Raw genomic sequence first — 115,343 nt, 5'->3', positions numbered from 1 at the left:
ACTAATAGCACAAGAGATAGAGGCAGCGCAGCTGAGCAACGCCGCCGAACTGGAGCAATTCCGCATCGCTTACATAGGCCGCAAGGGCCGCATTGCCGACCTGTTCAACAACCTGAAAGAGGTGCCGGCAGAGCAGCGCCGCGAGGTGGGCCAGCAGCTGAACACCCTGAAGAACCGCGCGCAGGAGCGTTTCGACCAGGCCCAGGAGCAGCTGGCCAACGCCACAGACACATCCGGCGACACGGGCTTCGATTTCACGCTGCCTACCGTTCCGAACACGCTGGGCACGCGCCACCCACTCTCGCTGGTGCGCCAGGAGATCGTGCGCATTTTTGAGCGTATCGGCTTCAACGTGTCGGAAGGCCCGGAGATGGAGGACGACTGGCACAACTTCTCGGCGCTGAACTTCCCGGAGAACCACCCGGCCCGCGAGATGCAGGACACCTTTTTCTTGAGCGAGGACAAGGAGCAACTGCTGCGCACCCATACCTCCACGGTGCAGGTGCGCCTGATGGAGAACAACCAGCCGCCGCTCCGCAGCATTATGCCGGGCCGCGTATACCGCAACGAGGCCATCTCGGCACGGGCGCACATGGTGTTCCACCAGGTAGAGGGCCTGTACGTGAACAAGGGCGTGAGCTTCAAGGACCTGAAGGAAACCCTGTATTACTTTGCCAAGGAGATGTTCGGGCAGGACACGCAGATCCGTTTCCGCCCGTCGTTCTTCCCGTTCACAGAGCCAAGCGCCGAGATCGACATCACCTGCTTTATCTGTAAAGGCGAGGGCTGCAACATCTGCAAAGGGTCAGGATGGGTTGAGATTGGCGGCTCCGGTATGGTGGACCCTGCGGTACTGCAAAGTTCCGACATCGACCCGGAGGTATACTCTGGCTTTGCCTTCGGGATGGGCATCGAGCGCATCACGATGCTCAAGTACCAGATAAAGGACCTGCGCTTGTTCACCGAGAACGATGTGCGCTTCCTGCGCCAGTTTGAAGGAGTTATTTAGGAATTTTGAATGACTGCATAAGTGAATGAGTGAATGTGTTGCCATACTTTAAATCAAACAGAAGTACTGCAGGGCATTCACTCATCGTTTTTATAGAAACGCGCTAAGCCATGAAATTAGAAGATATCAAAACCATCGGTATAGTAGGAGCCGGCACCATGGGCCAGGGCATTGCCCAGATCTGTGCGCAGGCAGGCTACAAGACCATCCTGTTCGATATTAACGCGCAGGTACTGGACAAGGCGCAGCAGACCACCATCACTAACCTCGACAAAGGCATTGCCCGCGGCAAACTGACGGAGGCAGAGAAAACGGCTACGCTTGCCAACATTTCCTATACCGGCGACACGCTGCAGCTGAGCTGCCACGTTATCATTGAAGCCGTGGTGGAGCGCCTGGAGGTGAAGCAGAGCATCTTTCAGGAGCTGGCCAGCATCAATACCCCCGATACGATCCTGGCCTCCAATACTTCCTCCATACCCATCACCCAGATTGCGGCAGCCGTGGCACACCCGGAGCGCGTAGTGGGCATGCATTTCTTTAACCCGGCGCATATCATGAAGCTGGTCGAGGTGATCTCGGGGGCCGCTACCTCGCCTGAAACTGCTGAAATTATAAAACAGCTGGCCGAGAAGCTGGGCAAAACGGCGGTGATGGCGAAGGATTCTCCCGGGTTTATCGTGAACCGGGTGGCGCGCCACTTTTACGTGGAAGGCCTGAAGCTGCTGGAAGAGGGCGTGGCTGATGTGGAAACGATTGACAAGCTGATGCAGGCCAGCGGCTTTAAGATGGGCCCTTTTGAACTCATGGACCTGATTGGTGTTGATACTAATTATTCAGTTACCTCCTCGATGTTCGAGGCTTTCCATTATGACGCCAAATTCAGACCAAACCGCATACAGCAGCAGAAAGTGGATGCCGGGCACCACGGCCGCAAAACAGGCAAGGGCTTTTATACCTATGAATAGACTGCTGCTGGCCGTGCTGCCCCTGCTGGTCGTGCTGCTGACAGCCTGCGGCAGCAACACCGTCGGGCCGCACATCCCTGATGTGGTGGTAGACCAGCAAGTGAACGTAAACAGCCAGCTGTACCCGGGGCTGCGCCAGGACGGTGGCCACGCTTACCTTTCGGGGGGGTATAAGGGCATTCTGGTCGTTCGCCAAAACGCAGGCCAGTATGACGCCTTTGAGCGCGCCTGCCCCTACGACCCCACGGCTTCCTGCTCTAAAGTAACCGTAGACCCGTCGAACCTCTTTCTCGTAGACGACTGCTGTGGCTCTCAGTTTAATTTGCAGGGTGAGGTTTCGGGCGGCCCGGCTGTATATGGCCTCCGGAAGTACCGCACCACTTTATCGGGTTCGGTGCTGCATATCACCAACTAAATTTTTGAAATTGATTTTCAGTAAATTACGGCAGATGCCAAAAGTTTTTTTAGCCCGGACTTGCACCATAATCTAAACTGCCGTAATATTGCACCATCAATCAGCGGGAAAGTCGCTGAAAACAACATAAGATTCCTCCTTAGCTCAGTTGGTTAGAGCACATGACTGTTAATCATGGGGTCCCTGGTTCGAGCCCAGGAGGGGGAGCTACAGAGAAAGCCACTGACGGATAACGTAAGTGGCTTTTTTGTTTTTGTGCGATTTTACGCACGCACAAGCGCGTTCAGAAATCATCCCCTTGTTACATAAGGGCTGTTACATTCCAGTAAAACCATTCAAAAATTCCTGTCATGCTGCTAAGAAACCTGGCAGTAGCTGCGCAGTGCTTTCCAGAGCTTTGATTCCCCTATCCTGCTAAGGCCAGGTAGAAGGCAAGGCCTCATCCGTCAGAAAGCCCGTTGCAAATTATGGCAGGCCAACTTATTTATCCTTCCTGCGTTGCAACCAATATTCTTCTGCCTGGATATTCTAGCAGCGTTTTATTTAAGGATCAGAAGCACGAATTAACGAGCTAGCGGCATGCCTAACCCCGAGACTGAAATCAGACACTTCCGGTATACCACCTGGTACCTCTTTCTTGGGCTGACTGCTTTGTTTATAGCACTCTACGCCCTTGCCAGGGAGCTGTACCGGCATGTGCTGCAGGAGGACCAGCTCGTTGAGTGGATCACCTTTTTAGGGTTGATCGTTACCAGCACCGTAGCGCTTTTAGCGGCCGTGGCCATCTACAGGAAGTTTGCGTACCTGCATTGGTTCTTTGTGCTGTTCTCGCTGTTCAGTTTACTGGCCGGGCTGGAGGAAATCAGTTGGGGGCAGCGCATCTTTGGCTGGGAAACAACAGGTTTTTTCGCCAGGTACAGCGATCAGCACGAGACGAACCTCCACAATACCTTTCAGGGCATCTTCAAGATCAAGACGAAGCATATTGCCCTGGTGGTCGTGTCGGTGTATGGCATTTTGCTGCCCCGGCTGGTAGCGAAGCAAAACAAGGTGCTGGTGCTGTTCAGGCAATTGGTCCTCCCTCCCAGGTTTCTGGGCATTGGTTTTATACTGGCTTCCCTGCTGATGCTGGATGAGCCAACGGGCCGGGAAGAAGAGTTGGGTGAGCTGTATTACAGCATCTGTTTTGTGCTTATGATGGGCTATTACTACCGTGTAGCCCGGCATACCGACGCCTTTAAACAATAGCTCCCGCAACCTTAAAGAAGGTTCTCGCCCATCTGCTTTCTGATGCCCCACCATACCCGGCCCTGGCGAAAGACGGCAGAAAACCTGCGCCATGGCATCCCTTTCCCCCTTCCGAATCTTTCGGTAGATAGCTGGCCGTTTATACCTCCCAGCCCGGATTATTAACACTAATGCAGCAGGTGCTTTTTGGCTTTCTGCCCATAGTACCACCGCTGGCATTCGTCCGGCTTAGGGCAAAAAACCCTTTTGATGCTGCCGCCCTGGTTTGCAATATGCTTTGGAGCATACAAGGTTTTCTGCACAGTCAGCTTACCGCTATCAGCCAAAACATGGGCACAAACGAAACACGGACCATTGTAACTACCCTGGGAGCAGCGAACATGGTTACGGCCCGTGGAGGGCGTATAGCCGTCAGCCCGAAGGTGCCTGGAAAAAGTTTCGGCGGAAGCTAAACGACTCAGTATGCAGGTGCAACAATTAATGCTGCTTCAGGAAAAGGCCCTCTGATGATGAAGCAGTGTTTTATCTTCAGCCCTGATACCCTGGTATTCAGGGCTGTTTCATTTTAACATTGCCTTCGCTAGCGTCTCGCTCGTGTAAATTATAATTGGGCCTCTGGCCCAGTCGAGTTGCAAACCCGACACCATTTTTAGACACCCCGAAAGCCTTCGGGGCGCCAGTAAAGCAGAGAATGAAACGACCCTACCCTGGCATGGGGTATAAAAATAAGCCGCATAAAAGTTAATTACGCGCCTTATTTTTATACTATGTTACCTGATCAACCCAGACCAGCTATGGCTATGAAATCTTGATTACTGCTTAGGTACAAGCGCACAATACTCGCATGATTCTCCATAAGCTGGGCTACGGAACACCAATAGTATTACCGGATGGTCGTCGCTGGCGCGCTTTGTGAATATACCTGTAATGGTATCCTCTTCGCCCGGGTCACTGCTGTAGGGGCCGCTAGTCCAGGTAATTGTGCCGCTTTTAAGGTTGTAATTGTAGTTGCCAGGCCGGGGTGTGGAGCCCCGGTAGTTATAAGTTGCCCCGTCCAGTATATCAAACTGACTGGTCCAGCGGGTGGTGGAGCGCTGGAATGTGCCCATTTCGCTCAAACTTTTAAGTTGCATTCCCGGCATTTCCTGGCAGGCATAATGGCCCGGCACTATTTTGCCACCCAGCTTATAGTTCGGGCTTTGGAAAAGGGGCGCATCATCAGCGCTCTGCTTCTTTTCATTTGTTGGCTCAGGTGCCGTGTTTGCACTGGTTTCCTGAGTAGCGTTCGCAACCGGTGCTTCAGCTGAACTGGCATCTGCAGCAGTCCTGGTAGCCGGCGTATTCTCACCTGCTAGGGACTGCGCCTGGTCAGGTTGCGGTGTTTCCTGTTCCAGCGTTTCTGTTTCTGCCGAAACCTCTCCTGCTGATGCGGTATCAATCGCTTGCATGCTACAAGCACTGGCTATCAATAACAAGGGTAAAGCCCATACAAGGCAGGTTCTGTGAAGCATATAGATCAGGTTTATAGGATTGATTTATATAACAGCGATATCTATTTTTCTAAAATGTACCTTGATAGCCATGTCAGCCATTATGGCAACTGGTATTACTTATTAAATATTTAAATGGTTATATTCTTTGTTTAAAAATCACCCGTTTAATATAGTAATTCTGCTCCGTTTTCCTTAATAAGCTGGGATAGCAACCGCTTTACCTGCTTATTTTCTCATATGCTTTTCGAATTACCTAGGCTGTCATCTTTATTCTTTCGGATGTGGCATTGGAGCGAGGGGACAAGGGGGTATGACTCTGCAAATTTCCAATACCCCTCTTTGTCATTTCGAACGAAGTGAGAAATCTGAGTTGAGAGAGCCCATAAATTTCAGATCTCTCCCGTTGGTCGAGATGACAGGGAACGGCAGCGCACCCTTTGTCATTTCGAGCCTTGGCGAGAAATCTGAGTGAACCCTATACCCATAGCGTCCAGATCTCTCCCGTTGGTCGAGATGACAGGGAACGAGATGACAGGGAACGGGATGACAGGGGGAAAGGGAGACTTTTAGTCCTCTGCTATCTCCTCATTCAAAAAAGCCCACGTCGGGTTCTGCTGGGCGATGAGCGCTTCTTTCTTCTTTCTGCTCCACTTTTTGAGCTCCTTTTCCCGCGCGATGGCATGCTCTACCTGTGTGAATCGCTCATAGTATACTAGAAGGTGGCAGTAATACCTTCCGGCGAAGGTATGAGGTAAGCCAGCATTCAGGGCATGCTCCTCCAGTCGCCGCTGCAAGGTGTTGGACATGCCGATGTATAAGACCGTTTTACCTGGGTTGGTGGTGATGTACACAAAGTAGTTGTGGCTATGCATGGAGGTTGCCCCGGTTAAGCTTGTTGCATTCTTTTTATGCGTGTTACTACTTCTTTTTTACCCTGAATAAGGCCTGCATCTTCTGTCTTCTCGACCGGCAGAGAAAGAGTTGGTGATCGAAAAAACTATACTCCAGATTTCTCACTTCGTTCGAAATGACAAAGGGTATGCTACCTCACCTTCAGCTGTCATCTCGACCAGCGGGAGAGATCTGGGGTTATAGGATAGGCTATACTCCAGATTTCTCGCCAAGGCTCGAAAGGACAAAGTGGGGGGAGGGCTTGGGGTGGTTTTGCGTGGCATGGCGAATTACCGCGCATACTGCTCCTGCTCGGTTTTCCTTAACAGGCCCAGGCCGTGGAGCGTTTGCAGCAGGCTGTCTATTTGCTGGAGACGCTGGGGTTGCTGGGCTTTGCCTGTTGGCTTAAACTGCTGCAGCAGTTCCTGCGCGGTGGCGGGGCGCTCGTGCAGCTGCAGGGCGCGTTGCACGGCCTGTGCCTGCTCCGACAGGTTTTTAGGCCAGGCCAGTTGCTCTTTGGCGGTTGCGGTGGCGGCTTTGCCTTTCTTTTTGCTTTCCATACCCAACTCGCCTTGCTGGGTGCCTAGCGGGTTCTGGTAGGCGGGGCGGAGCCAGCGGATGTGGCCGCGTGCTTCTTCAGCAGAACGCTCTTTGTTCAGGGCTACGAGGCGCTCGAGTATCTCTTCTTCGGGGAGGTTGGCGGGCCAGCCATAGGCGGCGGCTACGGCGGCATCCAGCTCCTGGTGCAGCTGCAAAAGTATACTTACCAGCCCCTGCTCGTGGGTTTTCTGCTCTTTGGGAGTAAGCGCCTCGCCCGACCGCAGTTTCTCCAGCACGTTATACATGTCGGTGATGGTGAGCGTGGGGTGCTGCGCCTGCCGCTGCTTGCGGTGCGCGTCCAGCTGCTCGGCTATACCTCGGATCTGCTCCTGCTGTACTTCGGTAGCGGTAGGGAAGGGGAAGGTTTCGAAGCAAGTTGTTTTTACATATACAGGTCTATCTTCTAAGGTACTGCCTGCTGCTAAAACCCATTTTTGATGTATAGTGCTAGATAAGACTCCAAAATGAAAAGCATCATTGAGTGCTATTGCTATAAGTTTATTATCAGGAAGTATGGACTCGTCTAAAAGTGTGAAAAATCTATGTTTTGAAGTTTCTACTGTAGCAATAAATCGGCCTGTACCTTTGATTGCTTCTCTTATTTCTGGTCGGGTTCTTCCAAACGTCCACCAATTCTCACTAATACTTTTATCTCTGTTTTGATCACGTTCAGGCTTTACATGATTATAGATGTGTTGATAGATTTTTGGGTATTTTGAACGTGATTGCTCGACTGATAGTCCATAAAAATCTATCACATAAACATCACGATTCTTTGCCGTTAAATCTCTGCCATTCATGTATGGTCTTATTACTCTGACTGATTCAGAATTCTCAGTATAATCAAAATTACTTATCTGATTCTTTTCTAATATAAAGCCAGCTCCAAACAACATAACTCCTCTACTACTCAAATTAGAATTTGATTTAAGCATTTTGGAGTTTATCACCTCAGCTCCTATCCGAAAGTCAGCATGGATTTTTCCAGCTTTTTCATGAAAGGTGACTTCAACTTCCATACTAGACGTTCTAGTTTCAGATGCAACAGTTAGAAGCCTACCTATAGAATCTCCCTTTTCTGCCACACTCATAGCAATTTCTACAGCTGCACCATCCGCACTATCAACCCACGGATGGTCAGGTATAGCAAGTGTGATGGAGAGCGGCGGATTTGCCTGCATCTGCGCCTCAATCACACGGCGGTTAAAGGTCTGTTTTATACTATTGGTGGTGATGAAGCCAAAGCGTTCAGCCTTACCAGCTCGAACAATTTCAGCGGCTTTATGCCACCAATACATCACGAAGTCTGCACTCTCCGGCACAGCACCTTTGTATACTTTGCGGAGCGCTTCGGTATAGCCATCTCCCAAAGCCTCGCGCATACGGGCAGGGCCTATAAATGGCGGGTTGCCTACAATAAAATCGGCTTCGGGCCAGGTGGCGGGTTTGGGGTCGAGGTAATCGTAGGTGATGGTGCGGGCGGTTTCGTCGGGCACTTCCTGTCCGGTAACCGGGTGCGTTTTGGTACTGTGGCCATCCCAGCGGGTAACGGGCTGGCCATTGCTGTCGAGACGTTCTTTGCGTTCGGAGTAGCTCAGCACCGCGTCCTGCTGCTTTATGTTGCCGTACTCGCGCAAAATAGGATTGCTCAGGCGGGTGGCCGAGCCATGCGCCCGGAAGTGCCATTGCAAATACCCGATCCAGAGCACCACGTCGGCGATGGCCGCTGCCCGTGGGTTAACCTCCAGGCCCAGCAACTGCGCCGGGGTTACGGTATAGCCGCCTGTCATATCGAAGCCCAACTGGCGCGGGAAATGGTCGAGGTACTCAGTTACTTCGCCCTCCAGCCTTTTGAGGTGCTCCAGGGTTACGTACAAAAAGTTTCCGCTGCCGCAGGCCGGGTCCAGTACGCGCACCGAGCACAAACGGCGGTGGAAGTTCTCTATCTCCTTGCGGGCTCCGGCTTCGTCGCCGTTGTCTTCCAGTATAGCCGAGGCGGTTCGGGCTGCTTCCCACTCTTCGCGCAGCGGCTCAATAACGGTAGGCATTACCAGGCGCTCCACGTAGGCGCGGGGCGTGTAGTGGGCACCCAGCTTGTGGCGCTCGCGCGGCTGCAAAGCCCGCTCCAGCAGCGTACCGAAAATGGCAGGCTCCACGTCGGCCCAGTCGGCCTCGGCGGCCAGTATAAGCAGGTCTAGTTGCGCCTCGGTGATGGGCAGCGCCTCGGGGTCTTTAAACAAATAGCCGTTAAACTGCGGGATAACCGTGCGCAGGGCCGGGTCGAAACCGCCCCTGTCCATACTTTGCCAGAGCGCCTTCAGGGCATCGGGGAAGTAGGTTATACTTTGGCGGTAGTCCTGCAGCAGTTTGGTAAACGAGTTGTCGGGCAGCAGCTGCACGTCTTCGGCAAACATGGTAAACAAGCAGCGCATCAGGAATCCCGACACTTGCTCCGGTGTATAGCCGGTCTGCTCCAAAGAGGCCGCCAGTTTCGCCAGCCGCTCGGCCAGCGCACGCGTTACACGGGCAGCGCGACGGCTCGGGTCCAGCTCCAACGGTTCCGTGAAGAGCAGGTGTAGGCGCTCGCGCACTTCTTCGCGGTGCAGCTCGTCGAGGGTAATTCTGTAGTTCTGCGGGTCCGGGAAAGGCACGTAGGTTTTGCCCTGCCTCGCAAAGTCGGCATACAAATCAATGCAATAGCCCACATCCACCACGGCCAGAAACGGAGGCCAGCCTTCGGTGGTCGGCAAGGAGCGGGCATAGCGCAGGGCCTGTTCCTTGGCCTTCTTCATTTCGCGGTCCCAGGTGCGGGTGTCGCGGGTGGCAGTGCCGGTTTTGGTTTTTGCCCGTTCCGCGCCCAGCATTTCGGCCTCGCTTATACTTGCCTTGTCAGCACCCTGCTTGGCCTCCAGCACAAAGCAGTCTTTCTTGTAGAGGTCGATAAAGTTGGTGCTGGTCTTGCCCTCGCCATCGTCAAACACCACGGGCCGCTCAAAAGTATAGCTTGCCTCGTGCACCTTGTCGGTGGCAGGTTGCGGTTTCTCCACGCCCAGCAGCTCGCACAGCTCGGTTAAAAACAGCTGGTAGTTAGCGCGTTCCGAAGCGCCGGAGGCTTTCCAGCGCGTGATGAAGTGGGCAACGGCAGGGGTATGGGTATGGAGCATGTGTTTGTTTTCAGTAGATAGCAGGATTTAAAGGTGCATTATAGGGAAAATAAGGCGAATAATATATCCCCTGCTCTATATCTCCAGAAAAATTTCTACTTGATCGCCATTCTTCTTAGCAGTACCTACTTATAGGTATTTTTTTGAATAAAAACAATTTAATTTTGCATTCACTCACAAGTCTATTATATTTATATCACTCCATACATATCGGCCGATTCTTGTATTATAGTTACCTCTTTGTCCAATCATACAGAGAGGGTTGCCCTACTATTTTATTGAATAGTTGCTGCCCTTAGCTATTCAGACCTTATTAATCCTATCGCCTTATTTATAGTTAAACCATTAATAAATATTAAAATGAAAATAAACAAACAATGCTTTTTTTATAAAAGTATAGCAGTCGCCACTTTTATAATATTCGGTATCTCAACAATATGCTGGAGCCAGTCTACTCCTCTCCCATCAAATCATCCTGTCAAAGTTGCGGCTCCACACTTGCCTCCAATATTAAGGCATGATGGAACAGGAAAACCAATTTATGGTGATAAATATGCTTATGATCGGGATAGAAATATCACACAATTGAAAAACTGGATAAAATTATACCCAGAAGAAATATCTGACTACAAGCGGGCAATAAATGACTACTTAAGCCACTCAGATGAAGAAGCCTTGTCTGGCAATGAAAAGGAATTATACCATGACCTGAAATCGCAATGGCTCATATTTAGTCAATTATAACTTTTAAAGTAAAACTATGAAAAATACTTATAAATCTTTACAAGTGCTTTGGCTGTTAGTTTTGGGATTAATAGCAACACGCAATAGTTCTTTAGCACAATGTATCACGCCATCAATAACTTCTATAAATAACTCTGGACCTGTTTGTGAAGGAGGTACGCTAACATTAAGCGCTGCCGGAACTGTGGGTGGGGTATCGTCTGCTTATGTACGAATGGCAGGAATTGGTGGTAATAGTGGTAATAGAGAGTTTGATGAACTGTTCTCATCAGGTGACAGAGCCGGTAAAATAGAGCGTATTTCCGAAACCATGTTCAATAGCATTGCTGCAGGCGGAGCCTCCGCCCTGCGTGATAAATATGACGTTCTTCTATTCACGTGGGCATCCTCTTCATATTTGAACGCCCCATGGACACTTATAGAGAATTACCTTGCATTAGGTGGCAGTGTTTTCTGGGAGGACCAGGTAAACATTACAGATTTGGCCCCAGGAGTTATTGGTAATCAGTATGACGGAAGCTATGGCTGCAGTTACGAACTGGTTTCTCCGGCGCCATTCCCTGAACTGATAGCAAACGGGGTAAATAGTTGTTTTATAAACCATCACCTTCAGGTTACCAACTGGCCATCTTGGATGCAGGTATACATAAAAGGTGCAGCCGGGGAAAACATGGCAATTGCTGGTATTCACCCAACTGGCGGCGGCCGATTTATTGTACAGGGCCCAGACCAAGACTTTCATGCAGATAGGGACGGTACCGGGGCACCTGAAAACCAATACCAGATCTTACTTAACCAACTTGATTTTCTTATTGCAGAACAAACAGGCATATCCTGGACAGGTCCTAATGGGTTTGTGTCAAATGCAGCGAATCCGGTTATATCGAATGTAACAGCGGCAAACGCGGGAGTATATACTGCCAGACTTACTAACATCACAGGTGGTGGCTGCTCTGCTACAGCAACAACTACTGTTAGTGTTATCAGTGCGCCTACAGCTACAATCACTCCCTCTGGCCCAACCAGTCTGTGCCCAAGTAACACCGTTACTTTAACAGCGAATGAGGGTACAGCTTATTTGTGGAGCACTGGCGAAACAACTCGGTCTATCACGGTAGGTACAGCGGCCAACTATTTTGTGAGGGTAACAAACACGAATACATGCTCCGCTACTTCAGCACCTATAATGGTTAGTGTAAATAATTCTTACTGCAACTCGGCACCAGTTGCTATTGCCAAATCAATTACTATCTCAGCAGATGATAATTGCGCAGGAAATGCCACAGCAGGAGATTTTAATGATGGCTCAACAGATGAGGATGGAGATGAGCTTGATTTTTCTGTTGTGCCGGTGGGGCCTTATCCTTTAGGTGAAACAACTGTTACGTTAACTGTAACCGATTCTAAAGGAGCTAGTAACAGCACTAATGCGACTGTAACTGTTGTTGATGCTTCAGCCCCTGTACTCTCTGCTGCACCAACTAACATTACCGTTTATACCGGAACAGATGCTTCAGGCTGTACAGCTACTGCTACCTGGGCCGCTCTAACCGCCACCGATAACTGCGGAACAGTTACAGTTGATTCTAACTACGAACCTGGGGCAACATTCCCAGTAGGAACGACAACCGTAACCTATACGGCAACAGACGACGCGGGCAACGAGGCGGAACAGCGCTCTTTCACGGTTACGGTAATAGACAACACGCCACCTACCATCAGTGCACCAGCAGCCATATCTCAGCATACAGATCCCGGTAGTTGTGGGGCAACAATTAGCGATCTGGGAAGTGCAACTTACGGAGACAACTGTGCCGGTGCTACTGTTGAAAACGATGCACCCGCTGTTTTCCCAATAGGCACCACCACCGTTACCTGGACCGTAACAGATGCCGCCGGGTACACCGCCACTGCCACGCAACAGGTAACCGTGACAGACAACGAGTTCCCTGAGCTGTCGCTGCCTGACGATATTGTAGTAAGCAACCAGGCCGGAAGCTGTGGTGCAATTGTTACCTACCTGCCTACAGCCACGGACAACTGCGCCGGGGTAACCGTGGAAACGGATATCCCTTCAGGGGCTACCTTTGCGGTGGGCACCACCACGGTGAACGTAACAGCAACAGACGCAGCCGGCAACGTATCCGCAGGCTCGTTCACGGTGACGGTGAACAATGATGCGCCGGTTCTAAGCAACATTTTACCAACTGACGCCGCTCCGATGCAGATCAACTCAGCCATGTCGTTTACAGCCTCTTGTACCGACAACAACCTGCAAAGCGCTTCCTGGAATTGGGGTGATGGCAGCAACTCTGTTGGCACGATCAATGGAACAGGACTTAGTGGCAGCCATACCTACAGTGCCACCGGCGTTTACACTGTTGGGCTAACCGTAACAGACGCTTGCGGCAGTACCGCGACTACTAATTTCCAGTACACGGTGGTGTATGATCCGGAGGGTGGTTTTGTAACAGGCGGCGGCTGGATAGACTCTCCGGCAGGTGCCTACAGGTCTGATGCCTCCAAAGCTGGCAAAGCGAACTTCGGCTTCGTGTCTAAGTACAAGAAAGGAGCCACCGTGCCAACCGGCGACACGAACTTTGAGTTTAAGGCAGCCGACCTGCACTTTAAGAGCAGCAGTTATGAATGGCTGGTTATCTCAGGTGCCACGGCCCGTTATAAAGGTGAGGGCACGATCAACGGCTTCGGGAACTACGGGTTTATCCTTGCGGCCACCGATGGCCAGGTGAACGGTGGTGGAAACGTCGACAAGTTCCGAATCAGAATCTGGGACAAGAACAACAATGATGCAGTAGTGTATGACAACAACCTGGGAGATGACGCAGACGATGCATTGGCAGAAACTATAATTGGCGGCGGCTCCATTGTGGTGCACAGCCCGATGAAAGGCTCGGCCAGCAACAAACTGGCAGCAGCCAGCAGCACGGCGCTTTCCGGCACCAGCTTCTACAGCTACCCAACGGCCTTTGCCGAGAAAACGACCATTGCCTTCCGGTTAAAGCAGGAGGAGCCCTTTATGCTGGAGGTGTATGACATGAAAGGTGCCTTGGTGAGGAAGCTAGCCTCAGGAACCGCAGAAGCAGAAAAGCTGTATGAGTTTGAGCTTCGCGGGAATGGCATGCCGCAGGGTGTATACCTGGTGCGCCTCTCTACCGCCTTGCAGGTGCGCAGCCTGAAAGCCGTGCTGAAACGCTAAATACAAGAAATATAACATACTAAAAGGCTGCCCGCTTGGGCAGCCTTTTTCATTTTTAATAAGGCAATATTCTGCTTTATACTCCCTCCTTTATACTCCGGGGAATCTAACCGCACATAGTGGAAGATTGTGATCTGTTGCCGGGAAACACGAGGATGCTACAAAGCCGCTTTTCCATAAGGTTGGCCTGCCCTTCTATGCCTCGCAAGCAAAGGCAGCGACGTACAGGTACTGATTATATAATATTGAAGCCAGGCAAACGGCCACCACCTTCCTATATCCACCGTTAAAAAAGCCCTACCCGCTCGCTGATAATCAGCAATTTATTGGCTGATTAATTTTAATTGCTTATCTTAAACGTATCAATCACGCTTATTACTGAACCATACCCGCTGGAGCCAATGTATCTGGTTTTGCTAAAACCATTTATGCATAGCCCCAAGCCCATAAAACGACTTGCTTCTACATACAGCACAGACTAATCATATTCCCGAGATACACTGCACATGAAAAAAACTGTTGTCAATCCCTTTATCAAAAACCCGAAGCAACTGTGTGGCGCCTTGCTCCTGGCGGTCCTTTCCTGGTCTGGCTGCAGCCAGCAGGAGGAAGCTGTAGACAGGCGCATCAAGCAGATAGAACCCGCGCAGGCGGCACAACTGGCCACCTCCATCGAGGGCTTAGTTACCCCCGAACTCAGCGAGGGGCTTTCGCTCCGCCTCTGGGGTTCAGACTCGCTCGTGGCCGACCCCATCTCGATTGACATCGACAACCAGGGACGCCTCTACTATACCCGCACCAACCGGCAGAAGAACTCGGAATTTGACATCCGGGGGCACCAGGACTGGGAGATTGGCTCGATACAGCTGCGAAACATAGCGGAAAAGCGGGCATTCCTGCACAAGGTGCTCGCCCCGGAGAACAGCGCCAAAAACGAGTGGCTGGCCGACATGAACAAAGACGGCTCGCACGACTGGCGCGACATGACCGTTGAAAAAGAACATGTATACCGCCTGGAGGATACCGACGGCGATGGCGTGGCGGATTTGTCGCAGTTGGTAGTAGAGGATTTTAACGACGAGGTGACAGATGTGGCGGGAGCCATACTGGTAGAGGGGGATGACCTGTTTGTAGGCGTGGCCCCGGACCTGTGGCGCATCAAAGACAAAAACGGCGACGGCGTGGCCGACGAGAAAACATCTATTTCGCATGGCTATGGCATACACGTGGGCTTCGGCGGGCACGGTATGTCGGGCTTGGAGATGGGCCCGGACGGCAAGATCTACTGGGGCATCGGTGATATAGGCTTCAGTGGCAAAGGCCCGGACGGCAAAGAGTGGAAGCACCCGAACAGCGGCGTGATTGCCCGGTCTAACCCTGATGGCAGCGACTTTGAGATTTTCGCCCACGGCCTGCGCAACACACATGAGTTTGTGTTCGACGAGTATGGCAACATCATCAGCGAAGACAACGACGGTGACCACCCCGGTGAGAATGAGCGACTGGTATACATCGTGAATGGCTCCGACACCGGCTGGCGCACCAACTGGCAGTTCGGCAAGTACCGCGACCCGGAAAACAACACCTACAAGGTATGGATGGACGAGAAGATGTATAAACCCCGGCACGAGGGGCAGGCAGCCTACATCACCCCGGCCATTGCCAACTACGTCAGCGGCCCGACCGGTATGCTTTATAACCCCGGCACAGCCCTGAGCCCGAAGTATAAGAACACCTTCTTTATCGCTGAGTTTGTGGGCAACCCCGCCAAGTCGGGCATCCATGCCTTTAAGCTGAAGCCAAAGGGCGCTACGTTTGAGCTGGGCGAGAGCGAGAAGATCATGAGTGGCGTACTGGCAACCGGCATCGACTTCGGACCGGACGGAGCCATGTACGTGGCCGACTGGATTGACGGCTGGGGCACCAAGGACCATGGCCGCATCTGGAAACTGGATGACAAAGACGGAGCGAACTGGGCAGAGCGGAAACAAACGCAACAGCTGCTGGCCGAAGATTTCAGCAAGCGCAAGGAGGCCGCCCTAGGCGAGCTCCTGAAAAACCCCGACATGCGCGTGCGCCAGAAAGCCCAGTTTGAGCTGGCAAAAAGAGGCAAAACCGGCGCTGAGGAATTCAGGAAAGCCATCAACCAAAAAGGCCATCAGTTGGCCCGTGTGCACGGCATCTGGGGTATCAGCCAATTGGCCCGCCAGGACAAGCAGTATGCCAAGGCCCTGCTGCCCCTGCTAAAAGACCAGGACCCGGAGATCCGGGCGCAGGCAGCCAAATGGATCGGCGACATCCGGTTTAAGGAAGCAGGCGCTTCCCTGGTGCCGGTGCTGAAAGACGAAAACAGCCGTGCCCGCTTTTTTGCCGCCGAAGCCCTGGGGCGTATCGCTTATAAGCCAGCGGTGCAGCCCATCATTCAGCTGCTGCAGGCCAACAACGATGCCGATGCCTACATCCGGCATGCAGGTAGCTTAGCGCTGGCCCGTATCGGGCAGTCCGCACCCGTTGTTGCATTAGCCAACCACCCATCGGCGGCAGTGCGCCTTGCCGCCGTGGTAACCCTGCGCCGGATGGAGCACCCGGGTATCGCCAAATTTTTGAAGGACAAGGAAGAGTTTATTGTTACGGAGGCCGCGCGCGCCATTCACGACGACCTCTCTATCAAAGATGCCCTGCCTGCCCTGGGCAATGTGCTCCAGGATTCCCGTTTCCAGCAAGAGCCCCTGTTGCGCCGCGCCATCAGCGCTAACCTGCGCGTGGGCTCACCGGAGGCCATGCAAAACCTGATCAACTACGCTACCCTGGAAAGCGCCCCGACTGCCATGCGCGCCGAAGCCATGGATGCCCTGAGCACCTGGCCCAAGCCGTCGGTGCTGGACCGTGTGGATGGCCGCTACAGAGGCCCTGTTACAAGAGACCCTGTATTGGCAGGCAACAAGGCCGCCGATGCGCTGCTACAGGTGTCGGACCACCGGGATGCCACGCTGCGGCTGAGTGCGGTGAAAGCCCTAGGTAAGCTCCAGGTGAAAAAGGCCTCCCCTCAGTTGTTCGCCCGCCTGAAAAACGACAAGCAACCGGAAGTGCGGGTGGCAGCCCTGAAGGCGCTAGCCCAGCAGCAGGATGCCCAGATAGGCCAGGCCATTGAGCAGGCTATCTCAGACAAAGACAAGGTGGTGCGCATAGCTGCGCTCGACATGCTGCGGCAGACCGACATCCCCGAGGACCTGATGGTTTCGCTGCTCACGGACGTGATCAACAAACGAACGCCGGAAGAAAAGCAAGCCGCTCTCCTGACCCTGGGTAGCCTGCCTGTAGCGCAAACGCAGCCCGTATTCGAGACGCTGCTTACCAAAATGGAGAAGGGCCAGTTACCAGCAGAGATACACCTCGAACTGGCAGACGCCATCGACAGCACCCACTCGGCTACGCTGTCCTCGCGCTACCAAAAGGTAAATGCCAGCCTTACCTCAGCAGCAGGAGGAGCCGCCTCTTTTGAAGGCAGCCTGCATGGGGGAGATGCCGACAGGGGCAGAAGGATTTTCTTCACCCACCAAACGGCCCAGTGTATCCGCTGCCACTCCTACGACGACATGGGCGGTAATGCCGGCCCGCGTCTGAACGGTGTGTCTAAAAGGCTCACGCGCCCGCAACTTCTCACCGCCCTTGTAGAACCTAGCGCCCGCCTGGCGCCTGGCTACGGCATCGTGACGGTAGAGCTGAAGAACGGCAAAACCATAAGCGGTATCTTGCAGGGAGAGCAAAAGAACGGCATCTTGCTGAAGGTAGGTAGCCAGCCAGACACCCTGGTGCAGCACAACGACATCGCCAAGCGCATCAATGCCGCCTCCAGCATGCCGAATATGCAGCACCTGCTCAGCAAAAAAGAAATACGCGACGTGGTGAGTTTCCTGGCCACGCTGAAGGAAGAGAACTGATAGCTAGCGGTTGAAATACCCTGCGAGGCAGCTATTTGGGTGTATACCTGCTAGCTGCTTCGCAGGGCCTCTTGGGTGATAGTCTGTCCGATGATACCCAGCAGAAATCAAGCGTTTAAAACCCACTCCCTGCGGCTTGCCATAAGAATGCCACAGCATACTTATTAATGGTGAAACATCTTGTTTATATTATAATAATTTCCAATATTTATACAAACTTCACTATTCGCTTTTTTTAATTATCGCTTTGTGGTACAACGGCTTAGGTTCACGCAAGCCTTTCAGTTGCGATTGGATAACTTAAGTTTTTGCCCGGATAAAATGCTAACGTACATGCACCTTTTGAATATTTCCCGGAATGTCCTGCCCCGCCTGATTGGCATATCCCTGCTAGTACTTGTCGCTCATGCCGGCTTCTGCCAGCAGGCTGACGAGAAAAATTACACCCAGGCTATACCCGGCACAAAACTGGCCTTTGACATGGTAGCCGTACCCGGCGGTTCTTTCCAAATGGGCAGCCCCGATACAGAACAGCAGCGAGCAGCAGACGAAGGCCCACAACACACGGTAACGGTTTCCCCCTTCTGGATAGGCAAACATGAGGTTACCTGGGATATTTTCGAGCCTTTTGTATACAAGGATTATGAGATCACGCAAAGCAATGGCAACGTGAGTGCTGCCGTGGATGCCGTTACCCGCCCTACCAAGCCATACCTCGACATGACCTTTGGCATGGGCAAGGAGAACCACCCGGCCGTAGGGATGACCCAATACGCCGCCATCCAGTTCTGTAAATGGCTGTATGCCCGCACCGGCGTTTTTTATCGCTTGCCCACAGAGGCGGAGTGGGAGTATGCCAGTCGGGCGGGCACTGCCACAGCTTACAGTTTCGGGGACTCCCCCTCATCACTCGGGGAGCATGCCTGGTTTAAAGCGAACAGCAACTCAAAAACGCACCCCGTTGGCAGCAAAAACCCAAACGCCTGGGGCCTGTATGATATGCACGGCAACGTGGCGGAATGGACTATGGACCAGTATATTCCGGATTATTACCAGCAACTGAAAGGCAAAACAGCTGAGAACCCGCTTGCCACCCCTACTAAATTATATCCTCATGTGGTTCGAGGGGGCTCTTTCAAAGACGAGCCAGGAGCCTTGCGTGCCGCTAACCGCGAAGGGTCGGACCCTAAATGGAAACGGATTGACCCGCAGATCCCCAAGAGCAACTGGTGGTTTCCGGAAGCTCCTTTCGTTGGCCTCCGGTTGGTGCGCCCGGTTACACCGCCCTCGCAAGCAGCCATCGACGCTTACTACAATCAACAACCTACCCCCGACTATTGATATGTACCATTTATAAACCCATCCCCCATGAAAGAAAATGACGCAAACAAACGGCGCGAGTTCCTAAAAACTTCGGCTATTCTGGCCGGAGGCGCGATGCTCAGCCAAATGCCGCTCGCCGGAGCCTATGCTGCTGGTAAAGGCACCATCAACATTGCCCTGATTGGCTGTGGTGGCAGAGGCACCGGCGCCGCATTTCAGGCGCTTGAGACGCAGCACGATGTACGGCTCGTGGCTATGGCCGACGCTTTCCAGGACCGCCTGGACGCTAGCTATAAAAACCTGCTGACCAAGTTTGGCAAGGAGAAAGTAGATGTGCCGGACAAACGAAAATTCGTGGGGTTTGATGGGTATAAACAAGCTATTGCCAAGGCTGATGTCGTGTTAATGGCAACTCCTCCTGGTTTCAGACCGATACATTTCGAAGAGGCAGTTCGGCAGAACAAGCATGTGTTCATGGAAAAGCCCGTAGCCACAGATTCTCCGGGCATCCGGAGAGTGCTCGCCGCTGCCGAAGAGGCGAAAAAGAAGAAGCTGAATGTGGTGGTGGGCCTGCAGCGCCGCTACCAGAACAACTACCGCGAGACGATCAAGCGCATAGAGGACGGCGCCATTGGCGATGTAGTGTCCGGGCAGGTCTACTGGAACAGCGGTGGCGTTTGGGTGCGCCCTAGAGAGGCTGGCCAAACCGAAATGGAATACCAGATGCGCAACTGGTACTACTTTAATTGGCTGTGCGGCGACCACATCACAGAGCAGCATGTACACAACATTGATGTGGCTAACTGGGTTAAGAACAGCTACCCGGTAACAGCGCAGGGTACCGGAAGCCGCTTCCAGCGAACCGGCAAAGAGTATGGCGAGATCTATGACAACCACACTGTTGAGTTTGTGTATGCCGACGGATCTGTGATCCAGAGCCAGTGCCGCCACTTCGAGGGTACGCAAAACCGGGTGGATGAAAGCTTCCAGGGCACCAAAGGGAAGGTATACCTCTCCGCTAACAACGATGGAAAGATATGGGACCACAAAGGCAATGTGCTCTACAACCACGATGGCGCAAACGACCCGAACCCATACCAGGCAGAACACAACGAACTGTTTGAGGCCATAGCTGCCGGGAAGTATAAGTTTGCAGATGCGGAGCGTGCGGCGAAAAGCACCATGACCTCCCTTTTAGGCCGGTATGCCACGTATTCGGGCCAGACAGTGAAGTGGGAAGACGCCTTGAACTCTGATATCAGCCTGATGCCTGATGCTTATACCTGGGATACCTTGCCGAAGATTCTTCCGGAGTCGAATGGCTTTTACCCGGTTGCCATGCCGGGCAAAACAAAAGTAATTTAGCCCCCTGGGGCTTGCATGGGTTGCTTCCGGAGAATAATTCAAAGTCTCCGGAAGCAACCTTTTTTGTTTGTACCTGCACTCGCAGCAGGAAACCACCCTTTCATTCTCAAAGCGCTGATTTATGCGGTTCGCCCTCTTTTGCTTGCTTCTGGCTTTTACCCCCTTTCTGTACAGGCAACAGGCAGCAACCCCCTTTCATATTCGTGGTTTTGCCCAGGGCACTACGTATCAGGTCAGCTACTATGCCGCGGATAGCCTTGTATCCAAGGCGGAGATCGATTTTGTGCTCGCTCAGCTAGACAGCTCCCTTTCGCTCTACAAGCCCTATTCCCTCATCAGCCAGTTTAACAGATCCGAAAAAGGCCTACGTGTGGACAAGCACCTAAAGCAGGTCGTGCGGAGGGCCAAACAGGTTTCCGCGCAAACAAACGGAGCCTTCGATATCACGGTACAGCCGCTTGTGCAGGCATGGGGGTTTAGCGCTTCTCCAACTACCGCACTTCCTGACTCTGCCACGGTGCAGGCACTGTTATCCTGTGTTGGAGATGAAAAGATAGCCCTGCGTGGCGCTTTCCTGACAAAAGCATCTCCCTGTGTCCGGATTGATGTGAACGGCATTGCTCAAGGCTACACAGTCGATGTGCTGGCTCACCTTTTAGAACAGCGTGGTATCCGCAACTACTTAGTAGAGGTGGGAGGCGAAGTGCGGGTAAAAGGCAGAAAACAGCCCGACGGCAAACTGATGACCATTGGCATAGAGGGCCCGGCCACCACCACCCTTTCCGAGGATACCTATCCGATTCAGCGTTTGATGAGCCTGCCGGAAGGTGCTGTCACCACTTCCGGCAACTACCGCAAGTTTTTCCAGCACGGAGGGCGTAAAGTGTCCCACTTAATTAATCCCAAGACGGGCTATCCGCTGGAGAATGAACTGATCAGTGTAACGGTTTGGGCAGCAGATGCCATGACTGCCGATGCCTACGACAACGCCTTGATGGGTATGGGTCTGACAGAAGCGTTGCAGTTCGTGCAAAAGCGGAAAGCACTCGAGGCCTATTTCATCTACCACCGCCCTGACGGATCCGTGGCAGACACTGCCACATCTGGCTTCTTTAAGTTTACCCCTTTCCCTTCGACTCATGCCAATTGAGCGGAGTGCAGGCAACTAACTCCAGAAGCTGCCTGCACCTTCGCCCATGCTACTTCAGCGGCAGGTCTAAATCTGCATAAAACTATCTACCTCACGGTAAGCCTTGATCAGCGCCTGCTCGCCTGCTTTTTCTTTGCCGGCTACCCCGTGCTCCATCCCCACGATACCCTGGTAGCCTTTTTCATGAATATGCTTAAATATATTCTTGTAGTTTATCTCTCCTGTAGTGGGCTCTTTTCTGCCCGGGTTGTCCCCAACCTGGATATAGGCGATTTCATCCCAGGTCAGGTCCATGTTCCGGATCAGATGCCCCTCATTTTTTTGCATATGATAAGCGTCATACAGGATTTTGCAGGAGGGGCTGTTTACCGCTTTGCAAATTAAATAGGTCTGATCGGAGGTGCGCAGGAACAGGTTCGGCGAGTCGCTGAGCGGCTCCAACACCATCGTGATGCCGTGCGGCTCCAGTATTTCGGCGCCTCTGCGGAGTGCCTCAATCACGTTGGCTGTTTGTATGCCCTCAGGCAGGTTGCGCTCAAAATCGCCAGGCACCACTGTCACCCACTTTGCGTTTACACGCTTGGCTACATCCACCGCACGCCTACATCCGTCTAAAAAAATATCGACATGCGCCTGCTTGCCTGCCGCCAACGTGTTTTGCGAATTGCCTCCTTTATCAACCACAAAAACGCCCATTGTCATTCCCAGGCGCTGCAGTTCTTTCCCTATTTTTTCCTGCTCGCTTACGGGCCTCCCCATCATGCCGTTGTCCTCCAGCGCCGTAAAGCCCTGCTCCCGCATAAAATTGAGCTGCTTGATAAGGTCATCCCCTGCCAATGATTTGAACATGCCAAAGTGCGGGGCATACTTCAGGTTAAAGGATTTTGCGGCTTTTGGCTCAGGGGCATACGGTGCCCCTACGGCCGAGGCACCAGTGGTCAGGGCTAGCGTTCCCAGCAAACTACTCTTGATAAATTCGCTTCTTCTCATATGCAAAAGTGGTTAAGGCTGCCAAGGCAGCGGTTAAAGTTCCTTGCTATTGTGCGGCCCTTCTTGCAAGCACGCAACCCACCTTTTGGTGGCACCTGCAAAACGGTGTTCAATTAAATGGCGGCCGCCTTTCTCATGGGCGTAATTTATACGCCTTCAGGCCCTGCTGATTCATCCCGAACAGCCAGGTGTTGTTCACCTGTATAATGCTCCGTACATCTCCCTGCAGCTTCAACCCAGACTTTGACTGCGGCACATACTCAAAGCCTCCTTTGCCATTCCCTTGCAGCAGCATGCCGTAATTCGCGTCGTACTTCCCGAAGCGTAGCCTTGCCTGGTTCATGTTCCCTCCCAGCAGCAGGTCCTGGTGGCCGTCGCCGTTATAGTCTAAAGCGGCGAGTGCATACACGGGCGCATACTGTACCTCCAACGGCAAGGGCTTTTGCTGCAGTTTCCCGTGCGCGTTGCTTTCAAAATAGGTGGTTTGCAGGTGGTTTGCCTTCAGGTGCTTTGCGCCGTCTAGTTCGTCCTCCGTGAAGATGTCTTGCAGTGTCGCGTCAGCATAGCTCTTGTAATCGGTGAAGCGCGTACGCATGCTGCTCATCTGATCCAGCAGTTCGTCGCGCGTTACGTAAGGGTAGCTTTTGCCCTGCATGTAAAATGTAAGGATAGGATCAACAGAGCCATTTGCATCAAAATCTTTATAATGAAGCTCTACAGGCTCTTGCTCGGACGCTCTCATCTGGGCATTCAACCCCAGATTCCCAACGATCAGATCCGGCTTCCCATCCTGATTAAAATCGTCTATCAGCAGCTTGTTCCACCAACCCCTGTATTTTTGTCTGAAGTAAGTGCTGGTTACATCCTGCAGTTTGTCTCCGGCAGCGGCAAAAACCATAATGGGCATCCATTCCCCTACTACAACCAACTCTGGCTGCTCATCACCGTCCAAGTCGTGCCAGACGGCGTCAGTCACCATACCGATGCGCTGCAGTTGCGGGGCTATCGCTTTCGTCTTGTCCTCAAACGCCCCTTTGCCGTTGTTTAACAGTATGTAGCTTTGTGGCGTTTCCGGGTATGCGCCGGGCACCACACGGCCACCCACAAACAAATCCATAAACCCGTCCCCGTTCAGGTCGGCTGCCCGAACACAGCTGGTACTTACATGCATGGCAGGCAATGCCTTTGCACTCTTGGTATAGTTGCCTTTCCCGTCGTTCAGGTATACCCTGTCCTGCAGCAAGGCGTCCTTTGGCGTGTAATGGTGATACCCGCCACTCACGACATATAAATCCGGGGCCTTGTCGTTGTTGATGTCCACAAACAGGGCCTCTACGTCATCGCTCATTTTGTCAGCTTCAAAGGCTGGCACGTTTTGGGGTATGAAATTACCTTTGCGGCCTTGCAGGTAAAGCTGGCCTGCCTGCCCTGCGGCTCCCCCCACAAACACATCTTCCAGGCCATCCCCGTTTACGTCGGCCTTTGACAGGCAAGGTCCTGCAAAAGACAAGGGGTTTACTAACAGTGGCTGCCGTTTAAAGTCATTTATACCGTTGTTCAGGTGTGTGTAGGCCAGCGGTGGCTTCGCCTCAACGAATAGCTGCGCAGCGGGCCTGGCAGGCATATACATTTTGTTCGCGTCCTTTTCTGAAACCAGCAACTGCTGGTTGGCCTGCACGTTGCGCAATATTTGCTGCTTGCCGCTCTGCCACACAATGCGCAGCGAGTCTACCGCAGCATCCGAACCAAGCCCAAAGTGCAGGATGGGCGACACACTGGACTGGTACCCCCTGGATAGCATGAGCTGCTGGTATTGTTGCTTGCCCTGGGTATAGAGCGTTGCAGTAGCCCCTATGCCAGCCGTGTTTTTGCCCGCGCCAGCTAACCTCAGTTGCAGGTAATGGTGGCTCAGGTGCTTATTGGCCTGGTTCTGGTAAATAAAAGCCGGTTGATTGATATTGTTGATAATCAAGTCAAGGTCACCGTCATTGTCCAAGTCGGCATAGGCGGCGCCATTGCTGTTCGAAGGGGAATCTATACCCCAGGCAGCCCCCTTTTTCTCGAACGAGAGCCCCCCGTTATTTTTGTAGATATAGTTGGTTACATTAGAGGAGGGCATTTTGTTCACTAGCTCCAGTACATGCGCCCGGCCCATATTACTGCCCTGTTGCTGCACAAAGCTGCTCATGTACTTCATGAAATCCATGTTGGTATAATCCCGCTGATAGCCGTTTGTGATGAACAGGTCTTTCCAGCCATCATTGTCGTAGTCGGCCACGAGCGGGGCCCAGCTCCAGTCAGTGTTGGACAAGCCTGCTAACTGGCCCGCTTCGCTGAACGTGCCGTTGCCGTTGTTCAGTTGCAGCATGTTCCGCATATACTGGTAATGAAAACCCGATTTTAGGCTAAGATCAAACTTCTCATAGTTGTCCGGGGCGAAAAGCAGTTTTTGCCTCCGGTTGTCCTCCGGCAGCATGTCGAGTGTAAAAATGTCCGGCAAGCCATCGTTGTTAATGTCCGCCAAATCGTTGCCCATCGAGAAGTGCGAGGTATGGCCCAGGCTTGTTTTAAGTTGGTCAGTGAATGTGCCGTCACGGTTATTGAGATACAGGAAATCAGGAATGTCATAGTCGTTGGAAACATAAATATCGGGCCAGCCATCGCCATCTATATCAGCTACCCCAGCCCCCAAGCCATACGAGAGAGAGGATGACTGAATACCTGCGGCCGCTGTGATGTCCTGAAAGTGGCCTTCGTCGTTTCTAAAAAGCCTTGCCCCCCGTTGCGGGTCTTCTGTGCGGAGAATCTCAGCCGTTGTCACCTCGTCCAGCAATGGCAATGACTCCGGGCTGTGGTTTAGCAGAAACATATCCAAATCCCCGTCACGGTCCAGGTCAAAGAAAACAGCCTGTGTGCTATTCGAGGCACTCGCCAGGCCGTACCGGGCAGCCTGCTCCGAGAACGTAGGGATGCCGTCCGCAGAGGCACCTTCATTGATAAAAAGCTGGTTCTGGCGGTTTTCCGGCCGCACCTTGCCCGAGTAGCAAACATACAGGTCCAGCAGGCCATCCCCGTTCACATCGGCCATTGTCACCCCGGTTGTCCAGGGGCTCTTGCGGCCTGCTACACCGGCACGCTCCGTCACGTCCTCAAACTGCAGGTTGCCTTTGTTTAAATACAGCCGGTTTTCTACCATGTTCCCGGTAAAGTAAATATCCTGTAGCCCATCGCCATTCACATCACCTACTGCCACTCCCCCCCCGTTGTAGAAGTACTCATACATGAGCACATTGGTGTTGAGGCCCTCCGTCAGGTTATTGGCGAATTTGACGCCCGTTTGGTCTGGCGACAATAAAGTAAAAAGCGGTGGCGATGCTATGGCAGGAGCTTCAGCATGCTTTTCCTCATGGTCCGACTTCTCCTGGCATCCTACAAATACAAAAAGGGCGGTGCAAAGCAGTATGGGTAACGTGTGGGTGTACTTGAGCATGAATGAACTGGTAATAATCTAGTGAAAGCAGAAAAAGTAGTTGCCGGAGAAACAAGAGAGCCGTAACGTGATGCCCGCCTGCTCCTTTAGCCTCTGATTTTACATAATTTTTATCGAAAAATATAGCATTGCGCCTCTTTAAGCTCTACTAAACCTGTCAAACGCTTGTTCAGGACCAATACCTTTAACTAAAATGTAGCTTTCAGAATCCGTCAGCACCCGCTTTTGCTATCAAAAACAAAATATGTTTTATATAAAAAATCTATGCTGGCACTTTAAGGCCAGCATAGATAGTAGGTAAAGCAGAGATGATATTAGTACCCTGGGTTTTGCACCAGTTTGTCGTTACGGTTCATTTCGTCCCGGTGAATCGGCAGGTAAAACATTTTATCGTTCCAGGCCCGGTTCTCAACACCTTTCCCAAGCTCAATCGGGTTGTATGTATAGGTGTAGTTGTCTGTGCTATGCTGATAAAGCGTCACGTTTTTGCCTGGCTTCAACACGCCTTTGATGTCGATGATGCGGGGCTGCTGGCTCATTACGCGTGAAGCGATCATCCAACGGCGAACGTCGTGGTAGCGCTGTTCCTCATAAGCCATTTCCACCCGGCGCTCGTTGCGGTACCGTTCCATCAGGGCATCACCTGTTTCGGTGACGGCAGGCATACCCGCCCGGAAACGCACTTTGTTCAGCCACTGCTGTGCCACTGCATCTTCACCAAGCTCAATGCTGGCTTCCACATAATTCAGCACAGCTTCAGTGTACCGGAAAAACGCCCATGGCACTTGCTGCCACATGTTCATATCCGTTAAATTCGGGCTTGGATCTACGAAGCGGCGCATGTAGTAACCGGTGCGGGTACCGTTCCAGTCCTCGATAGAGCTTTGACGGGTGTCAAGCCCAAAGTGGATTGTCTTCTGCCCGTTTGCGCCAATCACCTCGTATTGCCCGGTCTGAATCTGGTTTGCAGGGTCTGTCGTCGTGAACCTTGGCTTCCAGTCAGAGCCGTCGTAAAGCACTGTCGCCTTCAGGCGCGGGTCGCGGTTGGCGTAAGGGGCTGCCCGGTGAGCCGGGTTATCCCAGCTGAACTCACTGCCGTCCATCATCTCATAATCATCCACCAGATCCTGCAGCGGCGTATTACCCGCCCAGTTACGATAGCCGTTCGGACCGTTGAACAAGCCAATGCGGCCGCCGTTCTCATTTTTCGACTGTATAAAGTTTCGGCCAAAGATCATGTCCTGCTCCCCGCCATTGCGAAACAGGGACACATTGACGTAGTTCTGCGTGCCTTGCTCTGCGGACACGGGTGCAGACAGGTTCAACTCATACCCAAGGCCGGGGATGTCCAGTACGGCTTTGGCAGCTGCCTGCGCTTTTTGCCAGCGCTCTGTTTGGTTCCCGCTGACATACCCGATCAGTTCAGGCTTAGTAAAAGCGGCAATCGCGTCCGATTTTGCGCGAGCTGTAGGGATGTCGTGCAGGTCGGAAGCGGCATACAGCAATATGCGGGACTTGAGTGCCAAGGCTGCCACTTTAGATGCGCGCCCCTTAGCCATCGATTTGCCTTCTAACAGACCGGCCGCCTCATCGCAGTCTTTCACGATAAAGTTCACACTCTCCTCAAACGTGTTGCGGGGAATGGTATAATCATCCTCCCCCAAGGCGTATGACCTTTCCACAAGCGGCACACCACCATAGTAGCGCACTAACTGGTGATAGAGGTATGCACGCATGAACAATGCTTCGCCTAACAACCGCTCCTGCATGGCGGGGTTGTTGAACTTCGGGTCGCGCAGGTTCTCGATTGCCAGGTTAGACGCCCGGATGTGGCTGTACATGTTAGGCCAATTCAGGGTGTAGTTGATCCATCCCGGATCAGCCGGATTAGAGCGGGCCTCTGTGATGGTGTTGATACCCCGCCCTGGGTGCGTAAAGAGGGCCTCATCCGTCAAGGATGCCATCATCTGCTCATCAAACCCGCCATTGCCCAAGGCGGTGTAGAGGTTGGTTACAAAAGCCTCCGCAAGGGAGGCATCCGTCCAAACTACGTTGGAGGGTATCTGCGTCAGGGGTTGAGTATCCAGGAAATCATCGTTACAGCCGGTTGAAAGCACCAAAGCTGTTATGACTCCCCAAGACAAAGATTTTAATCTATTAAATTTCTTCATTTTGATTGCGCTTAAAATGTTGCTGTTACACCGGTGTTGATAATTCTGGACTGAGGGTAGTACTGCCCGTTCGAGTTCACGTTCTCAGGGTCATACACCTTTAGCTTGTCCCAGGTGGCCAGGTTCAGAGCATTTACATACACCCGCAGTGCGCTTAGCCCTACTTTGCTGCCTAGGGTGGCTGGCAGGGTATAGCCCAGTTCAATGTTTTTCAGTCGGATGTAATCTGTGCTTCTCATCCAGTAAGTGTTTCCTCCGGAATAATACTGGTTGCCACGATCGGCAATGCGCGGGTGCTCACTGCTCGGGTTATTCACCGTCCAGCGGTTCACATAGATGTCCTCTAAGAAGTTACCGATACTTCCCATTTCGCCGGTGCCCATCGTCATTACTGCGCCAGCTGACCCTTGGAACAGTACGCTGAAGTCGAAGTTCCTGAAGCTGGCATTAGCGTTTAGGCCTCCCTGGAAAGTAGGGATATCATTGCGGGGATCCCTTGTTCTGTCGTCTGGTGTGATCTTGCCATCCGGCACGCCGTTTGGTCCGGAGATATCCTTGTACTTCATGTCGCCTGGCCGCAGCGTACCAACGATGGCGCTATAGTCAAGGGCATTGGCGTCGATGTCAGCCTGGTCGACAAATATACCGTCATACTCGTATCGCAGGGCAGTGCCCATAGGCTTGCCGGTAGACCGTTGGTGGTCGGGGGCACCCGGTGCTTCATCCCAGAACAATACTTCGTTTCTGGCATATCCACCGTTGGCGCTGATCCTGAACGCCACATCGCCTACCTGGCCATTATAACCAATCAAAGCATCCCACCCCCGGTTGGCTACTTCTCCTATGTTCTCACGTGGCAAACTGATACCGGTGGTCTGGGGCACAGAGGCATTCCGGAACCACAGGATGTTCGTGCGTTTGTTATAGAAGACATCAAACTCAAAGTTGATCTTGCCTTGCAGCAACTGTCCGTCCATACCTAGGTTGGCATTACTTGCTACTTCCCAGGTGATGTTAGGGTTAGGCACCCGGTTTTCACGCAGCGTAGACACTTCCTGCCCGCCGATAATGTAAGTCCCGAACACGTTTGTGGAGAGGTAGTTGTAAGCGTTGCCCTCTGCCCCGAGGTTATCGTTACCCATCTGCCCCCACGAGCCACGCAGCTTCAGGTAGTTCACCACAGGGACGCTGTTCTTGAAGAATTCCTCCTCTGAGATCTGCCAGGCAGCCAGTACGCCTGGGAAGAATCCATAGCGAGTTTCCCTCGGGAAGATATCTGATGCATCGTAGCGCCACAGGAACTCCGCCATATACTTTTCCTTGTAGTTGTAGGCAAAGCGTCCGAAATGGCTTAGGCGTGCCCGCTCAGAGGCGTCACCTCCGTTGTTGCGCTCCAGGTTTCCACCTACGCTAATCTGGTCGATGGCAGGCGAGATAAAGTACCGGCGGTAAGCAGTAAAGCGGTCCCAATCGATGGTTTCCCGGTTTGTGCCAGCCATTACCGTTACGGCATGGTCGCCGAAGGTGCGGTCGTATGACAGGATACCACCCAGCAGGATATTAAGCTGCTCTTCGCTGGCCAGGTTCAGGTTAGGGTCTGCTGGCCCCCGGCGGCCAGAAGTGAGCCGTGGCGTTACGCCATCATCTTCGTAGCTTGTTTTGTCCCAAGAGTACAGGTACCATGGAATTTGCCATCTCTTCTGGCGGCGGGTCATTTTGTCAATTGCTGCCGTACCTGTAAACTTAAGTCCTTCGATCCAAGGGTTTGTGATCTCCACAGAGCCATTTGTTTGGAGGTAGTTGCGGTTGTCCCGGTCGTAACCTGTTTCGTTTGTGGTAATCACCACTGGGTTCTCACCGTTTTCAATGTCAGGTCCCGGTCTTCCATCAGGCCAGCGGGCTGGCGCTGTCGGGATACCACGCATCTGCATCCTGAAAATAGCCCCGGCCCCCACGGTTGGGAAAAAGCGGTTCTCCTGGCGCCCAAGCATTCCAACACTTGCTTTGATGTACTCGCTGATGGTTGCATCCAGGTTCACACGCAGGTCATACTGCTTATAACCTGTTGCAGAGTTTTTGTAGAATGCATCCTGATTCACATAGCCCAGTGATGTCAGAAAGCGGATGTTGTCATTGCCTCCCGTTAGCTGCAGGTTATGCTGCGACTGCGGAGACCATTCCTTCAACGTAGCTTTATACCAGTCTGTGTTCGGATGCGTCCATGGGTTAGAGCCATCTCTGAATTTCTTGAAATCCTCCGGCCCATAGTGTGAGTTAACCACAGATCCGTCGGGCAGGGTATAGCTACCGGTGTTGGCAAAAGCCTGTGTTGCCTCGCCCCACAAATGAACGGGCACGCGGTTGTAGATCTCCAGGTCATTGCGCATTTCAGCGAACTGTGTGGCATTGGCCAAGTCTGGTATAACGGTAGGCTGCGCAAAACCCTGATTAAAGGAATAAGAAAGTTTTGGTTTGCCGCTGGTGCCACGCTTGGTGGTAACCAGAATAACGCCATTGGCGGCACGTGAGCCGTATATGGCTGCCGAAGCATCTTTCAGCACGGAAATACTCTGAATGTCTGCAGGGTTGAGGCGCTCTATACCTCCTGCACGGGCTGGCACACCGTCAATCACGATTAAAGCCCCGTTCTCACCCAATGTGTTCGAGCCCCTTATCCGGATTACAGAGCCATCATACCCCGGCTCACCGCTTCTGTTCACGGCTACTACACCGGGCATACGGCCGGCAATAGAGTTGGTGATGTTAACCGCGGGCGATTTCTCCAGTTCGGATCCCTTTACGGCAGCAACCGAGCCTGTTACGGTCTCTTTCTTTTGTGTACCATACCCCACCACAACCACTTCTTCCAGTGCCTTTGCGTCTGTAGTCAGTTGCACGTTTACTGTGGTGCGGTTGTTAATGGGAACATCCTGCGGCGAAAAACCAATGTACGTAAAGACGAGCGTGCCATTGCCATTTGGCACGTTGAGCGTGTAAGTGCCATCCATACCGGTAGGGGCAGCGGTATTGGTGCCCTTCAGCAGAACCGTTACGCCTGGCAGCCCAATGCCTTTCTCGTCAGTTACTTTTCCCTTTACGGTTAGGCCTTGGGCGTGCGTTATCAAGGAAAATAGCAAAAGAGGCAATACCAGCCAGTATTTCAACTCTTTTTGTAAATTGTGTTGCATAGGTCATCTTGCTTTAAGGTTATAGAATGATAAAATATACTCTCGTTGTAGTTCGATAAAACCCACCAGACCGCACTCTAATTAATGTTGTAAGCACACTTAAAAGAGCACGCAGAAATTGGTGCTGTAGGTAGCAAAACTTAGGTTTTGTGCCTTCAGAATAAGCTTATTCAGAAAACTTGATGTTGATTGTTCATTTTACCAACCTTAGCAAGTGCGCATGCTGCACGCTGGCATAAAATGCTCGGCTAAGTGTTAAAAGCAGGCTCACTGATTGCCCCCTATGTAAGATAAAACCGAACCGGTTTCATTTACCTTTAATCAGTGGCCACGATTGAGGCTAATGCTCTGTGGATATGGCAACAGTATTTCGTGGTTAACTGTAGTCTTCAATTTTGATATCTAAATATAAGTGCTCTTTTATAGAAATAAAAACACTTTGCATATAAAAAGTAATTAATTACTCATTTTAAATTTACCCTTGCAGCTTTAATTATTTCAAATTATTATACCCTAAAACATATGTTCGTTTTAGGGTATAATCCTAGGCTAAAAAGTAGTTCTTACTTGCCATGTGCCTCCCTTGTAAAACATGGCTAATCAAACTATGACATTACTTAGAGATAAACTATTAAGCATTAGCTTCTTACTTCGAAAATCACTTACACATCACAAATAACCACGCTGTCGCGGAGCGAGGTCAAAGGCTCCTTTGATTTTGGGATGAACTCCTGCCCCACATACCCCTTGAAGCCAGTGTCTACAATAGCTTGCATGATGGCCGGGTAGTATAACTCCTGCGTATTATCAATCTCGTTGCGGCCCGGTACCCCGCCGGTGTGGTAATGCGAGATATAGGGATGATATTCCTGAATGGTTCGGATCACGTCGCCTTCCATAATCTGCATGTGGTAAATGTCGTACAGCAGCTTGAAACGATCGGAACCAATCATTTTGGCCAACTCAACGCCCCATTTGGTGTGGTCGCACATATAATCCTTATGGTTAACCTTGCTGTTGAGCAGCTCCATCGAGAGGGTAACCTTGTGCTTTTCGGCCGTCTTCATCAGCCGCTTCAGCCCTTTGGCGCAATTTTCCATACCCTGCTCATCGCTCATTCCGTTGCGGTTACCAGAAAAGCAGATGAGGTTATCCAATCCGGCGCTGGCCACTTTCGGAATCATGGCCTCGTAGCGTGCCACCAGCTCATCGTGGTATTTCGGGTCGTTAAAGCCTTCGGTCAGGCTTTTCTCTGCGCCCCAGGCCATGGCACAAGTTAGGCCGTACTTCTTAAGTGTTGGCCATTCGTCCGGCCCCAGCAACTCGATTGAGCTTAAGCCAATCCCCTTGGCAGCTTTGCATAGCTCTTCCAGGGGAATATCTTTGTAGCACCACTTGCACACTGAGTGCTTGATCTTGCCTTTCAGCCTGATCTCTTTAGCGCCTGCTGCCTTCAAGGGCTCCGGCAACAACATGGCCGAGGCAAAAAGCGCTGCTCCGCCGGCCATGTGTTTCAGCGCATTGCGCCGGTTAGATGGGATCTTCATATCTTCTTAGTAGTGAGATTCTGCTCTATACTTTTATCAATACTTTATCTGGCAGAAACGGTGTTGCCTACGGGCTTTTTGAGTGTGTATAAGTACTCAACCAGGTCAACCAGTTCCTGCTCCGACATCCCCTGCTGCAAGTTCGCGGGCATAATCGAGTGCTCCATTTGTGTCTTCGCGACAACATTGGCGCGCTCATAGCGGTTCTTCATACCGCCAGGGCTTACCAGCTCCACTTCACTTTCCGTTTCGCTGGAGATAATGCCCGCCACCTCACTGCCATCCTTCAACTTCAGCACATAGCCCTCATACCCAAAGCTGATTCCGGCGTCCGGGTGCAGGATGGATACGTAAAGGGCATCTTTCGTCAGCTTGCTACCAATCTGGGTAAGTGCCGGGCCAAAGTTAGCGCCGTCGTTGCCCACCTGGTGGCACACGCTGCAACTCTGCTGAAACATCTGCCTGCCTTTCAGCACGTCGCCAGACCGCATGGCCAACTCGCTAATGGGCGGCAGGGCCTTGCCTTCCGTGGCGTTCACAGCTTTCAGATACTTCAGTGCCTCATCCCGAATGGCGGTGCGCATAGCCCCGGCCAGGGCAGCGGATGCAGCCGGCTCCAGCGCCTTGGGAAGCTTACCGCCTTTCACAACCTGCATCAGCCGCTCTTCTCCGCTCCAGCCAGTACCAAGTGCCTTCACGGCTGCTTTGCGTACTGCCATCCCCTCGGATTTATTGAGCATCACCTCCTCTAGCAGCCCCATCGATTCATTGTTACCTATCCGGCTGAGCGCTTGCAGCATGCGCAGGGCTTGCTGCTCATTTTTTCCGGTAATCGTTTGTTTGATCAGGGCTGTTCCACCATTGTTCAGCAACAGCTTTGCCGCCTCTACCCCGAGGCTACTGTCCGGGCGAGCGAGGGCCAACCGAAGCAGGGCTGGGTTCTGGTTCTTTAGTTTATAGCGCTGCACCAGGTCCACAAACTCCTGCGTCCCCTCCAGCGCTGCCAATGTCCGGTTGAGGACAGCCTTTGCTTTTGGCGACTTAGCCAGGCTCTCCGGGCCGATGTGATTCAAAGTTAATTTGGCGATTTCCGCCTGGTTAGGCCCGGTAGCATCCAGTAAACCCAACAGTGTCTTTTCCTTTGCCGGATCCTGGACAAAATCAAATGCCCGGAAGTATTTTGCCCTGTCGGCTGCCGGGGTCTCCTCCGCTGTGATGTGCCGCGCCAGGTAAGGCAATGCCAGCCCGGTACGTGCGCGCCATACAATCTGCCGGCTGGCCGGGCTGTTCAGTTCTTTGCCTGCTTCAGCCTGGTAGGCTGTAAAGAACTTGTCCCACTGCCCGTCTGCACCTATGCCTAATGCTTCCAGATACCAGCGGTCGTTGCCGTCGTACTGCTGCGCCAGCGCTGCCCAAAGCGCCGGAGCCTCTGCAGCCGTGTTATGGCGCAACGCTATGGCAGCTTCGCGGCGCACCTGCGGGTCAGGGTCTTTTACCAGTTGCCGGATGTATGGGATGGTATTAGCTGCCTCCTGCCGTGCAATGCGAAGGCCGGTTATCCGTATGTCCGGGTTCTTGTCTTTCAAGGCTAGCCGAATATACTTGTCTTGCCGCCCTTTTATCTTGGCCAACAGCCAGAGTGCCCGGGCCCGCATGCGGTCGGTGTCCGACTCCCAAAGTGTCAGGAGCGCAGGTTCCGCCTTTGCACCCCAATTGTGCAACTGCTCCCAAGCCAAGTATCGCGTGGCCAGATTAGGGCTTTGCAGCGCTACGACAGCACTTTGCGGTGACGTAAGGTCAAGCTTGGGGGTATGATAGGGCGTTTGTGGGGGCGCTATCCTGAAAATGCGTCCTCTGTTGATGTCGGCCATCTGGTGGCCACCTACCCCAGGGTCATACCAGTCGGATACATAGATAGAGCCGTCTGGAGCCACGCTCAGGTCAGAAGGCCGAAACCACTGATCGCGCACGCCTTCCACCAACGGCACGATTTCGGCCTTATACCCTGCCCCATCCGGGGTTACGGGGTAGGCTCGCACAGTATTGGGGCCAGCGTCCGTGTGGATCATCTGGTTGCGGTATACCTCAGGCAGCAGATTCCCCTCGTACACCACCATACCTGTAGGTGAGCCGGCACCTGTTTGCAGCAGGTTCGGAATCGAGCCGGGGTCGTTCTGGTGCCAGTGCTGCAGGGGAACTTCCTTCTCCATGTTGGTGCGCCGTGAGCGCCACCCGGCCCCTGTCATCTCATCTGTATAGCCATAGTTGCCATACTCCATCACGTAGTTGATACGCACGCCTTGGTTGCCATCATCATCGTTATCAGACTGCCAGAGGGTCCCATAAGAATCCACGGCAGCCTCGTAGTTGTTGCGGAAGTTATGCGCCAGCACCTCGAAATCGCTTCCGTCGGGGTTTACCCTAAAGACCATACCCTGCCGGTAAGGCTGTCCACTGTTGTTCACTTGCTTGCCATCTTTATCCACCACGGGCTTGCCGTTGCGGTCCAGAATCTGCCGTCCTTCATTGCCGAAGTTAAAGTACAGTTTTCCGTCCGGACCAAAGGAGAAAGAGTGGATCGCGTGGTCATGCTGCACACCGCCTAAGCCGGAATAGAGCACCTCCTTTTTGTCTGCCACATCATCGCCATCCGTGTCGGTCAGCAGAAACACATTTGGGCTGCTACTCACAATTACCTTATTGCCCAGCACCGCCACCCCAAGCGCCGCGTCAATGTCCCGCCCCTGGTAAAACACCTTGGCAGTGTCAGCGTGCCCGTCGTCATTCAGGTCTTCCAGGATCAGGATGCGGTCCCCGGCCTCCCGCTGCGGGTTGTTCGGATTCAGCTCGTTGCGGTAATTATAAGCTTCGCATACCCACACGCGCCCCTTGGCATCTACATCGATGTTGGTGGGGTTGCCCATCATGGGTTCGGAGGCAAACAGCTTGACTTCTAAGCCCTCAGCAGCCTCCAGGCCCAGCACAGCGTTTTCAGGCAGCCTTTTCTGCTCCTCTGTTAGCTGGCTATACAGTTCCTCGCGCTCCGCCCTCGATTGCAGGGGAAGGGCGGCTCCGTCCGGCTTCAGGTTGTGGCATGCGGGCAGTGCCAGCGCGCCGGCTAAAAAAGCTATTGCTAAAATGGTTTTGTTCATTGCTCTGTATTTTAACTCTTATGCCATGGCATAATTGCCGTGGCGAATACCGACTATGCTACAGAAAAACACTTCTTGAGTCGCTGCGATAGTACCTTAAGTCCTAGCTTCTGAAGTCAATCGTACAGATATGGTCCTTTAGGCTAGTTCCTACACGATTGGCCAGTGCATTATTTTATAGCGTACATCTAACACTTATTCGCGTGTGCGTGCGTCTTGAAGGATAGAGCAGAGCCCTTTACTTCTGGTTGTGGTATTGTTAGATGTATTTTGTTGACGATGCTGTGCAGACCCGCCGCAAGCAAATGCTGATGCCCACTAACGTATGCGCAAAATTGCTACGTACTGGAAACTGATGTGCTGAAATGCCCCCTCTGTATGCGAAAACCGATTCGGCTTTGAATACCTGTTTATCAGCTCTATCAGTATGCCTCCTGCAAGGCTGGAATTGAAATAAGCTTTACGCCAAGACTGCTCAGTGTCAAGAGCATCTGTGCTTTATGTATGCTAAATATAAACGCTCTTCTATTAAAAAGAAACTATTTCAGCATAAATAGTAATTAATCACTCTGAATATCAAAATTATATAGCTACTTATTTGACAATAAGTATTGCGTGTTACCAGTGCACCGTGGCACAGGAGATTTGAACCACCTTCCGGACCAAATGCACAAAGCCTGACTCTGCGAAAGGGCACACCATAAAAAGAAAGCCCCCGCTGCAGGAGCGCATGTTTATGCGCTTCCTGCAGCGGGGGCCTCTATAAAATATATGCTGGGTGCTATTTCTGCACTTGTTCCTGCTCGATGGTCTTCAGACCAAGCACCTCGCTGGTATGCTCACGCACTTCATCCAGCAGAAGAGCGTTGTCTGCCAATGAGTCGCCGTAAGACGGAATCATCTGCTTCATCTTTTCCTGCCATTCCGGGGTCTGGATTTGCTGTGGGAAACAGCGCTCGATTAACCCCACCATGATAGACACAGCCGTGGAGGCCCCTGGCGAAGCACCTAGCAAAGCCGCAATGGAGCCATCGGCTGCACTTACTACCTCCGTTCCGAATTCCAGCACACCGCCATGCTTCGGGTCTTTTTTGATCACCTGCACCCGCTGGCCCGCAACCTCAAGCTCCCAATCTTCACGCCTGGCATCCGGGAAGTACTCCCGCAGCGAAGCCATTTTGTCTTCAGGCGACTGGCGCACCTGGTCGATGAGGTACTTGGTGAGCGGCAGGTTCTTAATGCCGGCCGCCATCATCGGCCGCAGGTTGTTTATCTTGATGGAACGCGGCAGGTCCAGGTATGACCCGCTCTTGAGAAACTTGGTTGAAAACCCGGCATAAGGGCCGAAAAGCAACTCGCGTTTTCCGTTGATCATACGTGTATCCAGGTGCGGCACCGACATAGGCGGGGAGCCAACAGCGGCCTTGCCATACACTTTCGCCTGGTGTTTCCTGATCACGTCGGGGTTGGTGCACTTGAGCCACTGCCCGCTTACCGGGAAGCCGCCATACCCTTTCCCTTCCGGTATACCTGATTTTTCGAGGAGGTGCAGCGAGCCGCCGCCTGCCCCAATAAAGACGAATTTAGCCAGCACCTTCTGCTTGTTGCCCGTTGCCAGGTTCTTCACTTTAAGCTGCCATCTGCCATCGTCGTGGCGCTTTAACTTGCGCACGTCGTGGTTAAAATACAGCGTAACCCCTTCCATCTCCTTCAGGTGGTCGAACATGCAGCGCGTCAGCTCCCCGAAGTTCACGTCGGTTCCAATGTCCATGCGGGTAGCGGCCACTCTCTGCTTGCCGCGCCCCTCCATAACCAAAGGCATCCACTCTTCAAGCTCTTTCGGGTCTTCAGAGTACTGCATCCCCTGAAACAGGTGGCAGGCCGTCAGGGCGTGGAACCGCTTGCGCAGGAAGCTCACATTGTCATCGCCCCACACAAAGCTCATGTGCGGGATGCTGCGTATAAAGTTTCCGGGGATTTTAATGAGATCGCGCTCGATCAGGTAGGCCCAGAACTGCTTTGACACTTCAAAAGACTCCGCTATTTTAACTGCTTTATTCGTTTCGACCGTGCCATTGGGCAACTCGGGGGTATAATTTAACTCACAGAAGGCCGAGTGGCCTGTACCTGCGTTATTCCAGGCATCTGAACTCTCTGCCGCCGCCACATCCAACCGCTCATAAATCGCTATTTTAAGATCAGGCTGTAACTCTTTCAGCAGCACGCCCAGTGTGGCACTCATGATGCCCGCACCAATCAGAACCACTTCCGGGTCTGAAGAATTATTGCTACTATTCATATACTTATGTAATTTTCAAAAGAACAATAAATTCGTAATACTGTTCAAAACTCAAGAAAGCCTACGAAATTTATATCCAAACGACCCATAATTTTACTAACAATGTAAATATACAACTCAATTCTTGCGGTAACAGCAGTGGCACAGCATTTTAATTTTGCCAGCCCGGCTTTCCCATCCTTGGTATACCTACTCGCCCCACCATACGCTGCGGCTTATGCCGCTGTTATTCTTTCTGCAGGCAAATGCTTGTCAACTTGTATCCCTCGTCCTCGCACGGAAGTCTCATTTTCCCTTGCCTTCAACCTTTTTGAGCCGGTGGCAGTAAACAAGTAACATGGCGATATTATCATATTATAACCTGTTAATACTTCGCCAAATAAAACAGGTCTCAAATAAAACCATATTATCCCTACAACTATGAAAAATATAAAAGCCTACTTTATACCGCTCATCGTGCTACTGTCCTTGACATTGAGCAGCTGTGAGCTTGTCGGCGATATCTTTGAAGCTGGCATGTGGACAGCCCTGATCATCATTGTTATTATCGTGTTGCTCGTTACATGGCTCTTCCGCAAATTTAGAGGCCGAGGTTAATCACAAAAATGATTTCAACTATGCATAAAAAAGGGAACCATCACTGGTTCCCTTTTTTATGCATGCTTGCTTTAGCGGGATCGCTTCGGCATAGTGCCCAGCACATAGTCCCAAAGCGGCGACGAAACCCCGTAAGCCACGTTTGGGTCTTTATAATGATGGATGCTGTGGTGCACCCACAGTGTTTTCAGGAAGTTTTTAGGGGGCGCATAGGCGTGCACGGCATAATGCACAAACAAGTACATCGCGTAGCCAAATAGCAACCCGGCCAGGATACCGAATACAAAAGCGCCGAACACCAGCTTGAAGACAAAGAACAAAAGCGACGAGATTAAAACACTGACAATGGGAGGCATTGCAAGCCTTTCCTTATCCTTGGGGTACTCGTGGTGGTTGCCGTGGAAGGTATACTGGATCTTGGCTTTGGTTGGCGTATCGGTATCCATGTGGAACACAAAGCGGTGGGCCATGTACTCCATCAACGAAAACAGCAGCCAACCGATGATGAACAAGCCCAGGGCTTCCAGCACACCTATAAAGCTGTGCGTGATGCCATAGTAAATCAGGCCGATGGCGATGGCAACAAATATGGAAATAGGCAGTGCAATGTGTGTTCTGGTCAGTCTTTCCAGTAAAGGGTTACTGAAGATTTGCGCACGCCCTTTATGATTGGGTTTCATAGAGATGTTTTGCTAAACTTTTAAGCTGCAAAAATAAGATATATTTGGATGCAGGTGCACATAATGCACCTTATAATATCCTTTATAACGAGCCTCCCTCGTTATGGTTGAATAATTGTGCCAACGCCGCCACCCCTATGGCCGGGCCCGTCAGGATGGCGTGCGCACGCCCGTAGAACTGCCGCCGTTGGTCTAATGTTTTGGCGAGGTATGATTTTATTTCATCTGGTGTTTTGCCAGCCAGCAAGGGCCTGACCTGCAAATCGGTAACCATCAGCCTGTTGGCGATTTCGTTTGTAGGCACATCCAAGAAAGCTGTTTTGCCATGGCTGTTCATAAAATCCATGTTGTCGAAAAAACAAGGGGCCCCTCCGCCCGTTGACACCACTGCCTGATCGAATTCCTGTACCACGGCCTCAAGCGCTGCCCGCTCCAGCTCCCGGAAATGCGCCTGCCCCTCCTGCTCAAACAGTTGGGCAATCGTGCGGCCTTCACGCTTCTCTAAGTAATCATCCAGGTCCACAAAAGGGTATTGCAGCTGCTCAGCCAGTTGCTTACCCAGCGTTGTTTTGCCGCTTCCCATCATACCGACTAAGAAAATGATCATGCCCTTGCGTTAAGAATTAGAAATTAAAGATCCGGAACACTCCATAGAGCGCCAGCCATTGGTAATCGGGGTTTGTAACCCGCAACTCTCTACTCCAGCTTTACCCGCGGGTCCAGCAGGGCGTAAAGCACATCCACAAATATATTGATGAGGACAAACAAGAAAGCCACAAACAGGGTAGCGCCCATCACCAACGGGAAATCCAGGTTTTGTACAGCTTGCAAGGTTACGGCGCCCAAGCCTTTCCAGTTAAAGATATACTCTATAAAGAAAGCACCTGCCATCAGGGAGGCCAACCAACCCGATACCGCTGTCATAACCGGGTTAAGTGCGTTTTTAAGGGCGTGGCCAGTGATGACCCTGTAGCTGCTGAGGCCTTTGGCGCGCGCCGTCCGGATATAGTCCTGGGAAAGCACATCCAGCATAGAGCTCCGCGTGAGCTGCACCACAATGGCCAAGGGCCGGATGCCCAGGGCTATGGCTGGCAGCAGCAGGTTGCGCAGCATCAGTTGCCGCCCCTCAAAAGGGTCTATCTCGTACAGTTGTCCCGTCAGGCTCAGGCCTGTCCAGTCGCTCCAATAAAAGCCGAAGGTAATGGCAAACAGGATGGCCGCCACAAAAGAAGGCACCGATATCCCCAGCACCGACGTCGTAATGAGGGCATGGTCCCAGAAGCTGTGGGGCCGCAGCGAAGCCAGCACACCAAACAAAATACCGAATACCGTCGCGATGAGCATGGCAGCGGCGGCCAGCCAAAGCGTTCCCGTAAAATGATCGAGCAGGATATCGGTAACGCTTTTGTTACTCTGGAAAGAACGGCGCAGGTATGGTGTCTTCCAAACCAACACATCGTCCCCAAAATCAACCAGGGGGGTATAATCGTATTTTTCCCGGTTCGCCTCCGTGTCCTCATGCACCGAGAGCGGCGACACGTCGTTCATGTAATAAAGCAGCTGTAGCGGAAGGGGCTTGTCCAGGCCCAGGTCTTTGGTGATGGCTTCGCGGGTGGCCAGGTCAGAGCGTTGCCCCGCCAGCAACGCTACGGGGTCGCCGGGGAGCACGTTAAACAGGAAAAATACCGCCACCAGCACGCCCAGCATAATCAGCAGTCCGTGGCCCAGGCGACGCAGCATAAATCCCAGGAATTTCATTTGTTGGTTGTATTTTGTTTACCGTGTCGCGTGCCTCGCTTTTCGATGGTAACCATACTGCCTTTCGAGCGCTTTGTTCCTATCGAAGCGGCAGGATTAATCTCACCCGAAAAACGGGCAATGGAAAACGGCTAAGGATTACTGATGAGCAACTCCTCCACCTCTTCCGGCTCCGGGGTGTCGTTGTGGTGCCATTTGCCACGTACAATGCCGTCCTGCAGCAGCAGCACGCCCGGGTTAGAGCGCATGATGGTTTTCAGCACCGTACCATCGCCATAATAGTACGGGACAGCCAGGTTCACGTCGTGGCGAAACACCTCAAACTCCTGCCCGCTACTGCTTGTGATCACCATGGGGGTGACACCTTGCTTTTCAGCCGCTTTTACCAGTGTTTTGATCTTGCCGATGTTTCCGGTTTCGGCCTTGTCCACGCGCTGCACCAGAATCAGCAGCTTCTTCCCTGTCAGTACCTCCTGGGTAAAATCGGCTGTATCGTTCCATACATTAAAGTCGGTGATTTTAGGGCCATCCTCGGGGTTAACCGCCACCATCTCTTTGAATTTGTAGGTCGTGTCGGTTGGGTACTCCTCAAACTCTTCCTGCCGCCCGTCTTTCGTCATGATGTACTTATACCGCAGCGGTGCCGATGGTTTCATGAGTTCCGGGATGTTGTTGCCGACTTTGTAGGCGCGGAAATCGATGTAAGGCAGGTGCTCGTAGGCATACCACCCCACCATGATCGAGATAGCCGCGGTGATGATGGTAATGACCGCGCCCGAGGCAGGACGCATGAAGGGCTTTAGGTACTCTTGCGTGAACAGCAACACCACGATCATCACCAACAGCACGACATCCTTGGTAAACGATTCCCATGGCGTCAGTTTGATGGCATCGCCAAAGCAGCCGCAATCCGTCACTTTGTTGAAATAAGCTGAGTAGAAGGTCAGGAACGTGAAGAACACGATCATCAGCAACAGCAGCGTCAGGATGGTCTTCAGTTTCCAGCGCACCAGCAGGGCTACCCCCAGCACGATCTCCGCCGCACTCAGGAAGATGGAAAGAAACAGCGCATAAGGTTCAAACGACTTAAAAACAGGCGAAATGTCTGTGGCGAATACTTCAAAGTACTCCTCCAGCTTGATGGCTGTGCCTACCGGGTCGTTGATCTTGATCAACCCTGAAAATATGAAAAGCACTCCTACAAAGAGCCAGAAGAATTTGCTTATATATTTCATTCCTTATGTTTAACCTCCCCCTGCCCCCTCCTAAAAACAGGAGGAGAATGTAATGTATGGGAGTATCATTAATTTTAAACTTAAACTACCTAAGAAGGCTTCATCACCGCTGATCACCGAAAAGCAATGAGCGAGCTTTCCCCTTCCTGCTTTTAGGAAGGAGCAGGGGAAGGTTACCCCGCGAACCCCGATTTAATCAAAGCAAACACGGCATAGTTGATCATGTCGCGGTAATTGGCTTCCACACCCTCTGAGATCAGCGTCTGCCCGGCATTGTCCTCAATCTGCTTGGTGCGGAAAAGCTTCATCAGGATAATATCGGTGATGGAACTCACGCGCATGTCACGCCAGGCCTCACCGTAGTCGTGGTTTTTGGCCTGTAGCAGCTTCACGTTTTCCTCGATGTGATGGGTATACTGCCGCTCCACCTCCTCAGCAGGAAGGTTCATCGGCGCGTCGGCAGGCAGGTGCAGCTGCATCAGGGCAATCACGCAATAGTTGATAATCCCCACAAACTCCCCGCTGATATCGTCCTCCACCAGCTGCTTGCCTTTCTCCTGGATGGAGCGGATGCGCTGGGCCTTGATGAAGATCTGATCGGTGATGGAAGGGAGCCGCAGTACGCGCCAGGCCGTGCCGTAGTCCTTCGTTTTCTTCACGAAGGTGTCTTTGCAGCGCTGCACTACCTGATCATATTCCTGAAGTGTTTGATTAATCAACTTTTTAGCTTTAATTTTAAAATCAACAGACTTAAATGCACCATTGGAAGCGAAAGATACGCTTTTTAGCACAAAAACCACACTGAACTGCCGCGGAAAGCTCCTCTCTCTGGACGCCCCGCTAGTGATGGGCATTTTAAATATAACCCCCGATTCTTTCTATGCCGGCAGCCGCCTGCAAACAAATGAAGCGGTGCTGCAACAGGCACAGCGTATGCTTGCCCACGGCGCTGACATACTGGATGTTGGCGGCTATTCCTCACGGCCGGGTGCCACGGATATCCCGGAGCAGGAAGAGCTGGACCGGGTAGTGCCAGCTATTGAAACCATCATCCGGCATTTCCCGGAGGCAGTGATTTCCGTGGACACCTTCAGGGCCACAGTGGCTGAGGCTTCCATCCGGGCGGGGGCAGCCATTATCAACGACATTTCGGGCGGCACCCTGGACGCGGGGATGTTTGCCAAAGTGGCGCGGTTGCAGGTGCCCTACATACTTATGCACATGCGTGGAACGCCGCAGACCATGACGACGTTGGCAAAGTACGACGACGTGGTGATGGAGGTAGTGGACGAGCTGCAGGCGAAGGTCGCGGAGTTGAAACAGTTGGGCGTAAAAGACATCATATTGGATCCCGGCTTTGGGTTTGCTAAAACTATAAGTCATAACTTTGAGTTGCTGCGCCGCTTGGTTGAGTTGCGTATCTTTGGGCTACCGGTGCTGGCAGGCCTTTCCCGAAAATCGATGGTCTATAAAACCTTGGGGATAGCGCAAGCGGATGCCCTGACTGGCACAATAGCCTTGAACATGATGGCGTTGATGAAGGGTGCAGCCATTTTGCGCGTGCACGACGTACAAGAGACCAAGCAAACGATAGAACTTTACAAGAAAACAATACTTTGATCTTTTTATTCAGCATTGGCTTTTTAGAGATAGAACTGCTCGATATCATTGATATCCTGCTCGTGACGGTGCTGCTGTACCAACTGTACAAGCTCCTGACGGGTAGCGTGGCGCTGAAGATCTTCCTGGGCCTGCTTTCGATTTACCTGCTATACCTGGTGGTGCGTGCCGCCGGCATGGAGCTGCTCACGATTATTCTGGGCCAGTTTATGGGCGTGGGGGTACTGGCGGCCATCATCGTGTTTCAGCCCGAGATCAGGCGCTTCCTGCTGCTGATCGGCAAGACTACCGCTTTCAACAACGACCGCTTTTTCCGTGGATTCCCCTGGCGTCGCGAGCAAAGCGAGAAACTCAGCCTGACCCCCTTTATCGAAGCTGCCAAAACACTGGCTGGCAAAAACACCGGTGCTCTGATCGTATTCGCGAAAAGCTCTGAGTTGAAATACTATGCTGAGTCCGGCGACTTGATTGATGCGGTTATCTCGAAACGGTTGCTGATGTCGATCTTTAACAAGAACAGCCCGTTGCACGATGGGGCTGTGATCATTTCCGGAAATCGCATCAAAGCGGCCCGCTGTATTCTGCCAGTTTCGGAGAACCAGGACATACCGGCTTCGATGGGTTTGCGCCACCGAGCGGCTATCGGCCTGACTGAGATCACAGATAGTATCGTGCTGGTAGTGTCGGAGGAGACAGGACAGATCGCTCTGGTTCGTAACGGTGAGGCTTACCGCAATCTTTCATCGGCTGACCTGCGCATCAAGCTGAATCAATTCCTGTTCGATGCCGACCAACGGGCAGTAGCCACCACACCAGAAAAATCAGCCAGCGCGGCTTAACAGCCATACCGAATCAAAAGATTGTAGGGAGTTCTACTGTTTCCTGAACCAATAGATCCAGTAGGTGGCGGGGCCTAGTACCGGCAGTACCCACAGGGCCACCATCCAGGCCAGGCGCTGCGTTACGGTATACCGCGTCCGGAAAATCAGGTGCACCAGCGATACGATGACCAGCGCGTAATTGAGGGCAATGAAAAGGGCGACAAAGGGACTAGTCTCGATTATATCCATTGAACTGCAGGCAGCCTGCTTTTTTTAGAAAAGCGTTTCACTTATAAACCACATGAGGTACAGCACAAAAGGCGCGCAAAGCAGTCGCTGACCAGCCTTCTCTTTCCATTTCCCATACCCACCTTTCCTGTTTAACTGTTCAAGATATAAAATGGCAAAGCCACTCCCAAATCAGGAAGTGGCTTTGCCAGTATAAAATAATTTGAGGGCTTATTTCAGCACGCCCAGCTCTTTGCTAACTTCGGTAAAGGCGGTGATGCACTTGTCGAGGTGCTCCTTGTCGTGCACCGCTGACAACTGCACCCGGATACGGGCCTGGCCTTTTGGCACCACCGGGAAGTAGAATCCGATTACATAAATGCCTTTGTCCAGCATACGGGCCGCAAACTCCTGTGCTAGTGGCGCATCGTACAGCATGACCGGCACAATCGGGTGGTCACCTGGCTTGATGTCGAACCCGGCAGCCGTGATTTGCTCACGGAAGTACTTGGTGTTCCACTCCAGCTTGTCGCGCAGCTCGGTGGTAGAACTCAGCAGGTCCAGTACGGCAATAGAAGCGCCCACAATAGACGGAGCCAGTGAGTTGGAGAACAGGTATGGACGTGAGCGCTGGCGCAGCATGTCGATGATCTCCTTGTGGCCCGAGGTGAAACCTCCCATCGCACCACCCAGTGCCTTGCCCAGCGTGCCCGTGATGATGTCGATCTTGCCCATCACGTTGCGGTACTCGTGCGTGCCGCGGCCGGTCTTGCCCAGGAAGCCCGAGCTATGGCACTCATCCACCATGATCAATGCTTTATACCTGTCTGCCAGTTCCACAATCTTGTCGAGCTGCGCGATGGTGCCGTCCATCGAGAAAGAGCCATCGGTTACGATGATGCGGTGCTTGGCGTCTTTCGCCTCCTGCAGCTTTGCCTCCAGGTCGGCCATGTTGTTGTGCTCGTAGCGGAAGCGCTGCGCCTTGCACAAACGCACCCCGTCAATGATAGAGGCGTGGTTCAGGGCATCGGAGATGATGGCAGACTCCGCATCAAACAGAGGCTCGAACACCCCGCCGTTGGCATCGAAAGCCGCCGCGTACAGAATGGTGTCCTCGGTGCCGAGGAATTCCGAAATTTTGCGCTCCAGCTCCTTGTGGATGTCCTGGGTGCCGCAGATAAAGCGTACCGAGCTCATCCCGTAACCATGCGTGTCGATGGCTTCCTTTGCCGCCTCAATCACGCGCGGGTGCGCCGACAGGCCCAGGTAGTTGTTGGCGCAAAAGTTCAGCACGTGCGGCTGCTGCGTAGTGTCAATGTCAGCGCCCTGCGGCGTGGTGATAATGCGCTCCTGCTTATATAAGCCCGCCTCCTGAATCTCCGTCAGCTGCTTCTCTAAATCTGGTTTTAACGTTTCGTACATGGTTGTTAGTAGTTATTCGTTTCTCGCTTGTGTTCTAAAGTGGTCTCAACTTATACCCCGGTTGCTTCGCCTTCGTCCGGCTTTGGAGGAGGGCGGCGCATGATAGGGCGCTGGCGCGGGGGAGTTGGCTTGGGAGCTTCCTCCGGCGCAGCGGCTGGTTGCTGTTCGGCAGGCGCATCAGTCTCCTCGGCCCGCTGTGGTGGTGCAGGTCGCTTCATCACGGTTTTGGCCGTGGCGGCTTGGGCGTTTCTGCGGGGGGTGCCATTGTTTCTTCCGAAGCCGGGGTTGAAGCAGTATCCTCGGGTGCTGCCGTATCGGCCGGTGGTTTCTTCAAGGCCGTGGGCCGCTTCATCACCGGTCGGGGCCGCAAAGTTTTAGGAGCTTCCTGCGGCACCTCCGCTGCTGGTTCCGGCGTTGCTCCTACTGGCTGGCTTGGCTCCTGAACTGCTGTATCCTCTGGCTTCTGCTCTAAAGCAGCCGGCCGCTTCATCACCGGACGGGGCCGTGGTGTTTTCTGGGCTTCCGGTGCACTAGGGTCCGTAGCCGGGCTTTTAGTTGCATCTGCTTCCGGCGCCGGTTTCTGCAAGGCAGCAGGGCGTTTTATGATTGGCCGCGGGCGTGCTGCTGGTTTGGCAGCAGGTGTTGCTTCTGTCTCCGCCTGCTGGTCTGATGCCGTATCTGCTTGTTGGTCTGCTGCCGGGATGGTTGGCTGCTCTTCTTTGTTGCCTTGTTTCTGAAGCGCCGCAGGCCTTTTGATAACGGGCCTTGGCCTCGGAGCAGTTTTATCGCTGGCTTCGGCGGGCTGGGTTGTGTTGTTTTCTTCTGCCGGTGCGTCTCCCTCGGCTGCCGGCTTCGACATAACCGGTCGTTTTATAACCGGTCGTGGCCGAGCGGCAGGCTTCTCTTCGGCGGCACCTTCCGTTGGTGCGCTTTTCGCAGGCTTTTTAGGCAGGGCAGCAGGGCGCTTCACTACAGGCCGTGGTTTTGGCGTAACCTCCTTTTCTTCAGATGTTTCCTGTGGAACATCTGGGGCAGGGGTTGCTGGCGCGGCCGTTGCTGGCCGGGCTGCAACGGCCCTTCGGGCAGCCGGGCGCGGCGCCTCGACAGCAGGGGCCGGGGCGGCTTTAGGTATATCCGCTTCAGCCAGGTGGTAGCGCAGGCGCACGTTATTTAGCTGCATTTTCACGGCGATGGCAAAGCTGTTGGGGTGCATCTGGGTATACATCTCCTGCCACGCCACGTAACGTGCCGGTTCGCCAGCTGCAAAAGCCGCCTGGTTCACTCTTTTCTTGATCAGGTATTCTTCAAACGTCATGCTGTAAAGGCTTAGCCTACCTGTTGTTTGCCTGCAAAGTTACAGGCTTCGGGGGCACCCGCATTGCTTCGTCTTAAAAACGTTGCTGTTCTCAACAAATATAATAAAATCCGCTGTGCTCCTGTCACCTCATATCCACAAGCTGTGGCATTGCTAAATCTGCAACTGCGTTCTTTATATCTTAGAGGCTGCGCAACGTTTGCACCAGATGTTTACAATCTCCATATCACACAGGTTAAAAGGGCTTTTTTGAGCGCATGTTGTGCTTTTTATGCTGTGCTCATTCTTCTTCCGGCTGCTTTCAGGATTGAACTGAAATAGGTTACTTTGCACAAATTTGATGATTGAAATGGCAAACTCACCTGATACAATATTAGTGATCGGCGCCTGTGGGCAACTGGGTTCGGAGCTTACCCTGGCTCTGCGGGAGATGTATGGCGGCGCGAATGTGGTGGCGGCTGACGTGGCGGCACCGAAGCAGGCTGACCTCCGCGATTCCGGCCCTTTTGAGCAGGTAGATGTCCTGGACATTAAAATGCTTGCGCAAGTTGCAGCCAAGTACAAATTCACCCAAATATACCACTTAGCGGCTGTGCTGTCGGCTACCGGCGAGCGCAACCCCAAGTTTGCCTGGCGCCTGAACATGGAAGGCCTGTTTAACGTGCTGGACCTGGCCCTGGAGCACAAAGTAAACCGGGTATACTGGCCGAGCTCTATTGCCGTTTTTGGCCCGAGCACCCCGCGCCAGCATACTCCGCAGCAAACCATCATGGACCCGAACACGGTGTATGGCATCAGCAAGCAGGCCGGTGAGCGCTGGTGCGAATATTACTTCCAGAAGTATGGGCTGGATGTGCGCAGCCTGCGCTACCCTGGCCTGATCGGGTATAAAGCCCTGCCGGGCGGCGGCACTACCGATTATGCCGTGGACATTTATCACAAGGCACTGGCCAGCGAGACGTTTGAGTGCTTCCTGAGCGAAGGCACTTACCTGCCGATGATGTATATGCCCGATGCCCTGAAGGCAACCCTGAACCTGATGCACGCCCCGGCTGACCAGATTAAGGTGCGCGACTCCTATAACCTGGGTGCCATGAGCTTTGCCCCGGAAGAGATCACAGCTTCTATCCGCAAGCACATCCCGGATTTTGAGATTGTGTATAACCCGGACGCGCGCCAGAAGATAGCGGAATCGTGGCCACAGAGCATCGACGACAGCGTGGCCCGAAATGACTGGGGCTGGCAGCCAAGTTATACCCTGGATAGCATGACGGAAGACATGCTCCTGAACCTGAAACAAACTGTGTAGGCTAACGTGCCATAACGATTATAGAAACGGTTGATGCTGCGGCGTCAACCGTTTCTGCTTTTATACCCTGTCAGCCTCTCAACTTTCTCCGGCAAAAGCAGTTTATACCTCGGTAAGGAAAACAAGAGAAGATGATTGTAAACGCGATACCCGAAGGCTGGGAAATCATTTATCAACAGGCGCATGGCGTGCTGGCAGCGCAACTGGCGCACCACCTGAAACCGGAGTTGCGCTGCCCCCATTGGGTGGAAACCCTGGTAGCCATCGCCAACCACGACAACCGGCAGAAAACCTGGCGCGGAAAGGACGGACTTACGCCAGCCGGTGCCCCCGCCGACTTCACGCTGCAGCCCACCACGCTGGAGCAGGCACAAGACCTGATGCAGTCCGTGCGGTTCCAGAGCCGCTGGGTAGCCCTGCTCACCTCGATGCACATGAGCTTTCTGTATGAGGCCCTGCGCGAAAAGCAAAAAAACGCTGTTGCCTTTCTGGATGAACAGGTGCAGTTGCAGCAGTCTTGCCGAAAAAGCTTAGGTATAACCAAGCAGGAAGCCAACCGCGCCTATGCCATCATGCAGTGGTGCGACCGGCTCTCGCTAATCCTGTGCCGCCAGGAGGTGCCCGCCGATGGCCGCGCACTGGAGATTACCGTTGGGCCGGACGGGCAAACATACTTCATCAAGCAACAGGAGGAGGAACTTCACGTGGAACCTTGGCCTTTCGCGACTGAAAAAGTGCAAGTGCAAGTTGAGTACAGAACGCTCACGCAGTTGCACTTTAAGGACGACGCTGAACTAACAAAAGCGTTACACCAAGTAGAGGCAAAGTACAGAGAGTGGGCCTTCGGTAAATGAGTTCTCCCAATCTATACCAATGTTCTCACACTATATAAAAGCTTTATATATTTAGTGTTGTTAACCACTGCTATTAGATACATGAAAACAAGACTTGCCCTCCTTGCCCTTGCCTGCGGCATTACATTCGCTGGCAACGCACAAACCACAACAGACGAAACACTGAAGCCCGTTGCCGGAGACAAAACCTTTGTGGCTGGTTTGGGAGGAGCTTACCGGAGGTACAATTCAAGAACGATATAATTGCCGCTGAAAACTATATCTAAGAAGACTATAGCAACTTTAATTTCTCTACGTTCAGCATTGGAGGGCTACGGGTGAGTTTTGCATTCTAAGTTCTTCGTTAACCAAAACCAGGAAATGCCAGCCACAGGTAATTGATTCCAGCTGGCATCTCCTGCTTTTGGTTTGTTTTGAAACATGTGAAAGCACTTCACTAAACCTCCTGAAAATTAAAAATTTACGGCACGGCCCTTGCCGGGTATAGCTGATATAAGAAAGGCGTGCTAACTTGCGCCACTTTTTTATAATCAGCAAAATACGTGAATAAACCCATCTTCAAATTATCGGCCTGGCTTGTAGCTATTGTTTTGTCAGGCCATACCCTGCAGAGTTGCTCCAGCACCAGCAAACTGAACGCAAATGCACCAGCCAGCACTACTGTGGCGGCGCCTGCTTATACCCCACAGATTTCCTCTATTGCGGTGCCGGTGTCTATCTCTATTGCAGCCATGGAAAACCGCCTGAACCAGGAGGTATCGGGTGTGCTTTACAAAGACGATAACCCGAACGACGACAACGTGGCTGTAACAGTGTCTAAAAAAGGCCGGATGAGCATCAAGGCAGAGGGCGACAGGGTATACTTTAGCGTTCCGCTGCACATTTACGCTAAAGGCCGCTGGAAATGGGACCCCTGCAAGTTCTGCCCGGCCATCGACAAGACCGAGGATACCAGCTTCGACATGGTCATCAAAACAGAGAGCAAGATTGGCCTGACTGAAGATTACCGCATCAACACCGTAACGAGCGGCGACTTTGAATGGGGCAATACCAAACCCACCCTCGAGCTCGGTCCCCTTAAAATTGGCCTGGCCCGCTTTGTGGAGCCGGCGCTGCGCCAGCAAATGGGTACCCTCTCCAAGCAGCTCGACAAAGAACTGCAGCAGCACTTGGACATGAAAAAGTACGTGACCGATGCCTGGCTGCTGCTGCAGGAACCTGTGAAGCTGGACGATGGTATGAATGCCTGGCTGAGTGTGGTGCCGCAGGAAGTGCGCATGGCCCCGCTTCAGGCCAAGAACGGGAACCTCAACACGCGCCTGGCCATTACCTCTTACATCACCGTCAGCACCGATGGCAAGCCACAGCTGAAGCCTAACAAGAACCTGCCGAAACTGATTGTGGACAAGCGCCTGGCGGATGATATTCAGGTGGGCCTGACCACCACCATCCCCTATGCCCATGTCAGTAAGCTGCTGCAGGAGCAGGTAGCCAACCAGACTTATAAATTTGACGGCGGCAAAAGCCAGCTGACGGTGAAGAACGCGGCCATTACGCCCGGCGGCGAGCAGTTGGTGCTGATGCTGGATGTGGACGGCAAAACCAAAGCGGGCCTGTTCACCAAGAAAATAGTGGGCAAGATATACCTGCGCGGTACGCCTTACTACGACGCCACCACCGCCTCCATCAAAGTCCGCAACGTAGACTATGACCTGGAAACGAAGGACAGGCTCCTAAGCACCGCCAGCTGGCTGGCTAAAAACAAGTTCCTGGACATCATACAGCAGCAGGTAAACTTCCCGGTGCAGCAGCAACTGAACGACACGAAAAAGCTGTTGCAAACCTCCCTCGACAAGCAGGGCCGCGTCCATGAGTCGCTGCTGTTGCGCGGCACCATCCACGACATCACCCCACAAAACATCTACCTCACGCCAGAGGGTATAAAAGCAGTCGTGAACGCCAAAGGCACCCTGACGGCTACGGTGGACAAGCTATAGGTATAATCTAAAACAGAAAATGGCCGCTCGGTAGGAGTAGCCATTTTCTGTTTATAAAAGTAACTATACAGTTGTTATTTCAGCTTCTCAATCGGCGTTGGGCTGTTAAACACTTTGTCTGACACGGACGATGGAGCGGCAATGTGCATCAGTTTAAAGTCACTTTGCGGGTTGCTGCGGTCGCTGGCCAGTTTGATGCTGCCATACTGCTTGTAATCCGACCAGCGGCGCGTGAAGGCAGGCTCTGCATCTGAGGCATTTCTGTAAAAGGCCCACTGCGTGAGCAAACCCTGCTGCTGGTCTACCCATACCCGGTATTTGTTCTGAGGCGTCAGGCCCACCTGCTCAAAGGTCATCTCCAGCACATCGGCCTGTGCACCGTCCATGGTCTTCTCTTCGCCAACGTGGGTTAGCGTTACGCCAGGGTCCTGCAGCTTGAAGGGCATCACCAGCCAATAAGCATTGTTGATGTATAAAGCATAGGCGCGTTCCAGCATCTTCTGCTTCTCCTCCGGGTCCTGCACTTCCTGCCCGGCAATGTAAGCCTTGCCTTCCTTGGTCTGGGTGTCGATGATGGCGACGAGGCTGTCTTTCTCCCAACGGAAGCGGTCTTTCTTCTTGTCCCATACCTGGTACTGGTTGTTAAAGGTCCAGGCGAGGTAACGGGTTTTGTTCCAGGCCTTCTCGCCACCCATGTTTTGTACTACTTTGTCGGCAATGGCCTTGGCCTTGCTGTCAGACTGGGCAGTGGCCGCTGCCAATGGCAGAGTCAGCAGGCAGAGCACCAAAAGGTTTTTCAGGAGATTTTTCAGGATCATGGGATATAAGTGTAGACTTTAGCACAAGGTACGAACCGATTGCATACTAAGTATACCCGCTGCTCCTGAATTTAACTAAAGTGCAAGAGGCTCCGTATCCATCAGTGAACCAAATCTATGAAACAGACCGCCTATGGCTGATTATACACTAAAAGGCATCGGAGGATTGTTAAAAACCTCGGCTTCTGAGTTTTTGGATAACAATTCTCTTCGCCTCGCGGCAGCACTTGCCTTCAATGCTATCTTCTCTATCCCCCCCATCCTGATTATCCTGATCCAGGTGGCTAGTTTCTTCCTGGGAGACAAGGCGGTATCCGGAGAATTGTCTAGCACCATTGGCAAGGCGATAGGCCAGGACGCCGCAGATGCCATTGAGTCCATCATCAAGAATGCCTCCATGGCAGAATCCAGTGGCTGGGCGCTTTGGATTGGTATCGGCACCACTATTTTTGCGGCTACCACCTTTTTCTCTACCCTGCAGGAGTCGCTGAACAGCATCTGGAACCTGAAGGTAAAGCCAACCAGTGGCATTAAGCAAATGGCCAAGGTACGGGCCTCCTCGTTCGGTATTATCCTGAGCATCGCCCTGCTCATGCTTATTTCCTTCGTGATCAGTGCCGCTATTTCCGTGTTAAGCAAATTTTTGACGGATATGCTGCCCGGTATTAGCGTCTGGCTGATTAAAGCGGTAGACTTCGTGGTATCTGTCGGACTGATCACATTGCTTTTTGGGTTGATCTTTAAGTACCTGCCCGATGCGCATATCCGATGGAAGGACACATTGATCGGTGCCCTGATCACGGCGCTGCTCTTTGCTATCGGTAAGCTGGGTATTGGCTTTTATATCCAAACCTCCGACCCTGGCTCGGCTTATGGCGCGGCAGGGTCCATCATCGTGCTCCTCATCTGGATTTATTACTCCTCACTGATAGTGTTTTATGGGGCTGAGTTTACACAGCAATACTCCGAGAAGTATGGCCAGCATGTGCGCCCCAAAGCACATGCTGTATTTGTAGAGCAGCGTGAGGTAGTAAAAGAGCCCCACGATACAAAAAGCGGAAGACCCCAGCCCGAAGGGCGCTACGAGTCGGGTTAGCCATAGCTTTACAAAAGAAGTACACCTGCAAAAAGCAAAGAGCCCCTGCCAGTTTACTGGCAGGGGCTCTTTGCTTAAAATCATAGCCGCGGCTTTAGGCAGGCTGTTTCTCCTTTACGGCTAACTGCCCGCAGGCCGCATCGATGTCTTTTCCCCGACTGCGGCGCACGTTCACCTGAACCCCACGGTCGGCGAGGTAGTAGATAAAGTCCTGCCAGCGTTCTTCGTTGGTGTTCTGATAATCGGCGTTCTCGATCGGGTTGTACTCGATCAGGTTGATCTTGCAAGGGATGATTTTGGAGAATTGCAGCAGTTCCTCGGCATCCTGTAGCGTATCGTTAAAATCCGCGAAAACGATGTACTCATACGTCACTTTGCGGCCGGTTACTTCGTGGTAATATTTTAAGGCCTCTGTCAACGCCTCCAAAGAGTTCGTCTCGTTTATGGGCATAATCTCGTTGCGCTTCTTGTCATTGGCTGCGTGCAGCGACAAGGCAAGGTTAGCTTTCACACCATCGTCAGCCATCTTCTTGATCATCTTGGCAATGCCGGCGGTGCTCACCGTGATGCGGCGGGCGGCCATCATCAGGCCGTCGTGGGCTGTGATGCGCTCGATGCTCTTCATCACGTTGGCATAGTTCAGCAGTGGCTCGCCCATCCCCATGTACACGATGTTAGTGAGGGGCTCGCCATACTGCTTCATGCTCTGCTCGTTGATGCGCACCACTTGGTCGTAGATCTCGGCGGCATCCAGGTTGCGGAGGCGGTCCATGTAGCCGGTGGCGCAGAACTTACAGGTAAGCGAGCAGCCCACCTGGCTACTCACACAGGCCGTCTTGCGCTCGTTGTGCGGTATCATCACGCCTTCCACAATGTGGTTGTCGTGCAGCTTAAAGGCTGATTTGATGGTGCCGTCTGCGCTCAGCTGCTGCGTGGCAACCTGCACGGCGTTGATGGCAAAGTGCTGCTCCAGCTTTTCGCGCAAGGCCAGGCTCACGTTGTTCATTTCGGTGAAAGACCGGGCCGAGTGCTTCCAAAGCCACTCATACACCTGCTTGGCCCGGAACGGCTTTTCGCCCTGCTCCACTAACCACGCCTTCAGGTCGTCTAGCGTGAGCTTCCGGATGTCTTTCTTATTGATAATGTTGATGTCTGCGATCAAAGTCATACTGCAAGAACAGTCTGTTGCTGTATTTAATTTAAAAAGTGCTGGTTGTGGTGCTTGCGCTGCCCTTACAGGCAGTACTTCGGTTAAACCTGTGCGGCAGCCGTAACCAGCACAAAGATAAACATATTTTAAGGGCTTTGGTTCATGACGGCCTGTATTACAGCAGAAAGCGGCGTGGCACAATGCAGACCAGTAGTGCTATTCTGTAGGACCAACCCGGGCAGCCAGTGTCTTGAACACGATGTATAACACCGCGCAAACGGCCATCACGATCAGGGCCCAGAACTTTTTCTCGTTTTTGTCCTCCCAGTAGTCTCGTTCCCCTTCTGTGTGCCGGAGCTGCTTTCGGGTAGTTTCATGCCCTATCCGTTCGGCCTTCAGCGCATTCCGGGCAGCGTCCAGTGCTGCCCTGCTTTTCTGCATGGCTTGCTCCTGCTCCCGGATCGTTTTTTCAAAATGCGAGACATTAGGCTGTGCTGCGGGGGCAGGCAGGTAAACCCGCCGGACCACCACGGATGGGGCTGCTTCGGGGCATCGCATGGTATCGGCCTGGATAATGATTGACGCTGGCTCCAGCGTGGGGGCTTTTACGGTTAGCTGCGCTGGTGCCGGGAAATCCCGAGCGGCCTTTTGGGCATACCACGACTGGTGCTCCTCCAGCCAGTCAGCCACAATCACCTCGGCTTCCGGTTGCCTTTCTGCCGCTGCCAGGTAGTCCTTCACCCTTTTGGAGGTCATGCAGGAGCACAGGAGCAGCAAGAGGAACAGGGGGAGGCGTTTCATGTAGTTCTCAGGTGTTTGGAATGTCTGCGTGCGTTGATGGGCGTGCCTTCTCCTGTTCATACTCCGTTTTACAAATTGTGTTCTGATAAGTGCTAGCGCCGTAGTATAGTTTTAAGCGCCTTGCTCTACCCTTGTCCTCACTTCTGCCGGCAGCGACACCAGCTTACGCGCCGTATAATCAAAGCACAACATGCCTGTCTTGGCGCGAGCCACCTCTTTCCCCTCCTGGTTCAGCACGTGGTACGTAATGTCGAAGCCATACTTGTTCAGGTCGTTGAAGGCCATTCTGATCTGCAGCACATCCCCGTAAAACCCCTCCCCCTTGTAGCTGATGGCCACATCCGCCATGATCAGGCTGGCACCTCCGATCTTCAGCTCGGTATAACCATAATGGTGCAGCAACTGTAGCCGTGCCTCGTGCAGGATCGAGAGCAGGGCATCATTGCCCAGGTGGCCACCATAGTTCAGGTCGGTGATGCGGATGGGTATGGATGCCTCGAAATGGGTATGTGCCGGGATATCTACCTGTACTCTTGCCATAGTTGGGTGTATATGTTGTAATGCCTTTGCGATTTCATTTCCGGTAAACCCCGTGCTGTTGCACCAGCAGGGGGCTCCGTGGAATTTTTCTGGTATAGAAAATTGTTTTAGCAGTTCCGCTGCGCTAAATACTATTATATTAGCTGCTGTTGCGCACAGTATCTTACAATGCGTAACTTTGTAAAGTAACACAAAAAAGATGCACCTCGAAATAAGACAAACTAAAGACGGCTCTAACACCCTTTACGTGCCGGACCTAAACGAGCATTATCACTCGGTGCACGGGGCGCTGCAGGAGTCGCAACACGTGTTCATAAAACATGGGCTGGAGCATGTGCTGGCACAGAAAAAAGACATTAAGATTCTGGAGGTTGGCTTCGGCACGGGCCTGAACGCCATCCTGACGTTCCCGATTGCGCTGGCACAGAAAGCCTTTATCCAATACGACACGCTGGAAAAATTTCCGCTGACGGAGGAGGTGGTGAAGCAGCTGCACTTTGAGCAATTTATCCTCAACCCAGAGCTGCAGGAATATTTCCAGAGCCTGCACGCCTGCGCCTGGAACGAGCCGGTGCAAATCATCCCTTACTTTACGCTGCAGAAGATACACGAAACGCTGGAGGAGTTTGTAGCCCCGAACTCGTACTACGACGTAGTTTACTTTGATGCCTTTGCGCCTGAAAAGCAGCCGGAGTTGTGGACCGATGCCATGTTCGAGAAACTATACAAGGCTACCCGGCCTGGTGGTGTGTTGGTAACATACTGTGCCAAGGGCTCTTTCAAGCGCAGCCTGAAAGCCGCAGGTTTTGAGGTGGAGGCCCTGCCTGGCCCTCCGGGCAAACGCGAAATGACGCGCGGCCTAAAACCGGTCGTATAATCCGCAATTTATAACAGGCTTGCTCGGGTAACTGCCGTGAACCTTATCCTTGTAAGGGAGTTATACCCGCAGGACAGGAAGCGCACAAATACATCCACATGATGACATCAGAATTTTATACCCATTCGGCCACCTCGCTGCAAGGCAAGGAAGTGCCGATGGATGCTTACAAAGGGAAAGTGGTGCTGGTGGTAAACACCGCTAGTAAGTGCGGCTTTACGCCACAGTACGAAGGGCTGGAGGCATTGTACCGTAAGCACAAAGACGATGGCCTGGTGATCTTGGGTTTCCCGTGTAACCAGTTTGGCGAGCAGGAACCGGGGGGCAAAACAGAGATTGAGCAAGGCTGCCTGATCAATTATGGTGTCAGTTTCCCGATGTTCGATAAAGTGGATGTAAACGGCAAAGACGCTCATCCGCTTTTTAAGTACCTGAAAGCAAACCTAGGGGGTATACTCGGCCGCCGCATCAAATGGAACTTCACCAAATTCCTGATCGACCGCAACGGCAAACCGGTAAAGCGCTACGCTCCCATCACCAAACCTGAGAAACTGGCCCCGACGATCGAAAAGCTGTTGGCTGCCTCAGCAAAATAGCTGGCAGTAAGCCCTGCAGGCAGTGCCTGTTGTTTTGCCCGGTAGCAATACAACCTGCGCCAGCCATTCCGCTTAAATTTCAGTACGGATTAAACTAAATTGAAATAGCCTGTGTTGCCTGCGCAGCCATTGAACACACGTGTGCAGCGGTTTTTTTATTTTATAATCTGCATATATAATTATTTATAAATATATTATCTTACAGGTAGATAGAGTATTCAGGATTAATTGAGAAATACATGAAAACGCTGCTTAAAAAAGTATCCAAGGCATTTAAGCCAAAGTACGAGGTTGTTTGCACGACCTACCAGGTAATCCCGGGGCTACCGGTAAACATGAACGAATCGAAGCACAGCTTTGGCCGTGGGGAGTCTAAGGAGGCGCAGGAGTTTTATAGCAAGGTCATCTCCTCAGACATGACCAAGACGATGGCCCCGGTGGAGGTACAGCTCCGCAGAATATACCTGCGCACCACCACCGTTAACCAAGCGGAGTTTGGCCCGGTGCAGCACCTGAAAACAGCGCGCAAAGCCGCTAAGAAAAAATAGCCTGATACAACGACGGCCTCCAAGCCCTTTCATCATAAGATGGAAGGGCTTTCTGTTTTAAGCGCTTTTGATCTGCCGCTGCACTTCAGCCATACATCAACGCTAATCCTATATTTGCGTACTGCTACACTAAAAAACAAGTGCTTCACCAATAATTCCGGAGCACTTATACTATCCCAACCCATCACCCATGAAGAATGCGCTCCTTGTCTTCTTACAGGCTTTAGGCACTTTTGCCATACTGGCTACTGCTTTGCCCCTACTCTCGCTTGAGGCGTGGTATGTGCGCGTATTCGATTACCCCCGCATGCAGATACTGGGGTTGGCGCTGCTCTCCGTGCTGGCTTACCTCTGGCTAGGCACCAAAAACCGCAAAAGAGACAAATTACTGATAGGTGGCTTAGTGGTGGCCATTGTGTACCAAACCATCAATATATACCCATACACTTTTTTGGCCTCCAACCAGGTGAAGCGCGCTGAAGCTACTAGCAGCGCCGACCAGCACATCAGCATTATGGTGTCTAATGTGTTGATGACAAACCATGAGTTCGGCAAGCTAACCGTTCTGGCCCAGGAAAAGAACCCAGATATCCTGCTGTTGCTCGAGTCGGATTCGGTATGGCAGCAGGCCGTTGCGTCACTTACCCGCAAGTATCCTCACAAAGTGGAAATCCCGCTCAGCAACACCTATGGTATGCACCTATACAGCCAGTTGCCCCTACGCCAGACCAAGGTGAGCTATCTGCTGGATGATGATATCCCGTCGATCAAGACATACGTGCAGCTCCGTGACAGTACTTGGGTAGAACTGCACGCAGTGCATCCGAAGCCCCCTGTACCCACCGAAGACCCGAACTCTAAAAAGCGGGACGCCGAGATCATCATGGTGGCCAAAGACATTGCCGACACCAAATACCCCGTGATAGTAGCCGGCGACTTTAACGATGTAGCCTGGTCGCAGAGTACTGAGCTGTTTCAGGAAGTTAGTGGCTTGCTGGACCCTCGTATTGGGAGGGGCTTTTTCAACACCTTTAATGCCCATTACCCGCTCCTCCGCTGGCCCCTCGACCATATTTTCCACTCCGACCACTTTAAGCTAGTGGACATTGAGCGTTTGCCATCCATTGAGTCCGACCACTTCCCTATCTACATCAAGCTTAGCTTCTCGCCTGAGAATGTGTATGAGCAAACAGAGCCTGAAGCAGATGAAGACACCCAGCAAGAGGCAGCCGAGACCATACAGGAAGGAAAGCAAGAGGCCAAAACCGACTAGCCAAAGAAAGCGTGGATCTATAACCCTTGTTGGCAACCCCCGTCTTTAACCTATTGCGCAAGCTAGCGTTATAACACAGTTAAGCCTTCTATCGGGCAGGCCGAAGAAACTTCTGCCCGTTTATCACACATCATGACTATGGAATACAGAAAAATAGGAACATCAGACCTGGAAGTATCGGTTGTAACATTTGGCGCATGGGCCGCCGGCGGCTGGATGTGGGGCGGCACCGAGCGCAAAGACGCCGTACAAGCCATACGCGCCTCTTACGACCTGGGCGTTACCTCCATCGACACGGCTCCAATATATGGGCAGGGCACCAGCGAGGAGATTGTGGGCGAGGCCATCAAAGACCTGCCCCGCGACAGGGTGCAGATTCTGACTAAGTATGGCATGCGCTGGGACCTGGCAAAAGGCACCTTGGCTTTTAACAGCCAAGACAACAGCGGTCGGGACATTGCCATTCATAAATACGCCGGCCGCGAGAGCATCATCAAGGAGTGCGAGGACAGCCTGCGCCGCCTGAAGACGGATTACATCGACTTGTACCAGATCCATTGGCCCGACGTGACCACCCCGATCGAAGAAACTATGGAAACAGTGGCGCAGTTGATAAAAGAGGGCAAGGTGCGCCACGCAGGTGTCTGCAACTACAATGTGGCCCAAATGCAGGAGGCGGAGAAATATGTGCAACTGGTATCGAATCAGGTACCCTATAGTATGGTGAAGCGCGATATCGAGAAGGATGTGGTGCCGTACTGCCTTGAGCAGAACAAATCTATCCTGGCGTATAGCCCGCTGGAGCGCGGCCTGCTGACAGGCAAGATGAAGCCCGGCTACCAGTTTGGCGAAGGCGACCACCGTGCCAACCTTTATTTCTTCCAGGATGATAACCTGAAGCGCACGGATGAATTCCTGCAAAAGATAAAACCACTGGCTGACGAGAAGCATGCCACGCTGGCCCAACTCGTCATCCGCTGGACGGTAGAGCAGCCCGGCATCACGATTGCCCTGGTGGGTGCCCGCAACGCTGAACAGGCCACGCAAAATGCCAAAGCGCTGCACGTAAAACTGACACAGGATGAGGTAAACTTCATCACGACAGAGCTAAACAAACTGGAGCTGGTAAAGCCTGAGCAGGTATAAGCCTGGCCATGCCACTAAACGAAACCGGCAGCCCTTTAACAGGGGCTGCCGGTTTCGTTTAGTGGCATGCGTGTTAGTATCGTTCTTCCGGGCGCCATACCCCCTCCGGCATCACCACTACATCAAGCGGCACATCAAAAGGGTTAGGGTCGGCTATACGCGGGATGGGCGGCTCCAGGCTCAGCCCTACTTTCAGCACATCAGGGCGGCAGTCGGCCAGGAAGCGATCGTAAAAGCCCTTGCCGTAACCCACGCGGTGGCCCACTTCATCAAAGGCCAGCAGCGGCAGAACCACTAAATCTACTTCCCGGGCATGTATGATTTGGGCTTGTTGCGGCTCCGGTATCCCCCAGGCATTCTCTACCAGCACAGCTTCTTTTGTCAGTTCATGGTGCGTCAGCACATGCTGTGCCACATCAGTTACGGGCACGGCTACCCGCACCTCAGGGTGCTCCTCCCGCAAGCGCTCAATAAGCAGCCAGGTGTTTACCTCGTTATGCTTGAGGATCGGCAGAAACACATGCACCGTTTGGCCAGTTTGTAGCGATAGGTGGCGGAAGAAATTATCGGCGATGCGTTGGCTGCGTGCCTGCACCTCTTCCGGCGGAAGAGCCTGCCGCTGCCGCAGCATTTGCTTGCGTAGCTCCGCTTTCTCCATTACTCCTCCTCCAGAATCGTGAATTTGAACTCGAACGGATCGAAGGCCTCTACCAGCGCAGGTATAAAATTCGGGTTATTCGTCTGGTATGTCAGCAGGTTGTCGTGGCGCTCCTGCAGGCCGCCGTTCGGGAACAGCTTGTCCTTCAGGTTCTCGAGCTGCTTGAAGGTTTGCTCATGCTTGCTGTCGCGGGCTTTCGATATCTTTTTCTCCAGCATCTGCAGCGAGTTGTGGACTTTCTGCGCCTCAGCACCCACGGCCTTCACCAAAGTTGGGTCTACGCTTTTAGCCAGTTCCTCTACCGCAGCAAAGGCAGCGGCCACAGTGTCGCGCTGCGCCTCCAGGCTAATTTCCTCCTCATGCAGTTGGTCCGACAGGTACTTTTTCAGGCCCTGGTAATCCTGGAACATATCTTCCGGCTGCAGATCCAGCTTATGCATACGGCTGCTATTGCTGCGACTGATATATAGCGCAGAGTTGCGCAGCATCAGCACCGGGAAAGTCACGTGGTAGGCCTCAAACAGTTTTTTCAGCTGGAACCAATAGGCTACCTCTGCCCCACCGCCAATATAAGCCAGGTTCGGCAGGATCAACTCTTCATAAAGCGGGCGCAGGATCACATTCGGGCTAAAGCGCTCAGGATGCGCCTTGGCCTCCTGCAGCATCTCGTCGCGACCGAAACTGATGTCGGTATTCAGGACTCCATACCTATCCCCTTCCAGCACAATGCGCTCGCGTAGTCCATCCAACAGGTAAAACAGGTTGATGTCGCGGGAGTATACCTGCTGCTTGTAGTTAAGCTGCTCTAGTTGCGCATTCACCTCCTCCACTAGTTTGTTCGAGCGCTGCTCGGTCAGTTCCTGCTCCACTACGGGCGTCAGGGCTTTCTTTAGCTCGGCATGGTCGCCGTCGATGCTTACTAAGCCATACGCTCCGAACAGGGCATGTGTGATGGCACGGGTGGCATCCGCCAGGTTCTTGCTGTTGCGGTAAGCTTCTTCAAAAACGGGGTAAGCCTCAGGCAGCTCCTCCAGCACTTTCTCCATTCCCTCCATCGTAAACCTACCCACGGCGCCTTTCTGGGCTGTCTCCCAGGTATAATTTTTCCCGAACAGGTTAAAATGGTTTATCTCCGCAAAATCATGGTCTTCGGTAGCCATCCAGTATACCGGCACGAAGTTGTAGTCCGGATACTTCTCTTTGAGTTGGCGGCAGGTGTTGATGGCCGTGATGATCTTATAGACAAAATACAGCGGCCCCGTGAAGATATTGAGCTGGTGCCCCGTGGTGATGGTATACGTGTTAGGCTGCTGCAGCGAGTCAATGTTCTGCTGCACGTTCGGATGGATCTCAGCAACACTCGTGTATTGTTCCTGAAGCGCTTGATGGAGCGTTTCGCGCTGGGCAGCACCAAAACTTTTCTCCTGCAACTGGGCCTCAAAAGCCTCCAATGTCGGGAAGCGGTTGTAGAACGGCCGTAGCTGCTCGCTGCGACAGAGGTAATCGGATATCGTCTGGGAGAATGCGCCGGTGGCGGCGTAGTCCATTGTAGAAACTTTCATTGTAGATACTTCCATCTGCATGTTTGCCTTGAGTATAGCCTCTTTAACAGCTTACCCCGAAATGTGTTGCAATAATCCAGCATTTTGCCCGCTGCCGCACAAAGTAACGGCTTTATTTTGTGTTTTGCAGCCGATCCGATAGAAAGCGCCTGACCCGGTATGAGCAGCAGCTATCCGGGTTCAGGCAAGTATATGGCAGGATCGCGCCCAACCCGAAAACCTATCCGGGGCCATACGTACACTGATGTACAGAATCATATATAAAGAAAGCTATGGGATTATTAAGCGGTATGATGGGACACGCTTCGGAGGTGTCCATCGAAAAAATAACCAAGGAGTTTCAACCGATCCTGATTGAGGATGAGCAGATCGAGCGCGCCTATAAACTGATCCGGGACATGCTGGTGTTCACGAACAGGCGCCTGATTCTGGTGAACAAGCAGGGCCTGACCGGCACCAAAATCGACTATCAAAGCGTGCCTTACAAGCACATCAAGTCCTTCTCTAAAGAGAGCGCCGGCATCGGCGACCTCGACGCTGAGCTAAAGATCTGGCTCACCGGCGAAACCGAACCGACTATCAAGCAGGATTTCCGGAAAGGCGATAACATCAACGAGGCTTACCGGGTGCTGAGCAGGCACGTGTTGAAATGACCTCCCCCTAACCCCCTCCTAAAAACAGGAGGGGGGATTTTAGGTGTCGATATGAAAGAAATCGATAATCCTTTGAATCACCGATTTCGGTTGCTCAAAGACTTCGCTGTTTCTGATTCGGAGGACTTTATATCCTAGGTGTTCCAAAGTCTTGTCTCTAATTTCATCGTTCTCGATGGCTTCCGGGGTGTCATGCACGGAGCCGTCTACCTCTATCACCAACTTCTCCGAGGCACAGTAGAAGTCCACAATGTAGCTCCCGATGCTATGCTGCCTTCTAAATTTGCGACCGCTGGCTTTGTGCTTGCGAAGGAGGCGCCAAAGCTCTTCTTCTGCTGGCGTCATATTATTCCGTAAGAGCGCACGCTCCATCTTAAGGTTTGGAATGCTGTGCACCTGGTCTTTTCGCATGGGGTATATTTTGCCAGAAAACACTGCCTGAAATTCATTTTGTTCCAAAAAAAGCAAAAGCCCTACTCAAAAATAGAGCAAGGCTTTTGCTGATTGATGTATTCTACACCCCCTCCTGTTTTTAGGAGGGGGCAGGGGGAGGTCTACAGGTCTACATTACCACTTCCCCGTACAGATCAAAGTCAGAAGAGTCTGTGATCTTGACGTTGGCGAAATCGCCGAGGCGGACGAAGTTGCTGTCAGCTGGTACCAGCACTTCGTTGTCTACTTCTGGTGAGTCGTACTGGGTGCGGCCCACAAAATAGCCACTCTCCTTGCGGTCGAACAGTACTTTGTAGGTCTTGCCTACTTTCTCCTCGTTCAGCTCCACCGAGATGCCCTGCTGCAATTCCATGATGGCGTCGGCGCGCTCCTGCTTCACCTCATCCGGCACATCATCCACCAAGGTGTGCGAGTGCGTGTTTTCCTCGTGCGAATAAGTGAATATTCCCAAACGATCGAAGCGCGTCTCCTCTACCCAGTCGTACAGCTCCTGGAAATCCTTGTCGCTTTCGCCCGGATGGCCTGCGATAAGCGTTGTTCTTAAAGCGATGTCCGGCACGCGCTGGCGGATAGTATCTACCAACTCGATCGTGCGGCGCTTGCTGATACCGCGGCGCATAGTTTTGAGCATGTTGTCGGAGATGTGCTGTAGCGGCATGTCCATGTACTTGCAGATGTTCTCGCGCTCGTTCATCACGTCAAACACCTCCATCGGGAACTGCGACGGGTAGGCATATTGCATGCGTATCCAGTCAATGCCGTTCACATCCGACAGGTTGCGGAGCAGGTCAGCCAGCTTACGCTCGCCGTAGTGCTGCAGCCCGTAGTAAGTCAGGTCCTGCGCAATCAGGATCAGCTCTTTGGTGCCCATGCTGGCCAGGCGCTTGGCCTCCTTCACCAAGTCCTCTATCGGACGGTCCACGTGCTTGCCGCGCATCAAAGGTATAGCACAGAAAGAGCAGGGACGGTTGCAGCCTTCGGCAATCTTGAAATAAGCGTAGTGAGACGGAGTCGTGATCAGACGCTCGCCAATCAGCTCATGCTTATAATCGGCATCCAGCTTCTTGAGCAGTTGCGGGAGCTCCAGCGTGCCAAAATAAGCGTCTACCTGCGGAATTTCCTGCTCCAGCGAGTCTTTGTAGCGCTGCGACAGGCAGCCTGTCACGTACAGCTTGTCTATCTGTCCCGATTCTTTGGCCTCTGCGTAGCGCAGAATGGTATCGATAGACTCCTGCTTGGCATTATCGATGAAGCCGCAGGTATTCACCACAATTATATTGGAATCGTCTTTGTCAGACTCGTGCGCCACCTCGATCTCGTTGGCACGCAACTGCCCCATCAACACTTCCGAATCCACCAGATTTTTAGAGCAACCTAATGTAATTACGTTTACTTTATCTTTTTTGAGAGTTCTTACCTTCACTTATGTATTAATTATCGCGATAATACTTGTTAGTCACTGAAAACCAATGCCAACCTGTATTAGTTCGTTTTGGAAATCAAGCTGCAAAGGTACAATATGTTTAGGGAATAAAATAAGTGCTTCTGAAGCTACTAACCTTTTGTACCAGAAGATTAAGACAGACCTACTTGAAAAAGCTCCTTTTAAGAAATTCAGTAGCATAAGAAACATGAGTATTTAAGAAAAAATAGCTCGAGTCAGCCATTTGAGCAAGTGATGTATTTATACTTAATGTTGATTGGAATAATACCTGATTTAAGTGCGTCGTCTATAGCCTGACGATATGGTTATGCTGCGGGTACTGTTGATGATAAAATCCTTATTCAGAGGCGCTGGCCTTTCAAAAGAGGCGCAACTGTAGTAAACCTTCGTTAGAAAATTCCCTCATTCAGGTGCTGGTATAGTGGCAAAAGCAAGGATGGCCCCTTAACAAATCTTTTAGCCCGCCGTTTTATTGATGGTTAAACACCTAAAGAAAGCAAGCTATGTTTCATCACGTTAAAGAATTACAGTTCAATGCCCGAGTGTCTAAACCAGACCCCCGATTTGCCACCTTGCTCCTAGAGCAGTTTGGAGGCGAAAACGGTGAGCTAGCCGCTGCCATGCAGTACTTCAGTCAGGCTTTTGCTGCCAAGCAACCATACCCTGATAAGTATGATATGCTGATGGATATCGCCACCGAAGAATTCAGCCATTTAGAAATTGTGGGTGCTACAATTCAGATGCTGCTCAAAGGTGTAAACGGCGAGTTAAAGGATGCTGCTGACCAATCTGAGATTATGGGTGTGCTGGATGGTAAAGCTGCCAAAGAAAATATAATTCATCAAGCTATGTCAAACCCGCAGTTCGGCGTACTGAGCGCTGGTGGACCACGCCTGACCAACAGCCAGGGTATTCCGTGGTGCGCCTCTTATGTGCATTCTAACGGCGACTTAACTGTAGACTTACGCTCTAATATCGCTTCTGAATCCAGGGCGAAACTGGTGTATGAATATTTAATGCAGTTTACAGACGACCCGTATGTAAAGGAAACCCTCTCGTTTTTGATGACACGGGAGGTTGCCCACTTCGAGATGTTTGAAGCAGCCCTTTCTACGATACAGCCAAACTACCCGCCGGGAGTACTGCAGGCGGATCCGCGTTTCACGAACCAATACTTTAACCTGTCACAAGGCGAAAGTGCACGAGGACCATGGAATGACGGGAATATGCCGATTACGGGCAAAAGCTGGGATTATGTGGAAGACCCTATCAACCATGTAAAAGAAACGGAAGGCTTGCAAAACCGTGAGAAAGGAATTGAGAAGGAAATGGAGCTCACTGAGAAAATGAACAAGGAGCTGAGCAAAACCAAAAGTGCTGAAATAACAAGTTCCGAACCGAAAGGAGAAGCGCAGTGGAGTAACTACAACGGCAAAGACAATAGCTAATACGCTACATCCCAGCAAAACAAACTTAATAACAGCGGGCCACTACACGTAACTTTCATTATGTATGGTGGCCCGCTTTTTTATGATCATAGGCAGAAGACCAGCTATAGGGAGCTTCTTCAACTGCTGCAGCGGAATGGTGCTTACACTTGTAACTCAGAAACGCCTGAAGGTTATTGCCCTAATATGCAGCAGTATAATTTATCAGAAACTCTACATTTGTTACTTGCCCTTCCTGCACTTCCACCGGGTTGATGTTCATTTCACCGTCGAAGAGGTTTGCATACATGCCTTTATCCTCTTTAGAGAAAAGACTGTATTTGCCAGGTTTCAGACTCACTGCAAATTTGCCGTCAGCATCTGTATCTACCTGAGTAACTAGGGGAGTTTGAATGTTGGTGTGAAAAACACCGTTTACGGTATGGGCTTGTGTGCTGTTAGTTAGCTCGTAGATGTACAAGGTGCGCTGTACGCCTCTGCCCTTGCTGGGCGGCGCATCTGGTGAGGGCATCTGGTTGCCGGATTTCCAGATGACTTGTCCGGCAATACCCTGCGCAATGGGCGCTTGCTGCGCTTGTGAAGAGTTGGCCACGGCTTGTTGCTGGGGGTTGGAAGTGCCTAACTGCTCGCGGCTTTCCGGTGTATGCACAGATTGGCTAGTGCCATTGCAAGAAGAGAGCAACAGCACGAATGGCAGCAGCAAAAGCTTTTCCATGGTATGTGCGTTAATGGTTATTAGCGCGAGAAGAACGACTCTACAAATCCGTGCTTGTCGAACAGCTGCAGGTCCTCGATTTTCTCGCCAACCCCAATATACTTCACCGGAATCTTAAACTCGTCGGATATCCCGATCACCACACCACCCTTGGCAGTGCCGTCGAGCTTGGTAATGGCCAGGGCCGTTACGTCGGTGGCTTTGGTGAACTCACGGGCCTGCAACAGCGCGTTTTGGCCTGTGCTTCCGTCTAGTACCAAGAGCACTTCATGCGGGGTGTCTTCTGTCACTTTCTGCATCACCCGCTTTATCTTCGAGAGCTCGTTCATCAAGCCTACCTTGTTGTGCAGTCGGCCGGCCGTGTCGATAATCACCACGTCAGCACCTAACTCCACACCTTTTTTCACGGCGTCGTAAGCCACTGAAGCGGGGTCCGTATTCATACCGTGCGAGATCACCGGAACGCCCACGCGTTCGCCCCAAATAATCAGTTGGTCTACGGCCGCGGCCCGGAAGGTATCGGCAGCGCCTAATACTACTTTCTTACCTGCTTTGTGGAATTGGGCAGCCAGTTTGCCAATGGTTGTAGTCTTACCCACACCATTCACGCCAACCACCATAATCACATAAGGCTTTATACCTGCCGGCAGCTCAAAGTCGGCGCCGTCGCCGGAGTTGTTCTCCTCCAGCAGGGCGGCAATCTCCTCGCGCAGGATGCGGTCCAATTCCGAGGTGTTCACGTACTTGTCTTTGGCTACGCGCTTCTCAATGCGGTCGATGATCTTCACGGTCGTATCGACGCCCACATCAGCATGCACCAATATCTCCTCCAACTCATCGAGCACTTCCACGTCAACAGTGGATTTGCCGACGACAGCCTTGCTTAACTGACCGAAGAAATTGCTCTTGGTTTTCTCCAGGCCTTTGTCCAGCGACTCTTTTTTCTTCTCTTTGCTGAAAAAGTCAAAAATGCCCATACGGTTGGTTTTAGTAAGGAAGACGACTTTCGGTGAAACGGTAATATACTAAAAAAGTCCCACTAATGGGACTTCTTCATGTGATCTATCTATATAGTAGAGTAGGCTTACTATTTTTTGAAGTAATCCTGTACTTTATCTACAGGCACCATTTCTTCTTTAAAGCTGTAAGCACCTGTCTTAGGCGACTTTACTGCTTTAATTACTTTTGCCCAGTCTTTACCTGTGGCGGTTTTTAGGGTTGCAACTACCTTCTTAGCCATGGTTATTTAATTTCTTTATGTAAAGTTACTTTCTTCAGATTCGGGTTATACTTCTTCAGCTCAAGACGCTCCGCAGTATTCTTTCTGTTTTTGGTAGTGATGTACCTTGAAGTTCCAGGTATGTCAGTAGTCTTCTGCTCTGTACACTCCATAATAACCTGGATTCTATTACCTTTTGCTTTTTTAGCCATCTCTAATGTAATTTTTTATTTAGGACTGCAAATATAGCTGCTTAAAACTCTAATAACAAACAAAGTATAAATTTTATTGTGAAACAATTTTGCATGTTTTCACAACCTTTACATAGATCCGTTACCATGGCTGTTCAGGCGATGCCTTCCCCTCCATTTTTCCTCGCCATACTACCTAAAAGGCACCCGCCCTTAAGCAGCTAACTGAAAAGCAGCGTCGAAAAAACGGCAACGGAGCGAAGTGAAGCTACCGCTGACACACCTCTCTCCGTTGCCGGTGGAATCATATATAAATCAGATGGCAAACCCGGCCGAACTTTCGCTACCCGCTGCAAGCTCTAAAGCAAGCCAGCTGGAGACGTAGCCCGTCCGCAGCCACTAAAACATGATATAACCCTGCTCTACTGCTTTCTTCAACACGGAAGAAATACCGTTCTTGTTGATTGTTCTAAGTGCAGACGTAGAAACTTTAAGTGTTACCCAAGCATCCTCTTCCGGGATGTAGAAACGCTTCTTCTGAAGGTTTGGATAGAACTTACGCTTCGTCTTATTGTTAGCGTGAGATACGTTGTTACCTACGCGTGGTCTTTTACCTGTTAAATCGCAAACTCGTGCCATCTTGTATATTCTTCTAAATTATTTCAATAGGGGTGCAAATATCCTAAAAAAGATACAGAATTTCAAAGCCATAGGAAATATTTTTCCTGCAAATGTGTATAGCGTCACCTGACAGGCGTTTTGGGTGACATATTTTATACTTGCCTTAAGCCTTCTTCGCCTTTCTGCTGCTTCCGGAAGCCATAGGGGCAGTGCTTGCAACCGCTTTGGCAGCAGTACCCCCGCTTCAGGTGGTAAGTGGCGGTGAACACCATCAAGCCCTGCGCATTCAGGTAGTAATCTTCCCCTTCTTTCAACTGTTGACTCACATCTGTATCGCTTAGGCTGCAAACTTACACAAACTAGTATATAAAGGCTAACGGATGCCACAGCCAATGCCCGAGCGCCGTATAGGAGAGGGGGCAGCGGTTTCATACCAGTACCCGATTTACTACATTTACAAAATCACTGTATCTATAGTGGTTGCTAACCGCGCATGGCTTGCGGTGGCGCCATGAGAGAAAATAAAACGAAAAACTATGAGCACGCTAACAATCACCTCCAGCCAACAGGCCATTGATGTAGAGCACCAGTACGGTGCCCATAACTACCACCCGCTGCCCGTGGTGCTGAACCGCGGCGAGGGCGTTTACCTGTGGGACGTGGAGGGCAAACGCTATTATGATTTCCTGTCGGCTTACAGCGCCGTGAACCAGGGGCACTGCCACCCAAAAATCATCAATGCCTTGGTAGAGCAGGCGCAGCAGCTTACCTTAACCTCCCGTGCCTTCTACAACGACAAACTGGGGGTAGCCGAGCAATACATTTGCGAGTACTTCGGTTACGACAAGGCCTTGTACATGAACTCGGGTGCCGAGGCCGTGGAAACCGCCATCAAGCTGGTGCGCAAGTGGGGCTACATGAAAAAGGGCATCGCCCCGAACAAAGCCGAGATCCTGGTGGTGGAGCATAACTTCCATGGCCGCACCACAGGCATCATTTCCTTTTCCACCGACCCGGACTCCACCAAAGGCTTCGGGCCTTACATGCCGGGGTATAAAGTGATTCCTTATAATGATATAAACGCGCTGGAGCAGGCTCTGCAGGAAAACCCAAATATTTGCGGATTCTTGGTGGAGCCGATCCAGGGCGAAGCCGGAGTGGTGGTACCAGATGAGGGCTACCTGGCAAAAGCGCATGCCCTTTGTAAGGAGTATAACGTGTTACTGATGGCCGATGAGATACAGACGGGCATTGGCCGCACCGGAAAGCTGTTGGCCAGCTACTACGACGATGTTAAGGCCGACATTCTAATCCTGGGTAAAGCGCTTTCAGGAGGCGTGCTACCGGTATCCTGCGTGCTGGCAAACGACGATATCATGCTCTGCATTCAGCCAGGCGAGCACGGCTCTACCTTCGGCGGAAACCCTTTGGCTGCCGTAGTAGCCATTGCAGCCTTGGAGGTGATTAAAGAGGAGCAGTTAACCGAAAACGCTGATAAGCTGGGTGAGCTGTTCCGGGTACGTATGCGCGGCCTGATTTCTAAACGTCCCGAGCTGGTAATGCTGGTGCGCGGCCGTGGACTGCTGAACGCTATTGTGGTGGAGCCAACCGCCGACGGGCGCACCGCCTGGGATGTATGCGTGGCCCTGAAAGACAAGGGGCTATTGGCCAAGCCTACCCACGGCGACATCATACGCTTTGCGCCCCCGCTCGTGATGACGCAGGAGCAGCTACACGCTTGCTGCGACATTATTGAAGAGGTGATTCTAAACTTTTAAGCTGATTCAAGTGGCCAATTAAGCGAAGGCGGTGCGAAAGTGCCGCCTTTGTTGTTTCCATTGATGCGAAAAGCAGGGCTAAGTGAGTAACTGTAAATGCCGTTTCGTGCCTGGCTGTAAAAGTCAGCAGGAAACGGCATTTATAGTTTAGCTGAATACATGGTAGCTGTTTCAGCAGGTTGGCACACCTGGCTAGCATTCCGCACGTACGGCAACATACCTCAGGTGGCAATAGGTTTTAGGGACGGTCTGTTTTCAGAACTTGAAAGGACGATTAAGACACAAATTTCACATGATTATTGTTATAACACAAGGTAATCTTATGCCTGTTTGCAACATAATAATATTGATTGTTTTTGCCTTTGAACCAATGCTATAAACTCATTTCCAGTATATTATAGCTCATTTTTTTTGCGGGGAAACATCATTTTGCAACATTCAGCACCAGCCTTTCTGTTGTCCTACCACGAATTTTATGGTAGAAAATAGCTTCCGACTCAATCTAATCTGCTTCCTGAGACAATCCAACCATAGCATATTTATAAGAAGAAGGCTATATTTGAAATGATCAAACCATCTTGGAAGAATGAGAAAGAACAGGCGAAAGTTTACCCAGTGCCCAAACTGCGGATACGTTTTCGAAGATGTGAATAATTATTGCCCCAACTGCGGACAGGAAAACCACGACCTGAACGTGCCTGTAAAGCACTTGCTCTGGGAGTTCTTGGAAGGCACCCTACACTACGACACCAAGTTCTGGACAACGCTTAAATACCTGCTTTTCCGACCGGGCTTGCTGACTGAGAAATTTAACCTGGGCCAGCGCGCGTCCTATGTTCCGCCGTTCCGGCTTTATGTTTTTGTCAGCTTGGTATTTTTCACGGCGTTGGCTATACGGTCAAAAGAAAGCACTGTTAAGGTGGTGGGGGCCTCGAATGCAGAGGAGGTCGCCCAGGCGCTCCCGCCAGCCTATGCCGCCCAGCAAACAGAAATTGACTCCCTGCTTGCGGCTAACCCGCCGCAGGCAGCCGCCCCGGATTTCATGTTTAATGATGAATTAAAGGAGAAATTCATGGCCTTCGCAAAAGACGAAGAGAACTCCAAGCAGAAACTGCTGAAAAACACCTCCTTCATGATGTTCCTGTTAATGCCTTTCTTCGGCTTTATCCTATACCTCTTTTATTATAAGCAACGCCGCAACTACGTGGAGCACCTCATGTTCTCCGTTCATTTTCATACCTTTTTCTTCATTCTTGTCATTCTGGGCTTAGGCATTGAATACATCTTTAAAGGGTTTGATGTAGATGCCTGGGCATTTGGGCTTGGTGTGCTCTACCTGTACTTTGCCTTACACCAGGTGTATAAGCAATCTTACCTGCGCACATTCTTGTGGCTGATACCGATAACGGCTGTATACCTGGTATCGCTGACTATATTTGTATTGAGCACCCTTGCAATCAGCATTATGCTGAGCTGATTTTATACCCTATTCCTTGTTTTATGCCCTATACCACTTTAACCACCACCAGTTGGGACAAACTTCTGTCGAAAAAGCGCTTCGAGACCAACGACCCGAAATACAGCACTGACGAATCGGTGCGGGGCGAGTTTCAGCGCGACTACGACCGCGTAGTGTTTTCATCGGCCTTCCGGAGGTTGCAGAACAAGACACAGGTAATGCCCATGCCGGAGAGCGACTTTGTGCATACCCGCCTGACGCATAGCCTGGAAGCCTCGGTGGTAGGCCGCTCGCTGGGCCGCATTGTGGGCAAGAGCATTTTGGAGCGGCACCCGGAACTAGCAGAGGAAAAGCACATCCAGGAGGCTGACTTCGGTGATGTGGTGGCTGCCGCCTGCCTGGCCCACGACATCGGCAACCCGCCTTTTGGGCACTCCGGCGAGGACGCCATCTCCGCTTACTTCCTGAGCGAGGCGGCACAGCCATACCTTGCCGCGCTTACGGAGGCCGAGAAAACCGACTTACAGCACTTTGAGGGTAACGCGGCGGGCTTCCGGATCCTCACCTATACCTATCCGGCCCACTGCAACATGTCCGGAGGCCTCAGCCTGACTTATACCACGCTGGCCACCTTCACAAAATACCCGAAGGAGTCGAGGCCAATCATTAAGGGCACCAAGAACACCAGCGAAAAGAAATACGGCTTCTTCCAGACAGAGAAAGCCTGGTTTCAGAACATCGCACAGGAGCTGGGGCTATTGAAGAAAGGAGAGGGCGATACAGTGTTCTACCACCGCCATCCGCTCGCTTTCTTAGTAGAGGCCGCCGATGACATCTGCTACCGCATCATCGACTTTGAGGATGGCCTGAAGCTAGGGCTGGTACCGCACGAAAAAGGGATGGACTTGCTCCGCCAAATCCTGGACGACAGCCCCAACCGCAAATCAAGCCTCACCTTTTATGACTGGCGTGAGGAGATCGGCTACCTGCGTGCGCGTATCATTGGCAAGCTGATTGACGAAACGGCCTCCATCTTCCTGCAGCACGAGCAGGAAATCCTGCAAGGCACTTACGATAAGCCGCTGATCAACGAGCTGTCCTGTAAACCGGTGTTAGACCAGATCAAGGACCTTTCCATCCAGCTCATTTACCAAAACCGCCCGGTGCTGGAGATTGAGGCGGCTGGCTTTGAGGTGCTCGGCGGCCTGCTGGATGCCTGCGTGAAAGCCGTGTTCCACCCCGAGTCGAAGCACCACCGCAAACTGGCTGCGCTCATACCCCCACATTATTTACAATTGCCCGTCAGCGCCACGGCCTACGAGCGCATCATCCACATCACCGATTTCGTAGCCAGCCTCACTGACCAGGCAGCCTTGGGTCTATACCGCAAGATAAAAGGCATTGAGCTGCCTCGGATGTATTAAGTGATGCCCGTAACAACACTGAAAAAGGCTGACTTGCTGCTGCTGCTGTTTTTTCTGGCCTATTGCAGTGCGGTGGTTTTGCGGGTCAGTATCGAAAGCACGGGGTATACCTCCCCAGACTCGGAGTACTATCTGGAAGCTGCCCGTAGCCTGCAAGAAGGGCAAGGTTTCATCATCCGGGATCTGTATGGGCTGCATACAGGGCAGGTAAATGCCCCAACGCCCTTTACTGCCTGGCCAATTGGTTACCCGGTATTAGTAGCAGCGGCCTCGTGGGTGAGTGGCCTTAGCCTGTTTTGGGCTTCTAAGCTACTAAACCTGTTAGTGGCAGGAGCAGGGTTTCTGTTGCTGCGCCGCATTAACAGGCCGTATGCTTTTGTTCTGGCCTCCCTTTACGGAAGCTTCACTGTGCTGGAGATGCACTCCTACACCTGGTCAGAAGCCACTTTCATGTTGGGCTGCCTTGGTTTTGTTTTCCTGCTCCATAGAATCGTTATGGACAGGCAGGCGGCGGGGAGGTATACAATACTGCTTTCCCTCACGCTGGCGGGCATGTTTCTGGTGCGCTATATCGGGTTGTTTGCCTATGGGCTTACTGCTTGCATTGCCCTTTATACCTACCGCTTGCGGCTGCACAGGCTTTGCATCGGCCTGCTGGCGGCAACTGCGGCGGCAAGTATGGTTGCCGCCAGCCATTTGCTGTATAACTATGTCCGCATTGGGCATTTCACGGGCATCTCCCGCATCCACCACGACATGGAAACGCCGCTTCAGGTAGTATGGATGACCATCAAGGGGATTGCTATCGAGCTTTTCGTTATCCGGAAATATTACTTGCAGGGGATGCCCGATGTGCTGACTATAGCTGCTGCAGGGCTGCAACTTGCCGTGATAGGCAGTATCTGGTGGCTCCTACACAAACAACGAAGCGCTGTACTGGCTGCCTTTAAGCAGAACAGCCTTTCGCACATGGCCATACTTACAGCCGTGGCATACTTGGTGATGCTGGTTGTTTTGCGAAGCATCTCACAGTTCGATCCTCCCAACTACAGGCTGCTCTCCCCATTTACTTACCTGGTGCTATTTGCGCTTGTCAATTACATCGTTTCCCTGCCCGACGAGATCGGGCGCGTTAAAGAAGCCAAATATATACTATTCCTGTTTTTCGTCGGTTCGTTACTATGGAACCTTCCCAAAATCTACTTGCTTTCACTACTGACTTGATGCTTTCTTGACCACGCCGGAATCCTCTTCAAAACCACATCTCCTTAGAGCCGATGCGCTGCTGCTGCTGCTCTATGTGTTGCTGGCAGCCATTATCTGCTTCAGAGTGAATGTGGAGGCTACAGGCTATACCACTCCGGATTCAGAAGCCTATCTGGGGCTCGCTCAGAACATGCTGGATGGGCATGGCTTTTACGTGCTAAAAGCGGATGGCACACGAGCGTACTTCTCAACCTGGCCTGTAGGCTATCCGGTGCTGATCTATCTTGTATCTTCCATGCTGCCCCTGAGCGTGTTCTGGGCTTCCAAAGTGCTGAACCTGGTGCTGCTGGGCCTTGGCTTTTTACTTTTCCGCTGCCTCAACCGCCGGTATGCCTTTATAATGGCCTCCGTATACAGCGCCTACACTTTCCTCGATATTTACAGCTTCACTTGGTCCGAGGCCCCTTTCTTGTTGGGTTTGCTCTGCCTCTGCGTTGTGGCAGCACAAACCTTACAACACGCGAAGGCAAAGCATTTGCTGCTCCTGTTCTTAGTTTGTGCCTTCTTATTTTTGATGCGCTATGTAGGGGCATTCTCATTTGCGGTGCCGGCTTTGCTGGGCATCTACTTCTACTTTAAGGGTGATAAACGCGCTGCTGCCAAACTACTTCTCACCTCCATACTACTAACTATACTGGCAGGCACTTATTTATACCTCAACTACAGGCTGAGTGGATTTATGACTGGTTTCGACCGACTAGAGGCCTCCACCGAGCCTACCCGTACGTTTGTGGGTATGATGATCGAAGGATTGCTGAATGAGCTGCTCCTGGTCCGAAAGTATCGGTTGGGGAACCAACCTGACTACCTGCTTTACTTTACAGTAGTACTTCAGTTACTCGCCATGGCCGCCATTTTGATGAAAGTGGAAAAGCTTCCGCGCCTTAATCTGTTTTCGCAGACCTGCCTGTTCGTGGCGTCCCTGTATTTGCTTACTGTCGCGCTGCTGCGGAGCATCTCCCACTTCGATGATTTGGATTACCGGTTGCTGGCACCGTTCAGTTTCCTGTTTTGGGTAGGCCTAATGCATTATCTGGTTGCCTTGCCGGATCATGCAAAGGGCAATGTGCAGGCCAAATACATCGCCTTTGCCTTCTTCCTGGTTTCCCTGTTACTGAACATGCCTAAGCAGTACATCCTAGACGGAATCAGGCAGCTATTGCCTTAGCAGGTTAATCTATAGAATACGCGCTTTCATCAGGTGTTTGGCTGCATTGGCCGAAGGCTCTAGCGCGTTATTGGCATCCCAGCCAGATTAGAGCTAAATTTATACCTTGCAGCACAAGCGCTCACAAGGCAGGCGAAGGCCTGCGCGTACCATTCTTTCATTAACTCACAACGCATGAAACGCAACCTCCTTACCGGGCTTTTATGGTGTGTCACGGGCCTCCTTGCCCTGGCGCAGACAAAAGACAACAAAATCGAGTTCACGGAATATGACCTGCCCAACGGGCTCCACGTAATCCTGCACCAGGACAAGTCTACGCCGAACGTGGCCGTGTCGGTGCTATACCATGTCGGATCTAAAAACGAGGTAGAGGGTCGCTCGGGCTTTGCCCACTTTTTTGAGCACCTGATGTTTGAGGGCACCGAGAACATCGACCGTGGCCAATACAGTTCGCTGGTACAGAAGGCCGGCGGCGCCCTAAACGCCAATACTTCCTTCGACCGCACCTACTACTATGAGTTGCTGCCATCTAACCAACTGGCCCTAGGGCTATGGCTGGAGGCGGAGCGCATGAAGCACGCCAAAATAGACCAGACCGGTGTGGAAACGCAGCGCAAGGTGGTACAGGAGGAAAAGCGTGAGCGCATCGACAACCAGCCTTACGGCTCTATCGGCGAGAACGTGTTTGCCACTGCTTTCACCAAGCATCCTTACAAAACGATGCCAATTGGCTCTTTCAAGGACCTGAACGCAGCCAGCATTGAGGAGTTCCGCGACTTCTACAAGACCTTCTACGTGCCCAACAACGCCACCCTCTCCATTGCCGGCGACATTGACATAAGCGAGACGAAGAAGCTAATAGCGGAATACTTTTCCGGCATCCCGAAGGGTACGAAAGCCATACCTCGCCCAGATGTAACAGAGCCAAAGCAAACAGCGGAGCGCCGTAAAACCGTGTATGACAACATCCAGCTGCCCGCCGTTATCCAGGCTTACCATGTTCCGGAGCAGGGCACCGACGACTTCTACGCCCTGTCTATGCTGACGACGCTGCTTTCGGGCGGTGAGAGTGCCCGTTTGCCAAAGGCGCTGGTAGACAAGCAGCAGAAAGCGGTGGTGGCCTCGTCCATACCCTTCCCGACGGAAGACCCGGGGCTGTTCCTGACCTTTGCCATCGCCAACATGGGTGTAGAGGTAGATGACCTGGAGCAGGCGATGAACGCAGAGATAGAACGCGTGAAAACAGAGCCGCTCTCTGATCGCGAGTTTCAAAAGCTGTGCAACCAGGTAGAAAGCAACTTTGTGCAGGACAACAGCACAGTGGCCGGAATCGCTGAGAGCCTTGCCGACTACCATGTGTACTTCGGTGACGCGAACCTGATCAACAACGAGTTGCAGCGCTACCTGAACGTGAAGAAAGAGGACATCCAGCGCGTAGCCAAGCAGTACCTGACCAAGGACAACCGCGTGGTGCTGCACTACCTGCCAAAATCAGCTCAAACTAAATAAAGACGTTAGATTTCAGACATAAGGCATTAGACAAATATTACAGATGCAACACTACACGCAAGAGTCCCATCCTATAAAAAGTCTTGAGTCCTGTGTCTTACTACTTGTGTCTTAAAAAAAGCAATCATGATAAAGAAACTATATAGTACCGCATTCCTGGCTCTGGCATTACTTTGTATAGCGCCTGCCCAGGCACAGCAGAACACACCTCCACCTGCAGGGCCAGCTCCTAAAATTGAACTGGGCGAGTACAAGCATTTTACCTTAAAGAATGGGCTGAAGGTATACGTGGTGGAAAACCACAAGCAACCTGTGGTATCGATGTCTTTAGTGCTGGACAGAGATCCGATATTGGAAGGCGACAAATCCGGTTATGTGCAGGCGGCAGGGCAGATGATGCGCACCGGAACCACCAACCGCACAAAGGACCAGTTTGATGAGCAGGTGGATTTCATCGGAGCGGACCTGAACTTCTCGGCTACCGGCTTCAACGCATCGTCCCTGAAAAAGCACATGCCCACCTTGCTTGACCTGACGTCGGATGCACTGCTGCACCCTAAGTTCACGCAAGAGGAACTGGACAAAGTAAAAAAGCAGATGAAAGCCAGCCTGGCCCAGTCGAAGGACAACCCGGATGCCATTGCCAGCCGCATGCGCAACCTTGTGCTGTATGGCAAAAACCATCCGTATGGCGAGCTAATGACGGAGGAGACCGTGGAGAACATCACACTGCAGGACATTCAGGAGTATTACAACACGTATTACAAGCCAAATATTGGCTACCTGGCAGTGGTAGGCGACGTGAAACCGAAAGAAGTGAAGAAGCTTCTGAAGAAGGAGCTGAAGCAGTGGGAGAAGGGCAACGTACCTCAGAAAACCTACGACCTGCCGCAGCAGCCTGAGCACACGCAGGTCGTGATTGTGGACCGCCCAAGTGCGGTGCAGAGCGCCTTGGTGCTGACGAACCCTGCTAAGTTGAAGCCCGGGGCGGAGGATGGCGTAGCGGCTGCCTTGATGAACAACATCCTGGGCGGCGGCATGGACTCTCGCCTGTTCAAAAACCTGCGCGAAACGCATGGTTATACCTACGGCGCTTACTCATCAGTTAGCCCAGACGAGATTTTGGGCCGCTTTAATGCTAGCGCCAACGTGCGCAATGCGGTAACCGACAGTGCTGTGGTAGAGTTTATGAATGAGCTGAGTAAAATACGACAGGAGTCGGTGAGCGAGGAGGAATTGCGTGATGCCAAGGCTTATGTAATGGGTAGCTTCGGCCGTGGCCTGGAGAACCCGGCAACCGTAGCGGTATACGCCATCAACACGGCCCGTTATGGCCTGCCGGAAGACTACTATGCCAATTACCTGAAGAAGGTAGAAGCCGTAACGGCGAAGGATGTGCAGCGTGTGGCGCAAGCGTACATTCACCCGGACAAGCTACATATACTGGCCGTGGGTAACGCCTCCGAGATTGCCCCTAAGCTGCAGCCCTTCGACAAAGACGACAATACCATCACCTACTACAACGCCTCCGGCGAAAAAGTAGACCGCGCCGCCATGAACGTGCCGGCAGGCTTAACCGCCGAGCAGGTGATTGGGGACTACATCAAAGCAGTAGGCGGAAAGGCTAACATCGACAAGCTGAAGGACGTGACCATTACCAGCAGCGCCACTGTACAAGGGATGCCGCTTACACTAGTGCAGCAGCAGAAGGGCAAAGACAAGTTCGCCGTGCAGATCCTGATGAACAACAACCCGCTGCAGCGCGTGACCATCAACGGCGACAAAGGCAAGATGGAGGCCCCAATGCAGGGCGTGAACAAGGAGATGAGCGCCGATGAGTTAAAAACGCAGAAACTGGAAATAAGCCTGTTCCCAGTGTTGCAGTACGAGAAGCTGGGCATCACAACCAAGCTGACGGGTATGGAGCAAGTGGATGGCAAGGACGCTTATACCGTGGAAGTGACGCAGCCTAACGGCCAGAAAGCTACCCACTATTTCGCCAAAGACTCTGGCCTGCGCCTGAAGGAAGTGAACAACGTGGAGACACCGCAGGGCGTTATCACGCAAACCAAAACCTACAGCAACTACAAAGAGGTGAACGGCGTGAAATTCCCATACGTGGTGGAGACCGTGGTAGGCCCGCAGACAATCAAAGCGGAGGTACAGAAGGTTGAGGTCAACAAAAACCTGAGCGACGACACGTTTAAGATGTAGTTTTTTGAGAGGCTAGATAATAGACGTTAGACACAGGACAATAGCATGTTGATTAAAAGAAGCGGCTGCCCCTTTGGGCCAGCCGCTTCTTTATTTATACCCTGGGGGTGATGTGCTCCATACCCAAGAGCGTCTTGTGTCTTGCTACTCATGTCGTGATACGCCTGCATTCATACCTCAAAACAGCTCCCCCTGCACCGGCTGCACAAACCTCTTTGGGGGCTTCAAATCAAAACCGCATACCTTGTTAAGCTGCTCCACCAAATAGGTTTCCAGTTCCGGGGCCAGCGTGTTGTCGGGCTCATGCACGAAGAAGTAGAGTTGCTTCAGGCCCTGAGCAAACCACTCCTGCAGGCGTACTACCCAGGCATCGATGCGGGTGTAGTCGGTGGGGTGGAGGCCGTTACCCACAAACCGCACCATGGCCGAGGGCGTGGTGAGGCGCATGTGCAGCACGTCGCGGCGGCCCGCCACATCGGTCATCACGGTGCCAACTTTATACTTCTCCAATACCTCGAACAGCTCCCTGCTGGCCACGTTGTCCGTGAACCAGCCTTCGTGCCGCAACTCCACTGTGATAGGGATGCTCTCGGGTATAAACGCGAGGAAAGCCTCAAGATCGGGCAGTTGGTTGGGGCCGAAGTAGGGCGGCAGCTGCAAAAAGGCCTCTCCCAGCTTGTCCTCCAGCCCGGCGATGGCGGAGCAGAAAGCAGCGGTTACATCCTGGGTGCTGCGCAAGGCGGCTTCGTGGCTGATGAGCTGCGGAAACTTAGGGCAGAACTTAAACCCATGCGGTACGGTGTTCCGCCAGCGGTCGATGGTGTCGGGGCTCGGGATATGGTAGTGCGTGCTGTTGAGCTCGATGGTGTTGAACTGCTTGCCATACCACAGCAACGACTCCTTCTCCGGCATCCGGGCGGGGTAGTACTTGCCTACCCATGCTTTGTTCACCCATACTGGCAAACCTACATATACCTGCGGGTTGGTATAAGCCCCTGATGCCTGCAGCAATGGCAAAGTGTCGGGGTGAGTGGGGGGCAGGGTAAAGTCTACCCGGCTGATGTCTTGAAGCTTTCCAAAATCCATAGCGCAAAGGTTACATATCCGTCTCAAAAACCAACTGCAAAAACACGCGGCCGGCAGCAGTGCACATGCCTAAACAATCTGCCGGGCATGCCAGATTGTCGTGAATTTTCTGGTTTTTCAGTTTTTCAGCTAAAAATATTTTTTGTATTTTTTATAAGTAATATACGTTGCTTTGCCCACATAAAAAAGTCGCCGTTCTTTCTCTAAACGTACATTTTGTCAAAATAAGACCTACAGCGATTTTGCCTGCCCAAGCTGTATCCCTCCATGATCTAAGCCTAAAAACGGCTTAAAACGCCCCATTTAAGAAATTTCGCCTATCTTTGCGGCTTCACCAACTATTAACTGATATGTTAAACAATAGAAAGTGCTTCTTTTTTTCAGTAATCATTTTTCTATTTATCGGCGTTGGCCAACCCCTTTTAGCACAAAGCACAGACACCCAAAAAGGCCGGGCCTCGTGGTACGGGAGCCGGTACCATGGCAGAAAAACCAGCAGCGGAGAGCTTTATAACAAGCACGCGATGACTGCCGCACACAAAACGCTTCCCTTCGGCACGAAGGTAAAAGTGACGAACCTCGACAACAACAAGTCCGTGATCGTCCGCATCAATGACAGGGGGCCTTTTGTAGGCAACCGCATCATTGATGTATCCGAGGTAGCCGCCCGCCAGCTGAAGTTTCACAGCAAAGGCATTGGCAACGTAAAAGTAGAAGTACTGGAGCCCGGTGCAGAGCTCGCCTCGGCAGCAGGTTTCTCTTTTGAGGTAGATGCTGCTTCTAACTTTGCGCTTGCCACAGATGCCGTGGCAGAACTGGCGCACAGCAGCAACTAACGCTGAAACACAAAACTTAGCTATAGAAAGCGCGGGGTCTTTGCAGGCCCCGCGCTTTTTTGTTTTCCTCCTTTTTCCTGCTGTTGTTAGTAGCGGCCCATTCGGTGTTTATCTATACAATGCCGGGCTTAGCCTTAATATGGATGGTTGCACTTTGAAAAGCAGCCGGATTTAGTTATACTTAGCTACCAAAACTAACGCTAAACTTTACTTTTAAACCTACTTCACTTTGAAAAGAAGAAATTTTCTAGAGTTATCGGCACTGGGGTTTGGGGGCTTGATGCTGCCTTCTATTCCTGTTTTCGGCGATACCGTAGCGCCGGAGCGCTTTTTAGAACAAATAGACCCTGCGCTTAAAAAGCGTTTGGCTGACGTGGCCCTCAATGCCGCCAAATCGAAAGGTGCCAACTACGCCGACGTGCGCATTGGCCGCTACCTGCAGCAGTACATCTTCACCCGCGAGAAGCAGGTGCAGAACATCGTAAACGCCGAGTCCTATGGTGTGGGTGTGCGTGTGCTGGCCAATGGCACCTGGGGCTTTGCCGCTACCTCCGATGTGTCGGACAAGGGCGTGGCCAAGGCTGCTGAGCAGGCCGTAGCCATTGCCAAGGCCAACGCCAAGCTGCAGAAAGAGCCGGTACAACTGGCACCGGTACCGGGGTATGGCGAGGTTTCCTGGAAAACCCCGATCGAACAGAATGCTTTCGAGATACCAGTAGGAGAGAAGGCCGACCTGCTGCTGGCCGCCAATGCCGCCGCCATGGACAATGGGGCCAACTTCGTGAACTCGGCCCTGTTCCAGGTGAACGAGCAGAAGTACTTTGCCTCCACTGACGGCTCTTACATCGACCAGGACATCCACCGCATCTGGCCGAACTTCACGGTAACAGCTGTTGACAAGGCTTCGGGCAAGTTCAAAACCCGCGAAGCCCTGAGCGCCCCGATGGGGATGGGGTATGAGTACATGATCCCGAAGACATCGGAGAAGATAAAGGGCCCTGAGGGCACGGGACTGGTAGGCTACCGCAAAGCCTACGACATGCTGGAAGATGCTAAGCTAGCCGCCAAGCAGGCTAAAGAGAAACTCACGGCCAAGTCGGTGATGGCTGGTAAGTATGACCTGGTGCTCGACCCGAACCACCTCGGCCTTACCATCCACGAGTCGGTGGGCCACCCGCTGGAGCTGGACCGCGTGCTAGGGTATGAAGCGAACTACGCCGGTACCTCCTTTGCCACGCTGGACAAGTGGAAATCCAAGAACTTTAAGTATGGCTCTGACAAAGTGAACATCTTCGCCGACAAAACGCAGCCGGGCTCACTGGGCTATGTTGGTTGGGACGATGAAGGGGTGAAGACGAAGAAGTGGGATTTGATCAAAGACGGTGTGCTGGTGAACTACGAGGCCATCCGCGACCAGGCGCACATCATTGGCGAGAAAGAGTCGCATGGCTGCTGCTATGCTGATAGCTGGAGCTCGGTGCAGTTCCAGCGCATGCCGAACGTGTCGCTGGCACCGGGCAAGCAAAAGATGAACGTGGACCAGATGATTGCCGGCGTGGACAAGGGCATTTACATTGCGGGCCGCGGCTCTTACTCCATCGACCAGCAGCGGTATAACTTCCAGTTCGGCGGCACGACTTTCCACGAGATCAAGAACGGAAAGATTGTCGGACCGCTGGAGGATGTGGCTTACCAGAGCAACACCCAGGAATTCTGGAACTCCTGCGCCGGCTCCTGCGACGAGAGCGATTACCGCCTGTTCGGCTCGTTCTTCGACGGCAAAGGCCAGCCGAGCCAGATCAGCGCAGTGTCGCACGGTTCCGCCCATACCCGTTTCAACGGCGTGAACGTGATCAACACCGCCCGTAAAATTTAAATGAGTCGCGAGTTCTGAGTGCTGAGTTATACTTTGTTTTATGGCCGAAAGCGTAGTTGCTGTCAAGTCTTACAGTTTCGCGCTGCGCATCAGCAAACTATACAAACACCTGACGCAGGAGCAGCGGGAGTTTGTGCTGGCAAAGCAGATTTTAAGGAGTGGCACATTGATAGGTGCAAATATAGAGGCAGCGCTGGGCGGCCAAAGCAAAGCGGATTTCAGGCACCAGGCAGCAATCGCGCTAGAAGAGGCACGTGAAACAAGCTATTGGCTGCGCCTGCTGAAAGACTCAGATTTCATAAAGCCAGATGCCTTCAACAGCATCCACGGCGCGTGTGATGAGTTGGTCCGGATGCTCAAAAACATTGTCCTAACCTCTCAACAGAATGAGAAAACCAACTCATAACTCAGAACGCACGACTCAGAACTGAAACAGTAATGCAGTTTGAAATCAAAACAGGAAACTAAAAGATGGCAATATTAAGTAAAGAAGAGGCACAGGCGATCCTGAAAAAGGCGCTGAGCTACTCAAAGGCCGATGAGTGCGAGATTACCCTCACTGGCAATACCGGCGGTAACATCCGCTACGCCCGCAACGAGGTATCGACGAGCGGTGCAGAAGAAAATGTGTCGATGTCGGTGGAGTCGCGTTTTGGCAAGCGCTCCGGCGTAGCCACCATCAACGAGTTCGACGATAAGTCGCTGGAGAAAGTGATTCGCCGCTCGGAGGAAACCGCAAAACTGGCCCCGGAGAGCCCGGAGTACATCGCGCTGCTCGGGCCGCAGACTTACGCTACCACAAAGGAGTTTTTCGAGAGCACCAACAAGGTTGACCCGGCATACCGCGCTGATGCCGCTGCGAAAAGCATCGCCGCAGCCTCGGCCAAAGGCCTGACCGCCGCCGGCTTTCTGGAGCACTACAGCAACTTCACGGCCAAAATGAACAACAAGGGCCTCTTTGCCTACCACCCGTCTACTATAGTGGACTTTTCGGTAACCATGCGCACCGAAGACGGCACCGGCTCTGGCTACGTAACGCAGGACTTCAGCGACATCAGCAAACTGGACACGGGCAAGGCCTCGCAGATAGCCGCCGACAAGGCCGCCAACTCGCGCAACGCCAAAGCCCTGGAGCCTGGCAAGTATACCGTTATCCTCGAGCCTGCCGCTTCCATCGACCTACTGCAGAACATGTTCTTCAACATGGACCAGCGAAACGCAGAGGAGGGTCGCAGCTTCCTGAGCAAGGTAGGTGGCAAAACGAAACTGGGCGAAAAACTGGTGGATGAGCGCATCACGGTATATTCCGACCCCAATAACCTGGAGGTGCCTTCCGCTCCGTTTGCGGGCGATGGCCGCCCCCAGCAGAAGGTAACCTGGATCGACAAAGGCGTGGTGAAGAACCTGTCAAACTCCCGCTACTGGGCCTCTAACAAAGGCGCGGTTTCCGTACCACCGCCCGGCAACATCATTATGGAAGGTGGTAACGAGTCTTTGGAGGATATGATCAAGAGCACCAAGCGCGGTATACTGGTGACGCGCCTATGGTACATCCGCACCGTGGACCCACAAACGCTGCTTTATACCGGCCTTACCCGCGACGGCACGTTCTACATCGAAAACGGCAAGATCAAGTATCCGGTAAAGAACTTCCGCTTCAATGAAAGTCCGGTGATCATGCTTAACAACCTCGAGGCACTGGGCAAGCCGCAGCGTATCAGCGGTAGCATGATCCCGCCCATGAAGATCCGTGACTTCACGTTCACGAGCCTTTCGGATGCGGTGTAATCGTAGCCGAAGATTACAAGGATAATACAATGCTTACTGTCATCTCGACGACAGGAGAGATCTGGTGTGAATTTATAACAGATTTCTTACGTTGCTCGGGATGACAGTTTATTTAAGCTCAATCGAAGACCCATAACTCCCACCGTGCAACCATTCACCTTCGTGCGTCTGCAATACCGCTCCGGCAACTGGGACACTGATCCGCGGATGCCGAGTAATATCCTGCATTCGCTCATCCAGTATACCACCGTAAAAGTAGCGGAGCAGGAGAAGGTCATTTCGCTGGAAAGTGCTGAGTTATTCAAATACCCCTTTAGTTACATGAGCGGGCACAAGCTGGTGCAGTTCAACCAAAAGGAGCGGCAGAACTTTGAGGCTTATGTGCGCAACGGCGGCTTTGTGTTTGTGGATGATTGCAACCACGACATCGACGGGCTGTTTGCCCGCTCGTTTGAAGAGCAGATGCGGCAGATCTTCGGGCAGGGCGCGCTGAAGAAAATCCCCAATAGCCACAAGCTGTACAAGTCCTTCTTTACGTTTGAGGAAGGCCCGCCTACCACCTCGTTCGAGCTCAACGGATGGGGCGACGACCTGGTGCATGATTACCTGAAAGCCATCGAGATCAATGGCCGCATCGGGGTGCTCTACAGCAACAAAGACTATGGCTGCGAATGGGACTACGACTTCCGCAACAAACGCTGGCTGGCCGAAGACAACACCAAGTTTGGCGTGAACATCATTTTATATGCCTTAATGGGTTAATTCCTTAGCCTTGTTATTTCCTATTCTTCTCCTTTTTTATTCATTCCACTATCAGCCAATACATTTATAATATTTTAAATTAAATTTTACCATTTTGGTGGCATAAATTCAATTTTTTGTTTGAAAAGACAACTTTTAAACTGCCTTGCCTGTACATTTCTTTTAACGTGGCACTGTAAGATAAATCTTTGAAAGAGGTATAAACCAATTGTTTGCGACGGGCCTGGTTGCTCTTCTGCAGACTTTAAGGAGCATGCTACTGTATCCGACACAACAGATATAACATGATGTTTATCACCAATAAACATTACAAAAATGGATAGGGTGAGAAGAATAGAGCAAAGGTGGTCAATTTTAGTGTTCTTGTACTGTGGATTTTTCTTCACCTCTTGCACCATCCAGTGGCAGAGTGGCTCAAATACGCCTTATAGCCAGAAAACTGCCCCCGCAGCCATAAAAAAGCAGATTGCAGAGATGGAGCAGCGCAGACAAAGCTTTATCGGCTTCGCGCTCTATGACCCGGAGGCAGGTAGAATGCTGGTGGAGCACAATGCAGACAAGTACTTTATGCCTGCATCAAATACCAAGCTATTTACTTTTTACGCTAGCCAGAAAATGATCGGCGATTCGATACCAGCGCTTAAATACACCGTTCGGGGTGATTCGCTTTTGTTCTGGGACCCTTGTGAGGTATCGCTTGCGCAAAATGACATCAGGAAATCAAGAGCATTTGATTTTTTAAGGACACGGCCTGAGAAGCTATACTACATCAACGCATCCCACACAGAGTTATCGAACGCCATCAATTGGGGATGGGATAAAAGCGTGCTTCAGTCACTTTCGCATACACTCAAGCGCCCGGTAAACTTCATAGAACGGTCAGTTCCTAAAGACGCGTCAGTGCTGTACGGGCTTCCGTCGGACACTATTTACAAGCGTATGCTTGAAACGGATGACAACCTGCTTGCCGAGCAACTGCTTATCCTGAGCTCAGGTTCTATCGCAGACACCCTGTCAACGGAACGCGCCATTCAGCATGTCCTCAGCACCTACCTTGCCGACTTACCTGACAAGCCCATCTGGGTGGACGGTTCAGGCCTGTCTATGATGAACATGTTCACTCCCCGAACCTTTGTGGCTTTGCTTCAAAAAATGCTGAAAGAGCAATCGCAGGAAAAGCTGTTCTCTTTGCTCGCTAAAAAAGGCAATTCCAATAATTATTTAAGGGTTTTGAAATCGGACATACCTGCTGCGCTGGGAGAACTCGGCACACTGGCACATGTGCAGAACCAAAGCGGCTACATTGTCACGAAAAGCGGCAAAACACTGGTTTACAGCTTCATGAACAACAATTTCAAGGCCTCTTCTTCCGATATCCAGCACGAGATGGTGCAGATCATGACTGAGGTACATAAGGAATATTAGGCTTGAAAGCCTTTGGGCAAGCATGCTGTACCATACCCATCTCTTCCTCCCCAATCACTATATCTATCTGAATTATACTCCGTTATCCTGCGCTGGATTTTGTACACTGCTTAAGGCCGTTTCCATACTTCCGACCGGTATCAAAATCATTCTTCATAGCAGCGATGATTATTTTATTCCTGCCAAAGAGTAGGGGATTAGGCAAACTATGCGTGTTTAGTTATATTGAGGTAGCAAAGTGCTCCCTGCTCTTTTTGCTTCAAGTGGCTTATTTATAGCCATTGGGTTAGCAACAGAGTTCATAGGCCAGCGCTTTGAAAGTTACTCGCATAAAATGACCGAACAAAACATACACCACCTGCTCAGCAAGCTGCCACAGCTAAAACAGGAGATACAGCAAGTAATTGTGGGGCAGGAGGAGGTGCTGGACGAGGTACTGATCACGCTGCTGGCCGGTGGCCACGGCCTGCTGGAGGGTGTGCCCGGCTTGGCGAAAACGCTGTTGGTGCGCACCCTGAGCGACGCCATGGACCTTAACTTTCGCCGTATCCAGTTTACCCCCGACCTGATGCCGACCGACATCCTCGGCACCGAGGTGCTGGAGGAGGACCACGCGACGGGCAAGCGCTTCTTCAAGTTTAACGAAGGCCCTATCTTCTCCAACATCGTGCTGGCCGATGAGATAAACCGGACACCGCCGAAAACGCAGGCGGCCCTTTTGGAGGCGATGCAGGAGCATGAGGTGACCTATGCCGGTAAAACATACCCCTTGCCAAAACCTTTTTTCCTGCTGGCCACCCAGAACCCGATAGAGCAGGCGGGCACTTACCCGCTTCCGGAAGCGCAGCTAGACCGCTTTCTGCTGTTCATCAAAATAAAGTACCCCACCGAGCAGGAGGAACTTAACATCTTACTCAACACCACCGGTACGCGGCAAGCAAGGGTGCAACCTGTTTTGTCGGGGGAGGAAGTGCTGCAAATGCGGCAATTGGTTCGGGAGGTGAGCATCAGCGAGGAGTTGCTGCAGCACGTAAACCACCTGGTGCGTGCCACCCGCCCAGACACCACGCACATCGATTTCGTGAAAACATACTGCCGCTGGGGGGCGGGCCCACGAGCTGGCCAGGCCCTCATCCTGACCGCCAAGGCACGGGCCCTGCTGCAAAACAGATTCGCTGTTACCCTTGCGGATGTGCAGACGATGGCTTACCCGGTGCTACGCCACCGCATACTGGTCAATTTCACGGCGGAGGCAGAGCGCATTACCCCAGACAGGGTGGTGGAGGAATTGCTGCAGCAGGTAAAGCTCCCAAAGGCCATTTTGTCGTAAATACAGCTTAAACCATACAAGACAACGCGTATGCAGGAGGAAGCAGATGTAGTTAAAATTTCGGAGGAGCAGGCCAAAATCCTACGCAACATACTGGGGGAGCGGATCTACTTTTTTTATTCTGATAAGCTGCAGGTTGAGACGGCTGCGGAAGGCTATGTGTTCTGGGCAAACGGCTTTTCCGTGGCGCTGTCCACTATCAACCAGCCGCCCGGCAAATTCAGAACCTACATCAATATCAGCGCCGATTACCGCACCTGTCCCAAAGACGCCAGCACCTATTATGAGTTTGACGTGAACGTGAGCAGCGCGCCGCTCTGGCAGGAGGGCTCTTTGCAATTCGGCAAGCTCTCCAGTCTCAAGGTCTACTCCGACCCGATTCTGATGATTGAGATATACCAGAGCTACCCAAAGGGGGGCGAGAAGGGGCGGTTGCACGATTGCGCCTTACTGCTTTACTCCCAAAGCCAAAAATACTTGCTGCAGGCCAGGCAGGAGTTGGTAGGGGGAGTGAACATCCTGCTGGACGAGGCCCTCATCGACAGCCATATAAACCCTTTAAAGCTACGCAGCACCCTTGTCTAAAGAGAGATTCATACTGCCTGAAGTTTTAGCCACTATTAAGGACCTGCCGCTGCTAGCGCGCACTGTGGTGGAAGGTTTTATGGCGGGCCAGAACCAGAGCCTGCGGCGAGGCGCTGGGCTGGAGTTCAGTCAGTACCGCAGCTACCAGCCCGGCGACGACCTGCGGCAGCTCGACTGGAAGATGTTCGCCCGCTCCGACCGCTACTATATCCGCGAGGCCGAGGTAGACACCAACATCACGGTGCGGTTTGTGTTGGATGGCAGCGCCTCCATGGGCCACCAAGACGCAAATAGCCTGCGCAAGCTGGATTATGCCCGTTTTCTGGTGGCCTCGCTCGCTTACCTGGCATCCTCGCAAGGCGATGCAGTGGGCTTATACATTCTGAACGAGCGGCAGTTGGTAAACCTCACGCCTCGCTCCGACAACATGCACCTGCAGCGCTTCTGGCACCAACTCAGTCAGATAGAGCCGCAAGGGCAATTCCCTGACGCGCAGGCCGCCAACCAGCTGCTCGCCGACAGGCGCCAAAAGGAACTTACAGTTTTCTTAACCGACTTGTATGAGCAGGAGGACGAGATCACGAAACTGCTCCTCAGGCTAGGCACAAAGCGGCACGAGCTACTGCTGTTTCACCTGATGGCCCGCAACGAGTTGGATTTTGGCTATAGCGGCACCCTCACGTTCGAGGACCTGGAGACAGGGCAAACCATGCAGGTTAGCACCAACGAGCAGCGCAACCGTTACCTTGCCCAACTGCAGGAGTGGCTGCAGCAAACGGAGCGTGACATGCGCAACCGCCAGATCGCCTACGACCGGTTTGTGACGGATGAGCCGCTGGATAAAGCCCTAAGATCTTTCCTGCAGAAGCGCTTGTTGTTTGGTTGATAGTTGAATTGTTAATAAGATTTAAGCGATTTTGATATAACCTAAAGACAAATCCTCACCCTGCCTTCTTCAAAGGAGGATTTTTTCAGATAAATTATTCTAAACTATATTTTGAGTAATTACACCTGTGTAGAGTCCCCCATTGAAGGGGGTAGGGGAATGACAAGCGTTTCCATAACTAACTTCTAATTCATACTTCCGCCTTGACCTTTCTCGCACCCTATTGGCTTTTCTCGGCGTTCGCCCTCCTTATACCTATCGCCATTCACCTTTGGAACAAGCGCCAGGGCAAGACGGTGAAAGTAGGCAGTTTGCGCTGGCTGGAGGCCTCGGCGAGCAAGCGTTGGAGCAGTATCAAACTGAACAACGTCTGGCTATTGCTGCTGCGCTGCCTTATCCTGCTGCTGCTGGCAGTGGCACTGGCGCAACCTGTTATCATGCAGCAGCCACAAGCGCCCGATGCCCGGAAAGCCATATACATTGGCCCCGAGCTGCTGTATACCGCCGCAACACGCAGCCAGCTTGCCTCCACCATCGACACGCTGTTGCAGCGCGGCTTCCAACTTTATACCTATACCCCGGCCTTTACCGAAATCACACCGGAGCAATGGCATCAGCTGAATACCACCGCAACAGATTCCAGCACAGCGGGAAGTGCCAACTACTGGGCATTGCTCCCCACTCTTGCCGAAAGGCACCCACAACCGCAGGACAGCGTCTGGCTTTTTACCTCCGACCAGCAGCGCTACTTTGCAGGCTCACGTCCGGCCACCATACCCGAAAACATCCGCTGGCTGCCGCTTGCCATCGAAGCCACGTCTACCTGGTTGCAGGCGGCTGTCCATACCTCCCCCGATAGCCTGCTATTGGTGTTTGGGAATAGTACCCGCAATGGCACGACCTATAGCCGTCATGTTATACCTGTCACAGCAAAAAGCATCACCGTAAATAACCAACAACTGCCGCTGCAACACCTGAGCGACACGCTGCAAGCCGTACTTCCGGATAAAAGCAGTAGCCCTGTTCGAGTGCAGGCGAAGCCCTTGCAAGTAGCCCTTTTGGCGGATGCGGCACAACAGCCGGAACTGCGCTACCTGCAGGCCGCCCTTCGCGCTATCAGCAGCTACACCAGGTTGCCCATCCATACCATCACAGCACCGGATACCGCCTCCGACTGGGTATTCTGGCTCCGAAAGGAAAAAGTGCCGCAGCACTTGCAGCAGCGAGTGGCAACGCGAGGGCTGCGTTTGTGGGTACAGCCTGCAGCCAACCCTACCCGAAGTCATACTCGTTTGGCTAGCGCAACGGAGGTGATTCCTGTACACCAGACAAGCGCCATTGCCTCAGACGAGGCGCAACACCCTGTCTGGACTGCGGCGAACGGAGAGGCATTGCTCACGGTGCAGCCGCTTGGCAAGGGCCAATTATACCGTTTCCGGAGCGGGTTTGCCCCAGACTGGAGTGGCTTAGGCCAGAGCAGCCAGTTACCGGACCTGCTGTTGCCGCTGCTTTTCCCGCAGCCCTCGGCTGGCGCCCACGATATGCGGGCACTGGATGAAACGCAACTTATCCCAAGCCGCAAAGCAGCTTTGACCCAGCAAACATTATCGGACAGGCAACGCAGGTCGCTTTTGCCGTGGGTGGTATTAGCAGCTTTTCTCTTATTTTTGATGGAACGAGTTATCGCCGGCAGGCAGGCAAAAGTATAGTATGGCCCTCGAAGAAAGCACTCAGATTCTACACCGCATCCGCTGGCAATACCTGCAGGCGAAAGGGCTGCTGTATGCGTGGCAAGCGCTGGCGGCCATCACGGTGGGGGTAGCCCTACTGCTTAAGTGGCCGGCAGCAACTCCTGTGCTGGCCGCTGCCTTGGCTCTTATGCTGGTGGCTTTAGGCTATGTGGTGTGGCGCTGGAACAGCCTCCGGAAAACGAACCTGGAGCAGGTGGCCCGGCACCTCAACCGCCAGTACCCTGAGTTGGAAGAAAGCACCGCCCTTTTGCTCCGCCAACCCACTGACCTGAATCTGCTGGAGCACCTGCAGCAACAGAAAGTAGCCGCCACGCTGCAACAACTTCATCCGGAGAAAAAGAAAGTTTTCAGGCTAAACGGCACCGTTACCTATGTGGCAATGGGGGTGGCTTTGATTCTGGCTGCCGTTATTCTATACCTCCCCACGGCTTCGCTGGCAACTCCCGGAGAAGAGAAAAGCGTGCAGGTAGCATTTCCAGATGCCCCCGCCATACCCTCCGATACTGCCACCGTCATCGAAAAAACGGAGATTACCATCACGCCTCCGGCCTATACCGGCAAAAGCGCTTACAAAGCACAAAGCTCTAACCTCCGCATGGAGGAGGGCGCCACCGTCAGTTGGCAGATTCAGACGAACAAGCCTGCCAAGTCGCTGCAACTGGTGCTGAACGAAACACAGCCGACGGATTTTAAGGCCAAAGGCAACGTGCATACCCTGTCGCGCAGCTTCTCGGCACCAGCGGTATACCACCTCAACCTGAACGGCCAACAATCGGCCTTTTATACCATCGAGATCATACCGGACGAAGCACCCATGATTCAGGTGCAGCAACCCAAGCAGTACACCGAGATTCTGTTCGGGCAGCCGCAACGCGTAACCCTCCAGGCCCAACTCTCCGACGATTACGGCATCCGGGAGGCCAACATGGTTGCCACGGTGGCCAAGGGATCAGGCGAAGCGGTGAAGTTCAGAGAGGAGAAAATCAGCCTTGGCCTGAGGGGCAAACCACGTAATTTTGCGGTGAACAAGACGCTGGACCTGAAGCAACTGGGTATGACCTACGGCGACGAGCTTTACTTTTACGTGCAAGCCTGGGACACTCACCGCGGCTATACCCGCTCCGAAACATATTTTGTGCAGATCGAGGACACTACCATCGTGGAGGCGGATTTTGACATGTCGATGGGCGTGAACCCGGTGCCAGAGTACTTCCGGAGCCAGCGCCAGATCATCATCGACACCGAAAAACTCCTGAAAGAGCAGAAAAGCATCTCCCGTGCGGTTTTTGAGGAGCGCTCCAACAACATCGGGGTAGACCAGAAGCTCCTACGGCTACGTTATGGCAAGTTTCTGGGCGAGGAGGCTTCGTCGGGCATTGGGCCGGGAGGCGGCATTCCGGAGGGCGCAGAGGGCCACGAGGAGGCTGAACACAGCGCTGGCGACGGGCACGATCACCCTGAGTTTGCGAACCCTAACGATGCACAGGCGCTGCTCGACCCTTACCTGCACAAGCACGCCCAGGAGGGCGAGGCTACTTTTTTTGAGCCCGCTGTGAAGGCCAAGCTGAAAGGGTCACTGGCGCAGATGTGGGAAGCCGAGCTGCGATTGCGCACGCACCAGCCAAAAGAGGCGCTGCCGTTTGAGTACAAGGCCCTCCGGATGCTGAAGGAGGTGCAGCAGTCGCAAAGGGCGTATGTGGCCAAGACCGGCTTTGAGGCTCCGCCCTTGAAAGAGCCCGAACTGCGCCTGTCGGGGGAGCTAAATAAGATCACGCCACTGTCCGAAAGGCAATCCATCAAAACAGACATCAAATTACCCCATACCCGCGCGGCCCTGGCCTGGCTGCAAGGCTATAGGCAAACGGACAGGTATAAATCTTCGGACGCGCAACTACTGGAACGCGCAGGCCAGGAGTTAGCCCAGCAGGCGCTACGGGGTTCAGGAAAGCATTTACACGCGCTGCAGGACCTGCGCACGCTTATTTCAGACATCCGCAACAGCACAAGGCTTTGTGCCGCCTGCCTGACAACCGTGGAGAGGGCATGGGTAGCGCTGCTGCCTCCGGCTGAGCAGACGCCACAGCCGCAGCGCACACAGCGGAGCAAGTTGGCGCAAGAGTACCTGAAACAACTCCAAGCCAACTGACAAGCGACTCAAAAACCAAAGCGATGATTCGATTCCAAACCCATATTGGCCTGCTCTCGCACTTGCCCGGCATGCATTACCTGGAGATACCGCAAGCGGTGGTGCAGGAGCTCGGGGGCAAGCTTGCGCCGCGCCTGCTTTGCACCGTGAACGGCAGGCTGACGTTCCAGTGCGGCCTGATGGCGCTGGGGGAGGGCAAAGCCTATATCAGCATCAGCAAAAAGCGCATGCAGGAGATCGGTGTAAAACTGCATGATGCTGTAACTGTGGCATTGGAGAAAGACGACAGCCCCTACGGCACTGAAATGCCCGCGGAGATGGACGAACTGCTGCGCCAGGATGAGGAAGGTAACCGACGCTTTCTGCTGCTAAAACCGAGCGTGCAGCGCTACGTGCTCAACCATGTATCGGCGGTAAAAAGCCCGCAGCTCCGCGTGGACCGCGCCATAACGCTCATCGAGAACCTGAAAAAGCTGGCAGAGGGGAAAGAAGATTTCAGGGCCATGCTAGGCCTTCCACCACGATAACCACGATACCCTATGATGCAATCTACCTGGCTTTTGGCGATACCTGTGGTGCTGCTTCTGCTGTGGCTGGCCTGGCGACGGCCCAACCGGCAGCGCCTTGCCTTGCGCTTGCTGGCGAGCGCCGTGGCGGGCATTAGCCTGGTTGGGCTGGTTTTCCCGCCGTCCGTGCAACACGCCATCAGCCCCGGCACCGCCATCCTCTTAACCGAGGGGTATAATCCGGACACACTAAAGCACCTGCTCAATCAGGTAACAGCAGCCCCACAGGTTTACAGCTACCATACCGCGGCAAAAGATGCCACGCCGCTAGAAAGCCTGTACCTGCTGCGCCAGAAACAGCCCGGCCTCAGGCAGGTGCATGTACTGGGGTATGGCCTGCAGGAACCGGAACTTCAAGCGCTTGAGGGTATGCAGTTACGCGCTCATCTTCCCGATATGCCCACTGGAATAACGGCTGTGCACTGGCCGGAAAACGTTGTGTTGGGCGAGGCCGTGGAGGTAGCAGGGAGGTATAAAAATGAAGGCGATTCCAAAGTAAAGCTCTTCTTGCAGGCAGCAGGGCAGTCTCGGGATTCGGTGGAGGTGGTGGCAGACAGCACCGCTCGTTTCACGCTTGCTTATACCCCCAAAGTGGCGGGGAAATTCACTTATGCCCTCACAAGCAGGACAGGCGAGAAAACAGATACGCTCGGGTTGGTGCCCGTGCGGGTGCAGCCGGTGCAGGAATTAGGCGTGTTGCTGCTGGCCTCGTCGCCGCTGTTTGAATTTCGTTTTCTGAAAAACCACCTGGCAGGCTTGCAGCACCGGGTAGCCCTGCGCATAACCATCAGCAAAGACCTGCGCCAGCAGGAATGGCTGAACATGCCGCGCATCAACTTAGACCGCCTCACCCCAGCGCTTTTGCAAAAGTTTGATGTGGTGGTTACGGAGCCAGAGGCCTTGCAACAGTTAAGCGGTGGAGAGCGCAGCGCCCTGCAGCGCGCCGTTACCGATGAGGGCTTGGGCGTGCTGACGATAACGAATAATCCAACCGCAAACCGCAGCACAGCTTTGTTCAAGGACTTTCAAACTAAGAAGCTCTCGCAGCAGGACACCCGAAACACCCGAGCCTCCTGGGCCGGGAAGACTGCCGTGCCGGTGGTCGCGGCGCCCTATACCCTCCTGCCTGGTGCAGCCATAACAGGGTTCGTAACCGAATCGCAGGATAGGTTGCTGGCGGGCACTACGCGTGCCGGATGGGGCACGATCGCCCTCAGCCTGGTGCCGCAGACCTTTGCGTGGAAGCTGGAGGGGCAGGAGGAAGTATATGCCAGCTACTGGGCCAACTTACTGTCGGCGGTGGCCAGGCGGGAAGTGCAGGAAAAGTTCTGGCAGCTTGCGTCGCCGCAGGTTCCGCACCCGCATCAACCCCTGACGCTGACGCTCACCGATTATACCGCTGCTTCTATACCTCCCACGACTGTAACTAGCATGGCGGATTCCACTACCGTGTCTCTCCCGCTGGCGCAGCATCCATTCCAGCCAGCGCAGTTCAGCGGCACGTTCTGGCCTCGCCGCAACGGCTGGTACCAGGTAAAGGCCGAGGGCATGCCGCCCTACCAGTTTCTGGTGCAGGACTCCACCGACTGGCACTTCACAACGCTGCAAGCCCGGCGACAAGCCACGGAAGCCTTTCTGACCAGGCAATCAGTTGCCCCGGTTTCGGATGCAGCAATCGCCTATGAGGACAAACCGATATCCCTGCTCTGGTTCTTCGCGTTGTTCGTGCTGAGCAGCGGTTTTTTGTGGCTGGAGGAGAAGTTCTAAGGACTATGCAGCGTATACATCTCCTGCAGCGTTATGTTCGACTTTATACCACCTGCTTTGCCTTTACGGCAAAGGTTAAGCGAGCATTTCTACCTCGATGCCAATGCCTATTACAACATGTCCAGGAACTTCCTGAGCCCCGCGATCAACATCGCCTCGCAAGGCCGCACGGTTACCCACCGCGGCAGCACCCCAATGTCGGAGGTGATACCAGGAGCCCCGGACGCGGGCGCTGGCTTCCTGCTTACCTATGTTAACTTCGGAGAGGTAGATACATATGGCGCGGATTTGGGCTTAACATATGCTCCTACTCAGGCACTGAACTTTGTGGCGAACTATTCTTACTTTGGCTACAAGATCGATAAAGACGACCTGAACAACGACGGCAATAAGGATGGCAAAGTAAACCAGTTTGACTTGTCTATAAACGCTCCGGCAAACCGCTTCAGCTTGGCGGCCAATTACAGCCAGGGCAGGTTCTTCGGCTCAGTCTTCACACGCTGGGTGCAGGAATTTGATTTCTTCTCCGGAATCAACGTAGCCGCTGCCGCAGACGAGACACTGGGACTGAAGGAGAACGCCCGCTTCGGCAGAACCTGGAACTACGGTCCGCTGGGCGGTTTTACAAACGTGGATGTTAGCGCCGGCTATAGAATAAACAATCACTTTACAGCCGCAGCACAGGTAACCAACGTGTTTGATGCGCAGGTAAGAGAGTTTGTGGCATCACCTTTCATTGGCAGGTTATACTCTGTTGAGTTGAAGGTGAACATCCCTAGCTTCACAAAAAAGAAAGCAGAATAAGGTTAGGTTGATTAAAGGTTGAGGACCAAGCGCTTCGAAAGGGGTGCTTTGGCTTTTTAAAGCGAATTCGGAGCATCAAAAAACACTTACATGAAGCATGTATTGATAACCGGCGGCACCAGCGGCATTGGCCTCGCATTGGCTCGTGCCTTTGCCGCCGAAGGGTATAACCTGTTGCTCAACGGCCTGGAAAAAACTGGCCCGTAGCTAGCAGCAGCACTTGCACAGGAGCATGCTGTGAAAGTGATTTTCCCAGGAGCTGATCTGATGCAACCTACGCTGATACGGGAGATGGCACAGCAGGCTGAGCAGGAACTAGGGCATGTGGATGTGCTGATCAACAATGCCGGTATACAGTTTGTCGCGCCGGTAGAGGAGTTCCCGGAAGAGAAGTGGAATGCGATTAACCTGTCGTCCTCGTTCCATACCTCCAAAGCTATCTGGGGGGTATGAAGCAGCGGCGTTTCGGGCGCATCATCAACATCGCCTCGGCACATGCGCTGCGGGCATCCGAGTTCAAAGCGGCCTATGTGGCCGCCAAGCACGGTATTGTGGGGCTTACCAAAGTGCTGGCCCTGGAGGGAGCACCCTACAACATCACCTGCAATGCCATTTGCCTCGGCTACGTGAAAACCCGCTGGTAGAGGCGCAAATCGCGGGTCAGGCCAAGGCTCACAACATGTCCGTGGATGAGGTGATAGAGAAGGTGATGCTGAAGAAACAGGCCGTTAAGCAATTTGTAGACGTAGCGGGTATCGCCAAACTAGCGCTGCTCCTTGCCTCCGGTGCCACTGCCCAAATGACGGGTGCCTCGCTGCCGATAGATGGGGGCTGGTCGGTACAATGAAACTCCTGTATGGTAGACCTTACGGCAATCATAAACAGCATGGCCTTGAAAAAAACAGCGGCGGCACCTCCTGGGAGGTGCCGCCGCTGTTTTTCTGTTTATACGTTAGCCTACCATACCCATTGCGGGCAGATAATGCGGCGGTTGTTGAGTAGCTTGAAGCCCACGACTACCTCGTGCGTTCCGGCACTTACCCGGTTCAGGTTAGAGGTCGTGGCATCGTAGGAGTAGGAGATGTCCAGCAAGGGGCTCACATACACGCCCACCATGCCTACCAGCGCATCCTGGTGGCGGTACGAAGCGCCCACCCAAAACCGCTCATCGTACAGCACGCGTACGCTGGCGTCAATCGAGGCGGGACTAGGGTCCGCCAGTTTCAGCATCACAGACGGGATCACATCCAGCGTAGGTGTTGGCTCAAACCGGTAACTACCCGTCAGGAAGTAATGGCGCTGCAGGTCCAGCGAAGGCTCCCGGCTTTCGGCTGGCTGAAAACTCCCGGCATTCTCCAGTAACTGCGCACCGGCCACTCCCACCGAAAAGTTACGTGAATACAGCCACAGCCCCAGGTTCAGGTCGAAGACGTTGTTGTTGATGTTACCTCCGCCAATCAGCGGGTCGTTCGGGTTTGTGAACTCCAGTTCGGAGGAGTTCACGGAGTTCCGGATTAGGCCGGCCGCAGCGCCCGCCGACACATTGAGCGTAGTGGTGAGCGGCAGGTGGTAGGCATAAGACAAACTCGCGCCAGACCTGCGGAGCGGCCCGGTTTTGTCGGTATGGAATGAGGCGCCTATTCCGTGATGTGCCAAGGCCTTGTGGTATTTGTTGCCGGAGGCCCCCTTGTTCAGCGGCGTATGCGCCGTTACGTAAGACGTAACCGGGGCGCCATCCAAACCCATCCACTGCTGGCGGTGGCTTACCCGCACATCCGCGTAATCCTCGATCCCCGTAATGGCGGGGTTCAGCAGGAAATTGTTCAGCATGTACTGGCTGTACTGCGGTCGTTGCTGTGCCATCACCTGCAGGCCCAGCGTCACAAAAAAAGATATCAGTAGAAGCGGCTTCTTCATAAGATCAACGGATAATGGTCACATGTCCGGAAATAGGCTTCTCGGAACTGTTGAGGTAGATGATGTAGTAGTAGGTGGCCACTGGCAGCACCTCGCCGTTGTAGGTTCCGTCCCAAGGGGTGCCATACCCGGCTGAGGAGCTGAATACTTTGTTGCCCCAGCGGTTGAACACCTCCACCCGCATGTCGGGGTAGCTCTCGCGGTTCTCGATCTCCCATGTCTCGTTCACCTGGTCACGGTTCGGCGTGAAGGCATTCGGCACCTTGATGGCCGGTATAACCGTCACCGTTACTTCATCCGTTGCCGTACAGCCTTCCTTCGTCGTCACGGTAACGGTATAAGTGGTAGTTTCCTGCGGCGAGGCCACTGGCCGGGCCAACGTCGGGTTGTTAAGCCCGGTGGCCGGTTCCCACAAATAGGTTACGCCGCCGGTAGCGTGCAACTCCACGGTACGCCCCTGGATGATCGTCACATCATCGCCTGCACTCGCGACAGGTGCTACGATTGTAACGGTAGCCGGCGTGCGGGTAGCGCTGATACACTCGTTCGCGTTGACCGCCTGCACATAATAAGTGGTGTTCTGCTGCAAGGTTGGTGTAGTGAATGTCGGCCCCACGAAAACAGGCGTTCCTCCGGTGGCATCGGCATACCATTCAATGGTGTTGCCGTTGGCGTTCGTTACCTCCAGTTTCGCAGACCCACCTGGGCAAGCGGTGGCATCGCGCACGAGCAGCACGGGGTTGGCCGGCAATGGTGTAACCGTGATCTCAATCGCCTCAGATGCCCTGGTGCACCCCTCCGAGCTAACTACGCGCCTGAACCAGGTATTCTGCGTAAGCGTGGGAGACGTGTAGTTGATGCCGCTGTTAGTGCCCGCCGCCGGGTTAAAGCCTGCAGTTGGTCCACTGGTGCTGCTCTCCCAAAGATAGGTATAGGCTCCGGTGCCTCCCGTTGGGGTGCTGCCTCTAAAGGCCACTGTCGTTTGGTTGGCGCATACAGTAGGCTTGTCAGCGGTGATGCTGTTGTTCTTAATGCCCTCGTTCACCTCAATTCTTACCACCTCGCTAATGCTAGGCGTACAGTCGCCGGCCAAGACCTGGCGGCGGTAGTAAGTGGTTTGGGTGATGTTGCCGGGGGTATAGCTCTGGCCTGTGTTGGTTCCGGCTGCCGGTGCGAAACCGTTTGCCGGGCCAGTGGTGCTGCTCTCCCACAAGTAAGTGTAATTGCCGTTTCCACCTGTTGGGGCCGATCCTGTCAGGGCCTGCGGGGCTGTGCCCGTACATACCTCCTGGGCTTCCCCAATCACATTGTTCTCAATAGCCGGGAACACCGTGATTTTCACCGGCTCAGAATAAGCGGTACAGCCACCGGATGTAACCGCGCGGCGGAACCACGTTTCGGGCTGGGTTAAGGCGCCGGCAGGTATGGTATAGTTCTCCGCGTTATTGGCCCCAGGGGCAGCAACAAAGCCAGTGCCCGGTCCTGTCGTGCTGATTTCCCACAAATAAGTGTAAGGGGTACCGGCACCGCCTGTTGGCCGTGAGCCAACCAATGGCGCAGGGGTGTCGCCTTCGCAGATTTCCTGCGCCGGGCTGATCGTGTTTGCTGTTGCCGGAACCGGGTCCACTGCAATAATGGCGACCACATTGCTGGTATCGGCGTTGCAGCTACCCGAGGTGACCAGTCGCCTAAACCATGTGTTGGTGGTAACGGGCGCAGTAGGGGTATAGTCGATGTTATTGTTTACGCCGGGGGCCGCCGCGAATCCAGCGCTTGGACCGGTGGTGCTTAGCTCCCAGGTATAGCTGTAGGGTACGCTGGTGTCTCCGCCCGTCGGCGTGCTGCCAGTCAGCTTGGCCGGGGTTTCGCCTTTGCAGAGGTTGCGTATCTCATCTCCTTCAATGGTGTTGTTGGCCACGCCCGGCACTACTTTTATCGGGATCTGGGTCTTGGGCCCGACGCAAACAACGCCATTGGCTGTGTCCACGGCCGCCACAAAATAATTGATGTCGGCAGTGAGCGTTGGCGTGGTGAAGGATGGCCCTGTGGCAAGTGGGGGAGCAGTCGCCAGATCCGAATCAAACCAGGCATAAATTGGCCCCGGCCCCGAAGGCGTGAGCGTCACTGTCTCGCCGGAGCATACTGGGCCCGGCGCCTGTATGGTAGGCTTGGCGGGCTGCTGCAGGATCACCACTTCCTGGGTAGGCGCCGGTTGCCCCTGGTAAATCGCGTTAGAGCTTCCGCACTCGTTTATGGCCTCTACCGCTACCGTATACCTGCCGGGCCTCGTGAAGTCATACTTGTACTGAAAGGTGTCGGAGTTGAAAGTCCGGGTTTCGCTGGTAGGGCCTGTAATGGTAATCTGCACGGTAACGTTCTCGCCCAGGTTCTTGTCGATAGACAGCCCCGCACCGCCCGGCGAACCACCGCCTGCGCCACTGCTGCTATAGTCGATGGTAGTAGGGCCGCAGCTTGTGATGCTGGCAGGAATCTGGACCTGCGGCCAGCCTACCACCACGCTCTGCGAGGTAGTGTCGGTGCCACAACCGTTTTCAACCACCAGCTGAATGGTATACACGCCAGACTCACTAAAGATGAAGACAGGGTCCGGGGCATCCAGCGCACCCGACTGCAGAGTATAGTTCTGGTCTGGCTGTACAGACCACATGTATTTCAGGTTACCACCCGAGGAGCTGTCCGTGGGCGTCACCACCACCGGTACACATGGCGGCATCTGGGTTTCCTCCAGCCGCTCTTTGTTATCTATCGTGAAATTGGCTTTCGGCTCCTGGCTGAACTTAAAAACCTGGGTGAACACCGCCTCGCAGCCGTTTCTGTTTACCGCCCGGATGGTTATCGGGTAGTTGCCAAGGGTATCGTAAGGATTAGGATTTTTGACCGGGAACTGATTGCCTAAATAGCTTTTCTCCCCTTTCCCATCCCCAAAATCTATGAAGTAGCGGGAGATGTCACCAAGGTAAGGGGCTTTGGTCGTGTTGTTGATGGTGGCAAAAATGGTCGTATCGCCGGGCGCCACAGAATCGGGCAGGCAAACCTGGAAGTCACTTTCCTCTGTGAACGAAACCACGGGCTTCTGCTTCACGCTGATCGTGCGCGACACGGTTTCGGAAGCACACCCCTCGCGGTTTACCCCAAATACCTGCACTACAAAAGAGGCTGTTCCGGTACCTGTGGAGTCGTAGGTTTGGGTAATGGGCGCTGTCCCGGTTGTAGAGGCTGTGTTGCTGTTCCCGAAGTCCCATACATAGATCACATCCGGGTCTCCGTTTGGTACATTGAAGCTCAGCGTGGTGCCCGAGCAGACATTCCCGCTTGGCGTTACACTGAGTGTGGGCCGACCGGGCGTAGGGCTTTGCACTACCTCAAACTGGCCAGAGGTTGTTGTGCCAGGGCAACTTGCGCCTGTCACTGCAACGGTATAGGTACCTGCGACATTCGTTGTATAGCTCGCAGAAGTAGCCCCTGCAATTGCACCTCCGTTCAGAAACCACTGATGAGAGTCAGGGGCAAAATTTGCGCCGGGTTTAGCGTTCAGGGTGATGGTTTCTCCCTGGCAGATGTTAGAAGCTTGTGCCGACTCGATGGATACGGTACATGAAACCTTGGTTTGGGCGTTTACCTGTCCCACACTCATAAACAGAAAGCACAGCAGCAGCCAGCAGATGGAGAAGTGCTTTTGTATAGAAAGGTGCATTCAATCGGAATTAAGGGTGAACTATAAGCTTCGCGTCTCCGCTAAAATACGATAATTATATGTAAATAAGATTTAGTCAGCATCTTACCCAGGTATGATTGATGTGCCTGGTGGTTGAGTACAAAACACTCAACTGAATAATAGGTTTTTATGGCAGAGGCAATTTCACCTTATAACTCTATTGCCAAACCCTTTAAAAGGTTACAAATCAACTTTATATTTTATCAGGCTTACATATTCAACGTATTGAGGCTTTGCAAATTGCATCGAATAAAGAGTCTCCTAAACTAATTATGATGGCAGGCACGCTGCATCTTCCAACTATCCCAAATTCCGAATTTGCAAAACGCACCCAACAGCATAAAAAAAAGAGCCTTGCCGCATTACGGTAAGGCTCTTTTTTTTATGCTGTTGCAGGAGTTAGTTTTTGATGAAGCTGACGCTTTGCTGTATCCCCTCTCCCTGTATGCGCAGCACGTACTTGCCATTGGCCAGGCTGCTAACATTTAGTGTTTGCTCTATTTCGCTGTTAAGCAGCATTTGCTTGATCACGCGCCCCTCCATACTAACCAGGGATATGTGATAGGTACCTGCCGGCAGGCTTTTCAAATTCAGGTATGCGGTACCGGTAGTTGGGTTCGGGTAAAACACCGCTTTCGGCGATTGGCCTGCCTGCCCTGTGTTCACCGTAATCACATAGCTATACACGTACTTGCCGTCAAGGTCCACCTGCTTCAGGCGATAGTATACCGTACCAGTAGGCGCACTTGCATCGAGCAGGCTGTAGTGCAACAGCACATTGCTGGTTCCTGCGCTTTTCACCACCCCGATCTTGCCGAACTGCTTGCCGTTTTGGCTGCGCTCCACCTCAAAGTAATCACTGTCCTGCTCGCTGGCCGTTGCCCAATAAAGGTAAGTACCCTCCTTCGTGGATTTGGCCGAGAATTTCACCAGTGTCACCGGCAGCGGCGTGATGGTTTCAATGTCCCGGAAGCTATACTCATTGTTCAGGTTCAGCTGCAGTGCCGCCGGGCTGCCGCCATTATCCGTGTCAAGCAAGTCCACTAAGCCATCCTTGTCTGTATCAAAGTAAAACTTGTTTCCATGAGTCAGGTAAGCCAGCGAACTGCGGGTTTTCTCCAGCCAGTCTACTACGCCATTTTTGTTACTGTCCGTGTTGGTATAGTAGCCATTGTTAGTGTTCTCCTCAAACCTGGCACCACGCTTTATCATATCGTTCATGGATTTGCCGTCCTGGTCATCGTCAAAGGCTTCCTCAAAGTCTGCAACCAGGTCGTTGTCACTATCCAGGTCCAGGTAGTCTGGTATGTTGTCCCCATCCGTATCAACCGGTGTGATGGCTGTCCCGCCTTGGTCTGGGTCGTAGGCATCGTTTATACCATCCCGGTCTGTGTCTACCAACACCTTGTTTATAAAGCCGCCGGTGCTCTGTGCCTCCACGTTGTCCAGAATCCCGTCGTTGTCTGAGTCCAGATCGAGGAAATCCTTGAACGTGTCGTTGTCCGTGTCAGGCATCGCAAAGATAGATTTCCCATCCGCAGTTAGAGCGGCTACCGGCATACCATTGGCGCTTACGGGCCCTTTTATGGTTCCGCTGTTCGGATCGTAAATATTCCCAGTCGGCACTTTGCCCGCGTTGGCTTCCAGCACGTTCGTTATACCATCTCCGTCCATGTCTGCATCCAGGGAGTTGATCCGACGGTCCAGGTCCATATCGAACACATCGTTTATACCGTCGCTGTTTACATCACGATACGCACCATACACCGGGTGCACAAAGTCAAGGTCACGATAGTTCAGGTCTCCGTCGCCATCTTCATCCCCTAATGGGTCCACGCCGTTGCCAGAGATCACGTCTGTGATGCCGTCGTTGTTGTCGTCTATGTCTTCGCTGTCAATCACACCATCGTTGTCCCAGTCCTGCGTCACGGTAAAGTTCACCACAGTCCGCGACTTGCCACCCGTGGCGTCCACCGTTTCGATGTTGAGCGAGTAGCTCCCTGGCTTCAGGATGTGCTTGTCTTTCACTGAAAGCGTACCGTTTTGCTGCAGTTCCACACCGGCAGGCAGGGTACCGCTCACCAGGTAAGCCTGCTCTATCGTGCCATCCGGATCAGTGAAGGTGGCAATGGCTTCGCCAGCTGCGAAGGCCAGGTAGTGCTTGCTGGCAACCAACTGCTGCAGCACGGCAGGCCTGTCTGTTGTTGTTAAGCTAACGCTGGCGCTGTTGTTGCTGCTCTTCAGATCAAACTGGTCGGCGGCGGTTTTGGAGGTGATGTTAAAGTGCGTGCCCGCCGTTGTGGGCTCCACCTGGAAAGTCAGCACCTTGGTCTGGTTCACCGCCAGGCTCCCCACTGTCCAGATGCCGGTTTCCATGTTAAAATCCGTACCCGCTTGCGGTGTGCCGCTGTTTGCCACCAGCTTTAGCCCAGTGGAGAGCGTGTTTTGCACCGACACCCCTGTCGCGGCGTTTGGCCCCAGGTTTGTTGCCGTAACGGTAACGATGTACTTCCCGCCTATATAGTATGGTCCCGCCTGCAAGGTGGAGGCTATGGCGATGTCTGCCGCCTCTGCCGCCTGCACACTGGCCGACTGGCTGTTATTTCCGGGGTTGTTGTCGTACTCGCTTGCTGCGCTCACAGATGCCGTGGTGGTATACTGCGCCGTGGAGGTTGGCCTCACAGTGAGCACCAGTGTTTGGGCATTGTCTGCACCTACCAAAACGGCTGTTCCCAATGTCCAGATACCCGTTGCGGCATCGTATTCTCCCGAACTCGCGGTGTATGAAACGAACTCGAGCCCGGCAGGCAGCTTATCCAGTATCTTCACCCCTGTGGCGGCGTCTGGTCCATTATTGGCTACCTTCACCGTAAAGCTCGTCAGCTGCCCGTTGTAGTAAGGCCCTGCGGCTACAGTGTTCGTAACCACTAAATCGGCTACCGGCACCACTTCAATCAGCGCTACCGCCTTGTCATTGCTTGTGTTAGGGTCATACTGGTCCTGCGACACCTTTTGGCCTCCCAGGTTCAGGCGACCCACAGTATTAGGGATACCCTTGATAACAAGCGTGCGCGACTCTCCGGGATTCAGGGAAGGGATGCGCCACAGGCCATCGGCAGTTGAATAAGTGGTGCCGGCTGAGGCCACTGGTACAGCTGTAAAATTGATTGTGCCGCTTCTTGTATCTGTTCCAATAAGGTTGGTGAGCACATCAGGGCCGTTGTTCGTTACCGTGAAGGTAAAAGTCGCCTCGGTGATGTTGTGGTAAAACACCCCGTTCACATCGCCTGTTACCACCATGCTGGCCTGTGCGTCAGCAGATTTTTTCACCACTACGTCTGCACTATGTGAATCTCTGTTTGTGTTAATGCCCTGAGACTCATTAAGCTTTAAGTCGTTGGCGGTAAATGTATAATTCTTATCGCCGCTTACGCTATTGTCCACATTTGGCCTTGCCACCAAAATCAGCTCCGTGAATGCCCCGGAAGCGAGGTTGGCGATAGTCCACTTTCCTGTTGAGGGATCATACGAACCTATTTTAGGGGTAGCGCTTACCAAGGTCATACCCGCAGGCACCAGTGCGCTCAAGCTAAGCCCCGTGGCTGCATCTGGCCCCGTGTTCGTCATCCGTGTGGTGAACGTAACTTCTTGGTTTGTGTAGGCGGATGTCGTCGAAGAGCTAACGTCTACCCTTATATCCGCCGTAACAACACCTGTACCTGAAGTAACAGAGTTGGAAGCGCTGTTGTTGCCGTTTACATTGTCAAACTCTTTATGAGTTTGTGTAGCTGTGGTGGTAATAACAGCACTTCTATTTACCCTTGCAATTACTGAGAGTATAGCCGATGTATTATTTGCTAATGTTCCCACGGTCCACTTACCACTCCCTGGGTCATAAGTGGTCCCCGAAGCCGGGTTAGCACTCACCAACGTGAGGGCATCCGGCAAGCGATAATCTACCACCACGTTCGTTGCAGTGCTTGGACCATTGTTTTTAACTATTACAGTATACCTTAACTCGTCATTAACAGCTGCCAACCCCGGAGGCGATACCGTATTTGTCACAGCCACATCAGCCGTTGGGCCCACGGTTACCTGCGTCGTGCGGGAGTCGTTGGCAGTTACCCCATCATACTCAGTATGTGTTTGCGTGGAGGTGATTCCATACGTGCCTACATTATCTGCTCTTGCTTGCAGCGTAAGGGTTTGGGTGCTGCCGGTAGGTATGGTGCCTACGTTCCAGGTATAATTGGTTTGGTTAACCGTGCCTGCCGTTGCGCTGCTGCCCACTATAGTAAAGCCGCTTGGTATAGCATTCGTCAATACTACGTTGGTGGCATTGTTCGGACCGTTGTTGGTAGCCGTGATGGTGAATGTCACTAACTGGCCCTGATTGGTTATGCTGCTCGACACAGTGCTCCCCACCGCCACATCTGCTGCCGCGCTCACCGTGATGGTGTTGGAGGAAACGTTATTGCTGCTGTTCTCATCTAACTGAAAACCGGCTCTGCTGTTTAAAGAAGCTGTGGTGGTGATAGCCCCTAACTTAGACACGCGCGCGTTTAGCACGAGCGTCTTCATTTCGTTCAAAGCCAGGTTCCCCACTGTCCAGACGCCGGTAGTAGCGTTATACCCGGCAGGCGCAGCGCCCTCCAACGTCAGGCCATCCGGCAATTTGTCTGTGATAGCCACTCCAGTGGCGGCATCAGGGCCCAGGTTTTGAGCAGTGATGGTATAGGCTACTAAATCCCCGTTGTTATAAGTCGTTTTGGGAACCGTGTTTCTCACCTCGATGTCAGCGGAAGCCACAACCTCAACAGATACTACCGCCGAGTTGTTGGCAGCGTTGTTGTCGGCCTCGTTAGATGCCTTTGTCGCGGTGGTCGTGATGGTGCCCAACACCTTAGGCTGTGCTGTGATAGTCAGGGTTCTGGAGGCGCCTACGGCCAGCGAGCCTACCGTCCAGAGGCCGGTGCTGCTGTTGTAGGCAGCATCCGAAGCACTGATGAATTGCAGCTTGGAGGCATCCAAAAGGTCCGTTACCGTAACGCCTGTGGCAGCGACCGGTCCGTTGTTCGTTACAGTTAAGGTATAAGTAAGCGGCTTTGTAGTGGTATAAGGCCCTGCTGTTACGGTTTGGGTCACGCCTACATCGGCACTACAATCGTAATTGAACGCCTGCGACTGTGTAACAGAGTTGGTGAAACCATACGTCCAGGTGTTCACGAGCTTCAGGTCACCGGCAAGGGCGTTGGTGCTTGGGTTGCCCCAGCCATGCACCCCATTGGTCGAGGATACGCCAAACAGTTCTGTTTGCGGGGCAGGGAATGCCGTGGTCGATAAGTTAGAGTCATCCCAGTAGAGTTCTCCGTTGTAATTTGACCCCACCATTGGGCGCACATCCTCTACCCGGAAGCCACCTACGTTCATCTCAGCATCCCATACCGGGAAGTGCACCGGCGCGGCGGCATTTTTAAAGTAGTAGGTAACAGTAGCGCCCTGGGCTACTTTGTTTCCTCTGCCATCCAAGCCATTCCACTCCAGCAACTTGCTTCCTTTTGGCCCAGCCTGCTCCAGCAACACATCCGTGGTACCGGGCTGAAACCCTGTTGTACCGTTCAGGTCCACCAGCACTAAAAACGTGCTACGCTCACTACTGAAAGCATTGAAAGTAGCCTTGCCGCCCCCTGTGTTGGTGTTGCAGCTCGGCGAAATGCTTACGTTAAAGCTGGGGGCATCGGCACTAGGCCAGATAGCAGGGTCCGGGTTGTTCACGAAGTTGTTGAACTCCGGGTAATCTCTTTGGGCATTCTGGCTTTTTCTCCTGGCTTCTACAGTGCTTCCTGCCGTTGCGTCTGAGCCATTCCGGTTTGTCACGAACCGGAAGAAGTTCTGCGGTGCAATACCAGCCAACTCCAATTTTTTCACATAGTATCTATCCGCTTGATCTTCACTCGGGATGAGCGGGAACATGTTAAATGTTTTGGAGAACACATTGGTGGTGCCTCCCGCCGAGAAAGACCAAAGCTTGGAATACAGACGGCCCGGTTTTTCATTCTTGTTCGCATCATATACCGAGAAGTCCCAGAAATCATACACCGAGAAGCGCTGCCCCTCCGACATATTGCTCTCGCCTGTTTGGGTAAACTCAAAGAAGTAGTCCCGCACCTCGCCTGAAGTAGCAGGGTTTGTAACGCTTAAGCTTGTATATCCACTCGTTCCAGCCTTGTAAACCGGACCAGCCAAAGCTTGTGCCGCATCCCTGATAACCCCGGCCTGTCCGTCGGTCAGGAGCATGTGCCGCGTGGAGTTTTGGTTTCGGCTTAGGGTAGTGGAGCTTACGGTTACTTCTGTGCCATCCAAACGCCGGTACTTCACCGAGATGATCAAATCGCCCTGGTTACCGGAGCCTTGGTCGTGGATAGTGCGGTGCACCCCATAATGCAGTTGCTCGCCTGCAAGCACCCGCACATACATGCGATGCTCCTTGCTATAGGTAGCGCCGTTGTAGCTAAACCCGGCTTGCTTTAAAAAGCTCAGGGAAGTTGGCGCCACACCCGTATTGGCAGCGAAGTTGGCATCGTGCGCCAAATAGCCGGCCCGGGTGTTGTTGTGGTCTGTCAGGTTCGTGGGCGAACCTGCAGTGTTGGGGGTTAGCTGTTTAGACCCTTCTGCAAGTGCGAGGAGTGGCAACAGGAACAGCAATAGGAATCCGAGGTGTAAAATTCTTTTCATTCAGATGGCAAAGTATGTAAGCCGAAAACCATTTAGGAACATTAACACTGTTCCATGTTTCCCGCGAAATCAATACTTATGCCACCATATCAAGCCTAGATGCCGTTAAAATACAAAAAAGGGCGACGAAAGCCTTTTTCGTGATAAGTAAATACTATTTAATAATTTTGTTATATAAATTTCACCTATTGCACCCAACCTGCCTTATTTAAATATAACATCAATTTACTTGGGCAAGGTCTGAACGAATCTTAGGCCATAGAACAATCCCAAAATGGGATAAACCTACTGCATTGTTACGAAATTGGGAATAATGGCCAAGTGCTCGATTTGCTATAAAGACGGAACCAGCAGTTGCTTCTGAACCGGATGCTATTTTTGTAGGCAGTTTGACACATAGTGCCAGCGGTACCGCACTGCAATAACTAATTGATTCAGGGAATCTTGTGCCAGAACAGCACCTCAAGAGACTGGAATAGAAAAGGGGAAAAGAGAGAGCAGAAGTCCTTATAGCAGTTCTTTCACCGCTACAATAGATTCATGGCTCAAGGGTTTGGAGAGAAAGCTAACTACAAGCGGATACCCCTTGGATCGACAGATCTCCTCTTCATCGATAGAGGAAGTCAGGATCACGATCTTGCAGCGGTTTTGAGGGATGTCTTGTCGCAGGGAAAAAGTGTCCAGAAAATCCCAGCCGTTCATTACCGGCATATTTAAATCCAGGAAGATCACAAACGGGGAAGCGCTTGTTTTCTCCCGAACCGGAATTTCCTGCAAAGCCAATTCAGCCGAAGAAAAGCACACCAGACGCTCCGAAAAATCTTCATTTTCCAATACCGCCTCCGTCAGGTAAGTGCTGATGGCGTCGTCGTCGATAATATAGGTGCTTTCGATCATGTACTGCTTGTTTCTCTATTTTGAGTGAGGAAGTTTCTACCTATTTATACCTTTATTCCCTTCCTTAAATTTTTACCGGACCACTACTGCCATACAGCAAGTCTTTAGCAACATCCAAAAAAGATTTCTAGGTGGGCTTTCCCGCTTACATTTTGGCTTTACTTAGTAAAAATAATGCCAGCCTTGGCACTTCTACTTTTTATTAAAAGCCAACCACGATATGCTACAAGCTCACAAAAGTGGTTTCTAATTGATTTAATGCGGTTTTAAAGCTTCACCTGCAAGCCCTGAAGAAGCCAAATCGCCAAAACATTCAATTATGAATATATTGGCAAAGGACGCTTTTTCCGGTTTTGGGATAAATTCTGTGGCTGAAATCCTATTTTAGGAAAATGTATATCCACAAATCCACTTTCATAAAACGACACAAATCAGATTGGCTGAGGAGGGGTATAAGATCAAAAAGCAGATTAGCATTCCTCCCAATCGGGTTTCATACAAGTTTCCAGTTCCGGTAGCAGACAACCTCTAGGTTGTTCCATTGCCTGATGCGGTTAAACATGATCAGGAATTATTCAGGCAGAGCATACCCTGAAGCAACTTCCCCCCTGAATACCAATTTGTTACCTGCACAACCCTCTCAACAAAGAAAAAATAATGGTCAATGCATTCAATATCAACTGAAAGATTATATATTTAATCGTGGCAAAAGAAGCAAATGAAATACAGCACCTTTAGTAGTTACTTGGAGGCCTTTAGACTCCCTAAAAGCCCTGCCCTTTTATGTTGTACCAGCCACTGTTAAACCGCTCATACGTGGGCAGGAACCAATATCCTGCTTTTTCCTGACGCCCCGCTTACTTCATCCTTAACCAACCACTTATGAAAAACGTTTTTTACCTGCTCCTCCTGGGAATTGCTACCTCCTACATGAGTTTTTTCCCTACCCTTTCCTATGCCCAGACCGAGCAGGATGCCCTAATGATGGACGAGCGGAAGCTGTGTATGGCGGGCACCGTGAGCTACAGCAGCTGGACAAACTACTGGGAAGGCAGCTTTAAACGGGACAATGCGAACATGGGCCAGGTTTCCACGAAGACCGCTGCGCTCATGCTGAACTATGGCCTGAAGCCGAACCTGAACATCATGGCTACCCTGCCCTACATTAGCACAGAGGCCAGCCAGGGCACTTTAAGCGGCTTGGACGGTTTCCAGGACCTTGGGCTGGCTGTTAAATGGCGGTTGTTACAGTGGCAGGCCAGCAGGCAGTCCATATCCGTTTTTGCTGTTGGCGGCTTCTCTACGCCCACCAACCAGTACAACATCGAGCTGTTGCCTATGAGTATTGGCTTGGGCAGCCAGATTCTCAGTGGCAGGCTAATGGCCGACCTGCAAGTGAACAGATTCAACTTAACCCTTTCAGGTGCTTACCTGCATCGCGGCAATGCCACTATAGACCGCCCGGCATACTACACAGACCGCCTCATCAACTCCAACGAAGTAAACATGCCAGACGCGGGAAACTTTCAGCTGCGCACCGGCTACCGGAGCAGCCGCGTTATTGCAGAGGCCTTTGTCGATAACATGACCACGTTCGGTGGGTTTGACATCCGCAAAAACGACATGCCTTTTGTAAGCAACCGAATGAATAGCACAAGAGTGGGCATAGAGGGGAAACACTACCTGGCGCGCATCCCTGCGCTGGGTCTCCATGCTGCAGCCTGGCACACGCTGGCGGGCCGCAACGTTGGCCAGTCCACCGGTTTCCTGGCCGGGATAGATTACATATTCGATTTCACTCCGAACACCGCAAAAAATTAATCCATGAAAAAGTCGTTTACCTTCCTCATGTCCTGCTTGTGCCTCCTGCACCTGGCTTCCTGCGACAAAGACATTGTGGAAACCAATGCTGGCTACCAAGCCCTGCAGCCAGCCCAAACAGATACAGATGCCGGCACCTGGGCCCCGCTTATCGTAACTTCTGCTGCTGATTTTACACTCGCTGCTCCGGAGGCAATTACTTCTGCTGCCTACCAGCAGGAGTTGGCAGAACTTAAGGCACTGACCGCCAACTTAACAGCAGAGCAGAAGCGGGTTATAGCATACTGGAAAGTAGGCAGTGTGCTGCGGTGGAATGAGATTATGAGGGAATTAGTAGCCAAGCACAACCTGCCACCTTACCAAAACGCGGACAATACCTATCCGGTACCAAGTGCCGCGAACCCGTTTGCCTACCCGGTATTTCCCTTTTCCAACCCACCTTATGCAGCCAGGGCCTACGCTTATGTAAGCGCCGCTCAGTATGATGCACTCGTTGTGGCGCATCATTTCAAAAAAGAATATAAGCGGGCGGCTCCATATCTGGTTGATGCCTCCATTGTACCGGCGGTTCCTAAAAGTGACTTGGCCGCTTACCCTTCGGAAGATGCCGTGGTTGCCGGAGCGTCTTTGGAGATGATGAAGCTTTTGTTTCCGGCTGATATAGCCTACCTCTCCAAAATGGCAGAAGAAGAAAAGAACTACCGCCTGTGGAGCGGGGCCAATGTGCGCAGCGATGTAGTGGCGGGAGACTCTCTAGGCAGATGGGTAGCCCGGAAAGTTATTCAGAGAGCAAAGGCAGATGGCATGGGCGCATCAGTTGGCACGCAGGAGCTTTGGACGAAGCTGGAGGATGATTGTAAAGCAAAGGGCGAAACGCCCTGGATGTCTTTGGAAACACCGAAGCGCCCGCCCATGCTGCCGTTTTTCGGCAATGTAAAACCTTTGCTGTTTGATAGGGCAGATGTGCCTGCCCTGCGCCCCGGCCCTCCTCCGTCCGCTATTTCTGAGCAGATGCGTAAAGAGCTGGATGAAGTATTACGCTTCACGCAAAACCCTACGCGGGAGCGGATTCGCATTGTGAACTTCTGGGCAGATGGCGTAGGCACTTCTACACCTCCGGGCCACTGGAACGCCATTGCCACAGATGAATTTGTAAAGAAGAATTTCAGTGAAGTTCGTTGGGCGCGCAACTATGCGCTATTGAATGCTGCCTTAATGGATGCGGCTATCCTGTGCTGGAACACGAAGTTCTATTATTTCAATGCCAGACCTTGCCAGCTTGACCCACGCATAAAAACACTGACCGGAGTACCTAACTTCCCTGCTTATGTATCCGGGCATTCTACTTTCAGTGGAGCAGCAGCCGCTGTATTAGGGCATCTTATACCAGAACGCGCAGGTGATTTTAAGGCGATGGCGCAGGAAGCTTCAGATTCCCGCTTGTACGGTGGAATCCACTACCGCGCTGATTGCCAGGAAGGCCTCGAAGCCGGTAAGAGAGTAGGCAGTTATGCTATCGCCCGTGCCAGAACAGACGGTGCAGATTAACTGCTAATCAGACAGTAAGTGCGTAGAATATGCAAACAGTTCCAAAGCCTCTCCCATCCGGAGGGGCTTTGGAATTCCGGATCAAACCGAAAACTTGTGGGGCAGTGAGAAAAAGAGCAGCTTTGCGTGTGTATAATTCACCACACACGCTTTTCCCTTGCAAGATCCTTACCACAATCTTATCAGCTGTCTCTTGCCAGAAGGTATTCTGGCGTACTTCGACTTAACAAATGTCCTGCAGGGTCCGGCAGGC

87 protein-coding genes, 1 tRNA gene and 1 pseudogene (1 of these 89 running past the window's edge) are annotated in these 115,343 nt (G+C 52.6%); 51 read left to right on the top strand and 38 right to left on the bottom strand.

What is annotated here, in order from left to right:
- From pheS to ACXYMU_RS00425, 5 genes are all read left to right on the top strand, one after another.
- Nucleotides 1-1,009, top strand: the 3' portion of a protein-coding gene (gene pheS, locus ACXYMU_RS00445) for a phenylalanine--tRNA ligase subunit alpha (protein WP_458984375.1). Its footprint begins 17 nt before the window's first position; 1,009 of the gene's 1,026 nt are visible here — the last part of the coding sequence; its start codon lies off the left edge, out of view; its stop codon occupies nt 1,007-1,009.
- A 110-nt stretch (nt 1,010-1,119) separates the two neighbouring features.
- Entirely contained in the window at nt 1,120-1,977 is an 858-nt protein-coding gene (locus tag ACXYMU_RS00440) for a 3-hydroxyacyl-CoA dehydrogenase NAD-binding domain-containing protein (protein ID WP_458984374.1), read from the top strand.
- Complete coding sequence (locus tag ACXYMU_RS00435) at nt 1,970-2,392, top strand: Rieske (2Fe-2S) protein (RefSeq protein ID WP_458984373.1); 423 nt, start codon at nt 1,970-1,972, stop codon at nt 2,390-2,392. Before ACXYMU_RS00440 ends, ACXYMU_RS00435 begins: the two co-directional genes overlap by 8 nt.
- Before the next feature lie 133 nt (nt 2,393-2,525).
- Nucleotides 2,526-2,599: transfer RNA gene (locus ACXYMU_RS00430), tRNA-Asn, on the top strand.
- A 372-nt stretch (nt 2,600-2,971) separates the two neighbouring features.
- Nucleotides 2,972-3,640 carry a hypothetical protein gene (locus tag ACXYMU_RS00425; protein WP_458984372.1) on the top strand — a complete coding sequence of 223 codons (669 nt, stop codon included), beginning with the start codon at nt 2,972-2,974 and terminating at the stop codon, nt 3,638-3,640.
- 812 nt (nt 3,641-4,452) lie between these two features.
- Here the strand turns inward: ACXYMU_RS00425 and ACXYMU_RS00420 are convergent.
- The 3 genes from ACXYMU_RS00420 to ACXYMU_RS00410 all read right to left on the bottom strand — a co-directional run bounded on the left by ACXYMU_RS00420 (nt 4,453) and on the right by ACXYMU_RS00410 (nt 9,788).
- The gene (locus tag ACXYMU_RS00420; RefSeq protein ID WP_458984371.1) at nt 4,453-5,088 is read right to left on the bottom strand and encodes a hypothetical protein; all 636 of its coding nucleotides are present in this window, start codon (nt 5,086-5,088) and stop codon (nt 4,453-4,455) included.
- Nucleotides 5,089-5,699: 611 nt separating this feature from the next.
- The gene (locus tag ACXYMU_RS00415) at nt 5,700-6,005 is read right to left on the bottom strand and encodes a GIY-YIG nuclease family protein (RefSeq protein ID WP_458984370.1); all 306 of its coding nucleotides are present in this window, start codon (nt 6,003-6,005) and stop codon (nt 5,700-5,702) included.
- Between the two features lie 309 nt (nt 6,006-6,314).
- On the bottom strand, nt 6,315-9,788 hold the full coding sequence (locus ACXYMU_RS00410; RefSeq protein WP_458984369.1) for a class I SAM-dependent DNA methyltransferase: 3,474 nt from the start codon (nt 9,786-9,788) through the stop codon (nt 6,315-6,317).
- 360 nt (nt 9,789-10,148) lie between these two features.
- Here ACXYMU_RS00410 and ACXYMU_RS00405 point away from each other — a divergent pair, with 360 nt between their 5' ends.
- The 6 genes from ACXYMU_RS00405 (at nt 10,149) to ACXYMU_RS00380 (ending at nt 21,528) form a co-directional block, all read left to right on the top strand.
- A complete protein-coding gene (locus tag ACXYMU_RS00405; RefSeq protein ID WP_458984368.1) occupies nt 10,149-10,532 on the top strand; it encodes a hypothetical protein in 384 nt (127 codons plus the stop codon).
- Nucleotides 10,533-11,718: 1,186 nt separating this feature from the next.
- On the top strand, nt 11,719-13,749 hold the full coding sequence (locus ACXYMU_RS00400) for an HYR domain-containing protein (protein WP_458984367.1): 2,031 nt from the start codon (nt 11,719-11,721) through the stop codon (nt 13,747-13,749).
- Between the two features lie 506 nt (nt 13,750-14,255).
- Nucleotides 14,256-17,690, top strand: coding sequence for a PVC-type heme-binding CxxCH protein (locus tag ACXYMU_RS00395; RefSeq protein WP_458984366.1), 3,435 nt, complete (start codon nt 14,256-14,258; stop codon nt 17,688-17,690).
- Between the two features lie 333 nt (nt 17,691-18,023).
- Nucleotides 18,024-19,031 carry a formylglycine-generating enzyme family protein gene (locus tag ACXYMU_RS00390; RefSeq protein ID WP_458984365.1) on the top strand — a complete coding sequence of 336 codons (1,008 nt, stop codon included), beginning with the start codon at nt 18,024-18,026 and terminating at the stop codon, nt 19,029-19,031.
- A gap of 27 nt (nt 19,032-19,058) precedes the next feature.
- Nucleotides 19,059-20,378 (top strand): Gfo/Idh/MocA family protein, encoded by a 1,320-nt coding sequence (locus tag ACXYMU_RS00385; protein ID WP_458984364.1) that lies wholly within the window; start codon nt 19,059-19,061, stop codon nt 20,376-20,378.
- Nucleotides 20,379-20,499: 121 nt separating this feature from the next.
- A complete protein-coding gene (locus ACXYMU_RS00380; protein ID WP_458984363.1) occupies nt 20,500-21,528 on the top strand; it encodes an FAD:protein FMN transferase in 1,029 nt (342 codons plus the stop codon).
- 66 nt (nt 21,529-21,594) lie between these two features.
- Here ACXYMU_RS00380 and ACXYMU_RS00375 read toward each other — a convergent pair whose 3' ends face one another.
- The 7 genes from ACXYMU_RS00375 to ACXYMU_RS00345 form a co-directional block, all read right to left on the bottom strand.
- Nucleotides 21,595-22,518 (bottom strand): hydroxypyruvate isomerase family protein, encoded by a 924-nt coding sequence (locus ACXYMU_RS00375; RefSeq protein ID WP_458984362.1) that lies wholly within the window; start codon nt 22,516-22,518, stop codon nt 21,595-21,597.
- Between the two features lie 133 nt (nt 22,519-22,651).
- A complete protein-coding gene (locus ACXYMU_RS00370) occupies nt 22,652-26,008 on the bottom strand; it encodes a VCBS repeat-containing protein (RefSeq protein ID WP_458984361.1) in 3,357 nt (1,118 codons plus the stop codon).
- Between the two features lie 314 nt (nt 26,009-26,322).
- Entirely contained in the window at nt 26,323-28,179 is a 1,857-nt protein-coding gene (locus ACXYMU_RS00365) for a RagB/SusD family nutrient uptake outer membrane protein (protein ID WP_458984360.1), read from the bottom strand.
- Between the two features lie 11 nt (nt 28,180-28,190).
- On the bottom strand, nt 28,191-31,367 hold the full coding sequence (locus tag ACXYMU_RS00360; RefSeq protein WP_458984359.1) for a SusC/RagA family TonB-linked outer membrane protein: 3,177 nt from the start codon (nt 31,365-31,367) through the stop codon (nt 28,191-28,193).
- A gap of 662 nt (nt 31,368-32,029) precedes the next feature.
- A complete protein-coding gene (locus tag ACXYMU_RS00355) occupies nt 32,030-32,914 on the bottom strand; it encodes a hydroxypyruvate isomerase family protein (RefSeq protein WP_458984358.1) in 885 nt (294 codons plus the stop codon).
- Between the two features lie 44 nt (nt 32,915-32,958).
- On the bottom strand, nt 32,959-36,066 hold the full coding sequence (locus tag ACXYMU_RS00350) for a PVC-type heme-binding CxxCH protein (protein ID WP_458984357.1): 3,108 nt from the start codon (nt 36,064-36,066) through the stop codon (nt 32,959-32,961).
- Nucleotides 36,067-36,847: 781 nt separating this feature from the next.
- Nucleotides 36,848-38,365: a malate:quinone oxidoreductase gene (locus ACXYMU_RS00345; protein ID WP_458984356.1), complete on the bottom strand. Its 1,518-nt coding sequence runs from the start codon at nt 38,363-38,365 to the stop codon at nt 36,848-36,850.
- A gap of 420 nt (nt 38,366-38,785) precedes the next feature.
- Between ACXYMU_RS00345 and ACXYMU_RS00340 the strand changes: the two genes are divergently transcribed.
- A complete protein-coding gene (locus ACXYMU_RS00340; protein WP_458984355.1) occupies nt 38,786-38,962 on the top strand; it encodes a hypothetical protein in 177 nt (58 codons plus the stop codon).
- A 71-nt stretch (nt 38,963-39,033) separates the two neighbouring features.
- Here ACXYMU_RS00340 and ACXYMU_RS00335 read toward each other — a convergent pair whose 3' ends face one another.
- The 5 genes from ACXYMU_RS00335 to ACXYMU_RS00315 all read right to left on the bottom strand — a co-directional run bounded on the left by ACXYMU_RS00335 (nt 39,034) and on the right by ACXYMU_RS00315 (nt 43,354).
- Entirely contained in the window at nt 39,034-39,642 is a 609-nt protein-coding gene (locus tag ACXYMU_RS00335) for a sterol desaturase family protein (RefSeq protein ID WP_458984354.1), read from the bottom strand.
- 82 nt (nt 39,643-39,724) lie between these two features.
- Nucleotides 39,725-40,249 carry a shikimate kinase gene (locus ACXYMU_RS00330; RefSeq protein ID WP_458984353.1) on the bottom strand — a complete coding sequence of 175 codons (525 nt, stop codon included), beginning with the start codon at nt 40,247-40,249 and terminating at the stop codon, nt 39,725-39,727.
- Nucleotides 40,250-40,338: 89 nt separating this feature from the next.
- A complete protein-coding gene (locus tag ACXYMU_RS00325) occupies nt 40,339-41,400 on the bottom strand; it encodes an ABC transporter permease (protein ID WP_458984352.1) in 1,062 nt (353 codons plus the stop codon).
- A 131-nt stretch (nt 41,401-41,531) separates the two neighbouring features.
- Nucleotides 41,532-42,635, bottom strand: coding sequence for a BT_3928 family protein (locus ACXYMU_RS00320; RefSeq protein ID WP_458984351.1), 1,104 nt, complete (start codon nt 42,633-42,635; stop codon nt 41,532-41,534).
- A 173-nt stretch (nt 42,636-42,808) separates the two neighbouring features.
- Nucleotides 42,809-43,354: a DUF1599 domain-containing protein gene (locus tag ACXYMU_RS00315; RefSeq protein WP_458984350.1), complete on the bottom strand. Its 546-nt coding sequence runs from the start codon at nt 43,352-43,354 to the stop codon at nt 42,809-42,811.
- A gap of 43 nt (nt 43,355-43,397) precedes the next feature.
- On the opposite strand from ACXYMU_RS00315, the gene folP reads away from it, so the two are divergent.
- Together folP and cdaA are read left to right on the top strand one after the other, a co-directional pair.
- On the top strand, nt 43,398-44,255 hold the full coding sequence (gene folP / locus ACXYMU_RS00310) for a dihydropteroate synthase (protein ID WP_458984349.1): 858 nt from the start codon (nt 43,398-43,400) through the stop codon (nt 44,253-44,255).
- Nucleotides 44,252-45,094, top strand: a complete 843-nt coding sequence (gene cdaA / locus ACXYMU_RS00305; RefSeq protein ID WP_458984348.1) for a diadenylate cyclase CdaA — start codon at nt 44,252-44,254, stop codon at nt 45,092-45,094. The genes folP and cdaA overlap by 4 nt, the downstream gene beginning before the upstream one ends.
- A gap of 33 nt (nt 45,095-45,127) precedes the next feature.
- Here the strand turns inward: cdaA and ACXYMU_RS00300 are convergent, their stop codons facing one another.
- The 4 genes from ACXYMU_RS00300 to ACXYMU_RS00285 all read right to left on the bottom strand — a co-directional run bounded on the left by ACXYMU_RS00300 (nt 45,128) and on the right by ACXYMU_RS00285 (nt 48,041).
- Nucleotides 45,128-45,325 carry a PLDc N-terminal domain-containing protein gene (locus ACXYMU_RS00300; protein ID WP_458984347.1) on the bottom strand — a complete coding sequence of 66 codons (198 nt, stop codon included), beginning with the start codon at nt 45,323-45,325 and terminating at the stop codon, nt 45,128-45,130.
- Nucleotides 45,326-45,535: 210 nt separating this feature from the next.
- On the bottom strand, nt 45,536-46,726 hold the full coding sequence (gene kbl / locus ACXYMU_RS00295) for a glycine C-acetyltransferase (protein WP_458984346.1): 1,191 nt from the start codon (nt 46,724-46,726) through the stop codon (nt 45,536-45,538).
- A 50-nt stretch (nt 46,727-46,776) separates the two neighbouring features.
- Nucleotides 46,777-46,944: a hypothetical protein gene (locus tag ACXYMU_RS00290; RefSeq protein WP_458984345.1), complete on the bottom strand. Its 168-nt coding sequence runs from the start codon at nt 46,942-46,944 to the stop codon at nt 46,777-46,779.
- Nucleotides 46,944-48,041, bottom strand: coding sequence for a hypothetical protein (locus ACXYMU_RS00285; RefSeq protein ID WP_458984344.1), 1,098 nt, complete (start codon nt 48,039-48,041; stop codon nt 46,944-46,946). The genes ACXYMU_RS00290 and ACXYMU_RS00285 overlap by 1 nt, the downstream gene beginning before the upstream one ends.
- Before the next feature lie 349 nt (nt 48,042-48,390).
- Here ACXYMU_RS00285 and ACXYMU_RS00280 point away from each other — a divergent pair, with 349 nt between their 5' ends.
- The 4 genes from ACXYMU_RS00280 to ACXYMU_RS00265 all read left to right on the top strand — a co-directional run bounded on the left by ACXYMU_RS00280 (nt 48,391) and on the right by ACXYMU_RS00265 (nt 52,201).
- Entirely contained in the window at nt 48,391-49,350 is a 960-nt protein-coding gene (locus ACXYMU_RS00280; RefSeq protein WP_458984343.1) for an NAD-dependent epimerase/dehydratase family protein, read from the top strand.
- Nucleotides 49,351-49,481: 131 nt separating this feature from the next.
- Nucleotides 49,482-50,204 (top strand): DUF3891 family protein, encoded by a 723-nt coding sequence (locus ACXYMU_RS00275; RefSeq protein ID WP_458984342.1) that lies wholly within the window; start codon nt 49,482-49,484, stop codon nt 50,202-50,204.
- A gap of 81 nt (nt 50,205-50,285) precedes the next feature.
- Nucleotides 50,286-50,447, top strand: coding sequence for a hypothetical protein (locus ACXYMU_RS00270; RefSeq protein ID WP_458984341.1), 162 nt, complete (start codon nt 50,286-50,288; stop codon nt 50,445-50,447).
- Nucleotides 50,448-50,746: 299 nt separating this feature from the next.
- Nucleotides 50,747-52,201 carry a DUF4403 family protein gene (locus ACXYMU_RS00265; protein WP_458984340.1) on the top strand — a complete coding sequence of 485 codons (1,455 nt, stop codon included), beginning with the start codon at nt 50,747-50,749 and terminating at the stop codon, nt 52,199-52,201.
- A gap of 74 nt (nt 52,202-52,275) precedes the next feature.
- On the opposite strand, the gene ACXYMU_RS00260 is transcribed toward ACXYMU_RS00265, so the two are convergent.
- Nucleotides 52,276-53,019 (bottom strand): DUF6503 family protein, encoded by a 744-nt coding sequence (locus ACXYMU_RS00260; RefSeq protein WP_458984339.1) that lies wholly within the window; start codon nt 53,017-53,019, stop codon nt 52,276-52,278.
- Nucleotides 53,020-53,152: 133 nt separating this feature from the next.
- Here ACXYMU_RS00260 and ACXYMU_RS00255 point away from each other — a divergent pair, with 133 nt between their 5' ends.
- On the top strand, nt 53,153-54,115 hold the full coding sequence (locus ACXYMU_RS00255) for a YihY/virulence factor BrkB family protein (protein ID WP_458984338.1): 963 nt from the start codon (nt 53,153-53,155) through the stop codon (nt 54,113-54,115).
- 94 nt (nt 54,116-54,209) lie between these two features.
- Here the strand turns inward: ACXYMU_RS00255 and rlmN are convergent, their stop codons facing one another.
- The 3 genes from rlmN to ACXYMU_RS00240 form a co-directional block, all read right to left on the bottom strand.
- On the bottom strand, nt 54,210-55,283 hold the full coding sequence (rlmN, locus tag ACXYMU_RS00250; protein ID WP_458984337.1) for a 23S rRNA (adenine(2503)-C(2))-methyltransferase RlmN: 1,074 nt from the start codon (nt 55,281-55,283) through the stop codon (nt 54,210-54,212).
- A gap of 198 nt (nt 55,284-55,481) precedes the next feature.
- Entirely contained in the window at nt 55,482-56,066 is a 585-nt protein-coding gene (locus tag ACXYMU_RS00245; RefSeq protein ID WP_458984336.1) for a hypothetical protein, read from the bottom strand.
- 111 nt (nt 56,067-56,177) lie between these two features.
- Nucleotides 56,178-56,606 (bottom strand): acyl-CoA thioesterase, encoded by a 429-nt coding sequence (locus ACXYMU_RS00240; RefSeq protein ID WP_458984335.1) that lies wholly within the window; start codon nt 56,604-56,606, stop codon nt 56,178-56,180.
- Nucleotides 56,607-56,805: 199 nt separating this feature from the next.
- Here ACXYMU_RS00240 and mnmD point away from each other — a divergent pair, with 199 nt between their 5' ends.
- The 5 genes from mnmD to ACXYMU_RS00215 all read left to right on the top strand — a co-directional run bounded on the left by mnmD (nt 56,806) and on the right by ACXYMU_RS00215 (nt 61,046).
- Complete coding sequence (gene mnmD / locus ACXYMU_RS00235; protein WP_458984334.1) at nt 56,806-57,483, top strand: tRNA (5-methylaminomethyl-2-thiouridine)(34)-methyltransferase MnmD; 678 nt, start codon at nt 56,806-56,808, stop codon at nt 57,481-57,483.
- 101 nt (nt 57,484-57,584) lie between these two features.
- On the top strand, nt 57,585-58,079 hold the full coding sequence (locus tag ACXYMU_RS00230) for a glutathione peroxidase (protein WP_458984787.1): 495 nt from the start codon (nt 57,585-57,587) through the stop codon (nt 58,077-58,079).
- A 239-nt stretch (nt 58,080-58,318) separates the two neighbouring features.
- Entirely contained in the window at nt 58,319-58,627 is a 309-nt protein-coding gene (locus ACXYMU_RS00225) for a hypothetical protein (RefSeq protein WP_458984333.1), read from the top strand.
- A gap of 190 nt (nt 58,628-58,817) precedes the next feature.
- On the top strand, nt 58,818-59,900 hold the full coding sequence (locus ACXYMU_RS00220; protein WP_458984332.1) for an endonuclease/exonuclease/phosphatase family protein: 1,083 nt from the start codon (nt 58,818-58,820) through the stop codon (nt 59,898-59,900).
- A 138-nt stretch (nt 59,901-60,038) separates the two neighbouring features.
- Nucleotides 60,039-61,046: an aldo/keto reductase gene (locus tag ACXYMU_RS00215; RefSeq protein WP_458984331.1), complete on the top strand. Its 1,008-nt coding sequence runs from the start codon at nt 60,039-60,041 to the stop codon at nt 61,044-61,046.
- Between the two features lie 73 nt (nt 61,047-61,119).
- Here ACXYMU_RS00215 and ACXYMU_RS00210 read toward each other — a convergent pair whose 3' ends face one another.
- Nucleotides 61,120-61,704, bottom strand: a complete 585-nt coding sequence (locus ACXYMU_RS00210; RefSeq protein WP_458984330.1) for a 5-formyltetrahydrofolate cyclo-ligase — start codon at nt 61,702-61,704, stop codon at nt 61,120-61,122.
- Nucleotides 61,704-63,281 carry a bacillithiol biosynthesis cysteine-adding enzyme BshC gene (gene bshC, locus ACXYMU_RS00205; protein WP_458984329.1) on the bottom strand — a complete coding sequence of 526 codons (1,578 nt, stop codon included), beginning with the start codon at nt 63,279-63,281 and terminating at the stop codon, nt 61,704-61,706. Before bshC ends, ACXYMU_RS00210 begins: the two co-directional genes overlap by 1 nt.
- A 257-nt stretch (nt 63,282-63,538) precedes the next feature.
- Between bshC and ACXYMU_RS00200 the strand changes: the two genes are divergently transcribed.
- Nucleotides 63,539-63,919, top strand: a complete 381-nt coding sequence (locus ACXYMU_RS00200; protein WP_458984328.1) for a PH domain-containing protein — start codon at nt 63,539-63,541, stop codon at nt 63,917-63,919.
- A 39-nt stretch (nt 63,920-63,958) separates the two neighbouring features.
- Here the strand turns inward: ACXYMU_RS00200 and ACXYMU_RS00195 are convergent, their stop codons facing one another.
- Nucleotides 63,959-64,330 (bottom strand): endonuclease domain-containing protein, encoded by a 372-nt coding sequence (locus ACXYMU_RS00195; protein WP_458984327.1) that lies wholly within the window; start codon nt 64,328-64,330, stop codon nt 63,959-63,961.
- Between the two features lie 151 nt (nt 64,331-64,481).
- Nucleotides 64,482-65,795, bottom strand: coding sequence for a 30S ribosomal protein S12 methylthiotransferase RimO (gene rimO / locus ACXYMU_RS00190; protein ID WP_458984326.1), 1,314 nt, complete (start codon nt 65,793-65,795; stop codon nt 64,482-64,484).
- A 524-nt stretch (nt 65,796-66,319) separates the two neighbouring features.
- Between rimO and ACXYMU_RS00185 the strand changes: the two genes are divergently transcribed.
- On the top strand, nt 66,320-67,264 hold the full coding sequence (locus ACXYMU_RS00185) for a manganese catalase family protein (RefSeq protein ID WP_458984325.1): 945 nt from the start codon (nt 66,320-66,322) through the stop codon (nt 67,262-67,264).
- Nucleotides 67,265-67,445: 181 nt separating this feature from the next.
- On the opposite strand, the gene ACXYMU_RS00180 is transcribed toward ACXYMU_RS00185, so the two are convergent.
- From ACXYMU_RS00180 to ACXYMU_RS00155, 6 genes are all read right to left on the bottom strand, one after another.
- On the bottom strand, nt 67,446-67,979 hold the full coding sequence (locus ACXYMU_RS00180) for a carboxypeptidase regulatory-like domain-containing protein (RefSeq protein ID WP_458984324.1): 534 nt from the start codon (nt 67,977-67,979) through the stop codon (nt 67,446-67,448).
- A gap of 20 nt (nt 67,980-67,999) precedes the next feature.
- The gene (ftsY, locus tag ACXYMU_RS00175; RefSeq protein ID WP_458984323.1) at nt 68,000-68,956 is read right to left on the bottom strand and encodes a signal recognition particle-docking protein FtsY; all 957 of its coding nucleotides are present in this window, start codon (nt 68,954-68,956) and stop codon (nt 68,000-68,002) included.
- Nucleotides 68,957-69,066: 110 nt separating this feature from the next.
- Nucleotides 69,067-69,219, bottom strand: a complete 153-nt coding sequence (locus ACXYMU_RS00170; RefSeq protein WP_458984322.1) for a DUF4295 domain-containing protein — start codon at nt 69,217-69,219, stop codon at nt 69,067-69,069.
- Nucleotides 69,220-69,221: 2 nt separating this feature from the next.
- Nucleotides 69,222-69,410 (bottom strand): 50S ribosomal protein L33, encoded by a 189-nt coding sequence (rpmG, locus tag ACXYMU_RS00165; RefSeq protein ID WP_458984321.1) that lies wholly within the window; start codon nt 69,408-69,410, stop codon nt 69,222-69,224.
- Between the two features lie 378 nt (nt 69,411-69,788).
- On the bottom strand, nt 69,789-70,028 hold the full coding sequence (gene rpmB, locus ACXYMU_RS00160; protein WP_458984320.1) for a 50S ribosomal protein L28: 240 nt from the start codon (nt 70,026-70,028) through the stop codon (nt 69,789-69,791).
- 134 nt (nt 70,029-70,162) lie between these two features.
- Nucleotides 70,163-70,336 (bottom strand): DUF5522 domain-containing protein, encoded by a 174-nt coding sequence (locus ACXYMU_RS00155; protein ID WP_458984319.1) that lies wholly within the window; start codon nt 70,334-70,336, stop codon nt 70,163-70,165.
- Between the two features lie 210 nt (nt 70,337-70,546).
- On the opposite strand from ACXYMU_RS00155, the gene rocD reads away from it, so the two are divergent.
- The 7 genes from rocD to ACXYMU_RS00120 all read left to right on the top strand — a co-directional run bounded on the left by rocD (nt 70,547) and on the right by ACXYMU_RS00120 (nt 80,828).
- Complete coding sequence (rocD, locus tag ACXYMU_RS00150) at nt 70,547-71,788, top strand: ornithine--oxo-acid transaminase (protein WP_458984318.1); 1,242 nt, start codon at nt 70,547-70,549, stop codon at nt 71,786-71,788.
- A gap of 586 nt (nt 71,789-72,374) precedes the next feature.
- On the top strand, nt 72,375-73,265 hold the full coding sequence (locus tag ACXYMU_RS00145) for a DUF3667 domain-containing protein (RefSeq protein WP_458984317.1): 891 nt from the start codon (nt 72,375-72,377) through the stop codon (nt 73,263-73,265).
- Nucleotides 73,266-73,288: 23 nt separating this feature from the next.
- Complete coding sequence (gene dgt / locus ACXYMU_RS00140; RefSeq protein WP_458984316.1) at nt 73,289-74,671, top strand: dGTP triphosphohydrolase; 1,383 nt, start codon at nt 73,289-73,291, stop codon at nt 74,669-74,671.
- Between the two features lie 3 nt (nt 74,672-74,674).
- The gene (locus ACXYMU_RS00135; protein ID WP_458984315.1) at nt 74,675-75,895 is read left to right on the top strand and encodes a hypothetical protein; all 1,221 of its coding nucleotides are present in this window, start codon (nt 74,675-74,677) and stop codon (nt 75,893-75,895) included.
- A 7-nt stretch (nt 75,896-75,902) separates the two neighbouring features.
- Entirely contained in the window at nt 75,903-77,105 is a 1,203-nt protein-coding gene (locus ACXYMU_RS00130; protein WP_458984314.1) for a hypothetical protein, read from the top strand.
- A gap of 174 nt (nt 77,106-77,279) precedes the next feature.
- Nucleotides 77,280-78,614 (top strand): M16 family metallopeptidase, encoded by a 1,335-nt coding sequence (locus tag ACXYMU_RS00125; protein WP_458984313.1) that lies wholly within the window; start codon nt 77,280-77,282, stop codon nt 78,612-78,614.
- Nucleotides 78,615-78,740: 126 nt separating this feature from the next.
- Nucleotides 78,741-80,828 carry an insulinase family protein gene (locus ACXYMU_RS00120; protein ID WP_458984312.1) on the top strand — a complete coding sequence of 696 codons (2,088 nt, stop codon included), beginning with the start codon at nt 78,741-78,743 and terminating at the stop codon, nt 80,826-80,828.
- Nucleotides 80,829-81,005: 177 nt separating this feature from the next.
- Here the strand turns inward: ACXYMU_RS00120 and ACXYMU_RS00115 are convergent, their stop codons facing one another.
- Nucleotides 81,006-81,914 (bottom strand): DUF72 domain-containing protein, encoded by a 909-nt coding sequence (locus ACXYMU_RS00115; RefSeq protein WP_458984311.1) that lies wholly within the window; start codon nt 81,912-81,914, stop codon nt 81,006-81,008.
- A gap of 350 nt (nt 81,915-82,264) precedes the next feature.
- Here ACXYMU_RS00115 and ACXYMU_RS00110 point away from each other — a divergent pair, with 350 nt between their 5' ends.
- From ACXYMU_RS00110 to ACXYMU_RS00035, 16 genes and pseudogenes are all read left to right on the top strand, one after another.
- Nucleotides 82,265-82,750: a septal ring lytic transglycosylase RlpA family protein gene (locus tag ACXYMU_RS00110; RefSeq protein WP_458984310.1), complete on the top strand. Its 486-nt coding sequence runs from the start codon at nt 82,265-82,267 to the stop codon at nt 82,748-82,750.
- Nucleotides 82,751-82,979: 229 nt separating this feature from the next.
- Nucleotides 82,980-84,626, top strand: coding sequence for a TldD/PmbA family protein (locus tag ACXYMU_RS00105; RefSeq protein WP_458984309.1), 1,647 nt, complete (start codon nt 82,980-82,982; stop codon nt 84,624-84,626).
- A gap of 40 nt (nt 84,627-84,666) precedes the next feature.
- Complete coding sequence (locus tag ACXYMU_RS00100; RefSeq protein ID WP_458984308.1) at nt 84,667-85,032, top strand: four helix bundle protein; 366 nt, start codon at nt 84,667-84,669, stop codon at nt 85,030-85,032.
- Nucleotides 85,033-85,097: 65 nt separating this feature from the next.
- Nucleotides 85,098-86,414 carry a TldD/PmbA family protein gene (locus ACXYMU_RS00095; RefSeq protein ID WP_458984307.1) on the top strand — a complete coding sequence of 439 codons (1,317 nt, stop codon included), beginning with the start codon at nt 85,098-85,100 and terminating at the stop codon, nt 86,412-86,414.
- Between the two features lie 144 nt (nt 86,415-86,558).
- The gene (locus ACXYMU_RS00090) at nt 86,559-87,176 is read left to right on the top strand and encodes a DUF4159 domain-containing protein (RefSeq protein WP_458984306.1); all 618 of its coding nucleotides are present in this window, start codon (nt 86,559-86,561) and stop codon (nt 87,174-87,176) included.
- 315 nt (nt 87,177-87,491) lie between these two features.
- Nucleotides 87,492-88,601, top strand: coding sequence for a D-alanyl-D-alanine carboxypeptidase (locus ACXYMU_RS00085; RefSeq protein ID WP_458984305.1), 1,110 nt, complete (start codon nt 87,492-87,494; stop codon nt 88,599-88,601).
- A gap of 334 nt (nt 88,602-88,935) precedes the next feature.
- On the top strand, nt 88,936-89,931 hold the full coding sequence (locus ACXYMU_RS00080; protein ID WP_458984304.1) for an AAA family ATPase: 996 nt from the start codon (nt 88,936-88,938) through the stop codon (nt 89,929-89,931).
- A gap of 30 nt (nt 89,932-89,961) precedes the next feature.
- On the top strand, nt 89,962-90,516 hold the full coding sequence (locus tag ACXYMU_RS00075) for a hypothetical protein (protein ID WP_458984303.1): 555 nt from the start codon (nt 89,962-89,964) through the stop codon (nt 90,514-90,516).
- On the top strand, nt 90,509-91,402 hold the full coding sequence (locus ACXYMU_RS00070; RefSeq protein ID WP_458984302.1) for a DUF58 domain-containing protein: 894 nt from the start codon (nt 90,509-90,511) through the stop codon (nt 91,400-91,402). Before ACXYMU_RS00075 ends, ACXYMU_RS00070 begins: the two co-directional genes overlap by 8 nt.
- Nucleotides 91,403-91,605: 203 nt before the next feature.
- On the top strand, nt 91,606-93,111 hold the full coding sequence (locus ACXYMU_RS00065) for a BatA domain-containing protein (protein ID WP_458984301.1): 1,506 nt from the start codon (nt 91,606-91,608) through the stop codon (nt 93,109-93,111).
- Between the two features lies 1 nt (nt 93,112).
- Nucleotides 93,113-95,299: a DUF4175 family protein gene (locus tag ACXYMU_RS00060; protein WP_458984300.1), complete on the top strand. Its 2,187-nt coding sequence runs from the start codon at nt 93,113-93,115 to the stop codon at nt 95,297-95,299.
- Between the two features lie 23 nt (nt 95,300-95,322).
- Complete coding sequence (locus ACXYMU_RS00055) at nt 95,323-95,826, top strand: DUF1905 domain-containing protein (RefSeq protein ID WP_458984299.1); 504 nt, start codon at nt 95,323-95,325, stop codon at nt 95,824-95,826.
- 12 nt (nt 95,827-95,838) lie between these two features.
- Nucleotides 95,839-97,632: a hypothetical protein gene (locus tag ACXYMU_RS00050; RefSeq protein WP_458984298.1), complete on the top strand. Its 1,794-nt coding sequence runs from the start codon at nt 95,839-95,841 to the stop codon at nt 97,630-97,632.
- Nucleotides 97,633-97,665: 33 nt separating this feature from the next.
- Entirely contained in the window at nt 97,666-98,436 is a 771-nt protein-coding gene (locus tag ACXYMU_RS00045; RefSeq protein ID WP_458984297.1) for a TonB-dependent receptor domain-containing protein, read from the top strand.
- Nucleotides 98,437-98,526: 90 nt separating this feature from the next.
- Nucleotides 98,527-99,080: pseudogene (locus ACXYMU_RS00040) on the top strand (SDR family NAD(P)-dependent oxidoreductase).
- Nucleotides 99,050-99,283 (top strand): SDR family oxidoreductase, encoded by a 234-nt coding sequence (locus ACXYMU_RS00035; RefSeq protein WP_458984296.1) that lies wholly within the window; start codon nt 99,050-99,052, stop codon nt 99,281-99,283. Before ACXYMU_RS00040 ends, ACXYMU_RS00035 begins: the two are co-directional and overlap by 31 nt.
- Before the next feature lie 110 nt (nt 99,284-99,393).
- Here the strand turns inward: ACXYMU_RS00035 and ACXYMU_RS00030 are convergent, their stop codons facing one another.
- The 4 genes from ACXYMU_RS00030 to ACXYMU_RS00015 form a co-directional block, all read right to left on the bottom strand.
- Nucleotides 99,394-100,353, bottom strand: coding sequence for a PorP/SprF family type IX secretion system membrane protein (locus ACXYMU_RS00030; protein WP_458984295.1), 960 nt, complete (start codon nt 100,351-100,353; stop codon nt 99,394-99,396).
- Nucleotides 100,354-100,357: 4 nt separating this feature from the next.
- Nucleotides 100,358-104,068, bottom strand: a complete 3,711-nt coding sequence (locus ACXYMU_RS00025) for an Ig-like domain-containing protein (RefSeq protein WP_458984294.1) — start codon at nt 104,066-104,068, stop codon at nt 100,358-100,360.
- A gap of 420 nt (nt 104,069-104,488) precedes the next feature.
- Nucleotides 104,489-110,824, bottom strand: coding sequence for a T9SS type A sorting domain-containing protein (locus tag ACXYMU_RS00020; protein WP_458984293.1), 6,336 nt, complete (start codon nt 110,822-110,824; stop codon nt 104,489-104,491).
- A gap of 507 nt (nt 110,825-111,331) precedes the next feature.
- Complete coding sequence (locus ACXYMU_RS00015; protein WP_458984292.1) at nt 111,332-111,721, bottom strand: response regulator; 390 nt, start codon at nt 111,719-111,721, stop codon at nt 111,332-111,334.
- Between the two features lie 882 nt (nt 111,722-112,603).
- Between ACXYMU_RS00015 and ACXYMU_RS00010 the strand changes: the two genes are divergently transcribed.
- Together ACXYMU_RS00010 and ACXYMU_RS00005 are read left to right on the top strand one after the other, a co-directional pair.
- The gene (locus ACXYMU_RS00010; protein WP_458984291.1) at nt 112,604-113,542 is read left to right on the top strand and encodes a hypothetical protein; all 939 of its coding nucleotides are present in this window, start codon (nt 112,604-112,606) and stop codon (nt 113,540-113,542) included.
- Between the two features lie 3 nt (nt 113,543-113,545).
- Nucleotides 113,546-115,090, top strand: coding sequence for a phosphatase PAP2 family protein (locus ACXYMU_RS00005; RefSeq protein WP_458984290.1), 1,545 nt, complete (start codon nt 113,546-113,548; stop codon nt 115,088-115,090).
- Nucleotides 115,091-115,343 lie beyond the last annotated feature (253 nt).

It is taken from the genome of Pontibacter sp. CAU 1760, from assembly GCF_054482735.1.
This window is presented reverse-complemented; position numbering and strand designations above follow the sequence as displayed.

Bases quoted from the DNA above. Each gene is read 5' to 3' on its own strand.
- ACXYMU_RS00440 (WP_458984374.1), top strand. From the start codon at position 1,120: ATGAAATTAGAAGATATCAAAACCATCGGTATAGTAGGAGCCGGCACC.
- ACXYMU_RS00435 (WP_458984373.1), top strand. From the start codon at position 1,970: ATGAATAGACTGCTGCTGGCCGTGCTGCCCCTGCTGGTCGTGCTGCTG.
- ACXYMU_RS00425 (WP_458984372.1), top strand. From the start codon at position 2,972: ATGCCTAACCCCGAGACTGAAATCAGACACTTCCGGTATACCACCTGG.
- ACXYMU_RS00420 (WP_458984371.1), bottom strand. From the start codon at position 5,088: ATGCAAGCGATTGATACCGCATCAGCAGGAGAGGTTTCGGCAGAAACA.
- ACXYMU_RS00415 (WP_458984370.1), bottom strand. From the start codon at position 6,005: ATGCATAGCCACAACTACTTTGTGTACATCACCACCAACCCAGGTAAA.
- ACXYMU_RS00410 (WP_458984369.1), bottom strand. From the start codon at position 9,788: ATGCTCCATACCCATACCCCTGCCGTTGCCCACTTCATCACGCGCTGG.
- ACXYMU_RS00405 (WP_458984368.1), top strand. From the start codon at position 10,149: ATGAAAATAAACAAACAATGCTTTTTTTATAAAAGTATAGCAGTCGCC.
- ACXYMU_RS00400 (WP_458984367.1), top strand. From the start codon at position 11,719: ATGGTTAGTGTAAATAATTCTTACTGCAACTCGGCACCAGTTGCTATT.
- ACXYMU_RS00395 (WP_458984366.1), top strand. From the start codon at position 14,256: ATGAAAAAAACTGTTGTCAATCCCTTTATCAAAAACCCGAAGCAACTG.
- ACXYMU_RS00390 (WP_458984365.1), top strand. From the start codon at position 18,024: ATGCACCTTTTGAATATTTCCCGGAATGTCCTGCCCCGCCTGATTGGC.
- ACXYMU_RS00385 (WP_458984364.1), top strand. From the start codon at position 19,059: ATGAAAGAAAATGACGCAAACAAACGGCGCGAGTTCCTAAAAACTTCG.
- ACXYMU_RS00380 (WP_458984363.1), top strand. From the start codon at position 20,500: ATGCGGTTCGCCCTCTTTTGCTTGCTTCTGGCTTTTACCCCCTTTCTG.
- ACXYMU_RS00375 (WP_458984362.1), bottom strand. From the start codon at position 22,518: ATGAGAAGAAGCGAATTTATCAAGAGTAGTTTGCTGGGAACGCTAGCC.
- ACXYMU_RS00370 (WP_458984361.1), bottom strand. From the start codon at position 26,008: ATGCTCAAGTACACCCACACGTTACCCATACTGCTTTGCACCGCCCTT.
- ACXYMU_RS00365 (WP_458984360.1), bottom strand. From the start codon at position 28,179: ATGAAGAAATTTAATAGATTAAAATCTTTGTCTTGGGGAGTCATAACA.
- ACXYMU_RS00360 (WP_458984359.1), bottom strand. From the start codon at position 31,367: ATGCAACACAATTTACAAAAAGAGTTGAAATACTGGCTGGTATTGCCT.
- ACXYMU_RS00355 (WP_458984358.1), bottom strand. From the start codon at position 32,914: ATGAAGATCCCATCTAACCGGCGCAATGCGCTGAAACACATGGCCGGC.
- ACXYMU_RS00350 (WP_458984357.1), bottom strand. From the start codon at position 36,066: ATGAACAAAACCATTTTAGCAATAGCTTTTTTAGCCGGCGCGCTGGCA.
- ACXYMU_RS00345 (WP_458984356.1), bottom strand. From the start codon at position 38,365: ATGAATAGTAGCAATAATTCTTCAGACCCGGAAGTGGTTCTGATTGGT.
- ACXYMU_RS00340 (WP_458984355.1), top strand. From the start codon at position 38,786: ATGAAAAATATAAAAGCCTACTTTATACCGCTCATCGTGCTACTGTCC.
- ACXYMU_RS00335 (WP_458984354.1), bottom strand. From the start codon at position 39,642: ATGAAACCCAATCATAAAGGGCGTGCGCAAATCTTCAGTAACCCTTTA.
- ACXYMU_RS00330 (WP_458984353.1), bottom strand. From the start codon at position 40,249: ATGATCATTTTCTTAGTCGGTATGATGGGAAGCGGCAAAACAACGCTG.
- ACXYMU_RS00325 (WP_458984352.1), bottom strand. From the start codon at position 41,400: ATGAAATTCCTGGGATTTATGCTGCGTCGCCTGGGCCACGGACTGCTG.
- ACXYMU_RS00320 (WP_458984351.1), bottom strand. From the start codon at position 42,635: ATGAAATATATAAGCAAATTCTTCTGGCTCTTTGTAGGAGTGCTTTTC.
- ACXYMU_RS00300 (WP_458984347.1), bottom strand. From the start codon at position 45,325: ATGGATATAATCGAGACTAGTCCCTTTGTCGCCCTTTTCATTGCCCTC.
- kbl (WP_458984346.1), bottom strand. From the start codon at position 46,726: ATGTACGAAACGTTAAAACCAGATTTAGAGAAGCAGCTGACGGAGATT.
- ACXYMU_RS00290 (WP_458984345.1), bottom strand. From the start codon at position 46,944: ATGAAGCGACCTGCACCACCACAGCGGGCCGAGGAGACTGATGCGCCT.
- ACXYMU_RS00285 (WP_458984344.1), bottom strand. From the start codon at position 48,041: ATGACGTTTGAAGAATACCTGATCAAGAAAAGAGTGAACCAGGCGGCT.
- ACXYMU_RS00280 (WP_458984343.1), top strand. From the start codon at position 48,391: ATGGCAAACTCACCTGATACAATATTAGTGATCGGCGCCTGTGGGCAA.
- ACXYMU_RS00275 (WP_458984342.1), top strand. From the start codon at position 49,482: ATGATTGTAAACGCGATACCCGAAGGCTGGGAAATCATTTATCAACAG.
- ACXYMU_RS00270 (WP_458984341.1), top strand. From the start codon at position 50,286: ATGAAAACAAGACTTGCCCTCCTTGCCCTTGCCTGCGGCATTACATTC.
- ACXYMU_RS00260 (WP_458984339.1), bottom strand. From the start codon at position 53,019: ATGATCCTGAAAAATCTCCTGAAAAACCTTTTGGTGCTCTGCCTGCTG.
- ACXYMU_RS00255 (WP_458984338.1), top strand. From the start codon at position 53,153: ATGGCTGATTATACACTAAAAGGCATCGGAGGATTGTTAAAAACCTCG.
- rlmN (WP_458984337.1), bottom strand. From the start codon at position 55,283: ATGACTTTGATCGCAGACATCAACATTATCAATAAGAAAGACATCCGG.
- ACXYMU_RS00245 (WP_458984336.1), bottom strand. From the start codon at position 56,066: ATGAAACGCCTCCCCCTGTTCCTCTTGCTGCTCCTGTGCTCCTGCATG.
- ACXYMU_RS00240 (WP_458984335.1), bottom strand. From the start codon at position 56,606: ATGGCAAGAGTACAGGTAGATATCCCGGCACATACCCATTTCGAGGCA.
- mnmD (WP_458984334.1), top strand. From the start codon at position 56,806: ATGCACCTCGAAATAAGACAAACTAAAGACGGCTCTAACACCCTTTAC.
- ACXYMU_RS00230 (WP_458984787.1), top strand. From the start codon at position 57,585: ATGACATCAGAATTTTATACCCATTCGGCCACCTCGCTGCAAGGCAAG.
- ACXYMU_RS00225 (WP_458984333.1), top strand. From the start codon at position 58,319: ATGAAAACGCTGCTTAAAAAAGTATCCAAGGCATTTAAGCCAAAGTAC.
- ACXYMU_RS00220 (WP_458984332.1), top strand. From the start codon at position 58,818: ATGAAGAATGCGCTCCTTGTCTTCTTACAGGCTTTAGGCACTTTTGCC.
- ACXYMU_RS00215 (WP_458984331.1), top strand. From the start codon at position 60,039: ATGGAATACAGAAAAATAGGAACATCAGACCTGGAAGTATCGGTTGTA.
- ACXYMU_RS00210 (WP_458984330.1), bottom strand. From the start codon at position 61,704: ATGGAGAAAGCGGAGCTACGCAAGCAAATGCTGCGGCAGCGGCAGGCT.
- bshC (WP_458984329.1), bottom strand. From the start codon at position 63,281: ATGGAAGTATCTACAATGAAAGTTTCTACAATGGACTACGCCGCCACC.
- ACXYMU_RS00200 (WP_458984328.1), top strand. From the start codon at position 63,539: ATGGGATTATTAAGCGGTATGATGGGACACGCTTCGGAGGTGTCCATC.
- ACXYMU_RS00195 (WP_458984327.1), bottom strand. From the start codon at position 64,330: ATGCGAAAAGACCAGGTGCACAGCATTCCAAACCTTAAGATGGAGCGT.
- ACXYMU_RS00185 (WP_458984325.1), top strand. From the start codon at position 66,320: ATGTTTCATCACGTTAAAGAATTACAGTTCAATGCCCGAGTGTCTAAA.
- ACXYMU_RS00180 (WP_458984324.1), bottom strand. From the start codon at position 67,979: ATGGAAAAGCTTTTGCTGCTGCCATTCGTGCTGTTGCTCTCTTCTTGC.
- ftsY (WP_458984323.1), bottom strand. From the start codon at position 68,956: ATGGGCATTTTTGACTTTTTCAGCAAAGAGAAGAAAAAAGAGTCGCTG.
- ACXYMU_RS00170 (WP_458984322.1), bottom strand. From the start codon at position 69,219: ATGGCTAAGAAGGTAGTTGCAACCCTAAAAACCGCCACAGGTAAAGAC.
- rpmG (WP_458984321.1), bottom strand. From the start codon at position 69,410: ATGGCTAAAAAAGCAAAAGGTAATAGAATCCAGGTTATTATGGAGTGT.
- rpmB (WP_458984320.1), bottom strand. From the start codon at position 70,028: ATGGCACGAGTTTGCGATTTAACAGGTAAAAGACCACGCGTAGGTAAC.
- rocD (WP_458984318.1), top strand. From the start codon at position 70,547: ATGAGCACGCTAACAATCACCTCCAGCCAACAGGCCATTGATGTAGAG.
- ACXYMU_RS00145 (WP_458984317.1), top strand. From the start codon at position 72,375: ATGAGAAAGAACAGGCGAAAGTTTACCCAGTGCCCAAACTGCGGATAC.
- dgt (WP_458984316.1), top strand. From the start codon at position 73,289: ATGCCCTATACCACTTTAACCACCACCAGTTGGGACAAACTTCTGTCG.
- ACXYMU_RS00135 (WP_458984315.1), top strand. From the start codon at position 74,675: ATGCCCGTAACAACACTGAAAAAGGCTGACTTGCTGCTGCTGCTGTTT.
- ACXYMU_RS00125 (WP_458984313.1), top strand. From the start codon at position 77,280: ATGAAACGCAACCTCCTTACCGGGCTTTTATGGTGTGTCACGGGCCTC.
- ACXYMU_RS00120 (WP_458984312.1), top strand. From the start codon at position 78,741: ATGATAAAGAAACTATATAGTACCGCATTCCTGGCTCTGGCATTACTT.
- ACXYMU_RS00115 (WP_458984311.1), bottom strand. From the start codon at position 81,914: ATGGATTTTGGAAAGCTTCAAGACATCAGCCGGGTAGACTTTACCCTG.
- ACXYMU_RS00110 (WP_458984310.1), top strand. From the start codon at position 82,265: ATGTTAAACAATAGAAAGTGCTTCTTTTTTTCAGTAATCATTTTTCTA.
- ACXYMU_RS00100 (WP_458984308.1), top strand. From the start codon at position 84,667: ATGGCCGAAAGCGTAGTTGCTGTCAAGTCTTACAGTTTCGCGCTGCGC.
- ACXYMU_RS00095 (WP_458984307.1), top strand. From the start codon at position 85,098: ATGGCAATATTAAGTAAAGAAGAGGCACAGGCGATCCTGAAAAAGGCG.
- ACXYMU_RS00085 (WP_458984305.1), top strand. From the start codon at position 87,492: ATGGATAGGGTGAGAAGAATAGAGCAAAGGTGGTCAATTTTAGTGTTC.
- ACXYMU_RS00080 (WP_458984304.1), top strand. From the start codon at position 88,936: ATGACCGAACAAAACATACACCACCTGCTCAGCAAGCTGCCACAGCTA.
- ACXYMU_RS00075 (WP_458984303.1), top strand. From the start codon at position 89,962: ATGCAGGAGGAAGCAGATGTAGTTAAAATTTCGGAGGAGCAGGCCAAA.
- ACXYMU_RS00060 (WP_458984300.1), top strand. From the start codon at position 93,113: ATGGCCCTCGAAGAAAGCACTCAGATTCTACACCGCATCCGCTGGCAA.
- ACXYMU_RS00055 (WP_458984299.1), top strand. From the start codon at position 95,323: ATGATTCGATTCCAAACCCATATTGGCCTGCTCTCGCACTTGCCCGGC.
- ACXYMU_RS00050 (WP_458984298.1), top strand. From the start codon at position 95,839: ATGATGCAATCTACCTGGCTTTTGGCGATACCTGTGGTGCTGCTTCTG.
- ACXYMU_RS00045 (WP_458984297.1), top strand. From the start codon at position 97,666: ATGTTCGACTTTATACCACCTGCTTTGCCTTTACGGCAAAGGTTAAGC.
- ACXYMU_RS00030 (WP_458984295.1), bottom strand. From the start codon at position 100,353: ATGAAGAAGCCGCTTCTACTGATATCTTTTTTTGTGACGCTGGGCCTG.
- ACXYMU_RS00025 (WP_458984294.1), bottom strand. From the start codon at position 104,068: ATGCACCTTTCTATACAAAAGCACTTCTCCATCTGCTGGCTGCTGCTG.
- ACXYMU_RS00020 (WP_458984293.1), bottom strand. From the start codon at position 110,824: ATGAAAAGAATTTTACACCTCGGATTCCTATTGCTGTTCCTGTTGCCA.
- ACXYMU_RS00015 (WP_458984292.1), bottom strand. From the start codon at position 111,721: ATGATCGAAAGCACCTATATTATCGACGACGACGCCATCAGCACTTAC.
- ACXYMU_RS00010 (WP_458984291.1), top strand. From the start codon at position 112,604: ATGAAAAACGTTTTTTACCTGCTCCTCCTGGGAATTGCTACCTCCTAC.
- ACXYMU_RS00005 (WP_458984290.1), top strand. From the start codon at position 113,546: ATGAAAAAGTCGTTTACCTTCCTCATGTCCTGCTTGTGCCTCCTGCAC.